Raw genomic sequence first — 115,343 nt, 5'->3', positions numbered from 1 at the left:
CAACACCGAACGCCAGGTGATGGTGCAAAGCGGGCAGAGCGCGCACATCACCTCCGGACAGGTGCGCACCCTGCCCGTCGCCTTGCAAGGCGGGCGCAACCCCGCGGCGATCTTCGAACAGATTGAAAGCCAAAGCGGCTTTATTGTCAGCCCCGAGGCTATTTCCGAACAAAACATAGAGCTGACCATCGTCTCTTTCGAGGAGGACCCCGCCGAGCTGGAAGGCTATGAAACCGAAGCCCTGATGACACGCCGGCAGGTGGAACCCGGCCAGTGGGTGGAACTTGGCGGCACCCGAACAACCATGGATCAACAGCGCCGGGGTATCAGTTACCGGGTAACCGGCAACGAACGGGATAACCGAAAGGTCGAGATGAAGGTTGAACTACTTCCCTGATTCCTGAGGGCATATGCCCCGGAAAATGGTATCCACCAGGGTTTCTGCTTCCTGTTCCAGGTTATAGGCGCCGGGATTTCTCAGCCAGTCGTAATAGATACCAAGCATTTGGGTATGTAGTGAGCGCGCGGCCTGACAGGGCGTTAGCGAGTGGTGAGGCGGATGGCTGGTAAAAATACGGGTCATCAGGTTGATGGACTGTTCGGCCATCTCGGCGTGTTTTTTCATGCCGCGCTCGGATTCGGTGTGATGGAACAGTATGGAGTACACGCGGGCATGCCGTTCGTCCTCCACCAGCACCTTGAGGGCATAAACGCACAGGTTCCTGAGCGCCTGAACATCGCTGGCCTGCCCGTTCATATCCTCGGCGATCATCTCGGACATGGGCAGCCGGACACTTTCCAGCATGGCATCAAAAAGGTCGGATTTGTTGCGAAAGTGCCAGTAGACCGCGCCCCGGGTTACCTTCGCGGTACGGGCGATTTCCTCAAGCGACGAGCGTGCCACGCCTTTTTTGATAAACACATGCTCAGCCGCGTCCAGAATGGCCTGGCGTGTCGCTTCGGCTTCCGCCTTGGTTTTTCTTGCCATGATCAGTCAGCTGTTATCAGTATTACCGTTGTTGGCCCTGCCCGGGCTCTCCTTCGCTCCGAGTCGTAACCGGTTGAGGTAAGCTCGCGCCTCCCGGAATTCTTCTTCATTTACACTCCGGTAGGCGTTTTCGTCTTCGACGTATTTTACCAACACCCGGTGCTCCCCGGCGCGGGGCATATTACCGGTCTTGCCGTGCAAACGCACTTCCAGCTCGGGATCACCTATTATTGCCGCACTGGTCCAGCCATTAGCATCCGGTTCAGCCAGAACCTCCACGTGCTCGCCCAGAAGACAGCGCTGATGGCCTTGCAAATGACGGTGAAACCAGCGCCTCACCGAGCTACACATCGCCGACGCCAGCGGTGAGGCGATGGCAAACGCCGCCCACAAAATCACGAAGCCCAGCGGCACCCGGAAAAAGCCCAGGTCAAGCCAGCGCAGCACCAGCAATTCGGCCGCCAGGGTGATAGCCGCCGCCAGCCAAACCAGCACAGAAACCGCGAAAGAGCCCGGCACCCCGGCGAAGCCCAGCGCCACCAGCGAGCTGGACAAGTAATCACCTCTAAGGCTGTCGTGTTCAAACAGTTCCAGTGGTGCCAGGTTTACGGCCACCATCAACCAGTAAAGGGCAACAAGCGGTATCAGAATCGTGAAAACCACTACCGGAAAACTCAGAGCAACTTGCTGGATAACGTCCATAATTCAGGATTGTCCTCTGTCAACAACGTTTTGCGGCTGTGCATCCGCGCCCTCGCCCTTTATCTTGCGACGCAACCAATCAGAAACAGCCGCAATCATGGCGTAGTAAGTAGGCACGAAGAAGCTGCCAATCACGGCTGCCGAGGCCATACCTACCGCAACCGTGGTGCCGATATGGTGGCTGCTGACATCACTGGCCCCGGTCGCCAGAGCCAATGGCAGGGTGCCGAAAATAAACGCCATGGAGGTCATAACAATCGGCCGGAAACGCAGTTCAGCGGCACTGACGGCGGCCTCCCGAATGGTTTTGCCCAATTCTTTACGTTGCAACTCGGCGAACTCGACGATCAGAATCGCATTCTTCGCCGCCAGGCCGACCACCACCAGCATGCCGATTTCCACATACACACTGGTATCCAGCCCCCGTAGCGCGATACCTCCAACGCCGCCAAGGAAGGCAAATGGCGTAGCAGTGAGCACGGCCAGTGGCAGCGACCAGCTCTCATACTGGGCGGCCAGAATCAGGAACACCATCAGCAACCCGAAAATAATGGCCAGGCTTGCCGTACTGCCCACCTGGCTTTCCTGGTAGGCAGTGCCGGTCCAACCCATTCCCCAGTTGTTACCCAGAGTCTCCTGAACAATTTCCTCCATGGCCGTGATGGCTTCTCCGGAGCTGTAGCCCGGTGCCGGACCGCCCTGGAACTGGGCCCCCAGATAAACACCAAAACGGGACACCACCGCGGGCTTTGCCTGTCGCTCTAGGGTGACAAATTCCGACAGAGGTATCCGCTCACCACTGCCTCCCCGCACATAGACATTGCTCATGTCATCCGGCGTCTTGCGGAACTCGTCTTCATTCTGCAGATAAACCTGGAAGTTCCGGTTCTGGTAACTGAAGTAGTTCACAAACCCGTTACCAAAAGTGTTCGACAGGGTTGCGTGCAGGTCTTCCAGCGCTACGCCATAACTGAGGGCTTTTTGTCGATCAATCTCAGCCCGGTATCCCGGCACGTTCACGTTAAAGGTGGTGAATACCCGCTGCAGGGCCGGGTGTTCGTTGGCCGCTTGCATGATTTTGCCGGACGCCTCAAACAATTCTTCTGAGCTGGCGCCCTCAAACGACTGTAAATAGCCCGTAAAACCACCGGTCGTGGACAGCCCCATAATGGGTGGCACGTTAAAGGCCATGGCCGAACCACCAGGCACCTCGGCTCCGAGTTGCATAATCCGCCCCACCAGTTCGTCGGCGGTAAGTTCTCGCTCATCCCAGGATTTCATACTGATAAACATGACACCCCGGGCGGTATTCACGGCACTGGACAAAATATCGTACCCGGCCACCGCAGAGCTGTACTCCACTCCGTCGATCTTCTGGATACGACTGCTCAGTTTGTCCATATAGGCCTCGGTGCGGGCCAAAGAGGCAGAATCGGGCAGCTGTATACTGGCCAGCACCACGCCCTGATCGGTTTCCGGGACCAGGGTCGAAGGTGTGGTCTGGTAAATCCACCAGGAACCGCCAATCACCACCGCCGTCAGCAACAATGCCAGGCCCCAGAAACGGACCAATCCTCTGACGATCCACATATAACCCGCGGTAATGCCGGCAAACAGACTGTCAAACAGGCGCAACGGGGTATTAACCGCCCGCATCAGTTTCGATTCACTCAGCTGGGGCTTGTGCTTGATAAAGATGGCCGACAGCGCCGGCGTAAAGGTCAATGCCATCAAGGCTGAGAAGGCAACGGAAATGGCAACTGTCAGCGCAAACTGCTGATAGATTTGCCCGGTAAAACCGCCCAGGAAGGCCACGGGCACAAACACGGCGGCCATGATCAGCGAGGTGGCAATGACCGGGCCACCCACTTCTTTCATCGCCCGAATCGTAGCCTGAGTGACTGATATATCTTCGTCCTCACTCAAGACCCGCTCTACGTTTTCCACCACAAGAATGGCATCGTCCACCACAATGCCTATCGCAAGCACCAGGGCGAACAGCGTCAGCAGGTTGATGGAAAAACCAAACATGTAGAAGCCGGCGAACGTTGCCAGAACGGATACCGGCACCACAGACATGGCAATCACGGTGAAACGCCAGTTCTGCAGGAAAACAAACAGAATGACACCAACAATCAGGAAAGCTTCGATGAAGGTCTTGGTAACGGTTTCAACGGAGGCATCAATGAACAGGGTCGTATCATAAGGCACGACATGCTCAAGCCCCGGGGGAAAGCGGTCCTTCAGCTCAGCCATGGTCTCCTTGACAGCCTTGGCCGTTTCCAGAGCATTGGCACCGGGCTGCTGGTTGATGATGATCGGCGTCATGGTCGAGCCGTTGAGCTTTGCACCCACCCCGTAAAAAGAAGCCCCCAACTCAATACGAGCGACATCATCCAGGCGCAGTGCAGAACCGTCAGGATTGGTGCGAAGGAAAATATCACGGAAGTCGTCAACATCACTCAGGCGACCACCTGCCGTGATGGTGTAGGTGAATGCCCGGGGCTCACTTTGCGGTGTACTCGCCAGACTACCAGCCGGCACTTCGGTGTTCTGGGCCCGAATAGCGGCGGCAACTTCTGTCGGTGTGAGGTTGTATTCGGCAAGCTTGTTCGGATCCATCCAGATACGCATGGCGAACTCACCACCGCCCAATACCTCGGCCTCCCCGACGCCCGGCACCTGCCGGAGTTCGTCGAGGATGTTAAGAGTCGCGTAGTTCTGCATGTAAACGTTGTCGTAATCGCCTTCTGGCGAGATCAACGCAACCAGCATCAAAATCGAACTGGAGCGCAACTCCACCGTCACACCCTGGGACTGCACCTGCTCCGGCAACTGCGAAAGCGCACCCTGCACCCGGTTATTGACATTAATGGTGTTGATATCGCCATCGGTGCCGATATCAAAAGCCACATTCAGGCTCATTATGCCGTTGTCTGCGCTGGTCGAAGTCATGTACAGCATGTCTTCGACACCGTTGATGGACTCCGCCAGTGGCGCTGCTACGGTTTGGGCCACCGTTTCGGCGTCAGCGCCGGGAAACTGAGCGGAAACAGACACCGTTGGAGGTACCACGCTGGGGTACTGTTCAATGGGCAACACCCGGAGACTGGCCACCCCGATCACGGTCAGGATAATGGCCAGGACGGTGGCAAATATGGGCCGGGCAATGAAGAAATTGGAGAAATTCATGAATCGTCGCCCTCGGCCTCTTCAACCACCGCCTCAACATCATCATCGAATGGCAACGGCTTGATCGTCATACCCGCTTCAATGCCGGCCAGGTCTCCCACAACAACCCGCTCACCGGGCTCCACGCCACCTTCCAGGATCTGCCAGGGACCAGCCACCTCGGCCAGATCGACCGGGCGTGCTCGAGCAACGTCGTCCTCATCCAGCACAAAGACCTGAGGGCCCATCAGCCCCTGACCGACAGCAATTTCCGGCACGGCCAGTACATCGTAACGCTTGAGGCCTTCAAGGCTGACGCGCACAAATTGGCCCGGCAGTACAGCGCCGTCCGGGTTCTCAAAGGCCGCGCTGGCTTGCACGGTGCTGGTGTTGTTGCTCACCCTGGAACCCAGAAAATCCAGGCGCCCCTCCAGGCTGACCGCATCACCGTCCGGGCTAGCCGGAAGCTCCAAGCGTGCCGTTATCGATTCGACCGATTGCCCCTTCAACTGCCGGCGCAATTCAGCGGCATCTTTCTGAGGCAACTGGAAGCGAACTTCCAATGGGTCCAGCGGTGTGATGGTGGCCAGCTCCGTACCGGAACTGACCAGATTGCCAACGTTCACCTCGCTGAGACTGATCAGGCCAGACACCGGCGCTGTTACTTCTGCATAATTCAGATCAATACGCGCACTGGCCAGGGCTGCCTCAGCCTGAGCAACCGAAGCCTTCGCTACCCGAGCATCGGCTGTGGCCTGGTCGTATTGCTGCCGGCTCACCGAGTTCTGCCCCAGAAGCCGTTCAAACCGTTCGGCATCGCGCTCGGCCCGGAACAATTCCGCTCGAGCACTCTGTAAATCCGCTTCACGCTGGTTAACAGCAGCCTGATAAACATCCGGCTCGATCGAGTAAAGCCGTTCGCCTTTCTCCACCATTTGCCCGGCCTCGAAATGCCGCTCTTCCAGGGTGCCCGCTACCCGCGCAACCAGGGTCACCTCGCTATCACTGCGCAATAAAGAAGGGTAAGAGCGCTCAAGACGAATATCCTGTCTCCTGAGCTCACTGACTTCCACGGGATGGGGCGGGCGCTCCTGACTGCCACCTTCTTCAGCTTGTGGAGAATCTTCATTCTGACTGCAGCCAGCCAGAAACAGGGCGGAAATCAAGGCAAAGAGGCATGCTCGACCGAAACGGATCTTGATTTTCATAGGCGCGGAAATTCCATCAACATTGTTAGTAACCGACGCATCTTACATCCATACAAGCATGGATGTAAATTAACGTGGCCGATTGTAATTCTCATTTGATGACGTCCTCACTCTGTTTGTGTAGCATGCTGAGTTAACTTCATGTCATCCATTCCCCAGGAACAGACTCATGCGCACGGCTTCCCGCTTTGTAATCGTTATTCTTTTTCTTGGCCTCGTCCTTGGTGGCATCTTCGGCTACAAGATCTACCAATTCGGTCAGATGGAAAAACAGCTGTCTCAGCCCCAGCCGCCGGCCAGGATCTCGGTGACTGAGGCAAGCACCGAAAGCTGGCAGCCGTCGATCAAGGCCGTGGGTAGCGTTGAGGCCATCAACGGCATTGAAGTCGCCAACGAGCTGCCCGGGGTGGTGGAAACCGTCAACTTTGAATCAGGCGACACCGTTGCCAAAGGCGACGTGCTGATCCGGCTTGATTCGGCCATCGACGAGGCAGCTCTGCGCACCCGCCGTGCGGAAGCCCAACTGGCCGCCCAGGAATTCAAGCGCATTTCCGATCTGTTACCGAAAAAGGCGGTATCCCAGGCCCAATACGACGAAGCCAAGGCCAATTACGACGCCGCGCGGGCCCGGGTCAATGAAGCCGAGGCACAGCTGAACAAGAAGGTGATCCGCGCACCGTTTGACGGCACTCTGGGTATTCGCATGGTCGACCAGGGCGAATACATTGCCACTGGCACGCCCATTGTCGAAATCAACATGCTCGACCCGATTTACGTGGACTACACACTGTCCGAAAAAGCGCTGCCGGAAGTGGACAAGGGCTACCCGGTGACGGTCACCGGGTAGCGGTGCCGGGTGAAACCTTCAGCGGTGAAGTCAGTGCCATCAACACCTCGGTGAACCCGGAGAGCCGCACCGTACGCATGCGCGCCACCCTGGCCAACGAACAGGGCAAGCTGCGCCCGGGCATGTTTGCCACCATTAAGACCGGCCAGCCCCGGGAAAATGAAGTCATCACCCTGCCCCGCACCGCCATCTCCTACAATACATATGGCAATTTCGTATTTGTGGTGACCGAAAACGACGATAGCGAACAGGTTGTTGAACGGCGCACCGTTACCACCGGTGAAGTGCGTGACGGACGGGCCGAGATCACCTCCGGCCTGGAGGCCGGCGAAACCGTAGTTGCCAAAGGGCTGTTGCGCCTGCGTGATGGCCAGCGGGTGGAAATCCAGGAAGAATCCGGCCAGGAGGCGTCTGAATAATGCGCTTCACCGATATCTTCGTCCACCGGCCGGTTCTTTCCACGGTGGTCAGCCTGCTGATCCTTCTGATCGGCGCGCGGGCCGCCATGGAAATGGAAATCCGCCAGTATCCGGAACTGGAAAGCACCACCGTCACCGTCACTACCGCCTACCCCGGCGCCAGTTCGGATCTGATCAAGGGCTTTATCACCACGCCCCTGCAGCAGGCCATCGCAGAGGCCAGCGGCATTGATTACCTGACCTCCACCAGCTCCCAAAGCGTGTCGACCATCGAAGCCAAGATGGAGCTGAATTACGACGCCAACGACGCGCTGGCTGAAATCCAGGCCAAGGTGGCCAGCCAGCGCAACGTGCTGCCGGCATAGGCCGAGGACCCGGTGATCACCTCCACCACCGTCGACAGCACGGCGCTGATGTACATTTCCTTCTACAGCACCGAGCTGGAAGTACCCCAGATTACCGATTACCTGACCCGGGTGGTGCAGCCCAAACTGCAGGCCCTGTCCGGCGTGGGCAAGGCCCAGATTCTCGGCCGCAACTTCGCCCTACGGGTGTGGCTGGACCCCGAGCGCCTGGCCGCGGTTGACCTGACGCCGGGCGAGGTGGCCGCCAAATTGCGCGCCAACAACTATCAGGCCGCCGTTGGCAAAACCAAGGATAAATACACTGAAATCAGTCTGACCAGCGACACCGACATTGCCGACCCGGAGGCCTTCCGCAACCTGGTGGTGAAAGAGTCCGACGGCACCCTGATTCGCCTCGACGACATTGCCCGGGTGGAACTGGGCTCGGAAACCTACGACCAACTGGCCCTGTACAAGGGCCAGCCAGCCGCTTTCGTGGCCATCGAGATGGCCCCCGGAGCCAACCCGCTGACCGTCGCGGATCTGGTGAAAGGGGAACTGCCCGACATTGAAAGCCAGTTGCCCTCCGGCCTGAACGTTCGGCTTGCCTACGACGCCTCCGATTTCATCGAGGACTCCATTGCCGAGGTGATCAAAACACTGCTCGAAGCCATGATCATCGTTCTGGTGGTGGTGTTCCTGTGCCTGGGCTCTGTACGCGCCTCGGTGGTGCCATCGGTGGCGGTGCCGCTGTCGCTGATCGGCGGTGCGTTCATCATGCTGATGTTCGGCTTCTCACTGAACCTGCTGACCCTGCTGTCGATGGTGCTGGCCATCGGACTGGTGGTGGACGATGCCATCATCATGGTGGAAAACGTGCACCGGCACATCGAGCAGGGGGAATCCCGCTTTGATGCCGCCATCAACGGCGCCCGGGAAATGGCGGTGCCAATCATCGCCATGACCACCACCCTGGTGGCGGTATATGCCCCTATCGGCTTTATGGGCGGGCTGGTTGGCTCGCTGTTTACCGAGTTTGCTTTCACTCTGGCCGGTACCGTGGTGATTTCAGGGGTTGTCGCCCTCACCCTCTCGCCCATGCTGTCTGGCAAGGTGCTTAAGCCCCATGGCAACCCTGGCCGGTTTGAGCAGCTGGTGGAAAAAACCTTCAATGGCCTGGCCAACACCTACAAGCGCGCCCTGATCTCGCTCATGCAGACCAAATCGGTGGTCATTTTCTTCGCCGTGGTGGTGCTGGGCTCCATCTATTTCATGGTGACCATGAGCCAGAACGAACTGGCCCCCACCGAAGACCAGGGCATCCTGTTTCACCAGGGCCTGGGGCCGGAAACCTCGACCATGGATTACCTGATTGATAACGGCAAGGAAGTACAGGAGCGTATCGCCTCTGTGCCCGGCTATCACGAAGACTTCATGATTCTGGGGATCACCAGCCCGAACGCGGTGTTCGGTGGCTTTAAGATGGCACCCTGGAGCGAGCGGGACATCAGCCAGTTTGAAGCCCAGCCACTGCTGGACAAAGAGCTGAAAAATGTCACCGGCCTGCAAACCGCCGTGTTCCCGCGCCCGTCCCTGCCCGGTTCCGGCGGCGGTCTGCCATTCCAGTTCGTGATCACCACCGGCGGCAGCTACGAGCAGCTGGACGAAGTGGCGGACGAACTGCTGGGCAGGGCCATGCAGAGCGGTAACTTCATGTTCCTGCAGAAGTCCATCAACTTCGACAAGCCATCCACCCGCATCAACGTGGACCGGGACCGGGTGGCGGACCTTGGCCTGTCCATGCAGGATGTGGGGCAGTCGCTGTCCAGCATGCTCAGCGGTGGCTACATCAACCGGTTCAACATGGAAGGCCGCTCCTACAAAGTGATGCCCCAGGTGGACGATCAGTTCCGGCCCAGCAAGGAAGCACTGGACGACTACTACATCCGCGCCGGTAACGGCGAGCTGATACCGCTGTCCAGCGTGGTCAGCTTCAGTGAAGAAGTGGAGCCATCCAACCGGACCCAGTTCAACCAGTTGAACTCATTGACGCTGCAAGGGGTGGTCAAGCCCGGTGTGGCCATGGGCACGGCCATGGACTACATGGAACGCACCGCCGAGGAAGTCTTCCCTCTCGGCTTCAGCAACGACTACACCGGCCAGACCCGGCAACTGGCCGATCAGGGCAGCGCGCTGGTGGTCACCTTCTTCCTGTCGCTGCTGGTGATCTATCTGGTACTGGCGGCCCAGTTCGAAAGCTGGCGGGACCCGTTCATCATCCTGGTGTCCGTGCCCATGTCGGTGGCCGGGGCCATGGCCTTTATCGTGCTGGGCTTTGCCACCATGAACATCTACACCCAGGTGGGGCTGATTACCCTGATCGGCGTGGTGTCGAAAAACGGCATCCTGATCGTGGAGTTCGCCAACCTGTTGCAGAAAGACAAGGGGCTGAGCAAGTTCGATGCGGTGGTGGAAGCTGCGGCCATCCGCCTTCGGCCGATCATCATGACGTCCCTGGCCCTGATCTTCGCCATGGTGCCGCTGCTGATTGCGGTTGGCCCGGGCGCGGAAAGCCGCTTTGCCATCGGCCTGACCATCAGCGCCGGCCTCGGCATTGGTACGCTGTTCACCATTTTCGTGCTGCCGGCGTTTTACCTGCTGCTGGCCCGTGATCACCACGGCTCGGCAGCGGATGAATACGCCGACGAAAAGCCATCCTGAAGCTGACGGCGCCACAGCACTGTCTCACTGGGCAGTTCGCCAAAGTGTTGCCGATACAAGGCGGCGAACCGGCCCAGGTGAGAGAAACCCTCGTTGGCCGCGTACCAGGACACGTGGGGAATGTCGCACTGGCAATCCACCAGACGGCGCCGCACCCGGACCAGACGGCAGCGCTGGTAGAAGCGGTAGGGGGTGAGGCCGGTTTCCCGTTTCATCAGATAATACAGGTTGCGCTCGCTGGCCCCGGAATGGCTGGCCAGTTCCTGCAGGTTGAACGCCCACTGGTGCTCGTCCCGGATTTTCGCCACCGCCCGAGCCAGGCGCCGGTCCATTGGCGGAAATAGCGCCACGTCGTGTTCACAGGCAGGCCCGGAGCCACCGTCTTCCAGCTCGGCGAACAATTGGCCGGCGCTCTGGCAGGCGTGCCGGTAATCGCCAAAAAACTCCGCCCGATACAAAAAGCGCAATAGCGATTCGGCCTTGGCCGGCGATGCCGCCACGCGGCCGGACAGGGGATAGACCAGCATCACGCGGCTGCCAGGTTCGATGGTCAGGGTAAAGGTCTGGCCCGGGCCAACGCTGGCAACCGGCTGAACCGGTGCAAACACACCTTTATCAAGCTGCAACTGGCAGCCGCCCTCCACCACCATCATCACCAGTGAAGCCGGCAGGGGCCCATCACCAAGGGATAACCGCTGGGCGGTGTTGAGCATGCAGATCACGCCCGAATCCGTTTCCAGGGCCGACAATGAGCCGAACACCGCCTGGCGGCGTTCGCCCCGGCATTGCAACTGCTGACTGCCCAGAAGCTGGCGCAGCGCACGACGCCATTCGCCGGACGAGGCACGGTTTAACCGGAGATAGGCATCAAGCCCGGGTGGGCTGGCAGGGTCGGACATAAACAGATGGCGTTGGTAATGGAGACTTCGCCCTTTTAAGGCAAAGCCTCTCTATTCCCTAGCCAAATTTTGCAAAATGATCAAAAAATCATCGATTTCCGATCATTTATTGATACCCGTCAAACCCGTCGAGTGTCACTAACCAGAGGTGGCCTGTCGCACCAGACTCTCCAGCGGTGTTGGCCTGGCCATCAGAAAGCCCTGACCGCGATGGCAGTTCAGCTCCTGTAGCTTGGCCTTCTGGGCCTCGGTCTCGATACCCTCGGCCACCACCTCCAGTTCCAGTGCGTCGGCAATGCCAAGAATGGCCGAGACGATGCGCGAATCGCGGCTGTCCGGGCCCAGGCGCTGGACGAACTGGCGATCAATCTTCAGCACGTGCACAGGCAATGCGTGCAGGTAGGCCAGTGACGAGTAACCGGTGCCAAAATCATCGATGGCCACCATCACGCCCCGTTTGCCGAAATCCCGCAATTTATCCAGGCAGCGCGGCGACAGATTCATCAGGTGAGTCTCCGTGATCTCCAGTTCCGGACACCAACCGGCAAGTTGCAGACGGGTAAAGAAAGGTTCAAGCAGGACCTCAAGCCGGTCATCGGCTATCTGACGGGCGGAGATATTGATTGCCAGACGCATATTACCGTGAGTGCCGAAGTCGTGGCGGGTCAGGTCTCGGGTAATACAACGCACGAGTTGTTCAGTCAGCTCGTGAATCAGGCCACGTTGCTCGGCCAATGGCACAAACTCACCGGGCGATACGGCCCCCAGCTCCGGGTGGCGCCAGCGCATCAGGGCTTCCATGCCCACCATGGCACCAGAACGCAGGTCGTATTGAGGCTGATACATGACCGAGAATTCCTCCGGTGCCACCTTCAGCGATGCCACCAGGGCCTCTGACAGCATCTGCTGGTGCTGCCCCTGCTCGCTTTCCTCGGCACTGTACACCCGGTAACAGGCCCGGCCCGCGGTTTTCGCCGCATACATGGCGCGGTCGGCCTTTAGCAACAAATCCGACGCGGACTCCGCGTGGCGCGGGTAGAGGGCCGCCCCGACCGAGGCCGACAGGAAGTACTCGCGGAAATCCACCGACACCGGCTTGCGGAAAGCGCTGGCCATGCGCTCACACACCGCGTTGATTTCCGAGGGTTCCTGCAACTCAACAATGGCGGCGAATTCGTCACCGGACAGGCGCGCCACCAAGTCACCTTTGCGCAACACGCCCTGGATGCACACCGCCGCCTGTTTCAGCACCCGGTCGCCATAGTCATGGCCGTGCAGGTCGTTCACCGACTTGAAGAAATCCAGATCAATGAACAGCACGGCAAAACAGCGGTCGGCGGGTTCGCGTTGACAGGCACGGGCCTTCAGAAATTCCTGGAACAGGGTACGGTTGGGTAGTTCGGTCAGCGGATCATAATAGGCCAGTGCCGCCAGCCGTTCGTCGTTGGCAGTCAGTTCACCCACATCCATGAACACACCGGTATAGAATGCGCCGCCCTCGTGCTCAACCGGGTAAATATTCAGCCACTGCGGGTAGGTTTCACCATTTTTGCGACGGTTCCAGATCAGCCCTTCCCAGCGCTTGTCACGCTCCAGGCTCTGCCACATGTCGATGTAGAACTCCCGGGAATGCATCCCTGAACTGAGAATGGACGGGTTATGGCCAACAATTTCTTCCTGTCGGTAACCGGTAACCCGTTCGAACTGATCGTTAACGTAGGCAATGGAGCCATCCTGCGCGGTCAGCATTATGGCTTTGGGGTGGGAGTCCACCAGCGCCTTGAAATCCGGTTCGTTCAGTGACTGCATGCCGGCATCCGCCTGTGCGTCCGTGTCAACGTTTCTTATTCTTGTTGTCAGCATAAGCTTAAAACATCCTCAACCTATCCAGATTTTGCAAAACAGACGTTTCTTTGACCAGAGCGGCAGGTTTCAGCTGCCAGTCTCTCAAGATTTGCAATAAGCGGATATCCTGCGAAGGTCTGCAGGCCGATAGTGAAGGCACATAAAGAGTATTTTGGAGCGACACATGCGCAGGAATGAGCCCGTTACCGGCAAAGAGCGCGAATACCCGGCCCACTATCACCTGATCAGCACCACCGATCTGAAAGGAAAGATTACCGCCGCCAACGAGGACTTCCTCGACGTGGCCGGTTTTGAACTTGACGAGCTGATTGGTAAACCTCACAACCTTATCCGTCATCCTGACATGCCACCACCGGCATTCGAGAACCTGTGGCAGACCGTTCAGGGCGGTGACTCGTGGCGCGGCATTGTCAAAAACCGCTGCAAGAACGGTGATCATTACTGGGTCGATGCCTACGTCACCCCGATCAAGAAAGATGGCAAGATCGTCGAGTATCAGTCGGTTCGCTGCCAACCTACATGCGCCCAGATCCAGCGGGCTGAAGCCGCCTATGCGGCCTGGCAGAAAGGCGGTATTCCACGTCGCTATCAGGCCATCAGTCCGCCGCTGACCAGCAAGCTGGCGTGCCTTTATGCCCTGCTTGCCGGCAGCCTGGTGGTTTTCGGGCTGGCCTCGTTGACGCTGATGCAAATGCTGGTGCTTCAAGTCCTGGTGCTGGCGGTCTTCGCCATACTGTTCTGGCTCACCCTGCCTATGATGCGCACCGCCCGCGATGCCTGCTGCAACGCCCATCCTGTGATGCCGTGGATCTACACCGGCCGGCGCGATGAAGGTGCCTGGATCGAATACGACCGGCAAAAACGGGACGCCACCCTCAGGGCGGTCTCGGCCCGCATGCACGCCAACATCGGCATGCTGCATGGCAAGAAACAGAAAACCATCGACTGGGTGAGCAGCTCGGTCAGCAGCGTGCGCAACCAGCAAAGTGACATTGAAAACATCACCCGGGCCTTTGAAGAGCTGGCCCAGAGCGTTCGCCGGGTCAACGACATGACCCAAAAGACCGAAAATGCCAGCACCGGGGCCCGGCAATCGGCCCAGCAGTGTCGGGACCGGATGAATGGAGTCAATCGTTCAATCTCACACCTGCGAGGCCGCCTGGACAGAGCCAATCAGGAGATGGGCAAGCTGTCGGAGCGCAGCGATGCCATAAGCGTGGTGGTTGAGGTCATTAGCGAGATTGCCGAGCAAACCAACCTGCTGGCTCTGAACGCCGCCATCGAAGCCGCACGGGCCGGCGAGGCCGGACGCGGTTTCGCCGTGGTTGCCGACGAAATCCGGGGCCTGGCGGGGCGCACTCACGAATCCACCCAGCGCATCGACACCATGATCGAACAGCTGCAGTCAGAAACCCGCATGGTGGTCAGCGTGCTGAACGAGGGGTCCGAGGCCTGTAACGACACTTCCGCGATGGCCGATGAGGCCAGCCAGTCGCTGGAAACCACGCTGAGTGACATGGACATCATTGACGATTGTGCCCGGGAAGTGGCCGGCGCCTCCGCCCAGCAATCGGCCCTGGCGGTGCAGGTGGAGCAGCAGGCCGAGCACCTGCTGCAACTGGGCAACCAGTCCGTCCAGAGCAGCGAAAGTGCCCGCGAGGAATCCGAGCAGCTCGGCACCCATGTGGACCAGGCACAACTGCTCACCAGCCACTTCCTGCACATGCTGCGCGAACGCCTGCGGGTGGCACAGCCGTCACCACCACCGAAACAATTTCCCGAGCCGGCTCAATAGGGTACTCTGGCGGTCCGCCTAACGGTCAACCAACCAACAGGATCGCCAACACCTTGACCCTGGGAACCCTCTTCTGGCTCTTTGTCGCCGGCTTTGCCATCTGGTACTGGTGGCGTGCCAAAGCCATCAAGGATTTCGTCCTGCAGGCCGCCCGCCGGTACTGCAAAACCATGGACGTTCTGCTACTGGACGATGCCATCTACCTGCGCGGCCTCTGGTTCAAACGCGATGACCAGGGCAGGCTGAGAGTGTGGCGCCGCTTTCTGTTCGAATTCACCACCACCGGTGAAGAACGTTACATCGGCCGGGTCATCATGCTGGGCCAGAAAATCTGCCACATGGAACTCGACCCCCACCGGTTCTGATCCGTTTATTTCCCTGCCCCGTCGGGCGCTGCAATATCCCTGTCACAGTCCTGTCCCATGATGCCGGCAATCAAGCAGTACAATACAGGTATCAAGGACATGATTTGCACCCACGCCCGCAAACTGGTCAGCCGGACCGCTGCCTTCATCACCGTTGTCTCTCTGAGCATGGCCGCCGCCGCCCACGATCTGGAAATTCACGGCTCTAACACCGTTGGCGCCACCCTTGCACCCATGCTGGTGACAGGTTACCTGCAGCAGCTCGGCGAAGGTGACGTCCGCACTCGTGGCACCGGCACCGTCAATGAAAAAATTCTCAGTACCCGCGCCGGTGACCGGGATATCAGTATCCTGGTGGCAGCCCATGGCTCCAGCACTGGTTACCGTGCCCTGGCCAGCAACGAGGCCGACATCTGGGCCTCCTCCCGGCCCGCCAAAGCCAGTGAAGTGGAGCAGCTCGGCAACCGGGCCGATCTGCGTTCACTGGACAGTGAACACGTTATAGCCATCGACGGACTGGCCATTCTGGTACATCCACAAAACCCGGTTAACAAGCTCAGCATTGACCAGCTCGGGCAGATATTCTCCGGCCAGATCAACAACTGGGCACAGTTGGGTGGCGCTGACCAGCCTATCCGGCTGTACGCGCGGGACAACCGGTCCGGCACCTGGGACACTTTCAAATCCCTGGTTCTGAACGGCGAGTATTCCCTGCATGAGTCCGCCCGCCGTTATGAATCAAACGACAAGCTCTCGGACGATGTCTCCCGTGACCCCGCCGGCATCGGTTTTGCCGGGCTGGCCTCGGTGCGCAACAGCAAATTGCTGGCGGTGTCCGACGGCAATGCACCCGCCATGAAGCCCGACCAGCTGACCGTTGCCAGCGAGGATTATCCGCTGTCCCGCCGGCTGTACATGTACACCACCGGTGAACAGGCACCGGCCATGGCCCGGGAGCTGATCGATTTTGCCCTGAGCAGCGAGGGCCAGGCCCTGGTGGCTGAATCCGGCTTTGTCTCCCAGAACCCCCTTGCCGTAAAGCCGGACTTTGAAGCGGTTGTGCCGGACTCGTTCCGCAAACTGACGGAACGCTACCAGCGCCTGACCGTCAACTTCCGCTTTGCCGAAGGACGCACCAAGCTGGACAACAAAGCCCTACGGGATCTACTGCGCCTGAAACATTACCTGGCCGAGCAGAATCGCCAGGCTCGCGACCTGCTGCTGATCGGTTTTGCCGATGCCCAGCAGCACGAGCTGAAATCCCAGATGGTATCGGAACTGCGGGCAATTTCCGTGCGCAAGGCACTGAATGAAATCGGCGTTGAAAACGCACCCTACACCGGCTACGGTCACTACATGCCCGTCAGCGGCAAGGGCAGCCCACGCAACGGGCGGGTCGAGGTCTGGATAAAAAACCGTTAGCCGGTGATTGGCTACGGCAATCCCTTATGCGCCGGGCGATTTAAAATATGTTTGGGTTTTCTATACTGCGGTGGTCGCCATCCAACCAAAAGACCGGAAACAATGGACATCAAACACGATCACCGTTACGCCATTAACCTGAATGTTCGTGGCATTCAGCCCTCCGCCACCCTGCGCATCAACGAGCTGAGCAACCAGCTGCGCGCCGAAGGCAAAGACATCATCAAACTGGGTCTGGGCCAGTCTCCCTTCCCGGTACCCGAGCGGGTGGTAGAGGCCCTCAAGGAACACGCCCACGAAAAGGATTACCTGCCAGTCAAGGGGCTGAAAGGCCTGCGCGAAGCTATCTCCGGTTACATCAACCGTAACGAACACATGCGCAGCACCTGGGAAGACGTACTGATCGGCCCCGGTTCCAAGGAACTGCTGTTCATTCTGCAGCTGGCTTACTACGGCGACCTGCTGATCCCGCGCCCGAGCTGGGTGTCCTACGCTCCGCAGGCACGCATCATCGGCCGCTCCGTGCACTGGCTGCCGACCCATGCGGAGAACAACTGGCAGCTGACCGCCGAAGAGCTGGACATCATCTGCCGGGACGACCCAACCCGCCCGCGCATTCTGGTGCTGAACTACCCGTCCAACCCCACCGGCTGTACCTACACGGACGATCAGCTGCTGGCCATCGCCAACGTGGCCCGCAAGTACAAGATCATCCTGCTGTCAGACGAAATTTACGGGGAAGTGCATTTCGAAGGACGGCACAAGTCCATTGCCCGCTACTACCCGGAAGGCACCATCATCAGCACCGGTATGAGTAAATGGCTGGGTGCCGGCGGCTGGCGCCTGGGTACCTTCATCTTCCCGCCGGAGCTGCGCCCGCTGCAGGACGCCATGGCGATCATCGCCAGCGAAACCTTCACCTCCACCAGCGCACCCATCCAGCATGCGGCCATTACGGCCTTTAACGGTGGTGACGACATCAACGAATACCTGCGCCAGTCTCGCCGGGTGCTGAAAGTGGTGGGCGAATACACCCATCGGCGCCTGACCGAAATGAACGCCGTGGTGCAAAAACCCGAGGGCGCCTTCTACCTGTTCCCGGACTTCTCAAGCTACCGGGAAAAACTGGCCGGGCACGACATCAAAACCTCCCAGGCCCTGAGCACCGCCCTGCTGGAAAAAACCGGCGTGGCCATCCTGCCATCCAGCGATTTCGGTTTCGTGCCGGACCATCTGGGCGCCCGCCTGGCGTTCGTGGATTTTGACGGTGCCCAGGCCCTGAAGCTGGCTGGCGGCGACTACGCAGAGCTGGAGTTGGGCGATGATTTCGTCAACCAGGCCTGCCCGCGCCTGGTCAAGGCGATGGACAAGATGGAGCAATGGTTCCACAGCCTGTAAAGGCACTGTTACCAACCCGCCATGATAGACTGGCGCTCTCACCTTTCCACAGGGGGCGCCATGTCTGACCCAAACACGCTGCAAACAATCACCGATTTCGCCGAACAGCTGGCCGTTGAGGCAGGCGATCTGGTTCGCCGGGAACGCGACCAAAACACCCTGCGCACCGACTACAAACAGCAGACCGAACTGGTCACGCACGCCGATGTCATGGCCGACGAATTCATCACCGGCGCCATCCGCGAACGTTTCCCGGACCACCGGATCCTGTCCGAGGAAAGCATGCCGGACCTGTCCCAGGCCGAAGAACTGGAAACACCGCTTTGGATCGTCGATCCCATCGACGGTACGGTCAACTACGCTTACGGTCACCCGCAGGTAGCGGTATCCATTGCCTACGCTGAAAACGGTCAGGTACAGGCCGGCGTGGTGCACGCGCCGTTCCCGGGCGAGACCTTCCGCGCTACCAGGGGCGAAGGTGCCACCCTCAATGGCCAGGCTATTGCGCACAGCGGTGCCACGGTACCCCGGCAGTCCCTGTTTGCTACCGGGTTTCCCTACACCAAGGACAACCTCGCGCCCTTAGTGGACCGCCTGAACGCCATGATCCACCAGTGCCGTGACCTGCGCAGGATTGGCTCGGCGGCCCTCGACATCTGCTGGGTGGCCTGCGGCCGGCTGGATATCTACTACGAAACCGTCAGCCCCTGGGACTTCGCCGCCGCACGCCTGATCGCCCTTGAAGCCGGTGCCAGGGCCGGCCATTTCGGCGATGTACCCAGGGGTTATCCCGAAGATCTCTGGGGCCAGGACATCCTGATTTCCGCACCGGCGGTGTGGGAGCCTGTGCGCTCTATACTGCGGTCTGCTTCCGGGTATGACTAAGCTTGTTACCCAGCCTGCTGGGTCCAGCAGTGGTGCCGGTGGCCGGGATGCCTTTCCCGAAACCGCTACGAGCACTTCCATGTGCGCTTATTTCAGGCCATCCATGGCCTTCAAAATTTCGGGAAAGGCATCCCGGCCACCGCCAATCCAGCGCATGCAGTTATCGCTTTAAAACCAAGAGGCGGCTAGAACAGAGAAGATACAACAGAAACTCAAAACCCATTGCGAGAAAAACTTAAGTTATAGCAGGCGATATTACTGCGGTCAGAACGGCCAGTGTGAGGGTGGGCCTTCACAGAATTTCGAAGGCCAGGGATGGCCTGAGAGAAGCGCACACGGATGTGCTTGTAGCGGTTCTGTGAAGGCCCACCCTCATACTGGCAGCACGAAACGATCAGGCTAGAACCAGAACTATCCGGCCCAAACCGACTCGGAAACCAGACCCCAGGCCTCATCAAAATCAGCAGTTGGCAGACGGCTAAACGAAGAACGCACAAACCGCTGAATCCGCCCTTCCAGGAAGACCATCAAAAAGTCAGCACCACGGGCAGACGTGGTTCGCGGACTCAGCCCCTGGCGGATTTCGCCTTCTTTCAGAGCCTGCCGGATCTGCGTCTCCAGACGTTCGAAGAACTGTGAGGCACGCTTGCGCAGGGCTTCGTCCTCGCCCAGCAAGGCATCACCAGTCAGCACACTGCACAGACCCGGATTACGCTCGGCGAACACCAGCACCAGATGCACCAGCTGCTGGATGCGCACCCGCACATCGTCCTGCTCCTGCAGGATCACCTGGCAGCGGGAAAACACCGCTTCCTCGGCAAACTCGATCAGCGCCTCGAACATTTTCCGCTTGCTGGGAAAGTGGCGGTACAGCGCCGCCTCGGTCACGCCCACGGTGCGGGCCAGGCCCGCAGTGGTGATGCGGGCGCCGGGGTCGGACTGAATCAGCTCAACAAGCGCCTGAAGGATACTATCCCGGCGACTGGGTTTGGGCTTGCTCATGTCAGAAGAAAGTGCCGTCGATGGGTGAAGAGGCGCTGGCGTACAGCTTCTTTGGCATACGGCCGGCCAGGTAGGCTTCGCGGCCCGCCTCAATGGCCAGGCGCATGGCATGGGCCATCTTGATCGGATCCCGGGCCTTGGCGATGGCGGTATTCATCAGCACGCCGTCGCAGCCCAGTTCCATGGCGATGGCAGCGTCGGAGGCCGTACCCACGCCGGCATCCACGAGCACCGGCACACTGGCATTCTCAACAATCAGGCGGATGTTGTAGCGGTTCTGGATACCCAGGCCCGAACCAATGGGCGCACCCAGCGGCATCACCGCCACGCAGCCCATTTCTTCCAGACGCAGGGCCAGCAGCGGGTCATCGGAGCAGTACACCATCACCTTGAAGCCGTCTTTGATCAGTTCCTCGGCAGCCACCAGGGTTTCGGGCATGTTCGGGTACAGGGTTTTCTGGTCGCCCAGCACTTCCAGTTTGACCAGATCATGGCCGTCCAGCAGTTCCCGCGCCAGTTTGCAGGTGCGTACCGCATCCTTGGCGGTGTAGCAGCCGGCGGTGTTGGGCAGGATGGTGTAGGTATCCGGGTTTACCACATCCAACAGGTTGGGCTCGTCGGGGTTTTGCCCGATGTTGGTACGGCGCACCGCCACGGTGACAATCTCGGCGCCCGAGGTTTCGATGGCGTGGCCGGTTTCCATGAGGTCGTGGTATTGCCCCGTGCCCACCAGCAGTCGGGACTGGTAGGTCCGGCCGGCAATGTCCAGGGGCTTGTCTTCGGGGAGCTGGATTTGTGCTGTCTCTGTCATGGTTTTCCTGAATTCGATGGTCGTTGTATCTCGGACGGTTGTCTCGAACAAACAAGGCAAAATCGGGATAAAGTCGGGGTTAGCCCCCGCCAATGGCGTGCACCACCTCGACCCGATCACCGTCGTTAAGGGTAATGTCCGGGTGCTGGCTGCGCGGGACAATGTCTTCGTTCAGCTCCACGGCCAGACGCTTGCCGGTTAACTCCAGGCGCTCGATCAGGCCGGCTACGGTGGTCGCCTCCGGCAGCTCCATGGCCTCGCCGTTCAGTTGAATCTGCATAACAATACTCACCTCCGGGGTTTCTTGACGGCGGCAACCAATAATAACAACCAGCCGACCATAAAGCAGACACCGCCAACCGGCGTAACCGGCCCCAGCCAGTGGGTGCCGGACAACACCAGCAAATACAGGCTGCCACTGAACAGGGCAATGCCGGCGGTCCAGAAGCCGCAGGCGATTGCCAGCAAACGGCGGGACAGCCCCAGCGCCGGCATGCAGGCGGCCAGCGCCAGGATCAGGGCGTGGTACATCTGGTAACTGACGGCGGTGTCGAAGACCGCCAGGCCCCGTTCACTGACCACGCCGCGCAGGGCATGGGCACCGAAAGCTCCGGCCACCACCGCCAGCAAACCCGCCACGGCGCCGATGGTGAGAGCCCACCTGAGGATGTTCTGTTGCAAAGGGTCAGCTGCAGTCACAATGAATTCGCTCGCCGGTATCCAGATTCATCATGGTTAAAGCCCCTCCCCAGACACAACCGGTGTCCAGGCCGATAAACTGGTCGCTGTCGGTTTTGCCTTCCAGCGCGGCCCAGTGGCCAAAAATAATGCGGATGTCGTCCTGCCGGGGCAACTGGAACCAGGGGACATAGCCCTCCGGCGCGTCATCCGGGGGCAGTTTGGTGGCCAGCTCCAGGCTGCCATCTTCCGCGATAAAGCGCATCCGGGTGAAGTAGTTAGTGATCACTCGCCAACGTTCGATGCCTTCGAGTTGCTCGCTCCAGCAGGCCGGCTGGTTGCCGTACATGTGGGTGAAGTATTCGCCGGCGGCGTCACTGCGGATCACCTCTTCCACTTCCCGGGCGAGGGTCATGGCCTGCTCGACGCCCCAGATATGGGGCAGGCCCGCATGCACCATCACCAGATTACGGCTGGCGTCATGCACACACAGGTTCTGCTGGCGCAGCCAGGCCAGTAACCGGTCCCGATCCGGGGCATCCAGGATTTCCTGCAGTGTGTCTTTTTTCTTGAACCCGTGACCGCCAAAGGCAACGGCCAGCAAATGCAGGTCGTGATTGCCCAGAACCACCACGGCCGACTCAGCCAGGCTTTCGATATAGCGCAGGGCTTCCAGCGATGACGGCCCACGGTTGATGAGGTCGCCCGCCACCCACAAGCGATCACGGGAGGGCGAGAAATCCACTTTCGCCAGCACGTCCCTCAATCGTTCGTAACAACCCTGAATATCGCCGATGGCGTAGTCAGTCATTACTTACCTCTTCGTTCTCTGCCGGTGGCTTGCCGCTATCCACCAGGCTGTCAGCAATCTGTACGTACTCGGCCAGCCCCAGGTTTTCCGGGCGCAGCCCGTCATTGATGCCCAGTGTCTGTAGCTGCTCGGCGCTGATCAGTCCGCCCAGCGCTTTTCTCAGGGTTTTGCGGCGGGCGCTGAAAGCCGTGCGCACCACCAGTTGCAGGGTTTTGATGTCTTTGGCCGGGTGGGGCAGTTCTTTATGAGGCACCAGCCGGACAATAGCGGAATCCACTTTCGGCGCCGGCCGGAAGGCACCGGGGCCCACCTCGAACAACGGCTGCACCTTGCAGTAATACTGGGCCATGATGCCCAGGCGGCCGTAGTTGTTGTCACCGGGCACGGCGGCCAGTCGCTGCACCACTTCCTTTTGCAGCATGAAGTGCATATCGGCCACCACACCGGCCTGTTCCAGCAGGTGGAAAATCAACGGTGTGGAGATGTTGTACGGCAGATTGCCGATGATACGCAGGGGCCGGTCAGTCATCAGTTGGCTGAAATCAAAGCTGAGCGCATCCGCCTCGTGAATGCGGAATTCGGGGTAATTGAAAAACTTGGTGCGCAACACCGGGATCAGGTCACGGTCAAGCTCGACCACCTGCAGGCGGGGGTTCACCGCCAGAATTTCCTCGGTCAGCGCACCCAGGCCCGGGCCGATTTCCACGATGGCATCATCGGGCTTGGGATTGATGGCCCGAACGATACGCTCAATCACGCCCGGGTCGTGCAGAAAGTTCTGACCAAAGCGTTTGCGGGCCTTGTGCCCGTGCTTGTTACTCATGCAGGTTACTCATCCAGTGTTTTTGGCCGCCTGACGGTAGCGGGCCATGTGCTCGGCCACGCGGATGGCGGTGCGCAGGCTGCCGGCGTCGGCCTTGCCGGTGCCGGCCAGGTCCAGAGCCGTGCCGTGGTCCACCGAGGTGCGCACGATGGGCAGACCCAGGGTGATATTGACCGCACGACCAAAGCCCTGGAATTTCAATACCGGCAAGCCCTGGTCGTGATACATCGCCAATACGGCGTCGGCGTTGTCCAGCCAGTGCGGCGTGAACAGAGTGTCGGCCGGCAACGGGCCCGTCAGTTGGATGCCCTCGGCCCGCAGTTTCTCGAGGGTTGGCTCAATGACCTCGATTTCCTCCCGGCCCAGGTGCCCACCTTCACCGGCGTGGGGGTTCAGGCCTGCCACCAGGATGCGTGGATGTTCGATACCGAAAAAGGTTTTCAGGTCGGCATTCAGGATACGCGTGACCTGGCTCAGGCGTTCAGGTGTGATTGCCGCTGCTACGTCTTTCAGGGGTAAGTGAGTGGTCACCAGTGCAACACGGAGGTCTTCGGTGGCCAGCATCATCACCACCCGTTCCACACCACACAGCGCCTGAAGGAATTCGGTGTGACCACTGAAGGCAATGCCGGCCTCGTTGATCACGCCCTTGTGCACGGGCGCGGTCACCATACCGTCAAAATCGCCAGTCAGGCAGCCCTTCGCGGCGACGGTCAGGGTATCCAGCACATACTGGCTGTTGCCGGTATCCAGCTTGCCCGCTGCGTGTGAGCCACAACCATCCACATGATACACAGACAAATGCCCTGCGCCGGTTTCCGGTGCCTGGCCGGGCAACCAGTCATGCAACTGGACACCCAGCCCCAGAGCCTGTGCCCGGGCGGCCAGCAGGTTTCTGCAGGCCACCACCACCAGACCCGCCTGCCGGGGTTCTCCAGCCAGTTGCAGGCACAGCTCAGGGCCGATGCCAGCCGGCTCGCCGGCGGTCAGGGCCAGTGTGACCGGTTCACTCATGAGGCGTTTTCGTCTTCATTGTTGGCATTCAGGTCGGAATATTCACCTTTGAATTCAACAAAGGCTTCATCCCGAATTTCCCGCAACCAGTTCTGCAGTTCCTGCTCGAACTTGCGCTGGTAAATGGCCTGGCGCGCCTGTGACTCACGATTGGCGTCGGTGACATCCTGCTTCCGGCGTTCCTGAACCTGCAGAATGTGCCAGCCGAACTGGGAACGGATCGGGCCGTAGAATTCGCCTACTTCCGCGTCCATCATCGCCTCTTCAAACGCAGGCACCATCTGGCCCGGGCTTACCCAGCCGAGATTGCCACCGTCCGAGCCGGAGACAGAATCATCGGAGAACTCACGGGCCAGGGCGGCGAAATCCGCACCGTCCTGCAACTGCTGGTAGATCTCCTGAATGCGCTGCTCAGCCTGGGCTTCTGTCACTGCATCAGACGAGCGAATCAGGATGTGGCGAACCCGATGCTGCCGGACGAATTCCTGCTGCTCAACACCGCGTTTTTCCATAACCTGCACCAAGTGAAAACCGCTGTTGTTCTCCAGGATGTCGGAGGTCTCTCCCTCCGCCAGGTTCGGTACTACCGGCGCGACCAGAGACGGTAACTGGCTTTCTGAACGCCACCCCATGTCGCCACCTTCCAGGGCATTGCTGGCATCAGATTCGGCGACCGCTACTTCCCGGAAGTCACGGCCATCGACAATCTCCTCTCGCAACTGCTCGGCTTTCGCCCGGGCTGCATCTTCAGAGGCCTCGTTACCGGGCTCCTCGGTTTCAATGAAGATATAGGCCAACCGGTATTCCGGTTCGTTCGCGCCACGCGACTGCTGCGCCTTCAGGTAGCTTTCCACTTCGCTGTCGGTGATGCGCACCCGGTTACCCACCCGACGCTGCTGCACCCTGCTGCTCAGCATTTCATTGCGAATCTGCTCGCGAGCCTGCTGGTAGGTTACCCCTTCCCGGGTCAGTTGCTGCTCGAACTGTTCCAGGGTCATGTTGTTGTTCCGGGCGATGTTGGCCAGGGTCTCGTTCAATTCGTTATCACTGACACGAAGTCCCAGCTCATCGGCCATCTGCAACTGGATGGATTCGGTGATCAGTTGCTCCAGCACCCGCTCCTCCAACTGCTGCCGGGGAGGTAGCCCCGTGCCCTGCGCGCTCAGGCGACCGATAATGGTGTTCACCCGCGCATCCAGTTCGCTTTGCAGAATGGCCTCGTCGTCGACGATGGCCACCACCTGGTCCAGCAGTTTTCGCTCGGCCTGGGCCGAAACCGACAGCGCCACCATGGCCAGTGTCAGCAGCAGTGTCAGTCCGTGGCGGACAGTTGCCTTCATAATCACCTCTTGGTTGGTCAATTCGCAGCAATCGCCCGTCAGGGGCGCGCAAATCCTGATGTGTATTACTGGCGCGGGGTGCCGAAACGGCGGCGTTCGCGTTCATCATAGCCGTAGATGGCGTCCGACAGGTCTTCGGTGGCTCCGCCACTGCCTCCCAGGCCCTTGAGTTCCACCCGGAACAGTATCCGGCTGTCCAGCTCTTCATCGCTGGTCAGATAATTCTGGTGCACCACCTGCACGCTCCAGCAACAGTTGTTGTATTCAATGCCCGCCAGACTACCAGCGGTACGGTCATCAACGGAATCGTACACCCACCGGCCAATGGCGCTGACCCGGTCGGTAATGGGGAAGACCGTGCCAATGTCGGTTTGTTCCAGCTCATCATCGGTACTCACCAGACCGTCACCACGATTGTAGGTATGGCCGAGGGTGGCCAGGTAACGGTAGTCCTCTGAGTGGAAAATCAGCTGGCTGCGGCCTTCAAGGGTTTCCTGGTTTTCATGATCCCACAGGCCGGAAGAGCGGATTTCCAGATTCTCCAGCGGGTTGAGCACCAGCTCACCGGCCAGCGGTGACTCCGTGTCGGAACAATCTGCCATGCCACAGTTGCCGTTCAAAGTGACATCCCAGTCATCAAAGTAATGCACCTGACCAATACTGACCCGAGCCCGCTCGGCGCCGGTCAGCAGGTCGTTGAAACGGCTGGTGAGGGCAACGGTCAGCTGATTGGTGTCCCCCACCCTATCGCCACCGGAAAAACGGTTACGCTGGAACAGCTGGTCAAAACGGAAGCTGCGCAGGCCGGCGTCAAAATCCGGAATGTGGCCCTGGTCGTCGGCATCGGCCCAGGCGTAGTACAGGCGAGGCTCCAGCGTCTGGTTGTAGGGTACGTCAAACAACTCGCCCCGGCGATCAAAGTAAAGCCCGTTATCCCACTCGAACACCGGCACGGTACGGTCGAAGCTGCCATCACGCTGGTTGTATTCATAATCATCGAGCTCGTAGCGGGTGTAATCCAGACTGACCGACGGCCGGCTGTAACCCCAGAGCGCACGCATGGGCAGTGCCACTTCCGGGATGGCACGCACGCGCTGGCCGGTGGCCTTCTCCAGGCCACTCAGCTCTTCGTTATCCCGGTCAAACCAGGTGTACTGGCTTTCAAGCAATGCCTCAAAAGGGCCTGCATCGAGCGAGCCGCCGTATATGATTTCCGGAAGCTGGTCATAGGGCTTGTTGATATCCAGCACATCTTCATCGAGGGTCTGGTAGCCGTTCAGGTAGGCCTCGAAATACTGGTTCGAAGCGGAATAGCGCACCCCGCCGCGCCGGCGCAGATGGGTCGCGGAATTGATTTCCAGTGTCCGGTTCAAATCGCTCAGGTAATCTTCATCCGACACCGCGGCGTAATCCACGTAGCCATTCCAGCCTCCGCCAAAACCGGCACGGGTGGTGAAGTCCAGCGCCCAGCGCTCGCCATCTTCGCCCGGGAATTCTTCTTCATACGCCGAGTCATTATTGATGTAGCCAAGTTGCAGGACCGATTGGCCCAACTCACTCAGGTACCGGCCCTCCACTTCCGAAAACACCCCCCGGCCGTGGATGTATTGGGGCGTCAGGGTGGCATCGTAATGGGGCGCCAGGTTCAGATAATAAGGCGTGGCCAGAAACGCCCCGCCACCGGCGTTGGACGAACCAAACTGGGGGTACAGGAAACCACTCTTGCGGCGGTCATCAATGGGGAAGGTCAGGTAGGGCCAGTAAAACACCGGTGTGTCCAGCACTTCCAGGCGCACGTGTTTGGCGGAGCCAAAACCCTCGGCTCGGTCGAGTTCGATGTCGGAGGCCACCACCGCCCAGTCATTCTGTTGCGGACCGCAGCTGGTCAACATGCCATTGGTGATCACCACCTGGTCTTCGCCGATGCGTGAAAGCGAGGAGGCCGTTCCCCGCAGCTCGGCTTCATGGAACAGGAAGGTCGCGGTATTCACATCAAACCGGCCACTGTCGACCGAATACAGGGCATCCTCACCAGTCAGCAGAAAATCCTGCCCCCGACTGACCATCGGCCCCCGCAGATTCACTTCGCCCGTTTGCTGGTTATAGCGGGCCTCACTACCCGTGGCCTGGAAACCGCCCTGACGCAGCTCCACATCCCCCTGCAGATACAGCTCCGAGTCAATCTGATAGCGGGCATCGCGGGAGCTGGCCTGCAGTGGCATCTCTCCGTTTTTATCGGCCACTCCGGCCGGCGTGGCGTCCACATTCGATGGCAAATACCCTCCGCTGCAGAACACCGGCACCCGCTCGCGCACCTCTTCCGGCAACTCGCTGCGCGGGCGCCAGTCCAGCTCGGCTGCGCTGGGGCCTGAACTCTGCACTCTCCCGGCCACAGTCTCGGCATGTGAATGACCGGCCGGTACCAGCCCGGCTGCCAGCCCGGTTACCAGCAGGCTGCGGGTAAAGCGGGCCCTGACTCCTGTCAGACAACGATTGCGGCTGGGCACGGTGGCAAGGTTCCTGTTCCGGGTGAATAATAGGGGTTTAAACGTGTGCCTAGTTTACACGCGCCCCACCGGCTTGTTAACGGAAACACCGCTGCAAATCCGTTTTACGCTCTTTATACTGGCCTGCTATTCTCGGTAACCTCCAACGAATTACCGGCTACCAGCCATACCAACTCAGGAAGCGCGCGCCTCATGGATACCCGCCTGCACTTGTTGACTCAATGGGTCCGGCACTTTCCCGGCCTGGCAGAATCCACGCCTGAACCGGTCTCGGGCGATGCCAGCTTTCGCCGTTATTTCCGGGTCTGGCAGCAAACCGGGGGCGAGCCAAAACCGCTGATCGTGATGGATGCCCCGCCGGAGCACGAGGACTGCCGGCCGTTTCTGGCCATTGCCGGGCACTGGCACCGGCACGGCATTGGCGTTCCGGCCATTGAAGCGGAAGATTTGCAACAGGGCTTCCTGCTGCTTGAGGACCTGGGTGACCAGCTGATGCTAGCGGCATTGAATGAATCGTCCGCCGATGCACTCTACAAGCCGGCACTGGAGGAACTGGCCCGCATAGCCGGGCTGCCGGAACCGGACAATTACCCCCTGCCGGCCTACGATGACGCTCTGCTGGACCGGGAAATGGCACTGTTCCCGGAGTGGCTGCTGGAAAAACACCTGGGTCTGGCGCTGGACAATCAGGAGCGCGCCCTGCTGGACACGGCGTTCGCTCTGCTGAAGGAAAGTGCACTGGCGCAGCCGGTGGTGACCGTGCACCGGGATTACCACTCCCGCAACCTGCTGATCCGTGACGGCCAACCCTACCCTGGCGTGATTGATTTCCAGGACGCGGTGCGCGGCCCGGTCACCTACGACGCCGTTTCCCTGCTCAAAGACTGCTATGTTCGCTGGCCGCAAGCACGCATTCAGCAATGGCTGGAATACTATCGCCAGCAAACCCTGGCCGCCGGCCTGCACCGGGCCGACAGCGCCACCTTCGAGCAATGGTTCGAGCTGATGGGCATGCAACGCCACCTGAAAGCCGCCGGCATTTTTGCCCGCCTGGCCATTCGCGATGGCAAGGAAAGCTTCCTGGCGGACATTCCCCGGACCGTCAGCTACCTGCGCGATGCCAGCGCCCGCCAGCCGGCTTTCCGCCATTTCCACGAATGGCTGTGTGATGTAGTAATTCCCCGCATCGAGGCCAGCATCGGCCCGTTGCCGGAACCGGAACGGAATCAGGAGTGTCGTGCCCAGTGAAAGCGATGATACTCGCCGCCGGCAAGGGCGAGCGCATGCGCCCTCTGACCCTGCACACCCCCAAGCCGCTGCTGGAAGCCGGCGGCAAACCACTGATCGTGCACCACATTGAGCGCCTGAAGGCCTCCGGCTTCACCGATCTGGTGATCAACCACGCCTGGCTGGGCGGGCAGATTGAACGCAAGCTCGGCTCCGGCGAGCCGTTCGGCGTGTCCATTCGCTATTCCGACGAGGGCGAACCGCTGGAAACCGCCGGCGGCATTGTGCGGGCCCTGCCATTGCTGGCCGACGGGCAATCGGAATGGTTTGTGGTGATCAACGGTGATATCTGGACTGACTTCCCCTTCACCAAATTGCGCCCACCGACTAATCCGGGCTGCCGGGCAGTCGTCGTGGTTACCGACAATCCGGACCACAACCCGGACGGCGATTTTCATCTGGACTCCGACGGCCGCCTGGCCAATCAGGGCGGCAATCTTCTGACCTTCACAGGCATCAGCCTGCTGCACCGGGCGCTGTTCAATGGGCTGGACGACAGCGCCGGCAAACTCGGCCCGGTGCTGCGACAGGCCATCGACCGGGGTCAGGTGCACGGGCTACACCATCGCGGCCAATGGATGGATATTGGGACGCCGGAGCGTCTGGCACAACTGGACGAAATGCTGCGCAGACAGGAAGGCCATTCATGAGCGATAGTCCCAGCCTTCCCCCAAAGCTGGACAACCTGCTTGCCGGCCAATTAAAGCGTCTGGCCAGTGTCGGCAACCAGGCCGGGGAACTGGTGAAACAGGACGGCTTACCAGGCCCTTACCGGCATCTGCTGTTCTTCTTTCTCGGTTTTATTGCCAAAGGCAGCGGGCGGGTTACCGAAACCGATATCGCCTACGCACAGGATTTGATGACAGCCCTGGGTCTTTCAACCCGCCAGCGCAAGCGGGCAATTCAACACTTCCAGAAGGGCAAGGGCACCGGGAACCTGCCCCTGTACCGAGGCCTTTGGCTGCGCGCTCAGACACCGCTGCGCACCAGGGCTGCCGTCAGCACAGCCATTTGCCTGTGCCATGGCGCCCAGGTACTGGGCCAGCCGGCCAAACCACGGCGCTATCGCTGCGAGGACAGCCTGATTCGCCTGGGCCTGCCGGTGGCAATCGCGGATGAGATTTTCGAGCATTACGCCAGCAAGGTCTGGGCCCAGGGCCAGGCCGCCCGGGCAAAACCCGCCACCTATGAGCAGGCCTGCCTTGTACTGGGCGTGACCCGCCGGGACAGCCTGGAAGAAATCAAGCGTCAGTACCGCAAGAAAGTCTCTGCCTGCCATCCGGACAAGCTGGCACAACAGAAGCTGACGCCATCCGAGCGGGCCATGGCCAAGGACCAGCTATTGAATTACCAGGTGGCGTGGGAACTGATCAAAAAACGCCATCGCCTGGCCAGCCGTTAATGCTAGAACTGTCCACGTAACCGGCTCACCACACCGGCGGCATCTTCCCGCCGGGGCGGGCTGGCCAGAGGCAATGCCTGGCGCCGGTAATTCGACACGCCCTCCCGCTTGAAACGGGCCCCGCGCTCACGGCCCTGCCGGCCCGTATCAGCCCCACTGCCGTGCAAGTCCAGCAACCACCAGTTACGCTCTGCGGCCAGCAATTCCGCCATGGCCTCCAAACGCGCTGGAGAGAATGCCGGTGCCAGCCAGACAGCGCCTTCCAGCTGATCCCTGCCGGCCGCCCACTCGGCCACATAATCAGCCGACCATCCCACGCTCACCACCAGAAAGGTCTGATAGCCCCGCTCTTCAAGTTCAGAGAACGCCGCATCCAGCAGGGACCTCACATTCCTGGCGTAGTTGTCGAAGATTTTCTCCAGTTCCTCATCCGACGCCACATCAATCATGACCGAACTGCCATCCCGATTCGCCGGGTTGCCAGTTTCGGCATTGCCAGTCTCCGAATCCTCTTCATTACCCGGTCGGGGCACGTCCCGGGCCAGGCGACTGCGGCGAAGATCCTCCGGCGGCGCCCTCAAGCCCAGGGTCATGGTCGCCATCCCCGCCTCCGGCAAAGTCCGGCGCAACGCCCCGGTCACCCCCTGGTCGGCCGTCTGCCCCTCGTCCGCCAGCACAATCACCGCGGCCCTGGCCGGCGTTTCCAGCTCCGGACTGAACAGAGCCAGCGCCCGGCTGTCATCCTCCAGATCCAGCCAGACCGCCTGCTCCGGGTACTGACGGGCCAGCCCCCATTCCCCCAAACCGGAATGCAGCACGGGGCGATCTTTAGTCTGCGCCGATGCCTGCTTTTCCTCATTCGCCTGCTCATCCGCGGGTGCTTGCTCCGCGCCCTGCTCCTGAGCCAGGGCACCACAGCTCCAGATCCACAACAGGCCGAACACCAGCCACGAACTCTTCCGTTTTCCGATCAAAGCCATTACCCCGCGCTGCGAAATTGGACGGCAAGCTGATAGACTATCACCTTAGAACCAACCGACTGACTGAATCCATCGAGAACCAACCTAGAGAGCCCCGATGAACCCATACCTGATTGCCCCATCCATTCTCTCCGCCGATTTTGCCCGCCTGGGCGAAGAAGTTGACAACGTACTGGCCGCCGGCGCCGACGTGGTCCACTTCGATGTGATGGACAATCATTATGTGCCCAACCTGACCATCGGCCCCATGGTGTGCGAAGCCCTGCGCAAGCACGGCGTAACCGCCCCCATTGATGTACACCTGATGGTTTCCCCGGTGGACGACCTCATTCGTATGTTTATCGACGCCGGCGCCAGTTACATTACCTTTCATCCCGAAGCCAGCAACCACATCGACCGCTCCCTGCAGCTGATCCGCGATGGTGGCTGCAAGGCCGGCCTGGTGTTCAACCCGGCCACGCCGCTGAGCTACATGGATTACGTGATGGACAAGCTGGACATGGTCTTGCTGATGTCGGTTAACCCCGGCTTTGGCGGCCAGAAGTTCATCCCGGGCACCCTCGACAAGCTGCGAGAAGCCCGTCGGAAAATCGACGAAAGCGGCCACAACATTCGCCTTGAGATCGATGGCGGCGTGAACACCGACAACATCCGCGAGATCGCCGAAGCCGGCGCCGACACCTTCGTGGCCGGCTCCGCCATCTTCAAAACCCCGGACTACAAAACCACCATCGACGCCATGCGCGCCGAACTGGACGCAGCCCGCAAGGCCCGGGGCGAATGAGCCTGAAAGGCCTGTTCAACCCCCGCTGGCCGGGGGTTGCCCTGTTTGATCTGGACGGCACCCTGGTAGACAGCGCGCCAGACCTGGCCGAGGCGGTGGATCTTACCCTGCGGGAGCTTGGCCGCGCGCCGGCCGGTCTGGAAAAAGTTCGCCCCTGGGTGGGCAACGGTGCGAAGGTCCTGATCCGCCGGGCCCTGGCCGGCAAGCGGGACTGGCAACCGCCTCGCCCGGAAGACGACGAGCTGATCGACAGCGCCCTGGAGATCTTCTTCAAACACTACCGGCACACCAACGGCAAGTACGCCCGCGTCTACCCCGGCATCAAGGAATGTCTGGACCACCTGAGAAGCTGTGGTTGCCGCATGGGCGTGGTCACCAACAAACCCCAGCAGTTCGTCGCCCCACTGCTGGAGCAAACCGGATTGGCTGATTATTTCGAGCTGACCCTTGGCGGCGACGCACTGCCCGAGAAAAAGCCCGAACCGGCACCTGTGCTGCATGCCATGAAAGAGCTTCACGGCACCGTGGGCACCACGGTCATGATCGGTGACTCCGACAACGATGTGAATGCAGCGCTGGCTGCCGGCATTCCCTGCGTGGCGGTGCGCTATGGCTACAACTCAGGCGCTGCCATCGACAGCCTGGGGGCGGATGCGGTGGTGGATTCGCTGGTGGAGCTTTTGTAAGCACACTTTACTGGCCCGGCGTCAACCACCCCGTCAATCGAGCGACCGCCCGATACAGCCAACTGCCAATATACAGAGCGGGCAACAGCAGCAAGAACCACCCAACAACCTGCACCGCCCAGGCCGGGTAGCCCAGCACTTCTGCCACTTCGGCGAAAAGGTCACTGATCAGGCCGGGATTGGTAACCATCAGATAGCCCACACCCACCACAGCGGGCCACCTGGCGTAACGGGCGGACTTGAGCATCATTCGCCCGCCGTTCACCAGTCGTGTGGCAAGCGCCGCCGAGCGAGTGCTTCGGGCCGCACCCTTTGAGGACACACCAATAGCACGTCCCAACCGCAAAACCTTCAGGGTACTGGCGCCGACCAGCACATCCAGCGATGCCCAACCGATGTCACCGGCGGAGATCTCTTCCCCGGTGCGCTGACGAATCTCCAGGTTACGGATACCACTGGCAAAAAACTGATTGAGGTTCTCCAGCACCCGCTCGGTCATGATCCACTTGACCTCTCCCTGATCATCAACGACGAACTGGCCCAGAAAATCATGCCCTTCGTGCTGAATGAAGCCGATGGCGTACCAACCCCGCTCCACTGGCCTTAACGGGGCATTCCCGGCAGCCTCGGGGCTTTCAGTGGCATCGGGGTTTTCGCCATCACCAAAATACGCCTTCAGCGACTGGTAGCGGTCAGCCAGGTTGTTCATCAGTTCGATAGAACCGATCGGGTTGGCCAGAAAGTAATGGATGGGCGGCAGGACATGTTCACCATAAAGCCGGAGAACGTCCTGAAACTCTTCCTCTGGACCGTACAGGGGGAAAAGCGCTCGCGTCATATCCGGATAACGCAGATAGGCCGCGCGGGCCTTGAGAAACAGCAACTCGTCGTCCGTCATGTCCAGCAGGGCTGCCTGGAGCTCCAGCGGTTCGTTTTCGATGCCGGGCAATTCGCCCAGGGAGTCTTCGGCCTGAATGCGAACCAGCCTTTCCTCGATAGGCATGGGGTGGGAGCGGACCGTCGCCACCAGCGCGATCACCAGAGCCAAAGCACCGATGAAGAGAAACTTTTTCACAGTCTTACCCGCCCGGCTTTAATGCCGGGAACAAAGAAGATCCTTGAGTGTAGAGGCTGGGCACAGCCATGAGAAGCGTTGCGGGCAGACGCGTCAGGGCCTCGAAGCTAGCGATTCAGTTCGTACGCACACATATTCACGGCCGTGGCCAAATTGAGCGATTCCAGAACACCGGCGCCTGGAATCGAGTACGCGGTGACATCCAGCCCGGCCAGTTCGTCATGGGGGACGCCGCGCGCTTCATTGCCAAAGATAAAGCACTGCTCTCTGGTAAACCCTTCACTGGAAAGCGGTGCGCCTTCGATATCCAGGCACGCGAAGTGATCAAATCGAGTTTTCAGCTCATCGAGGCTGACATCCAGCTCAATGGGCAAGTGGAAAATCGCCCCCATGCTGGCACGCACAACCTTGGGATTGTACGGGTCCACACTGTTGGGGCTTAATACGCAGCGAAATCCCCCGAACCAGGCCAGGGTTCGCAGAATGGTCCCCAGATTGCCCGGGTCCTGGACTTCGTATAAATAAATGGTTTTTCCCCGGGTTGTTTCACCCGCATTGGCACAAGGCGCAGATTGCTGCTCAGCGGTACGAAACGGCACCACCGCCACAATGCCCTGTGGGGTCTGCGTATCGGCGATTTTTTGCATTTGCCTGTCGGTAATACGCACCTGTTCCAGCGATGTCGCCACGTCGCCATAGCTTTCACTGACATAAACTTTCGCCTGCCGGAATGCGGGAACGGCTTTGGCCGCCTTTTCCAGCTCCAGGATCAGGTGCTCACCTTCCACCAAAAAGCAGCCCAGGTCTTTGCGGCCTTTCTTCTTGTGCAGCTTTTTTATGTCATCCAGTTTCATCGTGCGTTACTCAACCAACCAAAATCGCATCTACCACTGCTGTGCCACTCACCCGCCCAAATCAGGCCAGAATGGCCACAGTGCCTGCAAAGCAGGCGAATACTAGCATGGATCGGGATTTCCCGGTGTTACAGCCCTCTGCCTGAGCAGGTATAATCCGCGCATCATTCAGGTTCGACTTAGAGCAATGACATGGCCAGATCCAAAAGCAGCCAGCAATGGCTTGATGAGCACGTCAACGATGTATATGTGAAACGCGCGCAAGCCGATGGCTATCGCTCCCGCGCCAGCTACAAACTGCTTGAACTGATTGAGAAGGACAAGCTGGTCCGACCCGGCATGGTGACCATGGACCTTGGCAGTGCGCCGGGCGGCTGGTCGCAGGTATTGGCGAACATTGTCGGCGCCAAAGGCCGGGTGATCGCGTCCGATATCCTGCCCATGGATTCCATTGCGGGTGTGGACTTCATCCAGGGCGACTTCACCGAAGACGACGTCTTTGACGACATCATGGCCACCCTGGATAACGCCCCGGTGGATCTGGTGGTATCGGACATGGCTCCCAACATCAGCGGTATCAATGTGGCCGACCAGGCAGCTTCCATGTATCTGGTGGAGCTGGCTCTGGATATGGCCCGCCAGGTCCTGAAACCCGGTGGCTGTTTTGTCGCCAAGGTGTTTCAGGGGGTAGGCTACGACGAGTACCTGAAAGACGTGCGCACGTCGTTCAACAAGGTGCTGATTCGCAAACCTGATGCGTCACGCGCCCGCTCCCGCGAAGTCTACGTGGTGGCCAAAGGCTTCAAGGGCTAGCCGCGCGCCTTCTTGACGCTTGGCTTGCGTGGCCGTTTTGACTTTGGCCCCGTGTTCTTATCAACAAGTTTACCGCCAGGCTTGCCGCCCGGCCGGTTTTTATTTCCGCCCTTGCCGGGTTTCGCCGGTTTGCCCGACGGCTTCCCTGGCTGTTGCCGGCCCTTGGGGTTAGCGCCGGCTTTTTTGGCTTTGGGCGGGCCACCACGTTTCTGACCGGGCTTTTTACCGGACCGTTTCTGCGTGGTTTTCTGCCCGGCAGGCGCCTCAGACGTTGAGTCTTTAATGGCGTCCATAATACCGTTCAGCTCTTTTTGAGTGAGATCGCGCCATTCGCCCACGGCCAGGCCCTTGAGATTCACATTCATGATGCGAACACGTTCGAGTTTGACCACATCGTAACCGAAGTGTTCGCACATGCGGCGAATCTGGCGGTTCAAACCTTGCACCAGGGTAATTCTGAAGACCCTGGCGGACTCCTGTTGCACCTTACACTTCTTGGTCATGGTGCCCAGAATCGGCACCCCGTTGGCCATGCCCTGAATAAAGCCCTTGGTAATGGGCTTATCCACTTCCACCAGATATTCTTTTTCATGGTCATTGCCCGCGCGCAGGATCTTATTCACCAGGTCGCCGTTACTGGTCAAAAAGATCAGGCCCTGGGAATCTTTATCCAGGCGACCAATGGGAAAGATTCGGGTACCGTGGCCCACAAAGCGCTGGATGTTATTGGGCTCACTGGTGTCCGTCGTGCTGACGATACCCACGGGTTTATTCAGTGCAATGAACACAAAGTCGTCAGCCTCTGGCGGCTCAACGAGTTGCCCGTTGACCTTCACCGTATCCCCGGGCATGACAAGGTCGCCCACCACAGCAGGCCTGCCATTCAAAGACACATTACCCTGTTCAATATAACGGTCCGCTTCCCGGCGAGAGCACATGCCGCTGCTGCTGATGTATTTATTGAGACGGGTCGACGAGGCATTCGGCATAGGTAACGGCTTATCTTGAGGATTGAGTTAAAATCAGACTGCGGCCAGAACGGCACCAGGCTCGCAGCCGTCGCCCGCCTATCTTAGGGTATTCGCGCCTTCTGCTCTATGGTTAACACCGTGCAGCGGATTGTTAAAGCCTGCCCGGCCAGTACCAAGGATACCCCCTCGGCAGTTCAATACTGGCGTTTTCGCTATCACCGGTGTTTGTATTGCGTGGGGCAATACCCTCTGTTCACCCGGGGGTCGCGTAACCCCAGGTGCTTGGTTGAACGCCCGGACACCCTTGCCCGCCAAAGGTTAAAACTGCCCCGTTTCAGGCGACGGCGCATAAAACGAATGACCTCTTTCTCTTTTAGGCCAAATTGAGCCTCAATTGCCTCAAACGGCGTCCGGTCTTCCCAGGCCATTTCAATAAGGCGGGACTCTTCCGCTTCCGTCAGTTGCATTATTTTCCTCATTCGGCTCGTTTGCCCGGCTATTTACGCCACCGCTGCCAAATGGATTCATGAGGCCGAATGGCCCCTGCTCAATTTCCACCCCGGCAACCCGATATTGTACCGGGGCCGGCTGGCTGCAATAATCCTTCTCTTATTCTCTTGCGACCCGGCAACAGTAAATCAGGCAACACGGTGAGTCCCATGGCGAGCATCTTCAGCAACACAATGAACCAGTAATGCCGTCATGATTCTGATGATCGACAACTTCGATTCCTTCACCTTCAACGTGGTGCAGTACCTGACCGAGCTGGGTGGCGAGGTGCGGGTGGTCCGCAACGACGAGATCACGGTTGAAGCCATGGAGGCGTTGCGCCCGGAACGGCTGGTCATTTCGCCCGGGCCGTGCACGCCAAATGAGGCGGGCATTTCGATGGCAGCCATTCGCCATTTTTCCGGCAAGCTGCCGATCCTGGGCATTTGCCTGGGCCACCAGGCCATTGGGCAGGTGTTTGGCGGGCAGGTGGTGCGCGCCGAGGCGATGATGCACGGCAAGGTCTCGCCCATGTTGCACGCCAGCACCGGGGTGTTCCGGGGGCTGAACAATCCGTTGAACGCCACCCGTTACAACAGCCTGGTAATCGACAAGGCCAGCCTGCCGGATTGCCTGGAGATCACAGCCTGGACCCAACACGCGGACGGCTCGGTGGATGAGGTCATGGGCGTACGCCACAAAACGCTGCCCATTGAAGGGGTACAATTCCACCCGGAATCGATCATGACCGAGCAGGGCCACGACTTGCTGCGCAACTTTCTGACAACCTGAGGGGCCACAATAGATGGACATGAAACAAGCACTGAACCGCATCGCCTCCAATCTGGACCTCTCCCGGGAGGAAATGAAAGACGTGATGCGCATCGTGATGAATGGTGAAGCCACCGACGCCCAGATTGGCGCGTTTCTGATGGGCCTGCGCCTGAAAAGTGAAACCATTGACGAGATCACCGGCGCCACCGAGGTGATGCGAGAGCTGGTGACAGGCGTCACCGTCAACGCCGACCCGCTGGTGGACATTGTCGGCACCGGTGGCGACGGCGCCAATCTGTTCAACGTGTCTTCGGCTTCGGCCTTTGTGGTGGCGGCCGCCGGCGGTTTTGTCGCCAAGCACGGCAACCGGGGCGTGTCCTCCAAGAGCGGCAGCGCCGACCTGATCGAGAAAGCCGGCATCAACCTGGACATGAAACCGGAGGAAGTGGCCCGCTGCGTGGAAGAAATCGGCGTGGGCTTCATGTTCGCCCCGGCCCACCACGGCGCCATGAAGCACGCCATCGGCCCGCGCAAGGAGCTGGGCTGCCGCACCATTTTCAACATCCTCGGCCCCATGACCAACCCGGCCGGCGTGAAACGCCAGCTGATCGGTGTGTTCACCAAAGAACTGTGCCGCCCCATGGCGGAAGTCATGTATCGCCTGGGCGCCGAGCACATCATGGTGGTTTGCTCGAAAGACGGGCTGGATGAAATCAGTCTGGCCTCGGCTACTCATGTGGCAGAGCTGAAAGATGGCGAGATCACCGAATATGACATCACCCCGGAGGATCTGGGCGTGAAGAGCCAGTCGCTGGTGGGGCTGACGGTGGATTCCTCCGAAGAGTCACTGGCACTGATCAAGGCGGCCTTTGGTCGTACCCACGATGAAACCACTGAAAAGGCCCGTGACATGATTGCCCTGAATGCCGGCGCGGCAATCTACGTGGCCGGTCTGGCCGATACCGCCAAAGAAGGCGTGGACATGGCGCTGGATGCCATGGGCTCTGGACTGGCTGCCGGCAAGATGTCCGAGCTGGCTGATTTTTCGCAGTGTTTTTGATGCCGGTTTGCTGACTTTGTAGCCGGCCTATCAACAAAGCTGGATGGAGCCGGTGGTGAGGTGCTTTCCAAAACTGTCTGCAGCCATGGATGGCTGCAGTCAAGCCCTACAGGGACGTACTTGTGGGCGTGTTTTGGAAAGCACCTCACCATCGGCTCCTGCACCCAATTTTACGAGCCTGATATGACCGAACGACATCTGGATAAAACTCCCACCATCCTGCGCAAAATCGTGGAACGGAAGTGGGAAGAAATCGAAGAGCGTAAGCCGAAGGTTTCCGAGGCGGACTTTAAAGCCATGGCAGGCGACCAGCCACCGGCGCGGGGATTCGCCAATGCCTTGCGGGCGCGCATTGAACAGCAGACCCCAGCGGTCATTGCCGAGATCAAGAAGGCCTCCCCCAGCAAGGGCATCATTCGGGACCCGTTCATTCCGGAACAGATCGCCGAAAGCTACGAGCGTGGCGGCGCGGCATGTTTGTCGGTACTGACCGATCATGATTTCTTCCAGGGCCACGAGGACTACCTGAAAGCGGCCCGCGCCGCCTGCAGTCTGCCGGTGATTCGCAAGGACTTCATGGTGGCGCCGTACCAGGTGTACGAAAGCCGGGCCATGGGCGCGGACTGCATCCTGCTGATTGCCGCCTGCCTGAGCAGGCACCAGATGCAGGAACTGGAGGGCATCGCCCACGAAATCGGGCTGGATGTGCTGGTGGAAGTGCACAACGGCGAGGAAATGGACGACGCCCTCACCCTGGGCACGCCGCTGGTGGGTATCAACAACCGGGACCTGCATACCTTCGAGGTCTCGCTGGACACCACCTTTGCGCTGCACGAGCGAATCAGCAAAGAGCGCCTGACCATCACCGAAAGCGGCATCATGGCCCGCGACGACGTTCAGGCCATGACCAGCCGGGGCATTTACGGCTTTTTGGTGGGCGAATCCTTCATGCGGGCGCCGGAGCCCGGCGAGAAACTGCGGGAGTTGTTTTTCCCCGCCGGTTAAGCGCCGCTTCCCGCCAGCATCAGCCGGCCTATTCCGCCAGCGCCTCCTGCATCACCTGCTGGAGGTGCTCGGGCAGCTCGCCGGCCAGCGCCAGGGCCGCTTTGTGCCCGCGCGGAGTCATTTTCCCCCAGGTACGGCGCACGATGTGTACCCATTTTTCCCGGTCATAATCCGGGTTGTCGTCGAAGAACTGGCTGAAATAGCGCTCCAGGAACACCATACAGGCCACATCTTCAAGTAACTGGGTGTCCTCGTCTTCCCGCAGCTTGCGTTTGGTGAGAATGGTCTCCACCCGTTCGCACTCTTCGACGGGGTAACCACAGTCCGCCATGATTTCCGCTGCCCGGCGCCCATGCATGCGACCGCAAGCCTGGCGCCACTGGTAGTAGTTCTTTTTCCCTTCCCCGTAATCCGAGCGCGGCAGGGTCCAGCGCTCGATGTGCTGGGCCCTGCAGGCAATCTGCATTCGCTCGCTGGGTTCAGGCTCCAGCTCGAACAGCCAGCGGGTCATGTGCTGGCTGTAGGCGTATTCCTTGGGCAGGGTCTGGTGGCCAACCTGTTCCTGATTGGGGTCCTGAAGGTTGGCCTGGTCAATGGCCTCGATGGCGCAACTCAGCTTGTCGCTGTCAGTCATGGTTCCTTATCCCTGAATGCATTCAAACCGAAGCGGAGGGCCGGGCACTGATACGGTCATACCAGGCCTGCAAATGCTCCTGTTCCGGGGCAATACGAATCTTCACCACGCGGGCAAAGGCAATCGTCACGAAGGCAGAAATGTCGGCGGCCGTGAAACGGCCACAGCAAATGTAATCCCGGTCGGCCAGATGCTCATCAAGAAACATCATGAAATCCTGCACCTGGGTGCCGCATTCGTCCCCCCATTCCTTGATCGGCTTCATGCGGTCCCTGAAATAGCCGGTGCCATGCTGAAAGCACATGGTGGTGGGCTGCATCAGATAGAATTCGATCCAGCGCAGCCACTGTTCAATCTGTGCCTTTTCCAGCGGGGTGTCACCCAACAGGTGCGGGGTATCCGGGTAGGCCTCCTCGAAATACCTGCAAATGGCCAGCGTCTCGGAGATGCAGGTGCCGTCGTCCAGCTCCAGCACCGGCACTTTTTTCATCGGGTTGCGGGCGGTAAATTCAGGGGTCAGATTTTCGCCCTTTACAATGTCGACCTGTTCAAACCGGGCCTTGTCCAGCAGACCTTTTTCGGCCATGAACATGCGCACACGTCGGGGGTTGGGGGCAGTGCTGGTTTCGTAGATTTTCATCTTGTTATTGGCTCCATAAAATCACAGTCACAGGTTTTTGAGACTGACCGCAAAGGCCGATTACGTCAAGGTATCTCGCCGTTTCCGGCAAGAAGGGTTACCCTTGGCCCATTCAGGTTTCCGGAGGCGCCAATGAGCATCAAACTCTATCAATTCTGCATTTCCCATTATTCCGAGAAAGTGCGCTGGGCGCTGGATTACAAGGGCATCAACTACCAGCCGGTGAACCTGCTGCCCGGGCAACACCGAAAAACCATCCTGTCCCTGACCCGGGACGAGTCGTCAGTACCGGTGCTTGATCATGACGGCGAGATTGTCCAGGGCTCTTCACGGATTCTTGATTACCTGGATGAGACCTTCCCCGACAACCCGCTGGCACCGGCAGACTCTCAACAGAAGGCGCAGGCACTGGCCTGGGAGAAAAGGCTGGATGAGGAAGCCGGGCCGGCAATCCGCACCTGGATCTACCATTACTTCCTTCAGCGCCCGAAAGTCGTGGTGCCCATGCTGACGGCCGGCACGCCTTTCTACAACCGCATCCTGCTCAGCCTGGCCTTCAGCCGGGTGGACGAGATTATGCGCGAGGCGATGAAGATCAACCAGAAAACTGCGGATCAGGCCCAGGAAACCCTCGAGAGCCTGTTAACGGAGCTGGCAGAGGTGTACCGAAAACAGCCGTTCCTGGCCGGAGAGCACTTCACCCGCGCGGATATAACCGCCGGCGCCCTGCTGGCGCCTTTATTCATGCCGCCCCAGTACCCGGTGCCCTGGCCCAAACCCCACAAGGTGCCCCGGCCCGTTCAAGCCTGGCTGAAAGACTGGCAAGCCACCGTGGAACCAGTGGCCCGAATGTACCGCGAAAACCGTTAGTCGACCCCTGCACTGAGAGCCCTGAGAGCAAGGCGCAGTGGCGAAGGTTTGGTGGCGCCAAATCGAGCCGCTGCAACGTGGCTATCGATATTCTCACGCTCAGCGGGTGCCGTGGACGACCATGGTTTTGCCTTTTACGCGCACCAACCCCTGGTCTTCGAGGGTTTTCAGCACCCGCCCCACCATTTCCCGGGAACAACCGACAATGCGGCCGATTTCCTGGCGGGTGATCTTGATCTGCATGCCGTCGGGATGGGTCATGGCGTCCGGTTCCTTGCTCAGGTCCAGCAGGGTGCGGGCCACGCGGCCGGTGACGTCCAGGAATGCCAGGTCGCCCACCTTGCGGGTCGTCTGGCGCAGGCGCGAAGCCATCTGTTCGCCAATGAAGTAAAGCACGCGCGGATCTTCCTTGGCGATTTCCCGAAACTTGGTGTAGCTGATCTCCGCCACTTCGCACTCGGTTTTTGCCCGCACCCAGGCACTGCGCGAATCCATGTTATCAAACAGGCCCATTTCACCGAAAAAAGCGCCGGCGTTCAGGTAGGCCATGATCATTTCCCGGCCCTCATCGTCTTCGATGATAACCGTGACCGACCCCTTGATGATGTAGAACAGCGAATCGCTCTTGTCGCCAGCGTAGATGATCGTGCTTTTGGCGGGATAGTGCCGGCGATGACACTGGGAAAGGAAGTAATCTAGGTGTTGGTTTTTCTGCTCAACAGGCTTAACGATGGTAGCCATGGTACGGGGCGAGCCTCCTGGGAATCTGCCGGTAAGTGGTCGTTGTTATTGTTGCTATTTCCCTGCAGACAATACGGATTAACGATACTGCTACTTCTTATAACAAGAAGGTTAAGGTTCGGCAACTCGCAGCATTTCTAATGTAGCCTGCTACGACAGGGCTTCCAGCGCGTTCAGGCAGCTGTTCAGAGCGCCTGTCTGTGCTAGCATCCGCCAGACTTTTCCCCTAATTGGCGATTCAAAAATCGGGAGCACCAACACCATGAAAGCAACCATCGACTGGACCGGCAATGCCAGTTTCAAGGCCACCAGCGGCACCGGCCACAGCATCCAGATGGACGGCCCGCCCGACCATGGGGGCGAAAATCTGGGGCCCCGTCCGATGGAAATGCTGTTAATGGGGCTGGGTGGCTGCTCCTCGTTCGATGTCATGAACATCCTGAAGAAGGGCAGGCAGGATGTGACGGCGTGTCACACCGAACTGGAGGCCGAACGGGCGGACGCTGTGCCTTCGGTGTTCACCAGGATTCACCTTCACTTCGTGGTGACCGGCCACAACCTGAAAGAAAAGCAGGTTCAGCGGGCGGTCAGCCTGTCCGCCGAGAAGTACTGCTCGGCCTCCATCATGCTGGAAAACGCCGGCGTTGAGATTACCCACAGCTATGAAATCCGGGACGCCGATTAACCCCATCCGTCCCGGAAATTGCGGACAGTGAAAAGCGTTTGTAAAACCTATTCACTAGCCTGGGTGCTGTGCATAATACGCCCTTTCAATACCGGTCTGCGCAATAGGTGAACAATGACCACAGAAAGCAAACTGCAGCTGCACGGGTTCAACAACCTGACCAAGTCCCTGAGTTTCAACATCTACGATATCTGTTACGCGCAGACCGAAGAACAACGGGCGGCCTATATTGATTACATTGATGAGATGTACAACGCCGAGCGCCTGACCCAGATCCTCAGCGATGTGGTAAAAATTATCGGCGCCAACATCCTCAACATCGCCCGCCAGGACTACGAGCCCCATGGCGCGTCAGTCACCATGCTCATTGCCGAGCACGAGTTGACCGGCGATGAAGCCAACAACGAGGAATCGCCCGGCCCGCTGCCCGACACCATCGTGGCGCACCTCGACAAGAGCCACGTGACCGTACACACCTACCCGGAAAGCCACCCCCACGATGGCGTGAGTACGTTCCGGGCGGATATCGACGTGTCCACCTGTGGCCTTATCTCGCCGCTGAAGGTGCTGAACTACCTGATTCACAGCTTTGATTCGGATGTGGTCACCGTGGATTACCGTGTACGCGGCTTCACCCGTGACGTGGACGGCACCAAGCACTACATCGACCACGACATCAATTCGATTCAGAACTACCTGTCCGAGGATACCCAGGCGGCGTACCAGATGATTGATGTGAACGTGTACCAGGAGAACCTGTTCCACACCAAAATGATGCTCAAGGACTTCAATCTGGACAACTACGTGTTCGGTGTGAACGCCGAGGACCTGGATCCGGTGGAAGCCGAGTCCATCGAAAACAGGCTGCGCCGGGAAATGCTGGAAATCTTCTACTCCCGCAACGTGGAATAATCGATGATGCGGCAGCCTCCGGGCTGCCGTTTTTCTTTCTTCAGTTTTTTTGAACACACCCGCCAGAATTCTGCGTTTTCATCCTGCCTCTCGCACCGGTTTAATAAAGCTCATACCATTCGAGAGGAGAGCATCATGAGCTTGCGCGCCCTGAAACAGACAATTCCCGCCCTTGCCACATCCGACGGCGCCGGTGTCAGTATCAAGCGCTCCCTGGGGCAACGCCAGAGCGTGCGCATGGACCCGTTCCTGATGCTGGACGAATTCGGCTCAGACCAGCCCCAGGACTATCTTGCCGGCTTTCCGGCCCACCCGCACCGGGGCTTTGAAACGATTACCTATATGATTGAGGGGCACATGCTGCACGAGGATCACCTGGGTAACCGGGGCAACCTGCGTAATGGCGGCGTGCAGTGGATGACCGCCGGCCGGGGCATTGTGCACTCGGAAATGCCCCAGCAGGAATCCGGCACCATGCGGGGTTTCCAGCTCTGGCTGAATTTGCCTGCCGTCGAGAAGATGAAGCCCGCCGGCTACCGGGATATCCAGCCCGAAGACATTCCCGTGTTCAACCCACCCGGCGCGACCGTGAAACTGATTGCCGGTGAACTGGCTACCGACGGTGTAGGTATGAGCGGCGCAGTCACCGGTGGCTCCACCCAGCCGGTGTACGCCGATCTACACCTTGAACCAGAAGCGGAATTGTCACTACCGGTACCGGCCCGGCTCAACGCCCTGGTGTACCTGTATGAGGGTCAGGCCGAATTGCTGACCGGTGAAGAGCGGTTGCCGTTGCAGGTTTCTGCTGCCAGCGTGCTGGCCGAGGGTGACCGGGTGCATCTTCGGGCGGGTGCCGGCGGGGCCCGGCTTTTGCTGATTGCCGGCAAGCCCATCGGCGAGCCCATCGCCCAATACGGCCCGTTCGTTATGAACACCCGGGAGGAAATCGAGCAGACCCTGCAGGATTTCCGTGAGGGTCGGCTGACCGGCTGAGCCGAGTCACACCAAGCTGTCCAGCGACTTCGGTTTTTCAATCAGAAAGCCCTGGGCGTAATCCACGCCCAGTTGCTTTAGCGTGTCCAGCACGGTCCGGGATTCCACCTTCGCGGCAATCACTTCACGGTTCATGTAGTGGGCCATGTCCACCATGGATTTCACCATGGCCCGGTCGGTTTCGCTGCTGTCCACCCCGGCGGTAAAGGCACTGTCGATTTTAATCATATCGACCGGCAACTCCCGCATGAACTCGAACGAGCCTGGCCCACTACCGAAGTTGGCCAGACAAAACCGGCAACCCAGTTCCTGCATCTCGGCCATGAATTCGGCCACCGCCTGCACATCCTGAATGGCCGAGGCTTCGGTAACCTCGAACCAGAGGCGCTCGATGGGCGCGTCTTTCTGGCTGAGTTTTTCGTACACGAACTCCAGCAGGCCCTGGTCATTCAGCGAATGACCGGACAGGTTGATACAAACGCCGGCCACCTGCCCGGCATCCGGTGCTTTTTCCCGCAGCCAATCCAGCATGTGTCCCACCACCCAGCGGTCCACCACCTGCATACGGTCGTAACGCTCGGCCATATTGATAAAGTCCTGGCCAGTGATCATGCCGCCGCTGTCGTCGTACATGCTGATCAGGATTTCGTACTGGGTTGGCAACCTGGCCTGTGAGTGCAGAGGAATGATCTTCTGGCAACGCAGCAACATGCTCTCGTTGTTCGGGTCATTCAGGCCGGCCACCCGGGCCGCAATCTGCTCCTGGCGGCCCTGGTCGTCGCTGTCCGGAGCGTACGGGGAGACCTTCCCCGGCCCCTGCTTGCGGGCGTTGTACAGGGCGCGTTCCGAGGCCCGCAGCCAGCGGTCGGCACTCACCAGAGCCGGTAATTCGGGCACCAGGCCGATGTTGGCGGACAGTTGGTAATCCCGCCCGTTGAAAGTGAATTTCTCCGCTTCCAGCGCTTGCAGCAACTGCCGGGCCTGTAATTCATCGTGCTCGGAAGGTACCAGCATTCCGAATTCGGTGTCTGCCAGCCGGGCGACCGGCATGCCATCGGCGGTATGGCCCTTCAGAATGTCAGCCACCCGCTTGAGCGCCTGATCCGCCGCCTGGTAACCGGCGGTGTCACTGAGCAGCCGGAACCCCCGCAAATCCAGGTGCAGCAGGGTCCGGTTGTCCTCATGGTGCACCAGTTGCTGCTCCACCATGCGTTCGAATTCACGGCGGTTAAGCAGGCCAGTCAGCTCATCGTGGGTAGACACCCAGGACAGCTGGTCATACACACTGCGCACCATGCGGTCGATGCTTTCATCCACCAGTGGGCGGTCGTACTGAGTATCCGGCACAATAATGCCCTTGCGCATCTGCCGGGCCAGCTCGGGTAACTCCAGTTCCACCACGCGCATGCCCTGGTGATTGACAAAGACAAAGCGGCTGAAGCTGCGCGCTACCCACACCAGCCGGACATACTGGGGTTCGTCCGGGCGTGTCTGGTCACGCAGCCAATCCCCGGTGCGCAACTGCCGGGCACGGTTCATCCAGCGTTGCAGACTGCGCTGGTCCGGGTCATCCGAAAAGCGTTCAGTAACCGGATCCTGTCCTGTGTCGGGCCTGGCCGCCGGCACCTGAACCATTTCCGGGGCACTGTCGGGCTGGCGCACGAGAAAGCGCTTGAGTTCCTCGCGGATCTGGGACGACGGCAGGTGGTTACTGGAAATGGAGGCCAGGCCATCCTGGATCAAACGCAACAATTCCGGCAGGTTGACGCCACTGTCGGGGTCTTCACCGAAAGCCAGCAACGAATCGATCACCGCCAGGTAGTGCTGCCAGAGCTGGCTGTCTGGCCCCTGACGGATCCAGGTGAGCGACATCAGGTCCCGCCAGCCACTGTCCAGCAGGCTGATAATCGCTTTCGGCACCATTTTCCCCGCCAGACGACTGTCCAGGGCCTCGGCCACGGCGGCTTTCGAGTCCGCCACTTTCTGGGCACCCTCGGCAGCGGCGGTCACTCGTTCCACATTGCGGCGGTACACCAGGTTCTGACGGTCAATCAGAGTATCCAGTTCGGTCACCGTCTGCTCGAAAATACCGGTATCCTGCTCGAATTCGGTGGCAATCCGCTGCACCAGTTCGTCCACCCGGCGCTGCACCACCGGGTTCAGGCGTCCGCCTTTCACGCCCAGTTGCGCCAGACGGTTCATCACCGCCCGCACCGGGCTGTCCTTGTCTTCAAAGAAGGCCGGATTGTGCATCACCACTTTCAATACCGGCACTTCCAGCTGGCGCAGCCGGCTCTGGCCGAATTCACCCAACTTCGGACTTTCCACCACGCTTTTGAAAAAGCGGTCGACCACATCCAGGGTTTCCTGCTGCTCGTCGTCCAGGCGCAGGTTCTGTTGCTCACGGATCTTGCCCAATACCCGTTCCCGCAGGGATTCCGGCGAGGCACTGGCCGAAGGGGTAATCGTTTGCAGTTGCTGAAGCTGTGCCTGTAATTCGCTCGGGGAAACCGGCCGGGCGTTGGCGGGTAGCGGGCTGACATCGTTTTCACCCTGCGCCTGACGACTGGCCTGCAAGGTACCCAGCAGGTTGCGCACCGTGGAAAAGGCCGTTTGCGCGGCCCGGGCATAGCCCCGGAAATCGGTACCGGCCCGCTGATTGGCCCTGGCCGGCGACGCTTGAGGCGCCGGGCTGGAAGGCTCCGGCTCAACTGGAGGAGCTTCCGTGGCTTTGGCCGGCGGCGCTGGCTTTTCTGCGCTCCTTACCTGATCGCTAAGGTAACGGGACAGGTCCAGATCCGGCAGAACTCCCTGGCGAACCAGAATACTGTTGAGTTCCTGATACAGCGGTTCCAGTTCATTAATGACGGTGTCTTCGAAGACCTTCAGGCAGACCTTTTCCACTTCCCGGGAAACCCGCAACGGGGCCAGGGCCTGATGAAATGCCTCACACACGAGCGCCGGCCCCAGAGGATTATGGTGTCCGGTGCGGTTGGCAATAGCCAGTTCATCCAGGCGCAATTTCAACGGCAACAGTTCGCCCCGGAACCGGGTATCCGCCCGGGTGACCATGACCCGGACCGCCAGCCAGTCTTCAAATTCGTTTTTGTCCACGACCGACAGACTGCTGGGCGCCACGCCTTTTTGTTCGGGCTTGAGCGGGGCCTCCAGGTAACTGGCCATCGTTCTCCAGATCACTTTCTGGCGGCTTTTGATCAGGCCCGAACCATCCATATATTCATTTGCCAGCTGGTTGCTGCCAGCCTGCAGGGCAGACTCCCGCAGAGCTTCCACCGTGCGGGCGCAGCACTTGGCCATCAGCGGCTCAACGAACCGGATAATCGCCCGCGAAGACTGGCGCAAAACAAACTGCACCTGCTCACTGGGCGCTTTCAGACTGGAGGGCCTCTGGCTGACCTGGCCACCACACCACTGCAACATGGCGTCCAGCGCCTGGGGATTGGGGCGGGTCAGTTGAACGCCCATGGCGCCGTCAATGCGCCGGACCGGTTTGGCGTAGAGTTCGTGGCTGCGTTTGCCATCAGCGCTGCGAAAGCGCACCACCAGTTCCTCCGGCATGCCACCCACGAAGGCCCGGTCTAGCTTCACCGAGGTGTCGCTGGAGTAGCGAATGAACAACCCTTCGGCGCAAAAATCCGCAATACGGCACGGCAGGCTGAGCCCGTCATCGGTTTCGATCCGGGCAGCGAGCTTTATCGGCTGCCGCGTACTGCTACGACGCTCTTTCGGGTCCATCGTGTCCTGCCGTTGTTACAAAGGTTTGAAGAAAACCTTGGAGTTGCGCTGGGTGTTGTAGGTGGCCAGTTTCGGCCCCGGAAGCTCCTGCACCTCTGCCGGAAGAAAGCCCCGCTCCCGGAACCAGTGTTCAGTCTGGGTGGTGAGGATAAACAGTTTCTGAATACCTTTGCCCCGGGCCAGTTTCTCCACCATGGCAAGAATCTCGTCACCCCGACCGGCGCGCCGGTAATTGGGGTCAACGGCAAAACAGGACAATTCGCCGGCACCTTCTTCGGGGTAGTGGTACAGCGCGGCGCATCCCACCACGGTGCCATCCCTCTCTGCGACGACAAAATTGTCCACCTCGGTCTCAAGCATTTCCCGGGACCGGCGCACCAGTATGCCCTGCTCCTCAAGCGGCTGGATCAGCTCCAGAATACCGCCGATGTCCTCCACCCGGGCCTGGCGGATCTGCTCGTAATTATCGCCGCTGACCAGGGTACCGGAGCCGTCCCGGGTGAACAGTTCTTCCAGCAGGGCGCCATCTTCAGCATAGCTGATGATGTGAGCACGCCGCACACCTTTGACGCAGGCATTGCAGGCAGCTTTCAGCAGGGCCGCGTCATGCCCGGTCACACTGTTCGAAGCCAGCCGGTCAGCGGCCTGGCGTGCCGACAGCTCGCGAATGAGTGCGCCGTCTTCCTCCAGCAGGCCTTCGTCATCGATGAAAACAATGAGTTTTTCCGCTTCCAGCGCGGCGGCCACCTGGCTGCCCACGTCCTCATAAGAGAGGTTGAATGCGTCACCCGTTGGCGAGTAGCCCATGGGAGGCAGCAGAACGATATGCCCCAGTTCCAACAGCTGCTCAATGCCACGGGCATCCACCCGACGCACTTTGCCCGTGTAGCCGAAATCGATGCCATCCAGCACACCGACTGGCCTGGCGGTGACGTAATTGCCGCTGCTCACCAGAATGCGGGCGTTGTGCATGGGCGAGTTCACCAGCCCCATGGAGAGCTGGCTTTCAATGTAGGCCCGCAGGCCACCAATGGCTTCCATCACCAGCGGCAGCTGCTCGTCCGGGGTAATGCGCAGATTATTGGCGAACGAGGACTCCTGGCCGGCATCCTCCAGGCGCGACTGGATTTGCGGGCGGGCACCAAACGCCACCACCAGCTTCACCCCCAGGCTGCTGAGCAGGGCAATGTCGTGGATGATATTGATGAAGTTGCGGTGCTCAATGGCATCGCCGGGCATGGTCAGCACCACCGTGTGGCCACGGTGGGCATTGATGTAGGGCGATGAGTGGCGGAAGCCGTGCAGCCAATCGTTCGATTTCAAGCCTTACTCCCTTCAAGACAGAACTGTTGGATCAACCCTCGCAGGATATCCACGGTGGGCTGGAGTTGCGAGAGCTCCAGGTATTCATCCGGCTGGTGGGCCTGGTCAATGGAGCCCGGCCCCATCACCAGCGTTTCCATACCCAGTTTTTGCAGCCAGGGCGCCTCGGTGGCGAAGGCCACCGCGTGGGCGGTGTGGCCGGTCAGCTTTTCACAGGCTTTCACCAGGGCCGCATCGGCCGGAGTTTCAAACGGCGGTACACCGTCGAACAGGGGCTCGAAATTCAGGCCCAGCTGCCGACGTTCGGCCAGCGGCTGCAGCCGGCCCAGAATGGCCTGACGCAGGTTTTCCATATCCATGCCCGGCAGGGGCCGCAGGTCAAAATGCAGCTCGCAGCGGGCACAGATGCGGTTCGGGTTATCGCCACCGTGAATGCAGCCCAGGTTCAGGGTGGGTACCTGCACCCGGAAATTGGGGTTGCGGTACTGATCCTGCCATTGCCGGCGCAGGTCCAGCAATTCGGTCAATGCCTCGTGCATGCCTTCCAGTGCGCTGCGTCCCAGTTCCGGGTCGGAAGAGTGGCCGGATTGCCCCTCAAACACCAGCCGCTCCATCATAATGCCCTTGTGCATGCGCACCGGCTGCAGGCGGGTGGGTTCACCGATCACCGCATAGCGCGCCGTGGGCCTGCCGGCTTCCGCCAGCGCCCTGGCGCCGTTCATGGAGGTTTCCTCATCGGCGGTCGCGAGGATAATCAACGGCTGCTGCAAGGGCTGATCAACAAACGCCTTTGCCGCCTCGATGGCCAGCGGGAAGAAGCCTTTCATGTCGCAGGTACCCAGGCCGTACCAGCGACTGTCCTTCTCGGTCAATGTGAACGGATCACTCTGCCAGCGCTTGTCGTCAAACGGCACCGTGTCGGTGTGGCCGGCAAGCACCAGTCCTCCTGGTCCGCTGCCGAGGGTGGCGATCAGGTTGTACTTGCCTGGCAGCCCCGGCACTTCAAGAATTTCGATGGTAAAGCCGAGCGCCTCCAGCCATTCGGCCAGGGTGCGGATCACCGCCTCGTTGCTGTGGTCCCAGTCTTTGGAGGCGCTGGAAATGGATGGCAGGCCAATCAGCCTGGTCAGCATTTCGCGCACGCCGGGCACGATATTGCCTGGGTGTGTGCCTGTGTGCATGGCTGCCTCCGGTCGGGTTACTGTTCTGGCCGGCCCCTGCGCCAGACTTCAAAGCGTGTGATGGCGCGCTTGAGTATCGGGTAAGCCACTTCACCGCTTCCAACAATGCGGGCGACTTCCAGTTCACGCTCGCCGATACGTTGCAACCGGCCTTCCACCTGGTTGCCATTGTTCAGTGTGACCCTTACCTGCCGACCTTGCCAGTTATTGGCCGCATCCAGTGGTTCGGGATACCACTGGCGCACTTCCGGGTCTTCCCGGGGCGTTACCGGTTCCAGGGCCTCGGGGGGCAAAGCCGGTTCGGCGATTTCACGGGCCGTCAGAAACACTTCCGGCACCCGCTGCCCGTTCCAGCGTACCGGCCAGCTCTCAACACGGTCTGCGTCGGTTTTATTAACCGGAATGCCCAGCGTTGGCGAACCGGGCTGCAGATCAAAGGCCAGCTCGCCGCCTTCATTCAGCCACTGGCGATACAGCGCCAGCAATTGCCGGCTGGGCTGGTAACCGCGGGCCTGCAGGCTGCTCTCCAGTGCCCGGGCAGCGTTGGCCAACCATTGTTCACGCTCAACGCCGGTTTCACGGACGCAATAGGCGGACAGCTTGCGCATCAGGCCGGCGTCACGCAGGGTCATTTCCACGGGCTGATCACTGCTTTGCAACACCTGCCCGGGCGACAGCGGACTGATGCGACCACCCGGCCAGCGGGCTTCCAGGCTGCCAAGGTCGCCGGCGTTCAATTCCAGGCTCAGGGTATCCGGGGTCTGGTTCAGGGTAACGTCGCCGGCCAGGGCATCAATGCCCATGCGCAGCAGATCACCACTGCCCGGCTGTTGTCGGGCGTCCGGGCCACAGGCGAGAGCGAGCATTGGCGGCTTTTGCGGTTCAGATGTCACCTGCGTGCCCGGCTGGGCCTCGAGCCAGTTGCGGAACATGGCCGGCTCCAGCGCCAGGTTCACGCCCTCGGCGGTGACCTGCCAACGGGCGGGCAGGGCCTTTGGATCCAGCAGGGTGGTCAGCAGACTGAGCGGCGAGCCGGCGTCGAACACCAGCTTCCCGATGGTCACCGGCTGGGTCAACCGAAAGTCTTCCCAGGCGGACTCTTCCAGCACCAGGGTACCCGCCAGGCCGGAGCCGATCTGCCCGCGATGCACCACGCCATGGTCAGAGAGGGCCGAGCGGGCTTGCTTCAGGCGCTGGTCAGCCAGATACCAGACGCCGGCCTTGTAGCCGGCAAACGCGACAATCCCTGTAATCACCAGAAAAGACAGCAGGCGTTTCATCCGTTGGCTCCCGCTCGAGTTGTCAGTTGCGTGAAACCTCAGTTACGTGAAATCAGAGTACCGACACCTTCATCGGTGAAGATTTCCAGCAAGCAGGCGTGAGCAACCCGGCCATCAATGATGTGGGCCGTTTTCACGTCGTTTTCGACGGCGTTCAGGGCACAGCGGATTTTTGGCAGCATGCCACCGTGAATGGTGCCGTCGTCAATCAGGTCATTGACTTGCTTGGCGGTCAGGCCGGTCAGAACCTTGTCGTTCTTGTCTTTCAGGCCGGACACGTTGGTCAGCAGAATCAGCTTCTCCGCTTTCATGGCCTCGGCCACCTTACCCGCGACAAGGTCGGCGTTGATGTTGTAGGACGCGCCGTCCGGGCCCACGCCAATAGGGGCAATCACCGGAATGACGTTGCTGCGGGTGAGCATGTCGATGACATCCACATTCACGCTGGCCACCTCGCCCACGTGCCCGATGTCGATGATTTCCGGGCGCTCCAGTTCTTCCGACCGGTTCACCACTTCCAGCTTTCTGGCGCGGATCAGGTTGGCGTCTTTGCCGGTCAGGCCGACAGCGGTGCCGCCGTGGGAGTTAATCAACGAAACTATTTCTTTGTTGACCTGGCCACCGAGCACCATTTCCACCACGTCCATGGTTTCGGAATCGGTCACCCGCATGCCATTCACAAAGCGGGACTGGATATTCAGGCGCTCCAGCAGCTCGCCAATTTGCGGACCACCGCCATGCACCACGATCGGGTTGATACCCACCAGCTTCATCAGTACCACGTCACGGGCGAAACTGCTCTTCAGTTCCTCGTTTTCCATGGCGTTGCCGCCGTACTTGATAACAACGGTCTTGCCGGTGAAGCGTTGTATGTAGGGCAGGCCCCGGCTTAGTACCGAGGCGACTTGCATTGCGGTTTCACGATCCAGCGCCATGGTTTGGTCAGTTTCCTTGCAGGTCAGAATGGGTTGTGGTCAACAGGGTTCAGAAATCCGGGTTCACCGTCGGGGCCGCTTTTTGCAGCTGCTCGCGGAACACCGACTTGATGCGTTCCAGGGCATCGTCGGTTTCCGCCTCAAAGCGCAACACCAGCATGGGTGTGGTATTGGAGGCACGGCACAGGCCCCAGCCATCGGTGTAGTCGACCCGAATGCCATCAATGGTACTGATGCTGCCGTCGCCAAAATCACCCTGCTCACCCAGGCGTTCAATGATGCCGAATTTCTCACTTTCCGTAACTTCGACGTTCAGCTCCGGCGTGCTGATATCTTCCGGAAAATCGGCAAACACATCGTCGCTGTGCCGGTCTTCGATCCCCAGGATTTCCAGCAGGCGGGCGGCGGTGTACAGGCCGTCATCAAAGCCGTACCAGCGCTCACCGAAGAATACATGGCCACTCATTTCACCGGCCAGCAAGGCACCGGTTTCCTTCATTTTGGCCTTCATCAGCGAGTGGCCGGTTTTCCACATGATCGGCCGGCCGCCGGCTTCGGAAATCACGCCGGCCAGGCGGCGGCTGCATTTCACGTCATACAGTACGTCAGCGCCCGGGTTCCGGGACACCACATCCTTGGCCAGCAGCATCATCAACCGGTCCGGCCAGATGATCTTGCCGGTGTTGGTGACCACACCCAGGCGATCGCCATCGCCGTCAAAGGCCAGGCCGAGATCGGCGCCGGTTTCGTTCACTTTGGCGATCAGGTCTTTCAGGTTGGCCGGCTTGCCCGGGTCCGGATGGTGGTTGGGGAAATTGCCATCCACCTCGCAGTACAGCGGTACCACCTCGCAGCCCAGCTCTTCAATCAGCATCGGGCCGAGCTCACCGGCAATGCCGTTGCCGGCATCCACCACCACCTTCAGCGGTGCGGCCACGGCGATATCACCAACGATGCGGTCCAGGTAGGCCCGGCGCACGTCTTGCTGGCTCTGCTCACCCTGGCCGCTGCTGAAATCGGCAGTCAGGGTGCGCTGGTAAAGTTTCTGTATGGTGTCGCCGGACAGGGTTTCACCGCCCAGCATGATCTTCAGACCATTGTAATTGGCCGGGTTGTGGCTGCCGGTCACCATCACACCGGAGCCGGTCTGCAGATGGTGGGTGGCAAAATACAGCACCGGTGTGGGCACCGCGCCAATATTGATCACATTACAACCGGTGGACATCACGCCCCGGGCCAGGGCCTCTGCCAGTTGCGGGCTGGAATGACGGCCATCATAGCCAATGCACAGCGATGTTATGCCACGATCAAACGCTTCCGAACCGATGGCCTTACCAATAACTTCCACCACCTCCGCTGACAGGTTCTGGTCAACGATGCCGCGAATGTCATAGGCACGGAAGATCTCCTGTTCGATAGTGACCGCCGGTGGGCGATTTTCGGCCACATCCAGCAGGTCGTCTTCGAATAGGGGCGAATCATCGCTGCCCGAACCGCTGTCGCCGGCCTTGCCGAAACCGAGCACATCCTCGTCGCCATCGAGCATGTCGATATCCGGCACATCGTTGTCCTGGAACAAAGGCGCTTCTTCGTCTGCCGGCTCGTCCTTGCCTGGCCTGGCCTTGCGGGCCGGTTTGGGCCGGGCGTTCTCGCCGGCTTTCGCCACCCGTTTCTCCACTACCTGGGACAGCCGGTAGAGCACCTCACCGGTCGCGGCCACCATATCCCAGCGGAAGGTGGGCAGTTTCACCTTCTCACCACCGAACACCTTGTGGGACCACTGCACCAGGGCGGTCATATCCCGGCGCAACCCACGCTGAGCGCCGGCCAGCAGAAGCCAGCACAGGATAATAGCCACCAGCACCGGCAAACCGACAAACAGGGCAACGGGCACCAGGCCAACCTGTGCCTGGCCACCAGCCGCCGGCGTGTAGGTCACCGACCAGTCCGGATTAAGCAGGCTGCGGGTTTCTTCCTGCCCGGAGCCGTTACCGGCGGCAATCACGGTCCGGCTGTTACCGGAAACCGTTTGCACCAGTGCCAGGCGCCCCTGCAGACCGGTTTGCTGAGGGCTCAGCAGTTGACTGATTTCACTGGCCGGATACACCGCCAGCAAAGTGCCGGCCACTGTGCCGGTACGGGGATTTTCAATGGGCGCGGCAAACTGGAAATACCAGCGATTGTCGCGGGGGAAGGCGTCCGGCACCAGGGAGCGGCCCTGCTCGGCCCGACGCAGCAATTCCAGGCCGGCAAAACCGAGCAGGGTCCGGGTGCTGCCAGTGCGCGGAATTTCCCGGCGCGGGAACACAAACACGCTTTCGGCACCTGGCAGCGCCGGCTTCAGCTCACTGGCCAGCGTGCTCTGGGCATCACCATTTGCCAGTCCATCAGCCACGTATGCCTGGCTGGCCACGGCTTTTACCTGATCCTGTCGCTGGGCGAAAAAGCGGTTGAGGGCCTTCTGGGCGATATCCGCCTGCATGGAAAGAGTCTGCTCACGGGTCTCTTTGGCGGCCGGGGTGAGTACCAGAAAGTGCAGCAAGGCGGTAATCGCTATGGCCGCGACCACCAGCACCAATGACTGGCTGGCAGCCACGGAACCCAGACGCTTGAGCTTAGAGGTCTGGCCACCGTTACTCTTGTCGCCCTTGCGACCAAATTTCTTTTTCTGGTTTTTGACCGGCTTTTCCTCACCAGCCGACGGATCCTGTGTCTTTTTCTTACCAAATTTCATAGAGCATCCCGCTTTATTTTGAGCTCCGGAGCCTTTGTATCCGGCAATTATAGACGCCCGTGGCCAGAACCGCGCACGGCGTGCTTTTCAATCAGTGGCGGCCGGTGGAGCCAAAGCCGCCCTCGCCGCGTGTACTGGCGTCAAACTCCGACACCACCTCAAAGTCCGCCTGAACCACTGGCACCAGTACCATCTGGGCAATGCGCTCGCCCACATTGACGGTAAATTCGGCCGAACCGCGATTCCAGCAGGACACCATCAGCTCACCCTGGTAGTCCGAATCAATCAACCCGACCAGATTTCCAAGCACGATGCCGTGCTTGTGACCCAGCCCACTTCGGGGCAGGATCATGGCCGCCAGGGAGGGGTCGGCGATGTGTACCGACAAGCCGGTGGGAATCAGCTCCGTTTGCCCCGGCTGCAATGTTAACGGCTGCTGCAGACAGGCTCTCAGGTCCAGCCCGGCCGAGCCGTCAGTGGCATAGTGAGGGAACGGAATCTCTCCGCCAATGCGCGGGTCCAGGATTTTCAGTTGGAAGGTCTTTTTGCTCATTCATTCACGCCTTGTTCACAGTGTTGGGCAATCAACGCCACCAGGCGCCCGGCGATCGCCTGTTTGGAGGCCGGGCCGATGTCGGCACGGCCTTCTGGCCAGAACACACTCACGGCGTTCTGGTCGCTGTTAAAGCCCAACCCGGGCACAGACACATCGTTGGCAACGATCATATCCAGTTTCTTGCGTTGCATTTTGTCGGTGGCATAACGCTCGACATCCCGGGTTTCAGCGGCAAAGCCCACGGTAAACGGGGCATCCGGACGGGCGGCGATGGTGGCCAGAGTATCCGGGTTGCGCACCAGTTCAAGCGCCATGGCCTCGCTGTTTTTCTTGATTTTATCGCCGGCGGTCGCTTTCGGGCGGTAATCGGCAACAGCAGCGGTGGCAATGAAAATATCGCAGCCCTCATCCACCGCCTGGCTGGCTGCTGCCAGCATGTCGGTGGCGGTTTGCACCGGCCGCATCTCCACGCCTCTGGGCACCGGCAAGGTGACCGGCCCACTGACCAGCACCACCACCGCCCCGGCACGGGCGGCAGCTTCGGCAAGGGCATAACCCATTTTGCCGGAACTGTGATTGGAGATATAACGCACCGGATCAATCGGCTCCCGGGTTGGCCCGGCGGTGATCACCACCCGCTTGCCAGCCAGAACAGACCCGGTTTGTGGTTCAGGCTGTGCCAAAACGCGATCCGCGAGGGCCTCAGGCTCCAGCATACGGCCGGGGCCGGTATCACCACAGGCCTGATCCCCCTGATCCGGGCCCCACACGGAAATCTGCGGATCTTCGGATAGCAGCGCCAGGTTGCGCTGGGTGCGGTGGTTTTTCCACATGGCCTGATTCATGGCCGGCGCCACGGCAATCGGTGCCTCGGTTGCACAACACACGGTCGCCAGCAGATCATCCGCCAGACCATGGGCCAGGCGGGCCAGAAAATCCGCCGAGGCTGGCGCCACCAGCACCTGGTCGGCCCACTTGGCCAGCTCGATATGGCCCATGCCGGCTTCGGCTTCCGGGTCCAGCAGGGAGGTGCGCACCGGCTCGCCGCTGAGCGCCTGAAAGGTGAGCGGCGCCACGAATGCCTCGGCACCGGGCGTCATCACTACGCGCACCTCGCAGCCCGCTTTTTTCAGCAGCCGCACCAGTTCGGCACTCTTATAGGCGGCAATGCCACCGGTAATTCCCAGCAAAAGTCGTTTGCCAGCCATGGGGACTCCATGAATTCCCTGAAATGAAAGCCACCTACGATACCACGACCGGCATCACCGGGCAGCCGCCGAGCGATTCCCAAATGTTACCTTTTGCAGTAACCTTTGCAATTGCCAAGCGATGCAGGATGCATCAACACTCAGACCCGCAAGGAAGCCGCCATGCCACAAACCTCCTGGCCCACCGACGAACGCCCCCGTGAACGCCTGTTGAACCACGGCCCGGAGTCCCTTTCCGATGCCGAGTTGCTGGCCATTTTTCTGCGCACCGGCACCACTGGCACGCCGGTCATGACCATGGCACGGCAACTGGTGGAGGAGTTCAGTGGTCTGCGCGGGCTGATGACCGCCTCGCGCCGGCAGTTCTGCGAGGTGAAGGGACTGGGCACCGCCAAATACGCCCAGGTGCAGGCCGCCATGGAAATGGCCCGACGGGTAATGGACGAACCCTTGCGCCAGGGTGATCCGCTGCGCTCACCCGCCGATACCCGGCGCTTTCTCACCAGCCGTCTGGGCACTTACCCGCACGAAGTGTTTGCCGGGTTGTTCCTGGACAACCGCCACCGTGTCATCCAGTACCGGGAGCTATTCCGGGGCACCATTGACGGCGCCGCCGTCTACCCCCGGGAAGTGGTGCGCCAGGCCCTTGAAGATAATGCCGCAGCAGTGATCTTCGCCCACAATCACCCCAGTGGCGTGGCCGAACCCAGCCAGGCGGACATTTCCCTGACCCGCAGGCTGAAAGAAGCCTTGGGCCTGGTGGATATCAGGGTTCTTGACCATATGGTTATCGGCCACGGTGAGGTAATATCGCTGGCCGAAAGAGGACTTATGTGATCGACAGGGACAAAACGTCCGGATTCTGGCCAAATTCCCAACAATTTTTTGCGTTGGCCGGCCAGTTCTGGTATAAAAGCGTCCCTTTCTGGAGGCGTCTGGCAGGCAGCGTTCCGTTCAAAGGCGCGAACAGGGGGCGAAACAAGGTTCCCCGGCAACCAGAGACGCATTAAAACGAATTCGTATTGATTATTAAGACCACTGCTCAGGTCGGAGGCAAGTATGTCCAGAGTTTGTCAGGTTACCGGTAAGCGTCCGGTTACCGGTAACAACGTTTCCCACGCGATGAACCACACTCGTCGTCGTTTTCTGCCGAATCTGCAGAACCACCGCTTTTGGGTTGAATCCGAAAAGCGTTTCGTGAAGCTGCGCGTTTCCACCAAGGGTATGCGCATCATCGACAAAAAAGGCATTGACGCTGTGCTGGCCGATCTTCGTGCCCGCGGCGAGAAAGTATAAGGAGCCGCATCATGCGCGAAAAAATCAAGCTGGTATCTTCAGCAGGCACTGGTCACTTCTACACGACCAAAAAGAACAAGCGTAACACCCCGGAAAAAATCGCTATGAAAAAGTACGATCCGGTGGTTCGCAAGCACGTTGAGTACAAGGAAGCCAAGATCAAGTAATTGCTCTTGTCTCCGAAAAAACCCGGCCTGGTGCCGGGTTTTTTTATTGCCCGGAAAAAAGCCGGAGGCTGCTAGAACGTTTCCAGGTAGCCCTTTGGCAGAGCCACATCCATGGCGATGGGCAGATGATCCGACATGGGGTAGCTGACCACCTCCGAACGCCGGATATCCAGCGACGGGCTGACCAGAATGTGATCCAGGGCCTTCTCCGGGCGCCAGCTGGGAAAACTGTGGGCGGTGGCCGGCAGCGGTACCAGATCGGCGTTTTTGAGCGGCGTTTGCGTTAGCAGCTGTTCGGCGTGGGCATTCATATCTCCCATCAGCACCACATGCCGGTAATCGGCAATCAGCTCGTGGATATAGGCCAGTTGGCGATGCTGGGCACTCTTGCTGAGCGACAGGTGCATCAGCACCAGCACCAGGGGGTCTTCTTCCATGCCGTAACGGGCAATAATGGCGCCCCGGCCCGGGATCAACCCCGGCAACTTGTGCTCGGTGACATCAAGCGGCCGGAACCGGCTCAGAAAACCGTTACTGTGCTGGGCCACCGGCCCGAGATTGCGGTTCAGCTGCTGATACCAGTACGGAATGCCGGCAGCCTCGGCCAGATATTGGACCTGGTTGATATAACCACTGCGCAAACTGCCACCGTCGCACTCCTGCAGGGCCACAACATCGTACTGACTGAGCAGCGTGGCAATACGGTCAAGATTCTGGAAACGCCGCCGATGGGGCAGCACATGCTGCCAGCTACGAGTCAGGTAGTGGTGGTAGGAAGAGGTGTTGATGCCCACCTGGATGTTGAAGGTAAGCAAACGGATGTGCCGATGCGGCTCGAATTCCGGCACATGATCGCTGCCCGAACAGGTACTGCACGGCCGCTCCCGATTCTTCAGAAGTTCGTCAAGCTGGCTGCGAATCCGCTTGTACATGGTCGGGCTCCCCCGGCCCCGGCCCCAGGCCGAGGCACTGGAACAGGCTTATTCCTCGGCGTTTTCCTTCTCCGCCAGATACTCAACCACTTTCAGCACATTTTCGTGGCCACCGGCCATGGATGCGCTGGTCACGTACTTGCCATCCACCAGCATGGTCGGCGTTCCGGTAATGCGTGCGCCCCGGATTTTTGACTGGGCCTGCTGCACCCGGGCTCGAACGCCAAAGCTGTTGTAGGTGCTGACAAACTCCTCGGCATCAACACCGTACTGAGCGACAAAATCGGCCAGGGATTCGGCATCGTTCAGCGGACGTCGCTCACCGGCCAGGGCCTCGAACAGGCCATCGTGAACGTCCTGGCTCAGCTCATCCATGGCTTCCAGGGCATAGAATGCGTAAGCATGAGGCTCCCAGCTACGACCAAGCGCCGCCGGCAAACGCACATAGTTGACATAATCCGGCGCGTTTTCCTCATAGCTTTCCGCCAGCGGCTTGAAGTTGTAGCAATGCGGACACCCGTACCAGAACACCTCCGCAACCTCGACACCTTCATCCGATGCTGTACGCACCGGATTGTCCAGGGTGCGGTAATGGGTTCCGTCTTCCCAGGACTGGGCATGGACGGCGGTAGATGACAACAGCGAAACGGCCAGAAGGGCAACGGCACCAAAAGTTCTGATCATCAGGGGTCTCCGAAAAAATAAATAGATTCAAATTTCATTATGGCCCAGCGCAGCACCAAAGCTCCACAGCGCAGCGGTCATAAAACCTTACGGAACCGTAAACAGCAAAAACCCCGCATTAAGCGGGGTTCCTGTTGTGCCGGTGAATCTTCGCGCCTCACTCCAGGCCGGAGATGTAACTGGCCACTGCCTCAATTTCAGCGTCGGTCAACTCAGTTGCCACATCCACCATGATCTGGGCATTGGAGGTGCCTGCACGCTCACCGGAACGGTAAGCCTTCAACTGAGCAGCCAGGTATTCGGCATTCTGGCCACCGATGGCTGGATAGCCACCCGGCGCATTGCCGTTACCGTTGGGCGAATGACAGCCGGAGCAAGCCGGCACGCCGGAAGCCATGTTGCCGCCACGGAACAGGGCTTCACCCTGGGAGGCCAGGTCCGGGTCAGCCTGGTTCACGACCATTTCCTGATCGTCGAAGTACGCAGCCAGATCCTGCAGATCCTGGTCAGACATACTATCCAGCAGGCCGGTCATTTCCGGAATGGCGCGATCGCCTTCCTTAATGGCAACCAACTGGTCGTACAGGTAACGCTCACCCAGCCCCGTCAGTTTTGGATAGCTTCCCATGATCGGCTTGCCACCGCCCTGGCCGTGGCAACTTGTGCATACCGCTGCATTCTGTTCACCTGCTGCCGGATCTCCAGCCCCGTGAGCCGTCGCTGCAAGGCCAACTCCGAGAACAACTCCTGCGATCAGTCTTTTCATGCTCGCTCCGCTTCTCTCATCTTTGAAACTAGATAATGTTCTTGATTGTTCAGCCGGTAGGCACTGACCCATCAGGCTGGAAACTGTTTCTGACAGCGGCAGCGCACAGCGCTCCACCGGAAATTGGTGTAGCATTATACATTAATCGCCAGCAACTGAAATCCAAAGGAACGCGAACCGTCGTGGACTCTGACCTGACTCAAAAAAGCCTCTCTTTCAACAGCGCCCGTTTTCTGATCAGCGCATCGCGTCTGGAGGAATGCCCCCCCGACAACGGCGCCGAGGTAGCCTTCGCCGGACGCTCCAACGCCGGCAAGTCCAGCGCTTTGAACGCCATTACCGCCAACGGCAAACTGGCCCGTACCAGTAAAACCCCCGGCCGCACCCGGCTGATCAACTTTTTCAGCCTGAACAAACCTGGCATGCATCTTGTTGATTTGCCGGGCTACGGCTACGCAAAGGTCTCCCGGGACATGAAGGACGACTGGCAGCAGCATCTGGGCCACTACCTGAACGAGCGGCGCTGCCTGCGTGGCCTGGTGCTGGTTATGGACATTCGCCACCCACTCACCGAATTTGACCAGATGATGGTGGAGTGGTGCGAACACAATCAACTGCCGCTGATGATTCTCTCCACCAAGGCCGACAAGCTGAAGTTCGGCCAGGCCAAAACCAGCATGCTGGGCATCGCCAAAAAGCTTAAGGATTTCCAGTGCGTGGAGCATCTGATCATGTTCTCCGCCACCTCCAAACGCGGTGTCGACGAATGCCGGGAGGCGCTGGCTGACTGGCTGGAGGCACCAGACGATGCCGGCTGAGAGCGGTCTTGAGCGCACCCGCCGGGTGTTCGCCCGCCAGCGGGAAGCATTCCGCGCCCACCCGGCGCCGGCGGCGGACGAGCGGCGGCAGCGGCTGGCCACGCTCAGGCAGCTCTTGCTGACACATCAGCACGAGCTTGTTGATGCCATTGACCGGGATTTCTCCGGCCGCTCGGCGGATGAAACCCGGATTGCCGAACTCCTGCCGTCCCTCGAAGCTATCCATTACGCCCGCAGGCATCTGGGCCGCTGGATGAAAGCGCCCCGCCGGCGGGTCTCCGCGCTGTTCCGCCCGGCAAAGAACCTCGTGATTTATCAGCCCAAGGGCGTGGCGGGCATCATTGTGCCCTGGAACTATCCGCTGTATCTGGCCATCGGCCCGATGGTGGCCGCACTGGCCGCCGGTAACCGGGTGATGGTGAAAATGTCGGAATTCACCCCACATACCTCGGCGCTGCTCCAGCAGCTGGTCGGCCGTTACTTTGACGAGCAGCAGGTGTGCGTGATTACCGGCGAGGCGGATGTCGCCGCCGAGTTCTCCCGACAACCGTTCGATCACCTGCTGTTTACCGGCTCCACCACCGTTGGCCGACTGGTAATGCGAGCCGCCGCCGACAACCTGACCCCTGTGACCCTGGAACTGGGCGGCAAGTCGCCGGCCATCATCGGACCGGATGTCCCCATGGCCGACGCCGCCAGTCGCATTGCCTTCGGCAAGGCACTCAATGCCGGCCAGACCTGCGTCGCACCGGATTACGTGTTATGCCCGGCCCACCGGGTGGACGAGTTTGTGGCGGAATTCCGCAAGCAATTCGGAAAAATGTACCCGAGCCTGGGCAGTAACCCCGATTACACCGCCATCATCAATGAGCGCCAGTACCACCGTTTACAGGCATTATTAAAGCAAGCCTGTGACCAGGGCGCGCAGCCCCTAGAGATCAATCCGGCCAACGAGGACTTCCGTCAAGCCAACGGCAAGATGCCGGTCACCCTGCTGCTGAACACCCGGCCAGGCATGGCTGTCATGGAGGAAGAAATTTTCGGGCCGATCCTGCCGGTGGTGCCCTACACCACCGTGGATGACGCCATCAACTACGTGAACGACCGCCCGCGCCCACTGGCCCTGTACTTCTTCAGTTACGACAAGGAGCTGCAGCAATCACTGCTGGCGCGCACCCATTCCGGCGGCGCCTGCATCAACGACACGCTGATGCACGTGGCCCAGGAAGACCTGCCGTTCGGCGGCATTGGTGATTCCGGCATGGGCCATTACCACGGCAAAGAGGGGTTTCTGACTTTCTCCCACCAGCGGGCGGTATTCATCCGCCAGAAATTCAACAGTGGCCGGTTTGTTTATCCGCCCCATGGCGGGCTGATTCACCGGCTCGTCTACAAGCTGTTTATTCGTTGAGCCCGCCATGAATCGCCGGGGCTTTCTGAAACTTGGGCTTGGCGGCACCCTGGTGTTGGGCGCGGCCGGGCTCGGTGTGCACCTTGGCGGTTACAACAACGCCCCGGCCGGAAAACCGGAAGGCCAGGCAGCCAGAGTCCCCGACCATGATTTCCAGTTTCTCTCCCGCCAGGACATTGTGCTTTTCCAGGCCCTGTTGCCGGCTTTGCTCGCCGGCGCGCTACCGGCGAGCCCGGAGCCTTACCAACGTTCGATGGATAACACCCTGATTCGCATTGACCAGGGCATCAGCGCGTTCAGCCCGGCCAACCGGCAACAACTGCGCAAACTGTTCGACCTGCTGAACCTCGCGCCCGGTCGCATAGCCCTGGCGGGCATCTGGCGGGACTGGTCAACAGTGAGTCAGGAACAGGCCCATGCGTTCCTGCAGCGTTGGCGCGACAGTCGTTTCGGTTTGCTTAATAGCGGCTATATTGCCCTGAGCAAACTGACCAACGTGGCTTTTTATGGCGCCCGGGAACACTGGCCGGCCAGTGGCTACCCCGGGCCGCCGGCCTGGGCGGTCAGTGCCCTGCCACAATTTCACAACCGGCGGAATCGGCATGACTGACCCCATTGAACAAGGCATCGCCAGAGGCTGGCGAATCACCGACGCCAGCACGCTTTCCGGCGACCAGACGGTGGAAAGCGACGTGGTGGTGGTTGGCACCGGCGCGGGCGGCGGTACCACGGCCGAAATTCTGGCCGAAGCCGGTCTGCGGGTCGTACTGGTGGAGGAAGGCCGGCTGTATCATCAGCCAGATTTCCGGATGGACGAACACGAAGCCTATGCCAGCCTGTACCAGGAAGGCATGAGCCGGATGACCGCCGATGGCAGCATCGCCATACTGCAGGGCCGGTGCGTGGGTGGCTCCACCACCGTCAACTGGACCAGTAGCTTTCGCACGCCCGAGCCAACCCTCAACCACTGGCAGCAAGGTTTCGGCCTGGAAGACCTGAGCCCGCAAGCCCTCGCGCCCTGGTTCGACAGCCGTGAGCAGCGCCACAGTGTGGCGCCCTGGCGGATACCCCCCAACACCAACAACGATGTTCTGCGCCGGGGTTGCGAGGCGCTGGACTATGCCTGGGGCGTGATACCCCGCAACGTCAAAAGCTGCTGGAACCTCGGTTATTGTGGTGTCGGCTGCCCCACCAATGCCAAGCAGGGCACGCTACTCACCTGCATTCCCGGTGCGCTGAACCACCGGGCAACGTTATACCACAGCCTGCGTGCCGAACGGCTGGTGATGCAGCAGGATCACATTTCCCATCTCCAGGCCAGCGCACTGGCTAGCGACGGACTGACACCGAACGGGGCAACGGTCACCCTGAGAGCCCGGCATTTCGTGGTGGCCGCCAGCGCCCTTGGCACACCCGCGCTGCTACTGCGTTCGCAATTACCCGACCCTTTCGAACAGGTGGGCAAGCGCACCTTCCTGCACCCGGTCAATGCCTGTGTCGCACGCATGCCCGAAACGGTTGCACCCTACTATGGCGCGCCCCAATCCGTTTATTGCGACACGTTCAATTTCCGCGACGGTGTCACCGGGCCCGCCGGTTACAAACTGGAAGTACCGCCGCTGCACCCGGCCCTGGCCGCCGCCGTGGTGCCCAGCCACGGCCGGAAACAATACAAAAGCCTGAAACAGCTGCCCCACATGCAGGCCCTGATCGCCCTGCTGCGTGACGGTTTTCATCCGGATAGCCCTGGTGGCACAGTACATCTGCGAGACGACGGCAGCCCGGTACTCGACTACCCACTGACCGACTATCTCTGGCGAGGCCTGCGCGAGGCGTATCTCACCATGGCAGAGCTCCAGTTTGCCGCCGGTGCCCGGGCGGTTCAGCCCATTCACATGGACGCCCGCTGGTACACCCGTTGGCGTGACGCACGGGAGGCCATTCGCGCACTGCCCATGCAGGTTCACCGCACACGATTGTTCACCGCCCATCAAATGGGCGGTTGCGCCATGGGCAGCAAGCCCGAAAACTCGGTCACCAACAGTTTTGGCGAACACCATCACGTGGCCAACCTGAGCATCCACGATGCCTCACTGTTTCCAACCAGCATCGGCGCCAACCCGCAACTGACGGTGTACGCCCTGGCAGCCAGAAACAGCGAGAAATTGGCGATGAAGTTGGCAATGCTGGTATCCTGAGCCGCTTCGAGAACAGGAGCTGCCCCATGACCAAAGTGATTTATCCCGGTACCTTTGACCCGATCACCAACGGCCACACCGATCTGATCGAACGGGCCAGCCGCATGTTTGGCGAGATTGTGGTGGGGGTTGCGTACAACCCGAAAAAACAACCGCTGCTGGATCTGGACGAACGCTGCGAACTGGTGCGCCAGGCCACCGCCCACATTCCCAATGTGAGTGTCACCGGGTTCAGCAACCTGCTGTCCCATTTTGTTCGGGAACAGGGTGCCAGCATCATTCTGCGAGGCCTGCGGGCCGTGTCGGACTTCGAATACGAGTTCCAGCTGGCCGACATGAATCGTCGCCTGGCACCAGGCATGGAAAGTGTCTTCCTGACACCGGCCAACCACCTGTCCTACATCTCGTCGACACTAATCCGGGAGATTGCCTCCCTGGGCGGGGATATCAGCGAGTTTGTTGACCCGGCGGTTGCCCGCGCCCTGGAGAAAAAATTCCAGGACACCTGAACAACCACCGGCCCGGCGACTGCGGCCGCTACAACAGCGGTGGCAGCGGCATGGCGGTGCCGTTCACATCCAGCACCATTTCATTGAGGGTGCCACGCATCACCAGCCGTTCACCGTCCTGAACCAGCAGGCCCTGCTTGACCAGCGGGGCCACCTGCATTCGCAGGTCCGGATCGTTTTCAGCCAGCGCCACCGGCAGGCTCAGGTTAAAATTGCCGGTCAGCCGGGGCATGACCATCAGCAAGTCACGGCGTTCACCCTGGGACAGCGCCGGATGAGACACTTCCAGATCACCCCGCACCTCACCGTCCGGGGTGTTCAGGCTCAGTTCCCGGACCCCCACCGTCAGACCGGCACCGACCAGATCCTGCAAAGAGCCGGTGACACGCTGCATCAGGCGCATCTGCTGTTCGAAATTGTTGGCGGAGTCCTGCAGGGCCAGCCGCTGCATTTCGTTAAGCGTTTCGCTGAAGGCGTTCCAGCTGTCAACGTTCACACCATCCACAAACACGCCCAGATGGTGCGGCCCGTATGCCTCGCCCTCGACAGTCAACGAGGCCAGGTCAAAGTTCAGCTCGGAGTTCAGTTGCTGGTTGTCATTGACCGCTTCGGTCTGGCTGCCAATCTTCAGCTGTTCCATCACCGTTGACGGTGCACTCGCGCTTTGCAGCGCCAGGCGCTCCAGACTGAGGGTGCCGCGTCCGGTCCAGACACTGCCTTTCAGCAGGGCAATTTCCTGCTCAAGTTCAATGTCCTCCAGGAAGATGTCGGATTGCGGCGTGGTCAGGGCCACTTCCGGCCAGACCACCAGCATGTCAGCCTGCTCGCCCATGTTGCCCACATCGATGCGGGCCAGGCCGCCGCTGCTGCGGAAGCTCTCGCCGTTAACGGTGTCATCAAACTCGATGACCGGCACATTCAGTTCAATGGTGGCGCTACCCCACACCCGGGTTTCCAGCGTCAGCCTGGGGTCTTCTTCGGGAAACCAGTCGGCTCCTTCGGGCTGCCAGCCATTGCGTGGGCGGAAGTCCATCAGGCTGCCGGTCACGCCATGACTGACGGTGGCGTCGAACTTGATCTGCCGGCTGTCGCCGGTGGCCGGGTCCACCATGGTCAGGGTGCCGGATGTCTCTGCACCCAGAATACCCCGCTGGTAATCATCGGTACTGACGCGCACAAAAGGCTGGGCGGTGTTCATTTCATCGGTGGCCTGCTGCCACTGCTGCTCAGTGACATAACCAACACCCCAGGGCGCCGCGCCGGCACCCACCAGTAATACCGCGCCAGCGGCTATCCATTTATTGAATTTCAAGGTTCCATTCCTTATGTCGTTGTTGTTCCTTCGCCAATTCCGGATCAACCGGCACTGCTGGTCAGACGCTCAAGAAGGACCAGTTGCGAGGCCACCGGCTCTTCCTCTTCGCCCGGATGATTCTGCAGGTAACTGCCGTCAGGCTGCAACACCCAGGACTGGCAGTTGTCCGCCAGGTAAGTATCCAGATCCTCGCGCAAACGGCCGATCAGTGCCGGGTCTTCCACCGGGAACGCGGTTTCCACCCGGTTGAGCAAGTTGCGTTCCATGGCGTCGGCGCTGGAACAGTAAACCTCCGGCCGACCCTTGTTACCGAAATAGTAAACCCGGGTGTGCTCCAGGAAACGACCGATGATCGAACGTACCTGGATATTCTCCGACAGCCCCGGCACGCCCGGGCGCAAGCAACAGATACCGCGAATGATCAGATCAATTTTAACCCCCGCCTGGGACGCCCGATACAGTGCCTTGATCACCTGTGCTTCGGTCAGGGCGTTGAACTTGAAGATCAGACGGCCTTTTTCACCGTAGCTGGCCTCCCGCTCGATCAGGCTGATCAGCCGCTCGTGCAGGGTAAAGGGTGCGTGGAACAGTTTCTTGATTTTCAGCGCCTTGCCCATACCGGTCAGCTGCTGGAACAGCTTGTTGACGTCGTCGCCAATGGACTCGTCGCAGGTCATGAAGCTGTAGTCGGTGTACAGCCGGGCGTTGCCGGCGTGGTAGTTGCCGGTGCCCAGGTGCACGTAACGGCGCAGGCGGCCCTCTTCCCGGCGCACGATCAGAATCATCTTGGCGTGGGTTTTGTAACCCACCACGCCGTACACCACGATCACGCCGGCCTCTTGCAGGCGGCTGGCCAGTTCCAGGTTTTCCTCCTCGCTGAACCGGGCGCGCAACTCAATCACGGCGGTGACTTCCTTACCACGGCGAGCGGCATCCGCCAGGGCCTCGACGATTTCCGAGTTGGCGCCGGTGCGGTACAGAGTCTGGCGAATGGCCAGTACGTGTGGGTCCTTGGCGGCCTGACGCAGCAGATCCACCACCGGGCTGAAATTCTCATAGGGATGCAGCAGCAGTATCGGACGCTTGCGAATGGCGTCGAACATCGAATCCTTGCTGCGGATCTGGCGCGGAATCGAGGGCGAGAAGTGTGAATAGGTCAGGTCCGGGCGGTCCACCAGACTGCCCACTGCCATCAGGCGGGTCAGGTTCACCGGGCCGTGGACCTTGTACAGGTCACGTTCGGTCAGGCCAAATTCCCGCAGCAGGAAGTTCATCAGCTCTTCCGGACAGTTATCGGCCACTTCCAGGCGCACGGCATCGCCAAACCGGCGGCTCAGCAACTCACCGCGCAAGGCCGAAGCCAGGTCTTCGAGATCGTCTTCCAATTCCAGGTCGGCGTTGCGAGTCAGACGGAACTGGTAACAGCCCTTCACTTCCATGCCGGGGAACAGCTCGTCGGCGTGGGCGTGAATCATCGACGACAGGAACACGAGGTTGTCGCCACCCTCGCAGATCTCATCCGGCAGACGCACCAGGCGCGGCAGCGAGCGCGGGGCCGGCACAATGGCCATGCCGGTTTCCCGGCCAAAGGCGTCCTTGCCATCCAGCTCGACAATAAAGTTGAGGCTCTTGTTCACCAGGCGCGGGAACGGGTGGGACGGGTCCAGCCCGATGGGGCTGACCACAGGCAGGACTTCATCCTCAAAATAATTGCGCACCCATTCGGCCTGGGCTTCGGTCCAGTCCCGACGGCGGACAAAGTGGATGTTTTCCTTTTCCAGCTCGGGAATCAACACGTTGTTGAGGATGTCGTACTGCTCGGCAATGTACTCGTGGGCAATGCGGCTGATTTCCGCCAGCACCTGCTCCGGCTGCATGCCGTCAACGCCGATCTTCTCCCGGCCGTATTTGAGCTGCTCGCGCAGGCCCGCCACCCGGATCTCGAAAAACTCATCCATGTTACTGCTGAAAATGCAGCTGAAAATGAGCCGGTTGATCAACGGATGGGTGGTATCCAGTGCCTGCTTCAGGACCCGGTAATTGAACTGCAGCTGGCTCAGTTCCCGGTTGAAGTAATTTTCGGTGGCATCAATATTGACCGCCTCATCCACGGGCGGCAGGTCTACTGGTGCCGGCACTGCCTGCTTGGCACCGCCCGCGATGTTTGCGTTAGAGCTTGTCATTACCATCCTTTTCCATGGTTGTTCCGGCGGCCAGGTTGTCCGCCATTCATTACTGTTTGAGCAACCGGGCCGCACGCACGGCAAAGTAGGTCAGCACCCCGTCGGCACCGGCGCGGCGCATGGCCATCAGGCTCTCCATCATCACCTTGTCGCCATCCAGCCAGCCATTCTCGGCGGCGGCCATGTGCATGGCGTATTCACCACTGACCTGATAGACAAAGGTAGGCACCTGAAGTTCTTTTTTCACCCGATAGACAATGTCCAGGTAAGGCATGCCCGGTTTGATCATCACCATATCGGCGCCTTCGGCCAGGTCCATCGCCACCTCATGCATGGCCTCGTCGCTGTTGGCCGGATCCATCTGATAGGTGGCCTTGTCGGCCTTACCGAGATTGGCAGCAGAACCAACCGCATCCCGGAACGGGCCGTAGTAGCTGGAGGCGTATTTGGCGGCGTAGGACAAAATGCGAGTGTTCACATGGCCACCGGCTTCCAGCGCCTCGCGTATAGCCGCCACCCGGCCATCCATCATGTCGGAGGGCGCCACCACGTCGGCACCGGCTTCGGCATGGGACACTGCCTGTTTGACCAGAGCTTCAACGGTCACATCGTTCAGCACATACCCGTTGTCATCAATAATGCCGTCCTGGCCATGGGTGGTGAACGGGTCCAGCGCCACATCGGTGATCACACCCAGTTCCGGATACGCGGCTTTCAGGGCACGGGTCGCACGCTGGGCCAACCCGTCCGGGTCCCAGGCGCCAGAGCCGGCCAGGTCCTTTTTCCCGGCAGGAACCACCGGGAACAGCGCCAGTGCCGGAATCCCCAGTTCAACCCACTCGGCCGCATGTTCCACCAGCAGGTCCACACTTAAACGCTCAACGCCGGGCATGGAGGGCACGGCTTCACGCTGCTGCTCGCCTTCCAGCACGAACACAGGGTAAATCAGGTTATCCGCGGACAACTGATTTTCCCGCGTCAGACGACGGGAAAAATCACTGGCACGGTTACGGCGCAAGCGGGTGTGCGGAAAGCTGCGATTGGAAAGTGACAGGCTCGGCTGGGTCACAACATACCTCCTGAAGATGAATAACCCTGGGAAATGGCTCCATCATACACCCCGAAGGCAATCGGGGCCGAGTGTGAGGTCAATTCATGACAGCGCAATGACAAAAACCGGGTGCCCGGCCAGGCACCCGGAGGGAGAACGGGTAGGAAGGTTTACATGGAGCGGTTGTTGAAACCGACCTCCACCTTGCGCGAGGCACCGGACTGGAAATGGGTATCCAGTTCCTGGATCTGGCCACCGCTTTGCAGGAAGGCTTCAATATCGGCCTGCAGTTGGGCTCTCACCCGCGCACGGCCGGCCGGTGAATGGGTATCCTCTGCGTCGGCACTCCAGTTGCCAGCATTGTCCAGGGCGCTTTCGTCGAAATCACTCATAAGATTCTCCTATCAACGAAAACCGAACTGCGGGTGCGCCAGGCCTGGCCGGGACAGCACCGGGTCTCGACTGACAGCCCATAGGGCCCGTCTTGCGCTCTTTATAATCCCGATTTTTCAATCTCGCCATCGCGATCAAATTAAATTTGCGTAATGTTTAAAGTTGGTCTATATCGGGCTGATAATGACAAAAAACATCCGCAGGTTATCGCCATGTCAAACCGCTCCGAACGCTACCTGGCCAGCACTCACGATGTGCTCAATCAACCCGCACCGCTGGAGAACTACAACCTGTACGAACAGGACACTGCCCTGCGAGAAGCCGTCGAACGTGAAGGCACAAGCGGAGTCCACGACGCACTGCATGAATATGGCCAATGGGCCGGCCAGGCGGAAACCATTGACCTTGGACACCAGGCCAACGCCAACAAACCGGCCTTCCGCACCCATGACCGTTACGGTCACCGGATAGATGAGGTCAGTTTTCACCCGGCCTACCACGAACTCATGCGGGTCGCCCTGGAAAGCGGCCTGCACAGTTCGCCCTGGCGCCAACCCGGCCCCGGCGCCCAGGTAGCGCGAGCTGCCCGCTTTTACTTGCACTCCCAGGTGGAAGCTGCCCACTGTTGCCCGGTCACCATGACCTTTGCCGCCATTCCCTCCATCCAGCATCAGCCCGAACTGGCCAGGCTCTGGATGCCGAAAATATTGGCCAACAGCTACGATCCCCGGAATATTCCGGACAGCGACAAAACCTCCGTCACCATCGGCATGGCCATGACCGAAAAACAGGGCGGCAGCGACGTCCGGGCCAACACCACCCGCGCCTACCCGGTCGGCCAGCCAGGCCCGGGGCAGGCCTATGAACTGGTGGGCCACAAATGGTTCGTGTCTGCCCCCATGTGCGACGCTTTTCTGGTACTGGCCCAGACCAACGCCGGCCTGTCCTGCTTTCTCATGCCCCGCTGGCGGCCCGATGGCAGCAAAAATCCCTGGCAGATCCAACAGTTGAAAAACAAAATGGGCAACGTCGCCAACGCCTCCAGCGAAGCCGAACTGCGAGGCGCCCTGGCATGGATGGTGGGTGAAGAAGGCCGCGGAGTACGCACCATTATCGAGATGGTCGCCATGACCCGCTTCGACTGCATGACCGGCAGCGCCGCCGGCATGCGCCAGGCCTTCGCCCAGGCCAGCCACCATTGCCGCCACCGAAGCGCCTTCGGCGCCAGGCTCAGCGACCAGCCGCTGATGCAGAACGTACTGGCCGACCTCGCCATCGAAAGCGAAGCGGCCATGACCTACGCCCTGCGCATCGCCCGCGCCCTGGACAACCAAAACAACGAACACGAACGCCTGCTCGCCCGCCTCGCCACGCCCGTGGGCAAATACTGGATCTGCAAACGCACCCCAAACCACGCCTACGAAGCCATGGAATGCATCGGCGGCAGCGGCGTCATGGAAGACTGCATCATGCCCCGACTGTTCCGGGAATCCCCGGTCAACGCCATCTGGGAAGGCAGCGGCAACGTCCAGTGCCTGGACACCCTGCGCGCCATCGAAAAACAACCCGAAACCCTCGACGCCTTCTTCAAAGAAGCCGCCAAAGCCAAAGGTTCCGACCGCCGCTTCGACCAGTTCCTGGCACAGCTAAAACGAGACTTCACCGACCTCAGCGATATCCAGTACCGCGCCCGCAACCTCGTCGATCGCCTGGCCCTGGTCATGCAGGCCTCCCTGCTGCTGCGACACAGCGACCCGAACGTTGCCGACGCCTTCTGTGCCACCCGCCTGCAAAACCACGGCGGCCTGAACTATGGCAACCTTCCCACCGGCACCAACCCGGCGGCCATTATCAAACGGGCGACGCCTGTAGTAGGCTAACCCCCACCAAGTGAGGCGCTCCCAAATCCCGATCATGCGGATGCCCACTGCAAGCTTCACGAACCGGCGGGGGATGGCTTTCCAAAAATTTGTGGAGCCAAGGGTAAAGAGCGAATAGCTCTTTACGGGCTGGCCAAGGATGGCCTGCCCTGGACCCTCAGCGCGACGCAGGAGCAATAAGCGCTGAGGGGCGGAACATAAGCGACCCATGGACGGGTTTAAGCGCTTTTTGGAAAGCCATCCCCCGCCGGTTCCCGCACCATGTCTGGAAGTAACGATGTCAGAAGCACTCAGAAAGCTACTAGCCCAAAACACCCCAGAGCAGCCCACCATCACCCCAAGCGTGGGCCTGCTCACCCTGCACTTCCAGCTCTACGCGTGTGACGACCTGAAAGCCAAGCGCAAAGTCTTCACCGCCCTGAAAGCCGTCTGGGGCAAAGAACCCGACCTGGCCGTCGCGGAAACCGGCGACCACGAGGCACTGGACTGCGCCACCTGGACCGTCGCCGCCCTGGGCGCTTCGCCGCAGCAAATCACCCAGCGTCTGGACCAGATCGAAAAAGACATCCAGAGCCGCATCGATGCCGCCATTCTCGACGTACAACGGGAAATACTCTGAGCCCGACCGGGCATAGCGTCACACCCGATCAAGCTTTATACTACGCCGCCTTGGAGAATTGGCGCCTATGACCGGAAAGAAACCATCCGCTCAGGCCTCTATCGAGGCCATGTATCGAGTCTTCACCGTGCCCGAGGCACCGGACTCGACTCTGAGCCGCATCGACCAGAACATATCCCGCAACCTCGCCGGCTTCCTGCAGGAACACATCGTCGCGGTTGAACGGGATCTTTCCGACGTGGAAAAAAACTTTTCCGACTCTGCCATTCCGGAAAAGCCCGTCTTTGTCTCCGAGCAGACCCAGTTCCTGCTCGACAAACTGGTTGCGGACTCCGTTCATACGGCCTCCCCCGCATTCATCGGGCACATGACCTCGGCACTGCCCTACTTCATGCTGCCGCTGTCCAAGATCATGATTGCCCTGAACCAGAACCTGGTGAAAATCGAGACCTCCAAGGCCTTCACCCCGCTCGAACGCCAGGTCCTGGGCATGATCCACCGACTGGTTTACCAACAGGATGGTGCCTTCTACCGTAAATGGATGCACGACCCCAGCCACGCCCTGGGCGCGGTGTGTTCCGGCGGCACCGTGGCCAACCTGACCGCCCTCTGGGTGGCCCGCAACCGGGCCTTCCCCGCCGAAGGCAGCTTTCGCGGCCTGCATCAGGAAGGCCTGTTCCGGGCATTGAAATACTACGGCTACGAGGGTGCGGCCATCCTCGTTTCCGACCGGGGCCACTACTCCCTGCGCAAAGCCGCCGACGTGCTGGGCCTGGGCCGCGACGCCCTGGTCCCGGTACCCACGGATGACGAGAACCGCATCCAGATCGATGCACTGCGGGACAAGTGCCTGGAACTGCAGAGACAGAAGATCAAAGTCATGGCCATCTGCGGCGTTGCCGGCACCACCGAGACCGGCAACGTCGACAACCTGGACGCCATGGCCGACATCGCCAGGGAATTCCGCGCCCACTTTCACGTGGACGCCGCCTGGGGCGGGCCCACCCTGTTCTCCCGCACCCATCAGCATTTGCTGCGCGGCATTGAACAGGCCGATTCCGTCACCTTCGACGCCCACAAACAGCTGTACGTGCCCATGGGCGTGGGCCTGGTGGTGTTCAAAACCCCGGGGCTGGCCAGCGCCGTGGAACACCACGCCCAGTACATCATCCGCAAGGGCTCCAAGGACCTGGGCAGCACCACCCTGGAAGGCTCACGGCCGGGCATGTCCATGCTGATCCACTCCGGCCTGAGAATCATCGGCCGCGAGGGCTACGAAATCCTCATCGACGAAGGCATCAACAAGGCCCGCACCTTCGCCGAGATGATTACCGAAGACGCGGATTTCGAACTGGTCACCAAACCGGAACTGAACATCCTCACCTACCGCTACTGCCCGGCGGTGGTGCAACAGGCCCTGGCCGTGGCCAACAAACGCCAGGCCGAGCGAATTAACACCAGCCTGAACCGCATCACCAAGTATTTGCAGAAAACCCAGCGCGAACGGGGCAAGGCGTTTGTCTCCCGGACCCGCCTGGAGCCGGCCCGCTACACCCACTTCCCCTGCATCGTCTTCCGCGTGGTGCTGGCCAACCCGCTGACCACCCCGGACATCCTCATGGACATCCTGGACGAACAGAAAGAACTGGCACGGGAAAGCGGCATTGCCGAGGAAATGGCGATCGTGAAGGAATTGGCGGAGACGGTGCTTAAAGAAAAGGAAACTTCAGAAGGATAAAAGCGTTAACTCCGAGCGTTAGACGTTCGGGGGCAGGAATGCCTTTCCAAAAATTTGCGGAGCCATGGATGGCGGAGCATAAGCGCCACAAGGATGTGCCGGAGGAGCGCTTTTTGGAAAGGCATTCCTGCTCCAGAACCGGCACATACTCACAATCTTGTTAATCCAGGTCAGACCTCAATAAAGCGCTTCCTCGTCATCCAACACCTCGTGCAGGATCTCCAGAAACATCTTATCCGCCTCACTCCAGCTCTCCGGAATCCGGATCGTGGTATTGGCACTGATCTCGCGAGCCACCAGCTCGTCGGCGTTCGGCTCACCGCGATACTTGCGGGCGATTTCCATGGATTTAACGGCAATGGTCGGATCGCTCATCACCTTCTTGATGAACACCCGCAGCTCTTCAATCATCTTGGCCTGACGGCCCTCATTGGATGTACCCATGCCCTACTCCTGAAAAGTGTCTGTGTGCGGGGCCAGCGGCCCCGCTTTCTTGCCTACAGTATGGCTGAACTGGAAAAATCTCACCAGCCCCGCGACTTAGCTCACAAACAGCCCCCGCAGGGTAAAGAACAGAATCGCGGCCATCAGGCCGGAAGCCGGCACGGTGATAATCCAGGCGGCAGCAATTTTCACCAGATGCGAACGCTTGACCATCTCTTCCCGGTAAATCTTCTTCAGACGCTTGCGCTCGGATTTGGCCAGCGGCACCTGCTGCTTGTCTTTCTTGGCCTGCTGCAGCAGCTTCTCCATTTCCTCCACCGAGGCATTCCGGAAATCCTCCAGGAACGGGCGCAGGCGCTCACGCTCTTCCGGCTGGTGCTGCTCGATGATCTTGTGTAGCTGAGAGGCATAGTTGCGCTTGAGGTATTCACGCAGGAAACCCACACCAAACACACCACCAATGGCAATGTGGGTGGAGCTGACCGGCAAGCCCAGCTGAGAGGCCAGAATCACGGTCAGCGCGGCCGACAGGGCAATACAGAAGGCCCGGGTCTTATCCAGCTCGGTGATTTCGCTGCCCACGGTCTTGATCAGGCGAGGGCCAAACAGCATCAGGCCCACCGCCAGGCCAAGGGCGCCGACCATCATCACCCAGAGCGGAATGCTGGCCGCGGTCACCACATCGCCACCGGCCCGGATGGCATCGTTAATAGCCGCCAACGGACCAATGGCGTTGGCCACGTCGTTGGCACCGTGGGCGAAACTGAGCAGCGCGGCGGCGAAGATCAGCGGCCAGGTAAACAGTTCACTGACCCCATGCGGTGTGCTTTCCATGGCCGCAGCCTTGCGGGAAACCAGGCTGCGCATGGCAAAAAAGACCACTGCGGCAGCCGCCAGACCAATCAGGGCCGCCTGCATGAAATCCACCTTAACAACCTTTTTCACACCCTTGATCATCAGGTAGGTGCCGAACGCCCAGGCCATCACCGCAACCAGCAGCGGCACGAAGCGGCGGGCAGAATCGATAAGGTTCGACTGGTACAACACGGTCTTCTTGATAAAGAACAGGAACAACGCCGCCAACATGCCGCCAAGAGCCGGCGAGATTACCCAGCTGGCGACAATCTTGCCCATCACCGCCCAGTCGGCAATGCCCCAGCCACCGGCGGCAATACCGGCGCCAAGTACACCACCAACAATGGAGTGGGTGGTCGAGACCGGCGCCCCCATCCAGGTGGCCAGGTTCAGCCACAGGGCGCCAGCCAGCAGTGCTGCGGTCATCAGCCAGACGAACGCGCGGGGATCTTCCAGCGTGGTCGGGTCAATAATGCCGCCCTTGATGGTGGACACCACATCGCCGCCGGCGATGATCGCACCGCCCGCTTCGAATACCGCCGCCAGCAAGACTGCCGCACCCAGCGACAGGGCACCGGAGCCAACGGCGGGGCCGACGTTATTGGCAACGTCGTTGGCACCGATGTTGATTGCCATGTAACCGCCAATCACGGCGGCGGCCATCAGCAACATGTTGTTCGGCAGATCCTGGCTTAACGTGCCGACGGTCAGCCAGACGCCAAGCAGGAAAAGAACACTGAAACCAATTCGATATCGTTCGGTGGAAGGGGCGGTAAGCAGGGTATCCAGAAAACCGGAAGAGCGGGCCATAACCAGAGATCTCTTGTATGCGGATGAATTGAAGCAATTCAGCGCGGCAAACTATAATTTTTTTGCCACAGAATTGAAACAAAACTGCAACTAACCGGCGGCTTGAGCCGTTGGCCCGCCCCCGCTATGATCGGCCACCATTACATTTCCATCACTCATTCAAAAAAGGCGAGACCATGGCAGCAATCCGCATTCTGACGGGCAGCGTGTACGGTGGCGCGTTGATGACCGCCCGTAAAATCAAGGAAGAACTGGAAGCCGAAGGCCACCAGGTGGTGGTTCTGGAGAACCCGGAGCTCTCGGATATTACGGACAATGAAGACGCGCTGCTGGTCTGCACCTCCACCACCGGTGACGGTGAAATTCCGGGCAACCTGCTGCCTTTTTACATCGACCTGCGCGAGCAACTGCCCCAGCAGCCGGGGCGACCATTTGGCATTGTCGTGCTGGGTGACAGCTCCTACGGCGACACTTTCTGTGGCGCCGGTGACCTGATGGAAGAGGCGCTTCTGGAAACCGCGGCCCGGAAAGTGGGCGAAACACTGAAGATCGACGCGTTGGAAACCATGGAGCCGGAAGCCGAGGCCGCGCCCTGGGCAAAAACCTGGGCGGCGGGCCTCTGAAAACAAGAAGAATCCCTTAGCGCTGGCGCTCGCGGATCAGCGCTTCCTGGGTGGTGGACGCCACCAGGCGGCCATCCCGGGTAAAAAAGTTGCCCCGATTGAAGCCCCGGCCACCGCCGGCGCTGGGGCTGTCCTTGTCGTACAGCAGCCATTCGTCCATGCGAAAGTCGTCGTGGAACCAGATGGCGTGGTCAAGGCTGGCCACCTGCATGCCCGGACTCAGGAAGCTGCGTCCATGGGGCGCCAGTGAGGTACCCAGGAAGGTGAAATCCGAGGCGTAGGTGAGCAAGCACCGGTGCAGCACCGGGTCATCCGGCAACGGCCCCTGGGCCCGGAACCAGTTCTGGTGGTGCGGCGGGTGCTTTTCCGGCTTGAACGGGTTAACGAGATTCACCGGGCGAATTTCAATGGGTCGTTCACGGGTCATCATTTCCCGAAGCTGCCGGGGCGCCTGCTCCGACAGCAGCCGGCCCCACTCCTGCTCGGATTTCAGCTCTTCCGGCGGCGTGGTCTCCGGCATGTCCAACTGGTGCTCGAAACCCTGCTCCGCCACCTGGAAGGACATGGAGCCGGTCAGTATTTCCTTGCCTTCCTGACGGGCGATTACCCGGCGAACGGAGAAGGTGCCACCGTCGCGCACCCGCTGCACCTCGTAATCAATGGGCATGCTGTGATTGCCGGGGCGCAGGAAGTAGGCGTGCAGGGAATGGCACAGCCGATTTTCCACGGTGCGGCTGGCCGCCATCAATGCCTGCCCCAGCACCTGACCACCAAACACATGGGGGAACCCCAGATCCTCGCTGTCGCCCTGGAAGTGGTCATCGCCGAGCGGCGAAAGATCCAGCAGTTCCACCAGTTCTCGTGTTATTTGTTGCATGCCTGCCTCTTTTCCGAAACCCGTTTGCCTGCCCTGCCGGCAGTTCGCTTACGAACGTTTTTTACCTGAGCTGCGCAGTTTTGGCAATGAGCCGCCTACACATCCCAGCCTGCACATTTTGGAGTAAGCCCATATGCGGGCAGGCCTTTCCAAAACACGCCCGCGAGTACTTCCCTGTAGGGCTTGACTGCAGCCATCCCTGGCTGCAGACAGTTTTGGAAAGGCCTGCCCGCATATGGACGCCTCTGCTCCGACTATTCAGAGTGAATCGCCGGCACCTTGCGCGCCAATGCCTGCTTTTCCACCGCATAATCACCGGTAACGGCAAATCCAAGCGTTTCACCCACCGGCGAGCGGAATTCCGCGCGCACGTCCCTGCCCTCACTTTCCACCTGCCACTGGCCCTCGGCATCGGCCGGTGGCGGATAGACGGCCGTCGGGCAACACGGCGTTTTCACCATCACCGGCATCACGCCATAACGCACCTCGGTGCGCTCACCGACCAAAGTCTTCGCCAGGGCCCGGGCACAGGCCATCAGCGGCAACACATACATCAGCACATGACCATCCACCTCGGCGCAATCGCCCAGGGCGTAAATATCCGGCACAGAGGTTTCCAGCGCCCGATTCACAACAATCGCCCGGTTGGTCTGCACGCCGGCCTCCTCGGCCGGCTCCGTGCGCGGTCGCAAACCCACCGCCGAGATCACCACGTCAGCCGCTATCTGCTCACCACTGGCCAGCGTCAGGTTCACGCCGTCGCCAACGGCATCCACCCGCTCCACCACGGTACCGAGGTGAAAACCAACGCCCAGTGCGGACAGCTCCGAGCGCACCGCAGCGGCGGCGGCTTCGGGCAACAGCCCGGGCATTACCCGGTGATCCGGAGCGATGACATCCACCTCATAGCCGCCGTTGCGAAGGTCGTTGGCGAACTCACAACCAATCAGCCCGGCGCCCATGATCGCGACACGCCGCGCGCCATCCACGGCCTTGCGGAAGGCACGGTAGTCCATCAGGTCGTTGATGGAATACACCCGATCCTGGCCATCACCCGCCAGGTTCAGGTGGACCGGTTCGGCACCCCAGGCCAGCACCAGCTTGCTGTAGACCAGGCGTTGCTCACCGGCCGGCTCACCGGTCACCACCAGTTCGTGGCGGTCTGCTTCGATTGAGACCACCCGGACGTGGGTGCGGATCTCGGCATTCAACTGCACGGCCATATTCTCCGCGCTGGCCTGTGCCAGGCCGTCGGCATCCTTGTTCTTGGTGAAGCCGGTAGAAAGCATCGGCTTGGAATAGCTGGTGCCGTCGTCGGCGGTCAGCATCACCACCGGGGTGTCGGGATCGTGTTTGCGCAGTTCCCGCAACAACGAATAGCCCGCAAGCCCGGTGCCCACCACCACAATCGGGGCCTGGTCTGCCATGGGCATGCTCCGTCAATCAGTCGATTTCAACCATTTCAAAATCCGCCTTGCCCACGCCGCAGTCCGGGCATTCCCAATCGTCCGGCACGTCTTCCCACTTGGTGCCCGGCTCAATGCCGTCTTCCGGCCAGCCCTCGGCTTCGTCATAGATAAACCCACACACCGTGCATTGCCATTTTCTCATAAGGCCTCTCCCCACACTTCCGTCACATGCTTTGCGATGACGCAATTTTCATTATCGACCGGAATCCAAGTTATCCTGCCAATAGCCACAAGTACAGACAACCGCTTGCAGCCAGCCCCTCCCTTCGGGCCTACCAGTCCGGTATAATCGCCCGTTTTACGACAGGACCGACCGTTATGACCGACACCGTCGCTGAAATGAACCAGGTCATGGCAGACGCTGACTGCCTGGTCAACGAACAACAGGTGCATGCCGCCATCGACAGCATGGCACAGAGCATTACCGAACGCCTGAGGGACAGCAACCCGTTGCTGTTCTGCGTGATGAACGGCGGGCTGATCCTGACCGGCCAGCTACTGCCCCGGCTGAAGTTTCCAGTACAGGCCGAGTACCTGCACGCCACCCGCTACCGCCAGGAAACCACAGGCGGCATTCTGGAGTGGAAGCTGCGCCCGGATGCCGACATCAAAGACCGTACCGTACTGATTGTCGATGACATTCTGGACGAAGGTACGACCCTGTGTGCCATTGCGGATTACTGCCAGGTCCATGGCGCCAAGGAAGTGCTGACGGCCGTTCTGGTGGACAAACAACACGATCGCAAGGCCCAGCCGGACCTGAAAGCCGATTTCACCGGCCTGGAAGTGGAAGACCGCTTCCTGTTTGGTTACGGCATGGACTACAAAGGTTACTGGCGCAACGCGCCGGGCATTTATGCTGTCAAAGGGCTTTGACCAGGGCCGCGGCCTGAACCTGCCCGCCACCCGTTGGTACCGGTCCCTGCCCGCCGCCGGGCTGCACCGGCCCGAAGCCCTGGGGCCGGCGCGCTACTGGCTGCAGGTACCGGGCTCCTTCACCCGTGCCCTCAAACAGCAATGCCAGCTCGATTTTCAGGTGGATGTCTGCCGGGAAGGCTTTGGCCGGCCCTCCCGCGAAGAGGCAAACACACTGAACCTGGCCAACCGGCAGCTGGCCTGGATCCGCGAAGTCCGGCTGGTGGGCGACGGCCGGCCCTGGGTGCTGGCCCGCACCGTGATTCCACTGGATTGCCTGCAAGGCCGGGGCCGGGCCCTGCGTCACCTGGGTAACAAACCCCTGGGAGTCTTCCTGTTCAGCAGCCGGCAATGGCAGCGTGGCGAGCTGGAAACCGGTATCACCCTGCAACCGGATCATGGCCAACCGCGCCTGGCCCGGCGCTCTCTGTTCTATCGCCATCACCATAGGCTGATGGTGTGCGAATACCTGCTGCCCGAGCTTTACCGCTAACAGGGCAATTTCACCCCAGCCAGTGAGCTGGCTATAATCGGCGCAGCACCAGCCTCCAAACCATGGATGAGAACACTCATGCTGCAGAACGCCGTTCCCGCACACGTGCGCACCCGCCTGGTCGACTACGCCCGCCTGCTGCGCATCGACCGCCCCATTGGCAGCCTGTTACTGCTCTGGCCCACCTGGTGGTCACTGTGGCTGGCCGCCGACGGCATGCCATCCATCGCCAACCTCATTATTTTCACCCTGGGGGTTTTCTTCATGCGTGCGGCCGGCTGTGCCATCAACGATTTCGCCGACCGGGACTGGGACCGGCACGTTGAGCGCACCAAAGAACGGCCCCTGACCACCGGCCGCATCCAGGCCTGGGAGGCGGTGGCCCTGTTTGCCGGCCTGTGTCTGGTGTCTTTCCTGATGGTGGTGCTGTTTACCAACACCCTGACGCTTTACCTGTCCTTCGGCGGTGCCCTGCTCGCCTTCATCTACCCATTCATGAAGCGCTACACCCATCTGCCCCAGCTGTTTCTGGGCGCGGCCTTTTCCTGGGCCATTCCCATGGCCTGGGCGGCCGAAGCCGGCGAGCTGAGCCAGCTGACCTGGCTGCTGTTCACCGCCAACGTGCTCTGGACCGTGGCCTACGACACGCTCTATGCCATGGTCGACCGGGACGACGATCTGAAAGTCGGCATCAAATCCACCGCGATCCTGTTTGGCGACGCCGACCGGGTGATCATCGGCCTGCTCCAGTCCCTGGTGGTTATCGTGCTGATTATGGTTGGCATCCAGGCGGAACTGGGCAGTTTCTATTACCTGGGCCTGGCAGCCATGGCCTCGCTATTCGTGTTCCAGCAGTTTCTGGCTCGGGACCGGGCCAGGGCCGGTTGCTTCAAGGCCTTTTTGAATAACAACTGGGCCGGCTTCGCCGTGTTCATCGGTCTGGCGTTGGACCTGGGGCTGTAAAGCGTCAACGCTGTCATATACTTGTAACACGTACGCGCTGTAATGACCCGGCAACAAAACCCGGAATGCCTGCCGGAATTTGCAGGCCAGATACAGGTTGAAGCTCATGACTGGAAAAACCGTCCTGATCGTCGATGATGAGGCCGCCATCCGCGAAATGATTGCGGTCGCCCTCGAAATGGCCGATTACGACTACCTGGAAGCCGCCGATGCGCGCGAAGCCCACGCCCTGGTGGTGGACAAACAGCCGGATCTGATCCTGCTGGACTGGATGCTCCCGGGCACCAGCGGCGTGGAACTGGCCCGTCGCCTGAAGAAAGACGAGGCCACGGCGGATATTCCGATCATCATGCTTACCGCCAAAGTCGAGGAAGACAACAAGATCCAGGGCCTGGAGGTGGGTGCCGACGATTACATCACCAAACCCTTCAGCCCCCGCGAACTGGTAGCTCGGCTGAAAGCCGTGTTGCGACGCACCACCCCGCCCGGTGTCGATACGCCCATTGAAGTGCAGGGCCTGACCCTGGACCCGATCGGCCACCGGGTATTCACTAACGCTGGTGAAATCGCCATCGGCCCCACCGAATACCGGCTGCTGCAGTTTTTCATGACTCATCAGGAACGGGTTTATACCCGCTCGCAACTGCTGGATCAGGTATGGGGCGGCAATGTGTATGTGGAAGAACGCACCGTGGACGTGCATATCCGCCGGCTCCGCAAAGCATTAGGTACCGACTATGATCACCTGATCCAGACAGTCCGGGGCGCCGGTTACCGGTTCTCGACCAAAGCCGCCTGAACCGCCGGCACATCCAAGCAACCGGGACTACCCGTTAAGGTCATATCGGATGCAACAAAACTGGTCACGTTATCTGCGAGTCATTCTGATCGGCCTGGCCGGCACCACACTGGCGGGGCTCATTTTCGGCTACCCCCTGTATGGCCTGCTGCTCGGGCTGACCGGCTATCTCTGCTGGACCCTGGTTCAGAGCCGGCGTCTGTATTACTGGCTGGCCAACCCCGCCGCCTCCGACGAACCGCCCCGCAGCATCGGCCTGTGGGGCGATATCCTCGACAAACTGCACAAACTTCACCGCAACCATCTGTTGGCCGAAGACCGCCTGCGAGCGCGCATCAACCGGGTGCAGGAATCCACCAACGCCATGCGCGACGGCGTGATCATGACCGATGCCAATGGCGTGATGGAGTGGTGGAACGGCTCGGCGGAACAGCTGCTGGGCTTCAGGCGCAGTACCGACCAGGGTCAGTACATTCATAACCTGATCCGCACCCCGGCCTTCAAGGCCTATTTCGATGCCCGGGACTACCGCGAACCACTTGAACTGAATTCACCGGCGCGTCCGCACCTACGGCTACAGATCCAGATCAGCCTGTTCGGTGATGACGACCGCCTGGTGGTGGCCAAGGACGTCACCCGCCTGTACCAGCTTGAGCAGATGCGCAGGGATTTCGTGGGCAACGTCTCACACGAAATGCGCACACCACTGACCGTTATCAGTGGTTACCTGGAAACCCTGGTGGATCATGGTGACGAGCTGCCACCGAAATGGCGCCGGGCGATCAACACCATGGCCGAGCAATCCTCGCGCATGGAAGCCCTGATTACCGACCTGATTTTGCTCTCGCGCATTGAAACCGGCGAACACACCGCCGACGACACCCTTACCGACCCCGGCGCGCTGTTACGCCAGATCTGCCAGGACGCCCGCACCCTCAGCCGCGACCAGGACCACGAAATCAGCGTGGACATCGCCGATGCTCGCCTACTGAAAGGCGACGAAGGCCAGCTGCGCAGTGCGTTTTCCAACCTGATATTCAACGCAGTGAAGTATACACCGGCGGGCGGGCGTATCACCGTGTCCTGGAGCGCCAACCGGGACGGCGCGCATCTATCGGTAAAAGACACCGGCATTGGCATTGATCCGGTGCACATTCCCCGGCTGACCGAGCGCTTCTACCGGGCCGACCCCAGCCGGCACAAGGATACCGGCGGCACAGGCCTGGGCCTGGCCATCGTCAAACACGTGCTGATCAACCACGACGGCAATCTGGAGATTCGCAGCCACATTGGCGAGGGCAGCGAATTCATCTGCCATTTCCCGAAAGAGCGCCTGGTGGAGAAAAGCCCCGAGCCGATACGGGCCGGGGACTGAGGCCCACCCCGGCTCAGCGGTTGCCGGCCCGGAAGGTGGCAATAAAGCGGGACAGGTCTTCCATTTTCTGCGGGTCGTCATCCACGAAGCGCACGGTCACACTGACAAAATCGCTGTCCTGGCGGCGATCCACCGCCTGCAGCTGGTGCACATAACCGTTCAGGCGGGCGGTCTTGTCGTTACCGATCTCCATATCCACCACCGCCTGATCCAGAATGCCCGGGAACACCTGGTCGCGCTTGGCGATCACCCGAACTTCGGTCAGATTGATGTCCTTGACCACGGACTTCAGCGTGCTATCGGAAAAACGCACCTGCGCCACACTCATGGGCGCCCGGCCCGAGGGTTTGCTGCTCGCAGGCGCCTGGTTGGAGCGGGCGGCGGCCATCAGCGGGTTGTCGCCGGCAGCGGGCTGGGCCGGCGACTCGGGTTTGGCGGGTGGTGCTTCACGCTTTTGGGTGAGCAGGGCGGCCGATTCCTTGAACGCATCGGCCGGGCCATCCATGGATTTGCCGCTGCGGCTCATGCTGTCCTGCAGCTTGCGGCCCATCACTTTAATGATTTTCTTGCTCAGCCCTTCCGGGCTGAACGGCTTGCCCAGGTATTCCGACACGCCCTCTTTCACTGCTTCCACCACGTGATCCTTGTCGCCACGGCTGGTGATCATGATGAACGGCACTTTTTCGTAATGGGGCTGCTGGCGCATCCATTGCAGCAGCTCCAGGCCGGACATTTCGGGCATTTCCCAGTCGCACAGCACCAGATCGAAGGTGGTGCGCGACATCAGTGATTGCGCCCGGCGCCCGTTCTGGGCGTCGGTGGTTTCGATCACCGGAAAGCGCTGGCGTACCGTTCGCTTAACCAGATCCCGCACAAAGCTGGCGTCGTCCACCACCAGCGCTTTCAGGGTTGCCATAAAACGTTCACTCCAGGGTCACTAGTCCGTGCAGGAACAAATGGGCAGGCCTTTCCAAAACACGCTGTAAAGACATCCATGTCCCGCTCGAGCTCCGCCATCCATGGCTCCGCACGGTTTTGGAAAGGCCTGCCCATTTGTTCCGTCTAAGTCAGATAGTACGAACTATAGAACATTCATGCCCGCGCGTTGGAACCTTTGCTACCAAAAGACGACAAACCGTTGCCCGGCGGTACTCCCCGGCCGGCAAAACGCGCTACCATGAACATTCCGGTTTTTATCCACCACGCGAGGTGATCTGTGGCCCTTTCGACATCACGTTTTCCGCTCCGCCGCATTCTTTTGGCCGCTGGCCTGGCAGTGCTGGCCCAGAGTGCCAGTGCCCAGAACGAACCAGCCATGGACTTTCTCAGCGACGAGGAATTTGCCCAGTGCAAACAGCAGCTGCAGGCACGTGCGGTGAAGGCCGGTGTCCGCGAAGCCGTGGCCACCGAGGTGATGGCCGGCGCTGAGTACCTTGAACGGGTGATCGAGCTGGATCGCCGGCAACCGGAGTTCACCACCACTTTCGCCGATTATCTGAACCGGCGGGTCAATGACCAGCGCATCCAGAAGGGACGTGAGTTGCTGCGCGAGCATCGCGACCTTCTGGCCGAAGTCACCGAAGAAACCGGGGTGCCGGCTCCCTACCTGGTGGCGTTCTGGGGGCTGGAAACCAACTTCGGCAGTTATTTTGGCAAAATGCAGGTGCCCAGCTCACTGGCCACGCTGGCTTGCGATCCCCGTCGCAGCGAGTTTTTCAGCCAGCAGCTGGTGGCGGCCCTGCGGATTATCGATGAGGGGGCAATTGCTCCCGAACAAATGGAAGGCTCCTGGGCCGGCGCCATGGGCCATGTGCAGTTCATGCCCACGGTGTTCCTGAAACACGCCGTGGACGCCGATGGCGACGGGCGTCGGGATCTCTGGAACAGCCTGCCCGATGCCATGATGTCGGCCGGTAATTTCCTCCAGTCCATGGACTGGGACGGCGATTACCGCTGGGGCCGTGAAGTCCTGCTCCCGGACGACTTTGATTACAGCCTGGCCGATGGCCGCAGGCTTTCCCTGGATGAGTGGCGAGCCAAGGGCATTACCGACGTTTGGGGACATGGCGTACCCGACGAGCCGATCGATGCCGCCCTGGTGGTACCCAGTGGCCATGAAGGTCCGGCGTTCCTGGTCTATGACAACTTCCGGGTGATCATGGGCTGGAACCGTTCGGAATTCTACGCCATCGCCGTGGGCCACCTGGCCGACCGCATTGCCGGTGCCGGCGGCCTGCACACGCCGCCACCGGAAGACCAACCGGCGCTGTCCCGCGATCAGGTCATGCAACTGCAACAGGCCCTCAACGAGCGGGGATACGACAGCGGTGAACCCGATGGCATTCTGGGCGGAAAAACCCGCAAGGCGGTTCGCCAGTATCAGAGCGAACGCGACATGATTGCCGACGGTTTTCCGAACCTGACACTGCTGAGAGACATGAACGTGGTGGGCATCGACAAACCGTCAGACAGCTGAGACCCGCGGGCCGACAACCATGGACTCCATCACCCAAGCCGCCCTGGGCGCAACCATCGCCGGCGCCGTTGCCGGCAAACAGCTGGGCCGGTCCGCCCTGCTGACCGGGGCGGTGCTTGGCACCCTGCCGGATCTCGATGTGGTGATTGACTACGGCACTGCCGTGGCCAACTTCACCCAGCATCGGGGCTTCAGCCACTCGTTGTTTGTGCTGGTGCCCCTGGCGGTGATCCTCGCCGGGCTGCTCTGGCACTGGCGGCCCCAGGTTTCACTCGCGCGCTGGCTGGCGCTGACCGGGCTGATACTGGTAACCCACCCCATTCTGGACACCTTCACCACCTACGGCACCCAACTGTTCTGGCCAATCGCGCCACCGCTGGCGATCAGCAGCATATTCATCATTGACCCGCTGTACACCCTGCCGTTGCTGGCCGGCTGCGTGTTTTTCCTGGCGCGGCCACCGGCGATGAAGGTCATGGCCGGCGCCTTGATTGTCTCCACCGCCTACCTGGGCTGGAGTCTGGCGGCACAACAAATCATGACCGCCCGGGTGAAACCGGCTCTGGCCGAAGCGGGGCTGGAAGATTACCGACTGCTGGTTCAGCCCATGCCGTTCAACACCATACTCTGGCGGGCCACGGCGCTCACCGATGACACCCGAGTGGAGATTGTCACCGGCTTTCTGGATGGTGACGGTCCGCTGACCCTGGAGCGCTTTCCGCGCAATCCGGAACTGCGCCAGCAACTATTGGCACTGCCAGAGGTGCAGCGGCTGGAATGGTTTACCGGCGGCTTTATGCAGTACAACCAGAACGGAAACGACATAACGGCCACCGATATCCGTCTGGGTATTCCCGGGGCCCATCCGTTCACCTTTGTGGTGGCCGAAAATACCGATGACCAACTACTGCCCCGTGGCAGCACCCGCCTGCCCCGCCCGGCCCTGCAGCCAAACGCCACCGATTTGCTGTGGGCCCGGATCATCGGCCGGGCACCGGTTCTGTGTCTGTCCACCCTGTCATTGCCCGGACCGGGCGAGGGCTGCTGATGCGACTGGACCAGTACCTGGCCAACAGCACCGGCCTGTCCAGAAAAGACGCCAAACGGGCTATCGGTACCGGCCGTGTGCGGGTTAACGGTGAGCCCTGCAAACAAGCCAAACAGCAGGTTTCTGAAAACGATGACGTCTGGCTGGATGGAAAGCCCGTCATCCTGCCGGGCGAGCATTACCTGATGATGCACAAACCCGCCGGGGTGATCAGCGCCACTACCGACAGCGATCAACCGACCGCGCTGGATTTATTGCCCACCGACCTGGCCGCCCGTGTACACATCGCCGGCCGGCTGGATAAAGACACCACAGGCCTGTTGCTACTGACCAGCGATGGCCAGTGGTCACACCGGATTACCTCGCCCCGTCACCGGTGCCCAAAGACCTACCGCGTGACCCTGGCCGAAAGCCTGACCGATACTGCCCGGGCGCAGCTGGAACAGGGCGTATTACTGAAAGGCGAAAACAGCCCCACGCACCCGGCCGAGGTGGCCGCCATCAGCGATAAACAGATTGACCTGACCATCCACGAAGGCCGCTACCATCAGGTCAAACGCATGCTGGCGGCCGTGGGCAACCGGGTGGTGGCGTTGCACCGCCATCGCATCGGCCCGCTGGCTCTGGATGATGCCTTGCAACCTGGCGAGTATCGGGAGCTGACAGAGCGCGAGGCCAAAACACTGGTCAAGGACTGAGCGGGGCGGGTAGGCCTTTCCAAAACCGTGCGGAGCCAAGGATGGCGGAGCTCGAGCGTTACAGGGATGTATTCACAGCGTGTTTTGGAAAGGCCTACCCGCTCCGCTCATGGCACCTGATTCTACGACGACGCCTCAAACCTCTGCGCACCAAGATTCTTGCGCACCTTCCCCGCCTCAAACACCTCGCCATTCATGGCAATATAAACACCAGCCGGTAACAGCTTAAGCGCCGCCCAGGCAAAACCGACGTTAAAAACGGCATCAGACCGGCGCATACGGGCCGGTTGCATGGCCCCGGTCAAAACGATGGTGCGCTCGCCGGCAACCGGCTTAAGGGCTTCGGCCGTCTTCGCCATGGAATCGGTGCCGTGGGTAATCAGTACCCGCTCATGGTTACAGCCACCGACGGCCTGCACAATCAGCTCGCGGTCGCTGTCAGTAATCTCCAGGCTGTCCTTGCGCATCAGCCCGGCAACCTCGTAGCCTTCATGAACGTTGGACTCCGCCAGCAACTCGGGCAGCAGCGTATCGCCAATTTCAAATTGACTGTTGGCATCAAAGTACACCTTGTCGATGGTGCCGCCGGTGGTAAAGATCTGGATCATGCCAGCTCCCCTGTTCGGTGAATCGAGCACACCAGTTTACCCTTTTCCGGTACAGATCACCCTTCCCGGCAGGCACCGGACGCATGCAAAAATATGCAAAGGCGACTGACCTGCATCAACCAACCCGGCCGGGGAGCGTTTTACACTTCATCAATCATTTTCCGCCGCCGGAGGCCATCATGTCATCGCCCGACCCCACTGCTTCGCCTGAAGAAAACAGCAATGCCTTTCGACACTGGCAGCAAGGTTATGGTGTGGTGCAGCACTCCGGGCACACGGCCACCCGAGTAAAATCACTGGCCGAACGGCTGGTGTCCGGCGGTTATCAGCCGGACACCGACACCGTTTACCGCAAGCTCGCCGCCCTGGACCGGCTGACCAGCGCCGGCCTGTGGCTGGTGGTGCACATGAGTTACTGCAAGCGGGTGGATATCGCCGGTGCACCACTGGCCCCACCGGATTTCAAAACCACCCCCGAGGGCCATACCGGTGGCGCCCTGAACATGGTACCGGCCTACGCGGCCTATCTGGCCCTGAACAACCTGACCGGGCAGACCCGCAGCTGGCTGATGGGCCAGGGGCACTGCGTGGCGGCGGTCGAGGCCGTGAACGTGCTGACCGGCAACCTGCACCCGGAGCAACAAAGCCGGTACCTGACCGCCGATGGGCTGTCACGACTGGCGTCGGATTTCTACAGCTACCAGCAAAAGCCCGATGGCTCCATGGCCGCCCCCCTGGGCAGCCACGTTAACTCGCACACAGCCGGCGGCATTCTGGAAGGTGGCTACCTCGGCTTTGCCGAGCTTCAATACGCTCACATGCCCTTGCCCGGCGAATCCCTGGTGGCATTCCTGTCAGACGGCGCCGCCGAAGAGCAACGAGGCAGCGACTGGATTCCCCGCTGGTGGCGAGCCGAGGATTGCGGGCTGGCGCTGCCGGTGATGATCGCCAATGGCCGGCGCATCGAGCAACGCACCGAGCTGGGCACGCCGGCGGGGCTGGAGCGGTTCGAAGAGCACCTGCATGCCCGAGGCTTTGCCCCGTTCCGTTTTGACGGCAAAGACCCGGCCGCGTTTGTCTGTGCACTGTTCGAGATGGAACAGGCTCTGACCGAGCAAACCGGGCCGAACCAGCACTATCCGGCTCGCATTCCCTACGGCATTGCCGAAACCGTCAAGGGTTATGGTTTTTACGGCGCTGGCGAAAACAGTGCCCACAATCTGCCGTTACCGGGCAATCCACGGCTGGATGCCAGGGCGCGGGACCTGTTCAACGAACACATCCAGCCACTGTGGGTGGAATCCGGGGAGCTGGGCCTGTCGGTCAGCCTGCTGAACGAACACCAGCAGCAGCAAAGGCCACTGGAGAAAGACCACCCGCTGGCGTTGCGCAATCCCGCCGAGCCCAATCTGCCGACATTACCCTGGGGCCAGAATCAGGCCTCGCCCATGAGCGCGGTGGATGAATTTTTCCGGGCCCTGGTGGCCGACAACCCGCAATTGCGGCCCCGGGTCGGCAACCCCGACGAGCTGGCCAGCAACCGGCTGACCGGTGTCCTGAAAGATCTCAAGCATCGGGTCAACCAGCCGGAAAACCAGCAGGAAGACGTGCACGGCAAAATCATCACCGCCCTGAACGAAGAGGCCGTGGTATCGGCCTGCCTGGCCAACAAGGCCGGCCTGAATCTGGTGGCCAGCTACGAAGCCTTCTGTGTGAAAATGCTCGGCGCCATCCGCCAGGAACTGATCTTTGCCCGCAACCAGAAAGAAGTGGGCCGTCCCGCCCGGTGGCTGGGCTTCCCGGTGATTGCCACTTCCCATACCTGGGAAAACGGCAAAAACGAACACTCCCATCAGGACACCACCTTCTGCGAGGCCATGTTCGGGGAAATGGGCGATGTCTCACGGGTACTGTTTCCAGCCGATTACAACAGCACGCTCGCAGTACTGCCGTCGGTCTTCACCGAAAGGGGCCGGATCAGCTGCATGGTGGTTCCCAAACGCGAACGGCCACTGGTGTTCAACGCCGGGGAGGCCCAAACCCTTGCCAAACACGGTGCCCTGGTGGTGGATGAGGACACCTCGGCCGGCGAGGAGCCGGTGCTGTTGATTGCCAGTGGCGCCTATCAGCTATCTGAGGCCATTCGGGCCTGTGAGCGGTTGCGCGAGACCGGTACACCCTTCCGCCTGGTGTATGTGCAGGAACCCGGGCGTTTTCGCCAGCCCCGGGATGGCATGGAGGCCGCCGCCTGCCTGACCGAATTCGAGCGAGAGCGGCTGTTCCCCCATCGAATGCAGCGGCGCGTGGCGTTGACCCACATGCGCCCGGAAGTGTTCCGGGGCCATATGCATACCCTGTTCCCGCACCCGATTCACTCCCGGGTGCTGGGCTATATCAACCGGGGTGGCACCCTGAACGAAAGCGGCATGCTGTTCGCCAACCGCTGCACCTGGGGCCATGCCCTGGCGGCCTGCGCCGCCGTGCTGGACAAACCACCCGGCGAATGGCTGTCCAGTGCCGAGCTGGCCGCCGTGGAAGGTCGTGGCGACCCATCGGTGATTACTCGCGGGCTGCCCTGAAGCCAGCCCGGGTCCCGGCCACATAAAAAACGGGAGCCGAAGCTCCCGTCTGATGATGTTTCGCAAAAGTCGTCAACCACTGACAAACGCCGGCGCAAAACCAACGTTCCACAGGATAGCCGAACCCGCTCGAGTGGACACCAGAATCACCAGCGCAACAGTGAGCAGCGACACCCCGTACAGCTCCGCCTGCTCTTTCTCGATGCCCATGACAATGGGCAGGCCATCAAACATCAACCAGGCGCCATAGCAGGCGGCAGCCAGGAACACGATGGCGTTGAACCAGGGCTCCGGATAAAGCAGGGCAAAGCCCGCCAGGAAAAGCGGCGTACAGGAATAGGCCGCCAGGGCAATGCCATTGGAGGGCACATGTTCCTCCTTGGCACCGTAGGTGCGGGCCATCCAGTTAATGGCGTAACCCAAAGCAAAAACACCCACCAGCATGGCCAGATAAGTCAGAACACTGAGCTGTACCGCACTGATTTCGGTGAGCTTAATCAGCCGGTCAGCGCCAACCTCCCAACCAAAATGGGCCGTGGAGATGTAAGCGCAGATCGGCGCAATGGCCGCAAGAATCACGACATAAGTTATGTAGAGCCGGGTAGGAGTTTCATGCTCTTTCCGGATACTGGCCCATTCCTGATCTGGATGGGAAAAGAGACCAAACGCGTGCGACAGGAGCATGGGATCACCCCCTCATTTTGCTGTTGTTGGTATTCACAAGTACGGTACCCGATAAATCCGGATCAACTACCGCTCGTAATATTGACTATAGTCAATGACACGCAAGTTGAAAGTATTTTGTTCAGATTCTCACCAATTCATACCAGTACATCAGGAAAAGGAAGCCGCACCATGCTTAACCCCGGATACCTGGCTGCCACCGCAGTTACCCTGACACTAGCCCTGCAAGCACCAGCCACACTGGCGGAGCTGCAGACCAAAACCATGGATTACGAGGTCAACGGTGAAACCTACACCGGCTACATGGCCTGGGACGACGAGGCCGAACACCAGCAACCCGGCGTGCTGGTGGTGCACGAATGGTGGGGACACAATGAATTTGCCCGGGAACAGGCCGAGAAGCTGGCCGCCTCGGGCTACACGGCGTTTGCCCTGGACATGTATGGTTCCGGCAAACAGGCCGACCACCCGGACACGGCCGGAGAATTTGCCAGGGAAGCCACCAGGGATCTGGACCAGACCGCCGAGAGGTTCCGCAAGGCCATGGAGCTGCTACAGAACCACGACAGCGTGGACCCCGATCGCATTGCCGCCCAGGGTTACTGCTTCGGTGGCTCGGTAGTGCTGAACATGGCGCGCATGGGGATGGATCTGGACGGTGTGGTGAGTTATCACGGCTCGCTGTCCAGCCCGATACAGGCAGAAGCTGGCGAGATCAGCGCACGAGTTCAGGTCTATACCGGCGGTGCCGACCCGATGGTACCCGCCGAACAGGTTGCGGGCCTGGTGGAGGAAATGCACAACGCGCAGGTGGACCTGACACTGGTGTCCTTCCCCGGCGTGCAGCATTCATTTACCAACCCCGGTGCGGATCGAATCGCCGAAAAATTTGATATGCCCGTAGGCTACAACGAAGACGCCGCCCGCCGCGCATGGCAAGGCACCCTGTCGTTTTACGAGGAGATATTCGCTGAGTAATCTGCAGACACAAAAAAAGGCAGCCGAAGCTGCCTTTTTGGCGGTTATTGCCTAATCCATCAGGGATTAGAGAGCAACAACGTTCTCCGCCTGAGGACCTTTCTGGCCCTGGGTAACGGTAAACTCAACCTGCTGGCCTTCTGCCAGGGTTTTGAAACCGCTGCCCTGAATAGCGCTGTAGTGAACAAAAACGTCCGGGCCGCCTTCACGAGTGATAAAGCCAAAGCCTTTTGCTTCGTTGAAGAACTTAACAGTACCGGTAGTAGTAGACATACTTAAACTTCCTGAAATCAATCATTTTTTCTACCGCCAGAAGCCATTGTGGAACTGGTCGGCGTGTTACGGAAAAACAGAACTCGCGGGATCAAAAACAGGACGGCACTACTAACAGCGGAGGTACGTCTTATTCATGAACTGCTTTACTTATCTTTCCTACAAGATCCACTCTACTCAAGAACCCCGGGCTTGCCAAGAACAATTTCAAGAAATTTTATAGGTAAAGATACACAGAGTTGGGCGCCCTTTTCAGGTGCAGGGAAAGCACCGAAAAAGGGCTTTAAAGACGCAGCAGCGTAAAGGTGTAAAAACCGGCAAAGGTCATCAGGATGGAGCCCAGCACATGAGCCAGGATGCCCACCAGCGCCACTCCCCATTTACCCTCCTGCAGAGCGGCAAACATTTCCAGAGAGAAAGTGGAGAAGGTGGTCAGCGCCCCACACAGGCCGGTAATGGCAAACAGCCGCCACTCGGGGGCCAGCGCACTGGTCTGGGTGAAAAACGCCATCAGCAACCCCACCAGCCAGCCGCCACCCAGGTTGGCAACCAGCGTGCCCCAGGGCACCGCGTGGTAGCTGGCGTTCAACCAGAGCCCAAGCCCCCAACGCAGATTGGCGCCAATGATGGCGCCAACACTAACGGCAACGACAGACAGCCACATGGGAGTCAGTCCGTATTGTGAAGCGTGACTGCCTCGGGATTGCGAGCAAAGGCATCAAAGGAGAAGTCGTCAACGGTCAGCATTTCCAGCACCACCTGTTCGTACTGGCGCATGAAGTCGGCTTCCTCCTTGCTGTAGATACCCGCCTCCAACGCTGCCTCGAAACGCTCTTCCGGATGCAACGCGGTGGCCGGCAATTCGCCCTTGGCGTAGGCCTTATTCACCTTGCGGTACAGGGCTTCTGCCTTGTCATAGTCTTTCAGTAGACCATTGTAGCGAGCCACCGGATTTTCCACCGTGCCTTCGCTGTCGGTGGTCCAGATACTGGCAATCAGCTTGTGGCGCAGCGGTGTATCGGTGGAGATGGAACGCGCCAACTGGCGGGCCAGTTCATCGTCCGGCGCACCCCAGCGACGACCCAGCGGCAGGGTAATGGCTCGCAGGCTCATGGCCACGGCACGGTTGGGCAGGTTGCGCAGAAACTCGTCCAGCGCCTGCTCGGTGCGATGCAGCAACAACGCCAGGCTGTATTGCATCAGCTCTTTCTCGCCGCCCACCGGCTGGGTTTCGTACCAGTTTTTCAGAACCATGGAAGCCAGGTACAGGTTGGACAGCATGTCGCCCAGGCGCGCGGAAATCAGCTCGCGCATTTTCAGCTCGCTGCCCAGGGTGGTCATGGCGGCATCGGAGCACAGGCCGAAGGCGGCACTGAAGCGGGCCACCGCTTGCGCGTATTTGCGCGAAGCACTGTCAAACGGCACATCCGCCTTACCCAGACCCAACGCCTGGGTTAAGGCACGGGCAGCGTTGCCGAAGATCAGCCCGGCATGGCCGAAGAAGGCCTTGTCGAAGGCACGAATGTCATCGTTGTCCTTGGCCGCCAGCTCTTTCAACACATACGGATGGCAACGGATCGCGCCCTGGCCAAAGATCATCAGGCTACGGGTCATAATGTTGGCGCCTTCCACGGTAATGGACACCGCCGATCCGCTGTAACCAATGCCCAGGTAGTTGCGCGGGCCGAGGGTGACGGTCTTACCGCCGTGCACATCCATGGCATCGGTCATGATGCCGCGCTGGAATTCGGTCAGGTGGTATTTGAGGATGGCCGAAGGCACCGCCGGTTTTTCACCGTTATCAATCATGTTGGCCGTGTGGTTCACCGCCGACTGGGCAATATAGGTTTTACCGGCGATGCGCGCCAATGGCTCCTGCACCCCTTCCATGTCCGCCACCGGCGTGTTGAACTGCCGGCGAATACGAGTGAAGCCGCCAGCGGTGCCGGTGGCAAAGGCGGCGGCCCCGGCCGCGCCGGAAGGCAGGGTAATGCAACGGCCCACCGACAGGCACTCAACCAGCATGCGCCAGCCCTGGCCGGCCATTTCCTGGCCACCGATGATGTAATCCAGAGGAATGAACACGTCCTTGCCCTTGATCGGGCCGTTCAGGAACGGCGAGCCAATCGGGCAATGCCGGCGGCCGATCTCCATGCCTTCGGTGTTGCGGGGAATCAACGCGCAGGTAATGCCGTAGTCTTTGGTGTCACCCAACAGACCGTCCGGGTCAAACATGCGGAAGGCCAAGCCCACCACGGTGGCCACCGGCGCCAGGGTAATCCAGCGTTTCTCGAAGTTCAGGCGCAGGCCCAACACTTCCTCGCCATCCACTTCCTGCTTACAGACAATGCCGGTGTCCGGCAGTGAGGTGGCATCGGAGCCCGCGCGCGGGCCGGTCAGGCCGAAGCAGGGAATTTCCCGGCCATCGGCCAGGCGCGGCAGGTAATGGTTCTTCTGCTCGTCTGTGCCGTACTTGACCAGCAGCTCGCCCGGGCCAAGAGAGTTGGGCACGCCCACGGTCACCATCAGCATCTCGTTGGTGGCCAGCTTCTGCAACACGGCGGTCTGCGCCTTGGCGGAAAACTCCAAGCCACCGTATTCTTTCGGGATGATCATGCCGAAGAATTTTTCTTTCTTCAGGAAATCCCACAACTCCTGGGGCAAGTCCGCCTGTTCGACGGCAATATCCCAGGCGTTGCACATGGAAATGGCCTGGGTGCACTGGTCATCAACAAACGCCTGCTCTTCATCACTCAGCCCGGTATGACGGTTGATCAGCAGGTTGTGCCAGTCCGGCCGGCCGGTGAACAGCTCGCCGTCCCAGCCCACGGTGCCAGCTTCCAGGGCCACCTTTTCGGTATCGGAGACTTTCGGCGCCACTTTCTTGAACATGGCAAACACCCGTGGGGTCAGCCATTTACTGCGAAACTGGGGCAGCCCGGCGGCGGCAGTGGCTATGGCCCCGGCGAACAGCAACAGCGCCAGCCAGCCGGAGGCCATGAACAGGGCCAACACACCAACAACGGCCATTACGCCGATGGCGGACTTGGCTCCGGATTCCCGGCGCATTACGAACAGCAGTCCGGCCAGGGCTACAAGAAACAGGATCAACGTCATTGCCAACTCTCTCTGTCTTCTTCCGTGGATGAAAGTCTCCGGTTACCCCGGAGACTTCTGACTATAGCTGCTTACGGGCCCAGGACTCCAACAGATGTCCGTGAGCACAACAGAAAGCCACCGATCAGGAGGTGACAATCACCCGGATCCCCTCCAGCGCCAGGCTGGCGTGGTTGACCGCGTCCCGCGCGGCTTCCAGCTGGCTGTTGAGGAAATCCAGCTCTTCCTGGCGAATGGCGGGGTTCACCCTACTCAACGCCTGAAGACGATGAATTTCCGGCACAAAGCTGTCTTCCACCCGCGCCAGCGCCTGCTCGCGCAACGGCTTCAGATGTGGCTCGGCCAGGCCTTCGACGTGATCCACCATCGTTTCCACCTCGGCGCGAATGCGCGGCACGATGGCCTGAGCGGTGCGGCGGCGGATGTTGGAGCACAGTTCGTTGAGCTTATCGTGAGGCAAGGCTGCGGACAGATCACGGCCATTCACATCCACCACCAGGCGCAGTGGCGACACCGGCAGATAGCGCGTCAGCTGCAGGTTTTCCGGCGCCGGACAGTGCACGGCAAACACCGCTTCCAGCAGCAGGCTGCCCGGCGGCAGGGCTTTCACCGACAGATTCGACAGGGCTGCCTTGCCCAGTCCGGAGCTGGCGACCGAGTCCATTACGCCGGACACCATTGGGTGCTCCCAGCTCATGAATGCCATGTCTTCACGTTGCAGGGCCTGCTCTCGTTCCCAGGTAACAGTCAGGCCGTCTTCCGGCAAGCCTTCCACATGACCGGCCCGATACTGCTCGCCCGGTTTGAGGATGTCGGCATGCTCGCTGTGGTCTTCCATGTCCACGCCAAGAATATCGAAGGCCTGAAGCATGTAATCCCGCACCTGGGTGGAGTTTTCTTCCTGCTCAATCCGGCCGATCAACTCATCGGCCACCTCGCGGCGGCAGGAGTTCAGTTCGATCAGCGCATCCCGGCCGTTGTGCAACAGGGTTTTCAGCCTTTCGGTTTCCGCCGCGCTGTCGCTGATCACCGAATCCATCACCGACGCATCGCCCTCCAGGGCCTTTTGCCATTGGGATTGCACGTGCTCCTGCACGGCCACGCCCACCGAACAGCTCTCAGCGAAGGCATTCAGGCCCTCGTGGAACCAGCGGTATTGCACTTCCTGGCTGGTGCCTTCGAGGTACGGAATATGAATACGGATGGTTTCGGTCTGGCCAATGCGGTCCAGACGGCCGATGCGCTGCTCCAGCAAATCCGGGTTGGCCGGCAGGTCAAACAGCACCAGGTGATGGGCGAACTGGAAATTGCGGCCTTCGCTGCCGATTTCCGAGCAGATCAGCGCCTGGGCGCCCTGCTCTGTATCGGCGAAATACGCCGCTGCCCGGTCCCGCTCGATCAAGCTCAGATGCTCGTGGAAGGCGGCGCTGCGAATACCGGCGCGCAGTTGCAGGTAATGCTCCAGCGCCATGGCCGTGCTGGCATTGGCACAGATCACCACCGCCTTGGCCGGGCGCAAGCTGGCCAGTTTCTTCTGCAGCCAGGCCACCCGGGGGTCGTCCGCCAGCCATTGCTCTTCATCCGGCACGGTGGTTTCCGGATGCAGCCCTTCCAGACCATAACGGGCGTTTTCGTACAGCGTGGGCCACGGCAACGGTTCTGGCAGCGGCTGGCGTTCGGGGAAGCCCTGAATGGCCGCCCGGGTATTGCGGAACAGCACACGGCCGGTGCCGTGGCGATCCAGCAGGGCATCAATGACGGCCTCGTGATGATCATCCCGGGCCAGCAGCTCGTCCAGATCGTCGCCGATCCAGGTTTTCAGCACGGCCTTGTCGTCTTCGGCTACCGTGTCCGGGTTGGCTTGCAAGCGGCGCACCACCTGATTGACTGCCTCGTAGTCCTGCTCTTCCTCGCGGAAGACCTCCAGATCATGGAAACGGGCCGGGTCCAGCAGGCGCAGGCGGGCAAAATGGCTGGCCAGGCCCATCTGCTCCGGCGTTGCCGTCAACAACAACAGGCCCTGGCTAGCGGCGGACAGCTGCTCAACCATTTGATATTCCGGGCTGGCCTGCTCCGGCGACCACTCCAGGTGATGGGCCTCATCCACCACCATGATGTCCCAGCCTGCCGCCTCGGCATCTTTGCGGGCCTTTTCGCTGTTCACCAGGAAATCCTGACTGCACAGCACCAGCTGTTCAGTTTCAAACGGATTAACCGCATCTTCATCATCGCCAAAGATGTGATTCACCAGCGCATCCACATCGTCCTCTTCGTCCTTGAGGGCGTCGTAACGGCTCTGGTCGATAATGGAAAAGTGCAGGTTGAAGCGGCGCAACATTTCCACCAGCCACTGGTGCACCAGTGAATCCGGCACGGCAATCAACACCCGATGGGCCCGACCGGTTTGCAGCTGGTAATGCAGGATCAGGCCGGCTTCGATGGTTTTGCCCAGGCCCACTTCGTCGGCCAGCAGAACGCGGGGGGCGTGCCGCCGGGCCACCTCGTGGGCGATGTAGATCTGGTGCGGCAAGTGCTGAGTGCGCGCGCCCATCAAACCGTGGGCCGACGAGGCGCGAAGGCGATCCAGATGCTGCAGGGTTGCCACCCGCAAACGGAAAGCGCCGTTGCGCTCAAACTGGCCAGCAAACAGGCGTTGGTGGGGCGCGGAGAAATTCACCGTACCGGCCAGCTTTACCTCGGAAATCGGCTGGATATTTTCGCCGTCATCGGCGTGGTACATCAGAACACCGTCAATATCCTCGACAGCCCGCACGATGTATTTTTCGCCGCCGAAGGTTTCGATCTCCTCGCCCAGCTGATAAACAATCCGGGACAGGGGCGCGTTGTCGATGGCGTAGGTGCGCTCTTCGTCGGCGGCCGGGAAGCCGAGGGTCACCCGGCGCCCGGAAATCTCGGTAACAATTCCCAGGCCGAGCCCATTATCGTTGTGGCTGACCCAACGCTGGCCAATGACAAATTCCGATGTTTCCAAGAAACCTCCGCTAGCTAACAGATGATTGAGAATTCGAAGCGTTTTCCCGCACCCAGAAGGCGGTTGCCCCGCACACCGCCGCTGGCACCACAAACAGGTTCAGCACCGGCACCATGGCCGCCAGGGCAACCGGCAAACCAAAGCCCATGGCCGACAGCCGAACACCGGCCAACTGCCGACGCAAAGCGGGAAAGCTGACCTTGTGGTTATCCGCAGGATAGTCGACATACTGCAGGGACATCATCCAGCAGTTGAACAGGAACCAGAGCACAGCAGCGACCAGGTTCACTACCGGGATCAGGCCAAGGATAAACAACACCAGGGCCCGGGGCAGGTAATAGGCGATTTTCTGAACTTCACGCCAAAGCGCGCGGGGAATATCTTTGATGATGGCGGCCCAACTGCCGTCCGTACTGACTTCCTGGCCGGTCAGATGCTTCTCGGTCAGTTCGGACAGGTAGCCGTAAAAAGGAGAGCCAATCAGGTTGGCAATGATGACAAAGCCGTAGGCCAGCATCAGCAGGATCACTGCGCCGTATAGCAGCCAAAACAGCCAGTCCAGCGCCTGCAGCCAGGCCCAGTCCGGCAGCCAGCCCATAACCATGGCGATCAGAATGCCGAACAATTCGGCCAGAAAGTAGAACAGCAGGCCAAACAGCAGCACGTTCAACACCAGAGGGATGATGACAAACAGCCGGAGACCGGGTTGGCGGATCAGCCGGAAACCTTCGGCCAGGTAGCCCAGCCCGTGGAAAAAGTTACCCTTGAGCATCAACAATGACCCTCTGCTGCCATGAAAACGGGCGGCGAAGCATATCATGTCCAGCCGGCTTCGGCAGCCGCCCCGGCCAGGTCGACCAACAACGGCGCGCAGTCGCTATGTACGACATTCGCCACCACCTTTGTAAGATATCTCTTACGGGGGTGCAGGAAATCTCGGATACTTTGCGTACGCAGCGACGGCGACACGCATTACAAAAAATCCACCTGCATGATTTGCAAGAAAAAACTATCAGGCCAATAGTTTCTCCATAAAAACGAGGGATTTCTGTCACGTTTTTGTCTAATCAGCGTTGCTATAGTTTAGTCATCAGGGACGTCAGGAAAAGGACTGAAAGGAAACACCCGTGCACGGACAGCAGGGGGAAGCAAGGACACATGGAAGCCCCGCTTGAGGGAAACATTGGAGCGTTGGCCCGGACGGCCGACACCAGGGAGAGGATTAAGGATCCGGCAACATGGCGGTTGCCCCTAGCGCAAGGACGCGCCAACCTGTTCCGAAGCCTGAACTGCCAGGATGGCGATTCAGCACACTGCAAGGGCAGCCCACGGGTTGCCCTTCATTGTTTCTGCCCCTCTCTTTATACTGCCTGCTCATCCAGAGCAACAGCGACTCCCGAACATGGCCAGTAGACCCGACACCGACGATTACCTGAACCTGTTCCTCAATGACATACCATTGATGGACGTACGGGCCCCCGTCGAATTCAGCAAGGGCAGCTTCCCTTCGGCGGTCAATGCGCCGTTGATGAACGACGAGGAACGCCATCGGGTCGGTATCTGCTACAAGGAAAAAGGCCAGGACAAGGCCATCGAACTGGGCCACCAGCTGGTCAGCGGTGATCTCAAGGCCCAGCGCATCGAGGCCTGGACACGCTTCGCCGCCCAACACCCCGAAGGCTATCTGTTCTGTTTCCGGGGCGGACTGCGCTCCCGGCTGACCCAGGAATGGATTCGCGATGCCGGCATCGACTACCCACTGGTCAAGGGTGGCTATAAAGCGCTGCGCCGTTTCCTGATCGACAGCCTGGAAGACATCATCACCACTGCCAGCTTCCGCATCCTCAGCGGTCGCACCGGTACCGGCAAAACCCGGGTACTGCACCGCCTGCCCAATCCGGTGGACCTGGAAGGCCTGGCCAATCATCGCGGCTCCAGCTTCGGCCGAAAGGTCACGCCCCAGCCCTCGCAAATCGATTTTGAAAACCGGCTGGCGGTGTCGATGCTCAAGGCACACCACAAACTCAGCGGTCCCATGTATCTGGAAGATGAAAGCCGGCTGATCGGCCGCTGCTCACTGCCCGAAAGCCTGCGGGAAAAGATGGGCGAGGCACCGCTAATGATTCTTGAACGGCCCATGACCGAGCGCATCGACATCATCCGGGCTGATTATGTGGAGGACATGCTGGCCGACTACGTAGCCCGCGACGGCTCGGAGGCCGGCTGGCTCAATTTCCGCGACTACCTGCTCAGCGCCCTCGACCGCATCCGCAAACGCCTGGGTGGCGAGCGCCACCAGCGCCTGCGCCGGTTGATGGAACAGGCGCTTGAGCACCAGGCCGTAACCGGCTCAACCGAGGCCCACAACGCCTGGATTGAGGCACTTTTGGGGAATTACTACGACCCCATGTACGATTACCAGCTAAGCCAGAAACAGGGGCGCATTGTGGTCCGTGGCAACCCGGACGACATCATTGATTACGCCGGCACCGAACACCCGAGCTGATCTGCATAAAAAACTGATCCGTAACACCGGATCTTTGCGCATCTGCTATACATCTTCATACTACGTCGTTTTATTCAACAAGGAGTTCCACAATGGACGATCTCTTCGGTGCCAACGGTCAGGCATCCCAGCTTATGGATCAGGCTATCAGTCTGGTAATGACCTATGCTCCCAAAGTGGTGCTGGCCATCATTACCCTGATTGTCGGCCTGTGGCTGATCAATCGCTTTGTCAAAGTCCTGGACAGCAAGCTGGGCAAGAAAGACCCGACTCTGAACAGCTTCCTGTGTGGCCTGCTCAGCGCTATCCTGAAAATCCTCCTGCTGATCTCTGTGGCCTCCATGGTTGGCATTGCCACCACCTCGTTTGTGGCCATCATTGGTGCCGCCGGTCTGGCCGTTGGCCTAGCCCTGCAGGGCAGCCTGGGCAACTTTGCCGGTGGCGTACTGATTCTTATCTTCAAGCCATTCAAGGTCGGCGACACCATTGAAGCGCAGGGTTTCCTCGGTGCCGTGCGGGAAATCAGCATCCTGTATACCATCGTGGATACCTTCGATAACCGCCGGGTGGTCATTCCCAACGGCAGCCTGTCGAACGCCAGCCTGACCAACGTCAGCTATTACGACACCCGCCGCTGCGACATGACCTTCGGCATCAGCTACAACGACGACATCGACAAGGCCCGCGCTATTATCAAGCGCTGCCTGGATGAAGACGAACGCGTACTGCCGGAGCCGGAACCACGGATTTCCATTGGCTCTCTGGGCGATAACTCCGTCAACTTTATCGTCCGCCCCTGGACCAAAACCGACGACCTGTGGCCGGTTTACTGGGACATGCACGAGAAAATCAAGAAAGCGTTCGATGCCGAGGGCATTTCCATTCCCTTTCCGCAACGCGACGTGCACATCATCAGGGAAGAATGACCCTGACCACCTGCGGGATTGACCCCGGTCGCTTGTCTGCTTCGCCGCTTTGCGTAAACTGAGGTAGCCTCTGAGGGCAAGCAGACAGGAACCGGTGTTTATGACCCAGCACTTCGACATTATTATCACGGGCGGCGGCATGGTTGGCGCCGCCCTGGCAACCGGCCTGGGTCGGCAGGGCCATCATGTTGCCCTGATTGACCTGGCCGAGCCCGCACCATTCGACCCACACTCCCGCCCAGACATCCGCGTTTCAGCCCTCAGTGCTGGCAGCGAAGACTACCTGCGGTCGCTGGGGGCCTGGACCGCCATTCCGGCGATGCGGGCCACGCCCTACCGTCGCCTGGGCGTGTGGGATGCCGCCAACCACCCGATCACCGACCGGTTGCCCGAAGACCTGAATCACGTTGAGTTCAACGCCGATGACCTGGGTACCAGTCACCTCGGCCACATCGTGGAAAATTCCGTGACCCGCCTGGCCCTGTGGCAAACCGCACAGCAGCAGGACAATGTCACCCTGCTGACCGGGCAAGGCATTAGCTCGTTGTCGCAAAACGACCAAATGGCAACGATCGGTCTGGAAGATGGCACGCAATTACACGCCCGGCTGGTCATCGGCGCTGATGGCGCCCGCTCGCAACTGCGGGAGCTGGCCGGTATCGGTACCCATCGTGACCAATACCAGCAGCAGGCCATGGTGATGTCCGTGCGCTACCGGGGCGAGCCGCAAGACATCACCTGGCAGGGCTTTTACCCCAGTGGTCCCCGGGCCTTCCTGCCCCTGCACGGCGCGGGTGAACAACACCCCGGTGAAACCTGGGCCTCGCTGGTGTGGTACGACAGCCCGGCGCGCCACGAAGAACTCATGGCCATGGATGACAGGGAGTTGATGATGGAACTGCGCCATGAGTTCCCGGCTTCATTGCCAAAACTGACCCACATCGATGCCCGCGCCTGCTTTCCTATTGCCCGCCAGCACGCCAACCAGTATTACAGTGGCCGCGTGGTGCTGGCCGGCGATGCCGCCCACACCATCAACCCGCTGGCCGGCCAGGGTGTGAACCTGGGGTTCCAGGATGCCTGGTGTCTGCAAACATTGCTGGAAGAAGCCCGGCTGAACGGCACCGACCCGGACCGCCAATCGCTGCTTGCGCAGTACGAACAACAGCGCCGCCCGGCCAACCGGCGAATGATGCTGACCATGGATGTCTTCTACCACCTGTTCAGTAATGAAATTCCGCCGGTACACCTGCTGCGCAACCTGGGCCTGGGCGCCGCCCGCGCCCTGCCCTTCGCTCGCAACCGGGTGGCACGCTATGCCATGGGGCTGGAAGAACCCCCGGCGTTCAACCCGGCCCAACTGGCCAGCCGGTTGCCCGGCTTCGATTCCCTGTTTGGCCAGAAGTCCTGAATTTTTCATCCATTTGCAGGAGAACACATGTCCGACACCATTTTCACCAAGATCATTAACCGGGAAATTCCCGCCGATATCGTCTACGAAGACGACACCGCCCTGGCGTTCCGGGACATCAATCCGCAGGCGCCGGTGCATTTGCTGGTGATCCCAAAAAAGGCAATTGCCACCATCAATGACATCGAAGAAGGTGACCGGGAGCTGGTGGGGCATCTGTACTGGGTGGCCGGTAAGCTGGCGAAAGAGATGGGTTTTGCAGAAGATGGCTACCGGACGGTGATGAACTGTGGCGAAAATGCCGGGCAGACCGTGTTCCACATTCACCTGCACCTGCTGGCCGGCAAGCCCTTTGGCTGGCCGCCGTATACCGAGCACGCGAAGCAGGCCTAAACAATCTGGTGCCAGGGAGTCGCAACCGCCCCGGTGAGACTTCCCGGGACACGCTCAAGGCATCCATGCGCGCTTAGCTTTCGCCATCCCTGGCGAAAGATAGTCCCGGAAAGTCTCACCGGCCCGTTTGCTTAATCTTGTGCGGGCCGCACACTAGTTGAAGTGGCCGCTGTGCGGTATCACCTGGACGGACAATCTTTGGCCATGGATGGCCAAAGCTTAGCGCCCATGGAGGGCTTGAGCGTGTCCGGGAAGGTGATACCGCACAGCGGACACCTCCCCGAAGTCTAATTTCCGCCGACAAACTCCCTGCCTAAAGCCTAGCCACCAACAATCTTCTCAGCTTCCTCCACCGGCGTATGGCGAACATCTTCGCCCTCCACCATGAAGATCACATTCTCGGCGATGTTGCAGGCGTGGTCACCCACACGCTCCAGCGCCCTCAAAACACCCATCACCGACATGCAGCGAGAGATGTTCCGGTTATCTTCCATCATGAACGTCAGCAGGGTACGAGCGGCCGCCTGATATTCCTCATCAACCCGTTTGTCTTCCTTCATAATTTGCAGGGCCTGCACCGAATCCAGTCTGGCAAAAGCATCCAGCGAGTCATGCAACATGTGCAGCACGTGCTCGCTGATGTGCCGCACTTCCACATAGCCTCTCGGAGCCTGACCTTCTTCGCTCAGCTTGAGCGCCAGCTTGGCGATTTTCTTGGCTTCATCGCCCACCCGTTCCAGGTCGGCCACCATTTTGATCACGGAAATCACCAGGCGCAGGTCACGGGCCGTGGGTTGACGACGGGCGATGATCAGCGTGGCTTCTTCATCCAGTGCCTTTTCCAGTTTATCGACTTCCTTATCCTTCAAGCGGGTCTTCTCAGCCAGCTCCGCGTCGCTATCGATCAGCGATTTGACGGCCTGTTCCACCTGGGCTTCCACCATGCCGCCCATTTTCAGAAACTCGGTTTTCAGCTCGTTCAGTTCGCTGTTGAACTTGTGGGAAATGTGATCCCCGTATACGTCGTCCTTCTGATCTGTCATTGCAATAGCCTCCAAAACACCGCCGGCGCTTAGCCGAAGCGGCCGGTGATGTAAGATTCTGTCAGTTCGTGTTCCGGCGAGGTGAACACTTTATTGGTATCGTTGACTTCCACCAGGTGGCCCAGATGGAAATAGGCGGTGCGGTGAGACACCCGGGCCGCCTGCTGCATGGAGTGGGTCACGATTACGATGGTGTAGCTCTCGGACAACTCGGCGATCAGCTCTTCCACCTTGGCGGTGGCGATCGGGTCCAGCGCGGAACAGGGTTCGTCCATCAGCACCACTTCCGGGCTCACGGCAATGGCGCGGGCAATGCACAGGCGCTGCTGCTGGCCGCCGGACATGCCGGTGGCGGTGGCATCCAACCGGTCTTTCACTTCTTCCCACAGACCGGCCTTGCGCAGGCTGTTTTCCACGATATCGTCCAGGTCCGACTTGCGGTTGGCCAGGCCGTGAATACGCGGGCCGTAGGCTACGTTTTCGTAGATCGACTTGGGGAACGGGTTGGGCTTCTGGAATACCATACCCACCCGGGCGCGCAACTCGACCACGTCACGCTTGGGGTCATAAAGATCCTGACCCTCCAGCTGCAGTGAGCCTTTCACGCTGCAGATATCAATACTGTCGTTCATGCGGTTCAGGCAACGCAGAAAGGTGGATTTGCCGCAGCCGGACGGGCCGATAAAGGCGATCACCTCGTTACGGGCAATGTCCAGGCTGATGTTCTTGATCGCCCGGTTTTCGCCGTACAGCACTTCGACGTTACGCAGCTGGAACTTGGCGTCGTCGGCAAACGGTTGACCGACGGTCACGCCTTCTTCAATGGTCGCTTCCGCCGGCTTGGTCTCCGGCAGCGGCGTGTTTTCTGTTTCACTCATATCTGCTTCGCTGGTTACGGTTGCATTCATCGTATTCATGGAGATTCTCCTCACCACCGGCGTTCAAGGCGCTTGCGCAACCAGATAGCCAATGCGTTCATTCCGATCAAGAAGGTCAGCAGCACCATAATGGCGGCCGAGGCACGTTCAATAAAGGCCAGCTCCGGGCTGCCTGCCCACAGAAATACCTGTACCGGCAACACCGTGGCGGAATCAAAAAAGCCATTGGGCACGTCGACAATAAACGCCACCATGCCGATCAGCAGCAGCGGCGCGGTTTCGCCCAGCGCCTGGGCCATCCCGATGATGGAGCCTGTCAGCATGCCCGGCATGGCCAGTGGCAGCACGTGGTGCAATACCACCTGCATCTTCGAGGCACCAATGCCCTCTGCCGCTTCCCGGATGGACGGCGGCACACTTTTGATGGCCGCTCGGCTGGAGATGATGATGGTGGGCAGGGTCATCAGGGTAAGCACCAGACCACCAACCACCGGCACCGACCGGGGCATCCCAAACAGGTTAATGAACACCGCCAGACCCAACAGACCAAAGATGATGGAAGGCACCGCGGCCAGGTTGTTGATGTTCACTTCAATGAAATCCGTGAGCTTGTTCTGGGGCGCGAACTCTTCCAGGTAGATGGCCGCGGCCACCCCGATCGGGAAGGACAGCGCCAGCGTCACCACCATGGTCAGCAGTGACCCGATCATCGCACCCAGAATACCCGCTTTGGAGGGATCCCGGGAGTCGCCGTTCTTGAAGAAGGTGTCGTTGAACGAGGTTTCCACCACACCTTTCTCAACCAGCTGGTTCACCCAGTCACGCTGTTGTTCGGTCAGCTTGATCGAGTAGGCCGAATCACCGGCGTGCTTTACAAACACATCCACATCGGTATGCGCCAGAAAGGTCATGGAGCGGCTGGTGTTCAGCCAGTCCGGGTTTTCCTTCAGCGCATCGCGCAGGGTGACCGACGCGTAAGGGTTGATCAGGTCCCGCACCGCCGACCGGTCGCTTTCGGAAGCTGACGGAAGCTCTTTCATCAGAGCCTGAATCAGCGGCTCGACGAAATCAGCCATCTTGATCTGGCGCTCATCAGTGGCGTCATCCAGATACATCATTTCGCCATCCAGCTCGACCTCAAGGTTGAGCGTGGTTTTCATAAAGCCGGCCGAGCCCTTGCCAATGATGTCGGCAAACAGGATCACCAGCGCCGACAGGGCAATGGCAATGGCAATGACCCCATAGGCCCGAAACCGGCGCTCCTTACGGTAGCGCCGCTTGAGTGACTGGCGGACAAGTTCCGCCTGAGAAGTTTGATCAGTCATACTGTTCCCGATATTTGCGGACAATTTTAAGGGCGACCACGTTCAGCAACAGGGTGGACAGGAACAACATGGCCCCCAGGGCGAACGCCGCCAGTGTCTTGGCACTATCGAATTCCTGGTCCCCGGTCAGCAGGGTGACGATCTGCACGGTCACGGTGGTCACGGTTTCCAGTGGGTTGGCGGTCAGGTTAGCGGCCAGGCCGGCAGCCATCACCACGATCATGGTCTCGCCAATGGCGCGGGACACCGCCAGCAGAATGCCGCCCATAATGCCCGGCAACGCAGCCGGGAAGATGACCTTTTTCATGGTCTCGGACTGGGTGGCGCCCAGAGCCAGAGAGCCGTCGCGCAGGGTTTGCGGCACGGCGTTGATCACATCATCAGAGAGCGATGACACAAACGGGATAATCATGATCCCCATCACGCCGCCGGCGGCCAGAGCACTCTGGGACGAAGCTTCGATACCCAGCGAGGCAGCCAGGTCGCTGATGAAAGGCGCCACGGTAAGTGCGGCAAAAAAGCCATAAACCACGGTGGGAATACCGGCCAGCATTTCCAGCAGCGGTTTGACGGTGCTGCGCACCCGTTTACTGGCGTATTCCGACAGATAGATGGCAGATAAAAGCCCCACCGGCACCGCCACCACCATGGCGATAAAGGAGATCAACAGCGTACCGGTGAACAGCGGAATCATACCGAAGGCGCCCTCGGCCGCCACCTGGTCGGCGCGCAGTGCGGTTTGCGGACTCCATTGGGAACCAAAAATGAAGTCGATGAACGAAATCTTCTGGAAGAAGCGGAAGGTCTCGAACGCCACCGAAAAGATAATGCCCACGGTGGTCAGAATGGCCAGCGCTGCGCAGGCGAAGAAAATCCACTTGAGGATGGTTTCCACCTGTGCCCGGGCGTTCAGACGAGGGCGAATCCGCAGCCAACCAAGAAAGCCCGCCAACACCGCCACCGAAATGACCAGCGCATTCATGTACAAACGACTCTGGCCCCTCAAGGCCTGCAGCCTTTCAGCCGCATTGGCGATTGGGCCGTCAACCATCGCCGGAGGCAAGGCACCACTGGCCACGTTGCTGATCTTGCTCAGCAACAAACTGGCGGCGCCTTCACTGTCAGGAATCATGTCGGCGGGCAGTGAACCGATTACCAGCATCTGAATCACTTTACCCTGGAAGGCGACCCAAAGGCCCAGAACCAACAACGCCGGGATGCCACACCAGAGCGCGGCCCGCGCCCCATAATAAAACGGCAGAGACTTGAGATGACGTATCCCGCCCATGGGCATCGCCAACGACCGGGAGCGGGCATAGCCCAGGCCATAGGCGACCACCGCCAGTGCGAGGGTCAGTATGAATAGATTGGCAGGTTGCATGAATTATCCTGTCTGGCACTTCAATTGCGCGGCAAGGCCGCTTTTAAACCACGAAAGGGTGCGAGCCCCAAAAGCCCGCACCCTCGTCAGCAAATCTTTTTCAAGTTGCTGATTTCTTTAGAGCAGTTCGCTCTTCTGCAGGTTCGGCATGCTGGCTGCCTTGTCCTGCAGGTCCATCAGAGCGTCGCGCGGCGGCACGATCAGGCCAACGCTCTTCAGGTAGCCGTTGCGGCCCATGGCGGCCTGGCTGGCGAACTCTTCCACATACTCGCTGATGCCCGGAACCACACCAACGTGGGCTTTCTTCACGTAGAAGAACAGGGAGCGGGCAACCGGATACTGGTCTGCGGCGATGTTTTCAACAGTCGGCACCATGCCGTTCAGACGGGCAGCCTGCAGGCGATCGGCGTTTTCTTCCAGGAAGCTGTAGCCGAAGATGCCGTACATGCCAGAGTCGCTCATCAGCTTCTGCACGATCAGGTTGTCGTTCTCACCGGCTTCGATGAACGGGCCGTCTTCACGCATGCTGTGACAAACGCCTTCCATGTCATCTTCGCTCATGTCGGCAACCGCCGGCAGGTCTTCACAGCCCCCCTGCATGGCAAGCTCAACAAACGCATCACGAGTACCGGAAGTCGGCGGCGGACCCATTACCTGAATAGCCACGTTCGGCAGGCTGGAATCGATGTCGCTCCACTTGTCGTACGGGTTGGCGATCAGCTCGTTTTCGTTGTCCGGGTTCGGCACTTCCTTGGCCAGAGCCAGGAACAGCTGCTCCAGAGAGATGTCCAGGTTTTCAGCATTGTTGGAGCTGGCGATCACGATGCCGTCAGAACCGATACGGAATTCGGTGATGTCAGTAACGCCGTTGCCCTGGCACATATCGTACTCGGACGGCTTCATGCGGCGGGAAGCGTTGGTGATGTCCGGGTGCTGGGTACCGATGCCCTGGCAGAACAGCTTCAGACCACCGCCGGAACCGGTGGATTCCAGCTTCGGAGTGGCGAAGTCGGTTTTGGTACCAAAACGCTCGGCTACCACGGTTGCGAACGGGTACACCGTGGAGGAGCCCACGATGCTGATGGTGTCGCGGGCCATGGCCGGGGTCGATACCGCAGCAATGCTGCCGGCGAGGGCGACAGATGTCAGCGCAGCTTTCAGTTTCATCACGTCGAGTCTCCGTTATTTGGTTTAGACGTTGGGTCGGATGTGCTTTACCGATGACTGCATCCTAAAAGGGGGCTGTGACAGCTTTGTTACAGACCCCTGAATAACCAAAATTCGACGTGATATTTTTATCGGCAGTGTCTCAGTGGCCGCCCATCAGGCTGTCAGCGGCATCCGGTTTGTCATGTACCCCGAAGCGGTCAACGATAGTGGCGCTGGCTTCGTTCAGCCCCAGCACTTCCACATCCGCGCCTTCCCGGCGGAACTTGATGACCGCTTTATCCAGGGCGCCCACGGCGGTGATATCCCAAAAATGGGCACGACTCAGGTCGATGACCACGTTATCAACGGCCTCCTTGAAATCAAACGCCTCGATAAACTTCTCCGAGGAGCTGAAGAACACCTGACCCACCACTTTGTAGGTGCGGGTATCGGTTTCTTTGTCGTAGTCGGAGGTAACGGCCATGTAGTGGCCCACCTTGTTGGCGAAGAACAGCGCCGCCAGCAGTACCCCGGCCAGCACACCAAACGCCAGGTTGTGAGTGGCCACCACAACAACCACGGTCACCACCATCACGATGTTGGTGGACAGCGGGTGTTCCTTGAGATTCTTGATGGAGCCCCAGCTGAAGGTACCGATGGACACCATGATCATCACCGCCACCAGCGCGGCCATGGGAATCTGTACCAGCCACTTGTCCAGAACCAGCACCATAATCAGCAGAAACACGCCGGCGGTCAGGGTGGACAACCGGGTACGACCGCCAGATTTCACGTTGATGATGGATTGACCAATCATGGCGCAACCGGCCATGCCTCCAAGCAGACCAGAGCCGATATTGGCAACACCCTGGCCCTTGCACTCACGATTACGGTCACTGGTGGTATCGGTCAGGTCATCCACGATGGTGGCGGTCATCATGGATTCAAGCAGACCGACCACGGCCAGACCCAGCGAATACGGCAGGATAATCATCAGGGTTTCCAGGTTCAGCGGCACATCCGGCCACAGGAAAATTGGCAGGGTATCCGGCAGCTCGCCCATGTCACCCACAGTACGGATATCCAGGCCAACGGCCATGGCCACACCGGTCAGTACCACAATACACACCAGCGGCGAGGGCAGCACCTTGCCCACCACCGGCACGTAGGGGAACAGGTAAATAATGCCCAGGCCGGCGGCGGTCATGGCGTACACATGCCAGGTAACGTCGGTCAGCTCCGGCAGCTGCGCCATGAAAATCAGGATCGCCAACGCGTTCACAAAACCGGTCACCACCGAGCGGGACACAAAACGCATCAGTCCGCCCAGCTTCAGGTAGCCGGCGATAATCTGGAACACGCCGGTCAGCAGCGTGGCCGCCAGCAGGTATTGCAGGCCGTGTTCTTTCACCAGCGTTACCATCAGCAGTGCCATGGCCCCGGTGGCGGCGGAAATCATGCCCGGCCGGCCACCGACAAAGGCAATCACCACGGCGATACAGAAGGACGCGTACAGCCCCACTTTCGGGTCCACCCCGGCGATGATGGAAAAGGCGATGGCTTCCGGGATCAGCGCCAGCGCCACCACGATACCGGCGAGCAGGTCACCACGAATGTTGGAAAACCAGTTGGTTTGCAGACTTTTCAGCATGTTCAGTCAATCCGGTTGAAGGTCATAAAACAGCGAACGCACAGATCGAGACCGATCAGCGCCACAGTTTCTAACGGGTTTATTGCAGGAAAAGGTACTGTGACCGGGGCACACGACAAACGAAGCCGTCAGCCAGGCGAAAACGCCGGCGAAATGGGCCGCTCGCGGGTACCAGAGGGGTTAGCTTGAATGCTAGGGCGGAAGAATCGTCACAGTTGGTTTCGGTTTCGTCGATGAAGATTAAAAAGAGGTAGGGCCCCAAGAAGGGCGCGGATTCTACCAGAGCCGATCAGGAAAATCGACCGGCACCGGCCAGCGCGGACTCGAACAGGTCCTGATAATGCCCCTGTAGCTCCGAGGCTCGCCAGGCATCGGGCTGAACGGGGGCGGGTTGTCGGGCCATGAGCTGCTCAAGACCATCGGCGGCGGCCCGCGCTTCTCTTCCCGGGTCGGCTTCATGGCTGGCATAGAGGTTATCGGCCGGCACGTATTCCCGATAGGCGAGCCGGTCCGGCGCCAGTGCCACACAGCCCGAAGCCATGGCTTCGAGCATCGACAGCCCCTGGAAATCGTGCAGGGCGGTGGAGAGGACCACATCGGCCCGAGCCAGCAGCCGGTCGTAATCCGCCCGCCCTTCAAGAAAGCCCCAATGAACGAGTCGATGGCCAAATCGCTCACGAATGGTGTCGAACACCGGTGGATACTTGCGAAAGCTCTCCCCTACCACGCTCAGACGGAAAGGCAACCGGCGCCGTTCCAGCTCCTCAAGCAGGCCCAATAACCGGCCCGGCCCCTTGTCGTATTCCCAACGATGGTTCCAGAGCAGATGTGGGCATTGCCAATCCAGTGTTTGCTGCCGACCAACAAACAAGCGGTCTTCAATGGGCACCGGAATTATCCGGGATTTCTCATGCAACCCCGAAATCAACCCCTCCGGCACGCCATCCGGCATTTTGCCCAGGAATTGCCCAACGCCCTCAACGAAGCTGTCCCGATTCCA

The 115,343-nt window shown here is 60.0% G+C and carries 103 protein-coding genes and 2 pseudogenes (2 of these 105 cut by a window edge); 47 read left to right on the top strand and 58 right to left on the bottom strand.

What is annotated here, in order from left to right:
- A protein-coding gene (locus BMZ63_RS02760; protein ID WP_091701349.1) for a secretin N-terminal domain-containing protein crosses the window boundary here: on the top strand, positions 1-397 show its 3' portion. 404 nt of this gene lie to the left of the window's left edge; only the last 397 of its 801 coding nucleotides appear in the window; the start codon falls outside the window, past its left edge; it ends in the stop codon at positions 395-397.
- Here the strand turns inward: BMZ63_RS02760 and BMZ63_RS02755 are convergent.
- Genes BMZ63_RS02755 through BMZ63_RS02740 form a run of 4 tightly spaced genes read right to left on the bottom strand, consistent with a single transcriptional unit; the run spans position 386 to position 6,069 of the window.
- The gene (locus tag BMZ63_RS02755) at positions 386-988 is read right to left on the bottom strand and encodes a TetR family transcriptional regulator (RefSeq protein WP_091701347.1); all 603 of its coding nucleotides are present in this window, start codon (positions 986-988) and stop codon (positions 386-388) included. The two genes, BMZ63_RS02760 and BMZ63_RS02755, sit on opposite strands and share 12 nt — an antisense overlap.
- A 6-nt stretch (positions 989-994) precedes the next feature.
- On the bottom strand, positions 995-1,690 hold the full coding sequence (locus BMZ63_RS02750) for a hypothetical protein (RefSeq protein WP_091701344.1): 696 nt from the start codon (positions 1,688-1,690) through the stop codon (positions 995-997).
- Between the two features lie 3 nt (positions 1,691-1,693).
- A complete protein-coding gene (locus BMZ63_RS02745) occupies positions 1,694-4,882 on the bottom strand; it encodes an efflux RND transporter permease subunit (protein WP_091701341.1) in 3,189 nt (1,062 codons plus the stop codon).
- The gene (locus BMZ63_RS02740; protein WP_091701338.1) at positions 4,879-6,069 is read right to left on the bottom strand and encodes an efflux RND transporter periplasmic adaptor subunit; all 1,191 of its coding nucleotides are present in this window, start codon (positions 6,067-6,069) and stop codon (positions 4,879-4,881) included. Before BMZ63_RS02740 ends, BMZ63_RS02745 begins: the two co-directional genes overlap by 4 nt.
- A gap of 169 nt (positions 6,070-6,238) precedes the next feature.
- On the opposite strand from BMZ63_RS02740, the pseudogene BMZ63_RS02735 reads away from it, so the two are divergent.
- Positions 6,239-7,335, top strand: a pseudogene (locus BMZ63_RS02735) (efflux RND transporter periplasmic adaptor subunit).
- Positions 7,335-10,400: pseudogene (locus BMZ63_RS02730) on the top strand (efflux RND transporter permease subunit). Before BMZ63_RS02735 ends, BMZ63_RS02730 begins: the two co-directional pseudogenes overlap by 1 nt.
- Here BMZ63_RS02730 and BMZ63_RS02725 read toward each other — a convergent pair.
- Positions 10,352-11,299 (bottom strand): helix-turn-helix domain-containing protein, encoded by a 948-nt coding sequence (locus BMZ63_RS02725; RefSeq protein WP_091701335.1) that lies wholly within the window; start codon positions 11,297-11,299, stop codon positions 10,352-10,354. The pseudogene BMZ63_RS02730 and the gene BMZ63_RS02725 overlap by 49 nt on opposite strands.
- A gap of 138 nt (positions 11,300-11,437) precedes the next feature.
- Positions 11,438-13,108 carry a putative bifunctional diguanylate cyclase/phosphodiesterase gene (locus BMZ63_RS02720; protein ID WP_091701332.1) on the bottom strand — a complete coding sequence of 557 codons (1,671 nt, stop codon included), beginning with the start codon at positions 13,106-13,108 and terminating at the stop codon, positions 11,438-11,440.
- Positions 13,109-13,328: 220 nt separating this feature from the next.
- On the opposite strand from BMZ63_RS02720, the gene BMZ63_RS02715 reads away from it, so the two are divergent.
- The 5 genes from BMZ63_RS02715 (at position 13,329) to BMZ63_RS02695 (ending at position 19,030) form a co-directional block, all read left to right on the top strand.
- Positions 13,329-14,960, top strand: a complete 1,632-nt coding sequence (locus BMZ63_RS02715) for a methyl-accepting chemotaxis protein (protein WP_091701330.1) — start codon at positions 13,329-13,331, stop codon at positions 14,958-14,960.
- Between the two features lie 53 nt (positions 14,961-15,013).
- The gene (locus BMZ63_RS02710; protein WP_091701328.1) at positions 15,014-15,325 is read left to right on the top strand and encodes a DUF3301 domain-containing protein; all 312 of its coding nucleotides are present in this window, start codon (positions 15,014-15,016) and stop codon (positions 15,323-15,325) included.
- Positions 15,326-15,424: 99 nt separating this feature from the next.
- On the top strand, positions 15,425-16,747 hold the full coding sequence (locus BMZ63_RS02705) for a substrate-binding domain-containing protein (protein ID WP_227663486.1): 1,323 nt from the start codon (positions 15,425-15,427) through the stop codon (positions 16,745-16,747).
- Between the two features lie 102 nt (positions 16,748-16,849).
- A complete protein-coding gene (locus BMZ63_RS02700) occupies positions 16,850-18,145 on the top strand; it encodes a pyridoxal phosphate-dependent aminotransferase (RefSeq protein WP_091701325.1) in 1,296 nt (431 codons plus the stop codon).
- Between the two features lie 60 nt (positions 18,146-18,205).
- Entirely contained in the window at positions 18,206-19,030 is an 825-nt protein-coding gene (locus tag BMZ63_RS02695) for an inositol monophosphatase family protein (protein WP_091701323.1), read from the top strand.
- Positions 19,031-19,441: 411 nt separating this feature from the next.
- Here BMZ63_RS02695 and slmA read toward each other — a convergent pair whose 3' ends face one another.
- From slmA to BMZ63_RS02650, 9 genes are all read right to left on the bottom strand, one after another.
- Complete coding sequence (slmA, locus tag BMZ63_RS02690; protein ID WP_091701320.1) at positions 19,442-20,032, bottom strand: nucleoid occlusion factor SlmA; 591 nt, start codon at positions 20,030-20,032, stop codon at positions 19,442-19,444.
- Between the two features lies 1 nt (position 20,033).
- Entirely contained in the window at positions 20,034-20,843 is an 810-nt protein-coding gene (locus BMZ63_RS02685) for a thiazole synthase (RefSeq protein ID WP_091701318.1), read from the bottom strand.
- Between the two features lie 79 nt (positions 20,844-20,922).
- A complete protein-coding gene (gene thiS, locus BMZ63_RS02680) occupies positions 20,923-21,123 on the bottom strand; it encodes a sulfur carrier protein ThiS (RefSeq protein ID WP_091701315.1) in 201 nt (66 codons plus the stop codon).
- A gap of 8 nt (positions 21,124-21,131) precedes the next feature.
- Positions 21,132-21,542 (bottom strand): DUF423 domain-containing protein, encoded by a 411-nt coding sequence (locus BMZ63_RS02675; protein ID WP_091701313.1) that lies wholly within the window; start codon positions 21,540-21,542, stop codon positions 21,132-21,134.
- Positions 21,529-22,332, bottom strand: coding sequence for a symmetrical bis(5'-nucleosyl)-tetraphosphatase (locus BMZ63_RS02670; RefSeq protein ID WP_091701310.1), 804 nt, complete (start codon positions 22,330-22,332; stop codon positions 21,529-21,531). The genes BMZ63_RS02675 and BMZ63_RS02670 overlap by 14 nt, the downstream gene beginning before the upstream one ends.
- Positions 22,325-23,155 carry a 16S rRNA (adenine(1518)-N(6)/adenine(1519)-N(6))-dimethyltransferase RsmA gene (gene rsmA / locus BMZ63_RS02665; protein ID WP_091701306.1) on the bottom strand — a complete coding sequence of 277 codons (831 nt, stop codon included), beginning with the start codon at positions 23,153-23,155 and terminating at the stop codon, positions 22,325-22,327. Before rsmA ends, BMZ63_RS02670 begins: the two co-directional genes overlap by 8 nt.
- Before the next feature lie 9 nt (positions 23,156-23,164).
- Positions 23,165-24,169 carry a 4-hydroxythreonine-4-phosphate dehydrogenase PdxA gene (gene pdxA, locus BMZ63_RS02660; RefSeq protein ID WP_091701303.1) on the bottom strand — a complete coding sequence of 335 codons (1,005 nt, stop codon included), beginning with the start codon at positions 24,167-24,169 and terminating at the stop codon, positions 23,165-23,167.
- A complete protein-coding gene (locus BMZ63_RS02655; RefSeq protein ID WP_091701827.1) occupies positions 24,166-25,509 on the bottom strand; it encodes a peptidylprolyl isomerase in 1,344 nt (447 codons plus the stop codon). The genes pdxA and BMZ63_RS02655 overlap by 4 nt, the downstream gene beginning before the upstream one ends.
- 65 nt (positions 25,510-25,574) lie before the next feature.
- A complete protein-coding gene (locus BMZ63_RS02650; RefSeq protein ID WP_177187022.1) occupies positions 25,575-27,935 on the bottom strand; it encodes an LPS-assembly protein LptD in 2,361 nt (786 codons plus the stop codon).
- Positions 27,936-28,208: 273 nt separating this feature from the next.
- Between BMZ63_RS02650 and BMZ63_RS02645 the strand changes: the two genes are divergently transcribed.
- From BMZ63_RS02645 to BMZ63_RS02635, 3 genes are read left to right on the top strand one after another with little or no spacing between them, the layout of a single operon-like run.
- The gene (locus BMZ63_RS02645; protein WP_091701301.1) at positions 28,209-29,264 is read left to right on the top strand and encodes an aminoglycoside phosphotransferase family protein; all 1,056 of its coding nucleotides are present in this window, start codon (positions 28,209-28,211) and stop codon (positions 29,262-29,264) included.
- Positions 29,261-29,953: an N-acetylmuramate alpha-1-phosphate uridylyltransferase MurU gene (murU, locus tag BMZ63_RS02640; RefSeq protein ID WP_091701298.1), complete on the top strand. Its 693-nt coding sequence runs from the start codon at positions 29,261-29,263 to the stop codon at positions 29,951-29,953. Before BMZ63_RS02645 ends, murU begins: the two co-directional genes overlap by 4 nt.
- Complete coding sequence (locus tag BMZ63_RS02635) at positions 29,950-30,705, top strand: DnaJ domain-containing protein (protein ID WP_091701296.1); 756 nt, start codon at positions 29,950-29,952, stop codon at positions 30,703-30,705. Before murU ends, BMZ63_RS02635 begins: the two co-directional genes overlap by 4 nt.
- 2 nt (positions 30,706-30,707) lie before the next feature.
- Here BMZ63_RS02635 and BMZ63_RS02630 read toward each other — a convergent pair whose 3' ends face one another.
- A complete protein-coding gene (locus BMZ63_RS02630; protein ID WP_091701293.1) occupies positions 30,708-31,685 on the bottom strand; it encodes a DUF3530 family protein in 978 nt (325 codons plus the stop codon).
- A 97-nt stretch (positions 31,686-31,782) separates the two neighbouring features.
- On the opposite strand from BMZ63_RS02630, the gene rpe reads away from it, so the two are divergent.
- On the top strand, positions 31,783-32,469 hold the full coding sequence (gene rpe, locus BMZ63_RS02625; RefSeq protein WP_091701290.1) for a ribulose-phosphate 3-epimerase: 687 nt from the start codon (positions 31,783-31,785) through the stop codon (positions 32,467-32,469).
- Positions 32,466-33,155 (top strand): phosphoglycolate phosphatase, encoded by a 690-nt coding sequence (locus BMZ63_RS02620; protein WP_091701287.1) that lies wholly within the window; start codon positions 32,466-32,468, stop codon positions 33,153-33,155. Before rpe ends, BMZ63_RS02620 begins: the two co-directional genes overlap by 4 nt.
- Before the next feature lie 7 nt (positions 33,156-33,162).
- On the opposite strand, the gene BMZ63_RS02615 is transcribed toward BMZ63_RS02620, so the two are convergent.
- Together BMZ63_RS02615 and BMZ63_RS02610 are read right to left on the bottom strand one after the other, a co-directional pair.
- Positions 33,163-34,230, bottom strand: a complete 1,068-nt coding sequence (locus BMZ63_RS02615) for a hypothetical protein (protein WP_091701284.1) — start codon at positions 34,228-34,230, stop codon at positions 33,163-33,165.
- A 107-nt stretch (positions 34,231-34,337) separates the two neighbouring features.
- A complete protein-coding gene (locus BMZ63_RS02610) occupies positions 34,338-35,084 on the bottom strand; it encodes an RNA methyltransferase (protein ID WP_091701282.1) in 747 nt (248 codons plus the stop codon).
- A gap of 192 nt (positions 35,085-35,276) precedes the next feature.
- Here BMZ63_RS02610 and rlmE point away from each other — a divergent pair, with 192 nt between their 5' ends.
- Positions 35,277-35,897, top strand: a complete 621-nt coding sequence (rlmE, locus tag BMZ63_RS02605) for a 23S rRNA (uridine(2552)-2'-O)-methyltransferase RlmE (protein ID WP_091701279.1) — start codon at positions 35,277-35,279, stop codon at positions 35,895-35,897.
- Here rlmE and rluF read toward each other — a convergent pair.
- Both rluF and BMZ63_RS02595 read right to left on the bottom strand, forming a co-directional pair.
- Positions 35,894-36,886 carry a 23S rRNA pseudouridine(2604) synthase RluF gene (gene rluF, locus BMZ63_RS02600; RefSeq protein ID WP_091701277.1) on the bottom strand — a complete coding sequence of 331 codons (993 nt, stop codon included), beginning with the start codon at positions 36,884-36,886 and terminating at the stop codon, positions 35,894-35,896. The two genes, rlmE and rluF, sit on opposite strands and share 4 nt — an antisense overlap.
- 197 nt (positions 36,887-37,083) lie before the next feature.
- Entirely contained in the window at positions 37,084-37,335 is a 252-nt protein-coding gene (locus BMZ63_RS02595; protein ID WP_091701274.1) for a TIGR03643 family protein, read from the bottom strand.
- Between the two features lie 235 nt (positions 37,336-37,570).
- On the opposite strand from BMZ63_RS02595, the gene BMZ63_RS02590 reads away from it, so the two are divergent.
- From BMZ63_RS02590 to trpC, 3 genes are all read left to right on the top strand, one after another.
- Entirely contained in the window at positions 37,571-38,149 is a 579-nt protein-coding gene (locus BMZ63_RS02590; protein WP_091701271.1) for an aminodeoxychorismate/anthranilate synthase component II, read from the top strand.
- Between the two features lie 13 nt (positions 38,150-38,162).
- Complete coding sequence (gene trpD, locus BMZ63_RS02585) at positions 38,163-39,191, top strand: anthranilate phosphoribosyltransferase (RefSeq protein ID WP_091701268.1); 1,029 nt, start codon at positions 38,163-38,165, stop codon at positions 39,189-39,191.
- Between the two features lie 183 nt (positions 39,192-39,374).
- Positions 39,375-40,196 carry an indole-3-glycerol phosphate synthase TrpC gene (gene trpC, locus BMZ63_RS02580; protein WP_091701821.1) on the top strand — a complete coding sequence of 274 codons (822 nt, stop codon included), beginning with the start codon at positions 39,375-39,377 and terminating at the stop codon, positions 40,194-40,196.
- 28 nt (positions 40,197-40,224) lie between these two features.
- On the opposite strand, the gene BMZ63_RS02575 is transcribed toward trpC, so the two are convergent.
- Entirely contained in the window at positions 40,225-40,830 is a 606-nt protein-coding gene (locus BMZ63_RS02575) for a DUF4202 domain-containing protein (RefSeq protein WP_091701265.1), read from the bottom strand.
- A gap of 22 nt (positions 40,831-40,852) precedes the next feature.
- Positions 40,853-41,470, bottom strand: coding sequence for a glutathione S-transferase family protein (locus tag BMZ63_RS02570; protein WP_091701262.1), 618 nt, complete (start codon positions 41,468-41,470; stop codon positions 40,853-40,855).
- A gap of 132 nt (positions 41,471-41,602) precedes the next feature.
- On the opposite strand from BMZ63_RS02570, the gene BMZ63_RS02565 reads away from it, so the two are divergent.
- On the top strand, positions 41,603-42,340 hold the full coding sequence (locus tag BMZ63_RS02565) for a glutathione S-transferase family protein (protein ID WP_091701260.1): 738 nt from the start codon (positions 41,603-41,605) through the stop codon (positions 42,338-42,340).
- Between the two features lie 99 nt (positions 42,341-42,439).
- Here the strand turns inward: BMZ63_RS02565 and crp are convergent, their stop codons facing one another.
- Complete coding sequence (gene crp, locus BMZ63_RS02560) at positions 42,440-43,081, bottom strand: cAMP-activated global transcriptional regulator CRP (protein WP_091701257.1); 642 nt, start codon at positions 43,079-43,081, stop codon at positions 42,440-42,442.
- 262 nt (positions 43,082-43,343) lie between these two features.
- On the opposite strand from crp, the gene BMZ63_RS02555 reads away from it, so the two are divergent.
- The 3 genes from BMZ63_RS02555 to BMZ63_RS02545 all read left to right on the top strand — a co-directional run bounded on the left by BMZ63_RS02555 (position 43,344) and on the right by BMZ63_RS02545 (position 45,671).
- Positions 43,344-43,766 carry an OsmC family protein gene (locus BMZ63_RS02555; RefSeq protein ID WP_091701255.1) on the top strand — a complete coding sequence of 141 codons (423 nt, stop codon included), beginning with the start codon at positions 43,344-43,346 and terminating at the stop codon, positions 43,764-43,766.
- A gap of 114 nt (positions 43,767-43,880) precedes the next feature.
- Complete coding sequence (gene speD, locus BMZ63_RS02550) at positions 43,881-44,678, top strand: adenosylmethionine decarboxylase (RefSeq protein WP_091701253.1); 798 nt, start codon at positions 43,881-43,883, stop codon at positions 44,676-44,678.
- Between the two features lie 135 nt (positions 44,679-44,813).
- On the top strand, positions 44,814-45,671 hold the full coding sequence (locus tag BMZ63_RS02545) for a pirin family protein (RefSeq protein ID WP_091701817.1): 858 nt from the start codon (positions 44,814-44,816) through the stop codon (positions 45,669-45,671).
- Between the two features lie 6 nt (positions 45,672-45,677).
- Here the strand turns inward: BMZ63_RS02545 and BMZ63_RS02540 are convergent, their stop codons facing one another.
- From BMZ63_RS02540 to coaBC, 8 genes are all read right to left on the bottom strand, one after another.
- Positions 45,678-49,427, bottom strand: a complete 3,750-nt coding sequence (locus tag BMZ63_RS02540; RefSeq protein WP_091701250.1) for a DUF1631 family protein — start codon at positions 49,425-49,427, stop codon at positions 45,678-45,680.
- Positions 49,428-49,442: 15 nt separating this feature from the next.
- Entirely contained in the window at positions 49,443-50,750 is a 1,308-nt protein-coding gene (argA, locus tag BMZ63_RS02535) for an amino-acid N-acetyltransferase (protein ID WP_091701247.1), read from the bottom strand.
- Positions 50,747-51,931, bottom strand: a complete 1,185-nt coding sequence (argE, locus tag BMZ63_RS02530; RefSeq protein WP_091701244.1) for an acetylornithine deacetylase — start codon at positions 51,929-51,931, stop codon at positions 50,747-50,749. Before argE ends, argA begins: the two co-directional genes overlap by 4 nt.
- Before the next feature lie 17 nt (positions 51,932-51,948).
- A complete protein-coding gene (locus BMZ63_RS02525; RefSeq protein ID WP_091701243.1) occupies positions 51,949-53,211 on the bottom strand; it encodes an acetylornithine deacetylase in 1,263 nt (420 codons plus the stop codon).
- A gap of 38 nt (positions 53,212-53,249) precedes the next feature.
- Positions 53,250-54,146, bottom strand: a complete 897-nt coding sequence (gene argB / locus BMZ63_RS02520) for an acetylglutamate kinase (protein ID WP_091701240.1) — start codon at positions 54,144-54,146, stop codon at positions 53,250-53,252.
- Between the two features lie 49 nt (positions 54,147-54,195).
- The gene (locus tag BMZ63_RS15215) at positions 54,196-56,880 is read right to left on the bottom strand and encodes a phosphomannomutase/phosphoglucomutase (protein ID WP_091701238.1); all 2,685 of its coding nucleotides are present in this window, start codon (positions 56,878-56,880) and stop codon (positions 54,196-54,198) included.
- 91 nt (positions 56,881-56,971) lie between these two features.
- Entirely contained in the window at positions 56,972-57,433 is a 462-nt protein-coding gene (gene dut / locus BMZ63_RS02510) for a dUTP diphosphatase (RefSeq protein ID WP_091701236.1), read from the bottom strand.
- Positions 57,430-58,644 carry a bifunctional phosphopantothenoylcysteine decarboxylase/phosphopantothenate--cysteine ligase CoaBC gene (gene coaBC / locus BMZ63_RS02505; protein ID WP_091701233.1) on the bottom strand — a complete coding sequence of 405 codons (1,215 nt, stop codon included), beginning with the start codon at positions 58,642-58,644 and terminating at the stop codon, positions 57,430-57,432. The genes dut and coaBC overlap by 4 nt, the downstream gene beginning before the upstream one ends.
- 162 nt (positions 58,645-58,806) lie before the next feature.
- Between coaBC and radC the strand changes: the two genes are divergently transcribed.
- The 3 genes from radC to rpmG all read left to right on the top strand — a co-directional run bounded on the left by radC (position 58,807) and on the right by rpmG (position 60,107).
- Entirely contained in the window at positions 58,807-59,481 is a 675-nt protein-coding gene (gene radC / locus BMZ63_RS02500; RefSeq protein WP_091701230.1) for a RadC family protein, read from the top strand.
- Between the two features lie 222 nt (positions 59,482-59,703).
- Complete coding sequence (rpmB, locus tag BMZ63_RS02495) at positions 59,704-59,940, top strand: 50S ribosomal protein L28 (protein WP_011786975.1); 237 nt, start codon at positions 59,704-59,706, stop codon at positions 59,938-59,940.
- An 11-nt stretch (positions 59,941-59,951) separates the two neighbouring features.
- Positions 59,952-60,107 (top strand): 50S ribosomal protein L33, encoded by a 156-nt coding sequence (gene rpmG, locus BMZ63_RS02490; RefSeq protein WP_091701227.1) that lies wholly within the window; start codon positions 59,952-59,954, stop codon positions 60,105-60,107.
- Between the two features lie 71 nt (positions 60,108-60,178).
- Here the strand turns inward: rpmG and BMZ63_RS02485 are convergent, their stop codons facing one another.
- From BMZ63_RS02485 to BMZ63_RS02475, 3 genes are all read right to left on the bottom strand, one after another.
- The gene (locus tag BMZ63_RS02485) at positions 60,179-61,039 is read right to left on the bottom strand and encodes an endonuclease/exonuclease/phosphatase family protein (RefSeq protein ID WP_091701225.1); all 861 of its coding nucleotides are present in this window, start codon (positions 61,037-61,039) and stop codon (positions 60,179-60,181) included.
- 48 nt (positions 61,040-61,087) lie between these two features.
- Entirely contained in the window at positions 61,088-61,723 is a 636-nt protein-coding gene (locus BMZ63_RS02480) for a thiol:disulfide interchange protein DsbA/DsbL (protein WP_091701222.1), read from the bottom strand.
- 157 nt (positions 61,724-61,880) lie between these two features.
- Positions 61,881-62,489 carry a c-type cytochrome gene (locus tag BMZ63_RS02475; RefSeq protein ID WP_091701220.1) on the bottom strand — a complete coding sequence of 203 codons (609 nt, stop codon included), beginning with the start codon at positions 62,487-62,489 and terminating at the stop codon, positions 61,881-61,883.
- 182 nt (positions 62,490-62,671) lie between these two features.
- Between BMZ63_RS02475 and yihA the strand changes: the two genes are divergently transcribed.
- Genes yihA through coaD form a run of 5 tightly spaced genes read left to right on the top strand, consistent with a single transcriptional unit; the run spans position 62,672 to position 67,425 of the window.
- The gene (gene yihA, locus BMZ63_RS02470; RefSeq protein WP_091701217.1) at positions 62,672-63,307 is read left to right on the top strand and encodes a ribosome biogenesis GTP-binding protein YihA/YsxC; all 636 of its coding nucleotides are present in this window, start codon (positions 62,672-62,674) and stop codon (positions 63,305-63,307) included.
- On the top strand, positions 63,297-64,718 hold the full coding sequence (locus BMZ63_RS02465; RefSeq protein WP_091701213.1) for a coniferyl aldehyde dehydrogenase: 1,422 nt from the start codon (positions 63,297-63,299) through the stop codon (positions 64,716-64,718). Before yihA ends, BMZ63_RS02465 begins: the two co-directional genes overlap by 11 nt.
- Positions 64,719-64,725: 7 nt before the next feature.
- A complete protein-coding gene (locus tag BMZ63_RS02460; protein ID WP_091701210.1) occupies positions 64,726-65,328 on the top strand; it encodes a hypothetical protein in 603 nt (200 codons plus the stop codon).
- Positions 65,315-66,916, top strand: coding sequence for a GMC family oxidoreductase (locus BMZ63_RS02455; protein ID WP_091701814.1), 1,602 nt, complete (start codon positions 65,315-65,317; stop codon positions 66,914-66,916). Before BMZ63_RS02460 ends, BMZ63_RS02455 begins: the two co-directional genes overlap by 14 nt.
- A gap of 26 nt (positions 66,917-66,942) precedes the next feature.
- On the top strand, positions 66,943-67,425 hold the full coding sequence (gene coaD / locus BMZ63_RS02450) for a pantetheine-phosphate adenylyltransferase (RefSeq protein ID WP_091701208.1): 483 nt from the start codon (positions 66,943-66,945) through the stop codon (positions 67,423-67,425).
- 28 nt (positions 67,426-67,453) lie between these two features.
- On the opposite strand, the gene BMZ63_RS02445 is transcribed toward coaD, so the two are convergent.
- The 4 genes from BMZ63_RS02445 to BMZ63_RS02430 form a co-directional block, all read right to left on the bottom strand.
- A complete protein-coding gene (locus tag BMZ63_RS02445) occupies positions 67,454-68,737 on the bottom strand; it encodes a YdgA family protein (protein ID WP_091701205.1) in 1,284 nt (427 codons plus the stop codon).
- Positions 68,738-68,781: 44 nt separating this feature from the next.
- Positions 68,782-70,923, bottom strand: coding sequence for a polyphosphate kinase 1 (ppk1, locus tag BMZ63_RS02440; protein WP_091701203.1), 2,142 nt, complete (start codon positions 70,921-70,923; stop codon positions 68,782-68,784).
- Positions 70,924-70,972: 49 nt separating this feature from the next.
- Positions 70,973-71,992 (bottom strand): porphobilinogen synthase, encoded by a 1,020-nt coding sequence (hemB, locus tag BMZ63_RS02435; RefSeq protein ID WP_227663484.1) that lies wholly within the window; start codon positions 71,990-71,992, stop codon positions 70,973-70,975.
- A 152-nt stretch (positions 71,993-72,144) separates the two neighbouring features.
- Positions 72,145-72,366 carry a hypothetical protein gene (locus tag BMZ63_RS02430; RefSeq protein ID WP_091701200.1) on the bottom strand — a complete coding sequence of 74 codons (222 nt, stop codon included), beginning with the start codon at positions 72,364-72,366 and terminating at the stop codon, positions 72,145-72,147.
- 213 nt (positions 72,367-72,579) lie between these two features.
- Between BMZ63_RS02430 and BMZ63_RS02425 the strand changes: the two genes are divergently transcribed.
- From BMZ63_RS02425 to panP, 3 genes are all read left to right on the top strand, one after another.
- Positions 72,580-74,247 carry an isovaleryl-CoA dehydrogenase gene (locus BMZ63_RS02425; RefSeq protein ID WP_091701197.1) on the top strand — a complete coding sequence of 556 codons (1,668 nt, stop codon included), beginning with the start codon at positions 72,580-72,582 and terminating at the stop codon, positions 74,245-74,247.
- Positions 74,248-74,524: 277 nt separating this feature from the next.
- Positions 74,525-74,866, top strand: coding sequence for a DUF503 domain-containing protein (locus tag BMZ63_RS02420; RefSeq protein ID WP_091701195.1), 342 nt, complete (start codon positions 74,525-74,527; stop codon positions 74,864-74,866).
- Between the two features lie 67 nt (positions 74,867-74,933).
- A complete protein-coding gene (gene panP, locus BMZ63_RS02415) occupies positions 74,934-76,604 on the top strand; it encodes a pyridoxal-dependent aspartate 1-decarboxylase PanP (protein ID WP_091701192.1) in 1,671 nt (556 codons plus the stop codon).
- Between the two features lie 177 nt (positions 76,605-76,781).
- Here the strand turns inward: panP and BMZ63_RS02410 are convergent, their stop codons facing one another.
- Both BMZ63_RS02410 and BMZ63_RS02405 read right to left on the bottom strand, forming a co-directional pair.
- Positions 76,782-77,048, bottom strand: coding sequence for a hypothetical protein (locus BMZ63_RS02410; RefSeq protein WP_091701190.1), 267 nt, complete (start codon positions 77,046-77,048; stop codon positions 76,782-76,784).
- Positions 77,049-77,144: 96 nt separating this feature from the next.
- Positions 77,145-78,713 (bottom strand): inorganic phosphate transporter, encoded by a 1,569-nt coding sequence (locus BMZ63_RS02405; protein ID WP_091701187.1) that lies wholly within the window; start codon positions 78,711-78,713, stop codon positions 77,145-77,147.
- 176 nt (positions 78,714-78,889) lie between these two features.
- Here BMZ63_RS02405 and BMZ63_RS02400 point away from each other — a divergent pair, with 176 nt between their 5' ends.
- Positions 78,890-79,336: a flavodoxin gene (locus BMZ63_RS02400; protein WP_091701184.1), complete on the top strand. Its 447-nt coding sequence runs from the start codon at positions 78,890-78,892 to the stop codon at positions 79,334-79,336.
- Positions 79,337-79,352: 16 nt separating this feature from the next.
- Here BMZ63_RS02400 and tesB read toward each other — a convergent pair whose 3' ends face one another.
- From tesB to BMZ63_RS02385, 3 genes are all read right to left on the bottom strand, one after another.
- A complete protein-coding gene (gene tesB, locus BMZ63_RS02395) occupies positions 79,353-80,213 on the bottom strand; it encodes an acyl-CoA thioesterase II (RefSeq protein ID WP_091701182.1) in 861 nt (286 codons plus the stop codon).
- A gap of 254 nt (positions 80,214-80,467) precedes the next feature.
- Positions 80,468-81,640, bottom strand: a complete 1,173-nt coding sequence (locus BMZ63_RS02390) for an NAD(P)/FAD-dependent oxidoreductase (protein WP_091701179.1) — start codon at positions 81,638-81,640, stop codon at positions 80,468-80,470.
- Between the two features lie 16 nt (positions 81,641-81,656).
- Complete coding sequence (locus tag BMZ63_RS02385) at positions 81,657-81,824, bottom strand: rubredoxin (RefSeq protein WP_091701176.1); 168 nt, start codon at positions 81,822-81,824, stop codon at positions 81,657-81,659.
- Between the two features lie 176 nt (positions 81,825-82,000).
- On the opposite strand from BMZ63_RS02385, the gene BMZ63_RS02380 reads away from it, so the two are divergent.
- The 5 genes from BMZ63_RS02380 (at position 82,001) to phoR (ending at position 86,227) form a co-directional block, all read left to right on the top strand.
- On the top strand, positions 82,001-82,558 hold the full coding sequence (locus tag BMZ63_RS02380) for a hypoxanthine-guanine phosphoribosyltransferase (protein WP_091701174.1): 558 nt from the start codon (positions 82,001-82,003) through the stop codon (positions 82,556-82,558).
- Positions 82,539-83,090 (top strand): chorismate--pyruvate lyase family protein, encoded by a 552-nt coding sequence (locus BMZ63_RS02375; RefSeq protein WP_091701172.1) that lies wholly within the window; start codon positions 82,539-82,541, stop codon positions 83,088-83,090. The genes BMZ63_RS02380 and BMZ63_RS02375 overlap by 20 nt, the downstream gene beginning before the upstream one ends.
- Before the next feature lie 78 nt (positions 83,091-83,168).
- Positions 83,169-84,053 carry a 4-hydroxybenzoate octaprenyltransferase gene (ubiA, locus tag BMZ63_RS02370; protein WP_091701168.1) on the top strand — a complete coding sequence of 295 codons (885 nt, stop codon included), beginning with the start codon at positions 83,169-83,171 and terminating at the stop codon, positions 84,051-84,053.
- Between the two features lie 106 nt (positions 84,054-84,159).
- The gene (phoB, locus tag BMZ63_RS02365; RefSeq protein ID WP_091701165.1) at positions 84,160-84,852 is read left to right on the top strand and encodes a phosphate regulon transcriptional regulator PhoB; all 693 of its coding nucleotides are present in this window, start codon (positions 84,160-84,162) and stop codon (positions 84,850-84,852) included.
- A 49-nt stretch (positions 84,853-84,901) separates the two neighbouring features.
- Positions 84,902-86,227, top strand: a complete 1,326-nt coding sequence (gene phoR, locus BMZ63_RS02360) for a phosphate regulon sensor histidine kinase PhoR (RefSeq protein ID WP_091701162.1) — start codon at positions 84,902-84,904, stop codon at positions 86,225-86,227.
- A 13-nt stretch (positions 86,228-86,240) separates the two neighbouring features.
- Here the strand turns inward: phoR and BMZ63_RS02355 are convergent, their stop codons facing one another.
- The gene (locus BMZ63_RS02355; protein ID WP_091701160.1) at positions 86,241-87,143 is read right to left on the bottom strand and encodes a response regulator; all 903 of its coding nucleotides are present in this window, start codon (positions 87,141-87,143) and stop codon (positions 86,241-86,243) included.
- Positions 87,144-87,443: 300 nt separating this feature from the next.
- On the opposite strand from BMZ63_RS02355, the gene BMZ63_RS02350 reads away from it, so the two are divergent.
- From BMZ63_RS02350 to BMZ63_RS02340, 3 genes are read left to right on the top strand one after another with little or no spacing between them, the layout of a single operon-like run.
- The gene (locus BMZ63_RS02350; protein WP_227663483.1) at positions 87,444-88,703 is read left to right on the top strand and encodes a lytic murein transglycosylase; all 1,260 of its coding nucleotides are present in this window, start codon (positions 87,444-87,446) and stop codon (positions 88,701-88,703) included.
- A gap of 19 nt (positions 88,704-88,722) precedes the next feature.
- Positions 88,723-89,751 carry a metal-dependent hydrolase gene (locus BMZ63_RS02345; RefSeq protein ID WP_091701157.1) on the top strand — a complete coding sequence of 343 codons (1,029 nt, stop codon included), beginning with the start codon at positions 88,723-88,725 and terminating at the stop codon, positions 89,749-89,751.
- The gene (locus tag BMZ63_RS02340) at positions 89,751-90,449 is read left to right on the top strand and encodes a pseudouridine synthase (protein ID WP_091701155.1); all 699 of its coding nucleotides are present in this window, start codon (positions 89,751-89,753) and stop codon (positions 90,447-90,449) included. The genes BMZ63_RS02345 and BMZ63_RS02340 overlap by 1 nt, the downstream gene beginning before the upstream one ends.
- A gap of 122 nt (positions 90,450-90,571) precedes the next feature.
- Here BMZ63_RS02340 and BMZ63_RS02335 read toward each other — a convergent pair whose 3' ends face one another.
- Complete coding sequence (locus tag BMZ63_RS02335; protein WP_091701151.1) at positions 90,572-91,057, bottom strand: asparaginase domain-containing protein; 486 nt, start codon at positions 91,055-91,057, stop codon at positions 90,572-90,574.
- 179 nt (positions 91,058-91,236) lie between these two features.
- On the opposite strand from BMZ63_RS02335, the gene BMZ63_RS02330 reads away from it, so the two are divergent.
- On the top strand, positions 91,237-93,636 hold the full coding sequence (locus BMZ63_RS02330; RefSeq protein WP_091701807.1) for a phosphoketolase family protein: 2,400 nt from the start codon (positions 91,237-91,239) through the stop codon (positions 93,634-93,636).
- Between the two features lie 72 nt (positions 93,637-93,708).
- On the opposite strand, the gene BMZ63_RS02325 is transcribed toward BMZ63_RS02330, so the two are convergent.
- Positions 93,709-94,320 (bottom strand): Yip1 family protein, encoded by a 612-nt coding sequence (locus BMZ63_RS02325; protein WP_091701148.1) that lies wholly within the window; start codon positions 94,318-94,320, stop codon positions 93,709-93,711.
- Positions 94,321-94,491: 171 nt separating this feature from the next.
- Between BMZ63_RS02325 and BMZ63_RS02320 the strand changes: the two genes are divergently transcribed.
- Positions 94,492-95,298, top strand: a complete 807-nt coding sequence (locus BMZ63_RS02320; RefSeq protein WP_091701145.1) for a dienelactone hydrolase family protein — start codon at positions 94,492-94,494, stop codon at positions 95,296-95,298.
- A 66-nt stretch (positions 95,299-95,364) separates the two neighbouring features.
- Here BMZ63_RS02320 and BMZ63_RS02315 read toward each other — a convergent pair whose 3' ends face one another.
- The 5 genes from BMZ63_RS02315 to cysZ all read right to left on the bottom strand — a co-directional run bounded on the left by BMZ63_RS02315 (position 95,365) and on the right by cysZ (position 102,452).
- Positions 95,365-95,571, bottom strand: coding sequence for a cold-shock protein (locus BMZ63_RS02315; protein WP_008172950.1), 207 nt, complete (start codon positions 95,569-95,571; stop codon positions 95,365-95,367).
- 283 nt (positions 95,572-95,854) lie between these two features.
- Positions 95,855-96,235, bottom strand: a complete 381-nt coding sequence (gene crcB / locus BMZ63_RS02310; protein WP_091701141.1) for a fluoride efflux transporter CrcB — start codon at positions 96,233-96,235, stop codon at positions 95,855-95,857.
- A 5-nt stretch (positions 96,236-96,240) separates the two neighbouring features.
- Positions 96,241-98,688, bottom strand: coding sequence for an acyl-CoA dehydrogenase (locus tag BMZ63_RS02305; protein WP_091701139.1), 2,448 nt, complete (start codon positions 98,686-98,688; stop codon positions 96,241-96,243).
- Positions 98,689-98,812: 124 nt separating this feature from the next.
- Positions 98,813-101,680: an RNA polymerase-associated protein RapA gene (gene rapA / locus BMZ63_RS02300; protein WP_091701136.1), complete on the bottom strand. Its 2,868-nt coding sequence runs from the start codon at positions 101,678-101,680 to the stop codon at positions 98,813-98,815.
- Positions 101,681-101,690: 10 nt separating this feature from the next.
- Positions 101,691-102,452: a sulfate transporter CysZ gene (cysZ, locus tag BMZ63_RS02295; RefSeq protein ID WP_091701134.1), complete on the bottom strand. Its 762-nt coding sequence runs from the start codon at positions 102,450-102,452 to the stop codon at positions 101,691-101,693.
- A gap of 630 nt (positions 102,453-103,082) precedes the next feature.
- Here cysZ and mnmH point away from each other — a divergent pair.
- The 4 genes from mnmH (at position 103,083) to BMZ63_RS02275 (ending at position 106,916) form a co-directional block, all read left to right on the top strand.
- On the top strand, positions 103,083-104,186 hold the full coding sequence (mnmH, locus tag BMZ63_RS02290) for a tRNA 2-selenouridine(34) synthase MnmH (RefSeq protein ID WP_091701131.1): 1,104 nt from the start codon (positions 103,083-103,085) through the stop codon (positions 104,184-104,186).
- 92 nt (positions 104,187-104,278) lie between these two features.
- Entirely contained in the window at positions 104,279-105,112 is an 834-nt protein-coding gene (locus BMZ63_RS02285) for a mechanosensitive ion channel family protein (protein WP_091701128.1), read from the top strand.
- Between the two features lie 100 nt (positions 105,113-105,212).
- Positions 105,213-106,523 carry an FAD-dependent monooxygenase gene (locus BMZ63_RS02280; protein WP_091701126.1) on the top strand — a complete coding sequence of 437 codons (1,311 nt, stop codon included), beginning with the start codon at positions 105,213-105,215 and terminating at the stop codon, positions 106,521-106,523.
- 27 nt (positions 106,524-106,550) lie between these two features.
- Positions 106,551-106,916 carry a histidine triad nucleotide-binding protein gene (locus BMZ63_RS02275; protein ID WP_091701123.1) on the top strand — a complete coding sequence of 122 codons (366 nt, stop codon included), beginning with the start codon at positions 106,551-106,553 and terminating at the stop codon, positions 106,914-106,916.
- Positions 106,917-107,236: 320 nt separating this feature from the next.
- Here BMZ63_RS02275 and phoU read toward each other — a convergent pair whose 3' ends face one another.
- The 7 genes from phoU to BMZ63_RS02240 all read right to left on the bottom strand — a co-directional run.
- Positions 107,237-107,959, bottom strand: a complete 723-nt coding sequence (gene phoU, locus BMZ63_RS02270) for a phosphate signaling complex protein PhoU (RefSeq protein WP_091701121.1) — start codon at positions 107,957-107,959, stop codon at positions 107,237-107,239.
- A 29-nt stretch (positions 107,960-107,988) separates the two neighbouring features.
- Complete coding sequence (gene pstB / locus BMZ63_RS02265; protein WP_091701118.1) at positions 107,989-108,876, bottom strand: phosphate ABC transporter ATP-binding protein PstB; 888 nt, start codon at positions 108,874-108,876, stop codon at positions 107,989-107,991.
- An 11-nt stretch (positions 108,877-108,887) separates the two neighbouring features.
- On the bottom strand, positions 108,888-110,162 hold the full coding sequence (pstA, locus tag BMZ63_RS02260) for a phosphate ABC transporter permease PstA (RefSeq protein WP_091701116.1): 1,275 nt from the start codon (positions 110,160-110,162) through the stop codon (positions 108,888-108,890).
- Positions 110,155-111,543, bottom strand: a complete 1,389-nt coding sequence (gene pstC / locus BMZ63_RS02255; RefSeq protein WP_091701113.1) for a phosphate ABC transporter permease subunit PstC — start codon at positions 111,541-111,543, stop codon at positions 110,155-110,157. Before pstC ends, pstA begins: the two co-directional genes overlap by 8 nt.
- Before the next feature lie 117 nt (positions 111,544-111,660).
- Positions 111,661-112,713, bottom strand: coding sequence for a substrate-binding domain-containing protein (locus tag BMZ63_RS02250; RefSeq protein WP_091701111.1), 1,053 nt, complete (start codon positions 112,711-112,713; stop codon positions 111,661-111,663).
- A 139-nt stretch (positions 112,714-112,852) separates the two neighbouring features.
- Positions 112,853-114,343 carry a SulP family inorganic anion transporter gene (locus BMZ63_RS02245; RefSeq protein ID WP_091701108.1) on the bottom strand — a complete coding sequence of 497 codons (1,491 nt, stop codon included), beginning with the start codon at positions 114,341-114,343 and terminating at the stop codon, positions 112,853-112,855.
- Between the two features lie 289 nt (positions 114,344-114,632).
- Positions 114,633-115,343: the 3' portion of a tRNA-queuosine alpha-mannosyltransferase domain-containing protein gene (locus tag BMZ63_RS02240; RefSeq protein WP_373296665.1), read on the bottom strand. The gene runs 372 nt beyond the window's last position; the window shows 711 of its 1,083 coding nt (coding positions 373-1,083); the start codon falls outside the window, past its right edge; the stop codon is at positions 114,633-114,635.

This window comes from Marinobacter persicus (assembly GCF_900114155.1).
Lineage (GTDB): Bacteria > Pseudomonadota > Gammaproteobacteria > Pseudomonadales > Oleiphilaceae > Marinobacter > Marinobacter persicus.
This window is presented reverse-complemented; position numbering and strand designations above follow the sequence as displayed.

Excerpts from the sequence above, each read along its gene's own strand:
- BMZ63_RS02755 (WP_091701347.1), bottom strand. The coding sequence starts at position 988 with ATGGCAAGAAAAACCAAGGCGGAAGCCGAAGCGACACGCCAGGCCATT.
- BMZ63_RS02750 (WP_091701344.1), bottom strand. The coding sequence starts at position 1,690 with ATGGACGTTATCCAGCAAGTTGCTCTGAGTTTTCCGGTAGTGGTTTTC.
- BMZ63_RS02745 (WP_091701341.1), bottom strand. The coding sequence starts at position 4,882 with ATGAATTTCTCCAATTTCTTCATTGCCCGGCCCATATTTGCCACCGTC.
- BMZ63_RS02740 (WP_091701338.1), bottom strand. The coding sequence starts at position 6,069 with ATGAAAATCAAGATCCGTTTCGGTCGAGCATGCCTCTTTGCCTTGATT.
- BMZ63_RS02725 (WP_091701335.1), bottom strand. The coding sequence starts at position 11,299 with ATGTCCGACCCTGCCAGCCCACCCGGGCTTGATGCCTATCTCCGGTTA.
- BMZ63_RS02720 (WP_091701332.1), bottom strand. The coding sequence starts at position 13,108 with ATGCAGTCACTGAACGAACCGGATTTCAAGGCGCTGGTGGACTCCCAC.
- BMZ63_RS02715 (WP_091701330.1), top strand. The coding sequence starts at position 13,329 with ATGCGCAGGAATGAGCCCGTTACCGGCAAAGAGCGCGAATACCCGGCC.
- BMZ63_RS02705 (WP_227663486.1), top strand. The coding sequence starts at position 15,425 with ATGATTTGCACCCACGCCCGCAAACTGGTCAGCCGGACCGCTGCCTTC.
- BMZ63_RS02700 (WP_091701325.1), top strand. The coding sequence starts at position 16,850 with ATGGACATCAAACACGATCACCGTTACGCCATTAACCTGAATGTTCGT.
- BMZ63_RS02695 (WP_091701323.1), top strand. The coding sequence starts at position 18,206 with ATGTCTGACCCAAACACGCTGCAAACAATCACCGATTTCGCCGAACAG.
- slmA (WP_091701320.1), bottom strand. The coding sequence starts at position 20,032 with ATGAGCAAGCCCAAACCCAGTCGCCGGGATAGTATCCTTCAGGCGCTT.
- BMZ63_RS02685 (WP_091701318.1), bottom strand. The coding sequence starts at position 20,843 with ATGACAGAGACAGCACAAATCCAGCTCCCCGAAGACAAGCCCCTGGAC.
- thiS (WP_091701315.1), bottom strand. The coding sequence starts at position 21,123 with ATGCAGATTCAACTGAACGGCGAGGCCATGGAGCTGCCGGAGGCGACC.
- BMZ63_RS02670 (WP_091701310.1), bottom strand. The coding sequence starts at position 22,332 with ATGACTGACTACGCCATCGGCGATATTCAGGGTTGTTACGAACGATTG.
- rsmA (WP_091701306.1), bottom strand. The coding sequence starts at position 23,155 with ATGAGTAACAAGCACGGGCACAAGGCCCGCAAACGCTTTGGTCAGAAC.
- pdxA (WP_091701303.1), bottom strand. The coding sequence starts at position 24,169 with ATGAGTGAACCGGTCACACTGGCCCTGACCGCCGGCGAGCCGGCTGGC.
- BMZ63_RS02655 (WP_091701827.1), bottom strand. The coding sequence starts at position 25,509 with ATGAAGGCAACTGTCCGCCACGGACTGACACTGCTGCTGACACTGGCC.
- BMZ63_RS02645 (WP_091701301.1), top strand. The coding sequence starts at position 28,209 with ATGGATACCCGCCTGCACTTGTTGACTCAATGGGTCCGGCACTTTCCC.
- BMZ63_RS02635 (WP_091701296.1), top strand. The coding sequence starts at position 29,950 with ATGAGCGATAGTCCCAGCCTTCCCCCAAAGCTGGACAACCTGCTTGCC.
- BMZ63_RS02630 (WP_091701293.1), bottom strand. The coding sequence starts at position 31,685 with ATGGCTTTGATCGGAAAACGGAAGAGTTCGTGGCTGGTGTTCGGCCTG.
- rpe (WP_091701290.1), top strand. The coding sequence starts at position 31,783 with ATGAACCCATACCTGATTGCCCCATCCATTCTCTCCGCCGATTTTGCC.
- BMZ63_RS02620 (WP_091701287.1), top strand. The coding sequence starts at position 32,466 with ATGAGCCTGAAAGGCCTGTTCAACCCCCGCTGGCCGGGGGTTGCCCTG.
- BMZ63_RS02610 (WP_091701282.1), bottom strand. The coding sequence starts at position 35,084 with ATGAAACTGGATGACATAAAAAAGCTGCACAAGAAGAAAGGCCGCAAA.
- rlmE (WP_091701279.1), top strand. The coding sequence starts at position 35,277 with ATGGCCAGATCCAAAAGCAGCCAGCAATGGCTTGATGAGCACGTCAAC.
- rluF (WP_091701277.1), bottom strand. The coding sequence starts at position 36,886 with ATGCCGAATGCCTCGTCGACCCGTCTCAATAAATACATCAGCAGCAGC.
- BMZ63_RS02595 (WP_091701274.1), bottom strand. The coding sequence starts at position 37,335 with ATGCAACTGACGGAAGCGGAAGAGTCCCGCCTTATTGAAATGGCCTGG.
- BMZ63_RS02590 (WP_091701271.1), top strand. The coding sequence starts at position 37,571 with ATGATTCTGATGATCGACAACTTCGATTCCTTCACCTTCAACGTGGTG.
- trpD (WP_091701268.1), top strand. The coding sequence starts at position 38,163 with ATGGACATGAAACAAGCACTGAACCGCATCGCCTCCAATCTGGACCTC.
- trpC (WP_091701821.1), top strand. The coding sequence starts at position 39,375 with ATGACCGAACGACATCTGGATAAAACTCCCACCATCCTGCGCAAAATC.
- BMZ63_RS02575 (WP_091701265.1), bottom strand. The coding sequence starts at position 40,830 with ATGACTGACAGCGACAAGCTGAGTTGCGCCATCGAGGCCATTGACCAG.
- BMZ63_RS02570 (WP_091701262.1), bottom strand. The coding sequence starts at position 41,470 with ATGAAAATCTACGAAACCAGCACTGCCCCCAACCCCCGACGTGTGCGC.
- BMZ63_RS02565 (WP_091701260.1), top strand. The coding sequence starts at position 41,603 with ATGAGCATCAAACTCTATCAATTCTGCATTTCCCATTATTCCGAGAAA.
- crp (WP_091701257.1), bottom strand. The coding sequence starts at position 43,081 with ATGGCTACCATCGTTAAGCCTGTTGAGCAGAAAAACCAACACCTAGAT.
- BMZ63_RS02555 (WP_091701255.1), top strand. The coding sequence starts at position 43,344 with ATGAAAGCAACCATCGACTGGACCGGCAATGCCAGTTTCAAGGCCACC.
- speD (WP_091701253.1), top strand. The coding sequence starts at position 43,881 with ATGACCACAGAAAGCAAACTGCAGCTGCACGGGTTCAACAACCTGACC.
- BMZ63_RS02545 (WP_091701817.1), top strand. The coding sequence starts at position 44,814 with ATGAGCTTGCGCGCCCTGAAACAGACAATTCCCGCCCTTGCCACATCC.
- BMZ63_RS02540 (WP_091701250.1), bottom strand. The coding sequence starts at position 49,427 with ATGGACCCGAAAGAGCGTCGTAGCAGTACGCGGCAGCCGATAAAGCTC.
- argE (WP_091701244.1), bottom strand. The coding sequence starts at position 51,931 with ATGCACACAGGCACACACCCAGGCAATATCGTGCCCGGCGTGCGCGAA.
- BMZ63_RS02525 (WP_091701243.1), bottom strand. The coding sequence starts at position 53,211 with ATGAAACGCCTGCTGTCTTTTCTGGTGATTACAGGGATTGTCGCGTTT.
- argB (WP_091701240.1), bottom strand. The coding sequence starts at position 54,146 with ATGGCGCTGGATCGTGAAACCGCAATGCAAGTCGCCTCGGTACTAAGC.
- BMZ63_RS15215 (WP_091701238.1), bottom strand. The coding sequence starts at position 56,880 with ATGAAATTTGGTAAGAAAAAGACACAGGATCCGTCGGCTGGTGAGGAA.
- dut (WP_091701236.1), bottom strand. The coding sequence starts at position 57,433 with ATGAGCAAAAAGACCTTCCAACTGAAAATCCTGGACCCGCGCATTGGC.
- coaBC (WP_091701233.1), bottom strand. The coding sequence starts at position 58,644 with ATGGCTGGCAAACGACTTTTGCTGGGAATTACCGGTGGCATTGCCGCC.
- radC (WP_091701230.1), top strand. The coding sequence starts at position 58,807 with ATGCCACAAACCTCCTGGCCCACCGACGAACGCCCCCGTGAACGCCTG.
- rpmB (WP_011786975.1), top strand. The coding sequence starts at position 59,704 with ATGTCCAGAGTTTGTCAGGTTACCGGTAAGCGTCCGGTTACCGGTAAC.
- rpmG (WP_091701227.1), top strand. The coding sequence starts at position 59,952 with ATGCGCGAAAAAATCAAGCTGGTATCTTCAGCAGGCACTGGTCACTTC.
- BMZ63_RS02485 (WP_091701225.1), bottom strand. The coding sequence starts at position 61,039 with ATGTACAAGCGGATTCGCAGCCAGCTTGACGAACTTCTGAAGAATCGG.
- BMZ63_RS02480 (WP_091701222.1), bottom strand. The coding sequence starts at position 61,723 with ATGATCAGAACTTTTGGTGCCGTTGCCCTTCTGGCCGTTTCGCTGTTG.
- BMZ63_RS02475 (WP_091701220.1), bottom strand. The coding sequence starts at position 62,489 with ATGAAAAGACTGATCGCAGGAGTTGTTCTCGGAGTTGGCCTTGCAGCG.
- BMZ63_RS02465 (WP_091701213.1), top strand. The coding sequence starts at position 63,297 with ATGCCGGCTGAGAGCGGTCTTGAGCGCACCCGCCGGGTGTTCGCCCGC.
- BMZ63_RS02460 (WP_091701210.1), top strand. The coding sequence starts at position 64,726 with ATGAATCGCCGGGGCTTTCTGAAACTTGGGCTTGGCGGCACCCTGGTG.
- coaD (WP_091701208.1), top strand. The coding sequence starts at position 66,943 with ATGACCAAAGTGATTTATCCCGGTACCTTTGACCCGATCACCAACGGC.
- ppk1 (WP_091701203.1), bottom strand. The coding sequence starts at position 70,923 with ATGACAAGCTCTAACGCAAACATCGCGGGCGGTGCCAAGCAGGCAGTG.
- BMZ63_RS02430 (WP_091701200.1), bottom strand. The coding sequence starts at position 72,366 with ATGAGTGATTTCGACGAAAGCGCCCTGGACAATGCTGGCAACTGGAGT.
- BMZ63_RS02425 (WP_091701197.1), top strand. The coding sequence starts at position 72,580 with ATGTCAAACCGCTCCGAACGCTACCTGGCCAGCACTCACGATGTGCTC.
- BMZ63_RS02420 (WP_091701195.1), top strand. The coding sequence starts at position 74,525 with ATGTCAGAAGCACTCAGAAAGCTACTAGCCCAAAACACCCCAGAGCAG.
- panP (WP_091701192.1), top strand. The coding sequence starts at position 74,934 with ATGACCGGAAAGAAACCATCCGCTCAGGCCTCTATCGAGGCCATGTAT.
- BMZ63_RS02410 (WP_091701190.1), bottom strand. The coding sequence starts at position 77,048 with ATGGGTACATCCAATGAGGGCCGTCAGGCCAAGATGATTGAAGAGCTG.
- BMZ63_RS02405 (WP_091701187.1), bottom strand. The coding sequence starts at position 78,713 with ATGGCCCGCTCTTCCGGTTTTCTGGATACCCTGCTTACCGCCCCTTCC.
- BMZ63_RS02400 (WP_091701184.1), top strand. The coding sequence starts at position 78,890 with ATGGCAGCAATCCGCATTCTGACGGGCAGCGTGTACGGTGGCGCGTTG.
- tesB (WP_091701182.1), bottom strand. The coding sequence starts at position 80,213 with ATGCAACAAATAACACGAGAACTGGTGGAACTGCTGGATCTTTCGCCG.
- BMZ63_RS02390 (WP_091701179.1), bottom strand. The coding sequence starts at position 81,640 with ATGGCAGACCAGGCCCCGATTGTGGTGGTGGGCACCGGGCTTGCGGGC.
- BMZ63_RS02385 (WP_091701176.1), bottom strand. The coding sequence starts at position 81,824 with ATGAGAAAATGGCAATGCACGGTGTGTGGGTTTATCTATGACGAAGCC.
- BMZ63_RS02380 (WP_091701174.1), top strand. The coding sequence starts at position 82,001 with ATGACCGACACCGTCGCTGAAATGAACCAGGTCATGGCAGACGCTGAC.
- BMZ63_RS02375 (WP_091701172.1), top strand. The coding sequence starts at position 82,539 with ATGCTGTCAAAGGGCTTTGACCAGGGCCGCGGCCTGAACCTGCCCGCC.
- ubiA (WP_091701168.1), top strand. The coding sequence starts at position 83,169 with ATGCTGCAGAACGCCGTTCCCGCACACGTGCGCACCCGCCTGGTCGAC.
- phoB (WP_091701165.1), top strand. The coding sequence starts at position 84,160 with ATGACTGGAAAAACCGTCCTGATCGTCGATGATGAGGCCGCCATCCGC.
- phoR (WP_091701162.1), top strand. The coding sequence starts at position 84,902 with ATGCAACAAAACTGGTCACGTTATCTGCGAGTCATTCTGATCGGCCTG.
- BMZ63_RS02355 (WP_091701160.1), bottom strand. The coding sequence starts at position 87,143 with ATGGCAACCCTGAAAGCGCTGGTGGTGGACGACGCCAGCTTTGTGCGG.
- BMZ63_RS02345 (WP_091701157.1), top strand. The coding sequence starts at position 88,723 with ATGGACTCCATCACCCAAGCCGCCCTGGGCGCAACCATCGCCGGCGCC.
- BMZ63_RS02340 (WP_091701155.1), top strand. The coding sequence starts at position 89,751 with ATGCGACTGGACCAGTACCTGGCCAACAGCACCGGCCTGTCCAGAAAA.
- BMZ63_RS02335 (WP_091701151.1), bottom strand. The coding sequence starts at position 91,057 with ATGATCCAGATCTTTACCACCGGCGGCACCATCGACAAGGTGTACTTT.
- BMZ63_RS02330 (WP_091701807.1), top strand. The coding sequence starts at position 91,237 with ATGTCATCGCCCGACCCCACTGCTTCGCCTGAAGAAAACAGCAATGCC.
- BMZ63_RS02325 (WP_091701148.1), bottom strand. The coding sequence starts at position 94,320 with ATGCTCCTGTCGCACGCGTTTGGTCTCTTTTCCCATCCAGATCAGGAA.
- BMZ63_RS02320 (WP_091701145.1), top strand. The coding sequence starts at position 94,492 with ATGCTTAACCCCGGATACCTGGCTGCCACCGCAGTTACCCTGACACTA.
- BMZ63_RS02315 (WP_008172950.1), bottom strand. The coding sequence starts at position 95,571 with ATGTCTACTACTACCGGTACTGTTAAGTTCTTCAACGAAGCAAAAGGC.
- crcB (WP_091701141.1), bottom strand. The coding sequence starts at position 96,235 with ATGTGGCTGTCTGTCGTTGCCGTTAGTGTTGGCGCCATCATTGGCGCC.
- BMZ63_RS02305 (WP_091701139.1), bottom strand. The coding sequence starts at position 98,688 with ATGACGTTGATCCTGTTTCTTGTAGCCCTGGCCGGACTGCTGTTCGTA.
- cysZ (WP_091701134.1), bottom strand. The coding sequence starts at position 102,452 with ATGCTCAAGGGTAACTTTTTCCACGGGCTGGGCTACCTGGCCGAAGGT.
- mnmH (WP_091701131.1), top strand. The coding sequence starts at position 103,083 with ATGGCCAGTAGACCCGACACCGACGATTACCTGAACCTGTTCCTCAAT.
- BMZ63_RS02285 (WP_091701128.1), top strand. The coding sequence starts at position 104,279 with ATGGACGATCTCTTCGGTGCCAACGGTCAGGCATCCCAGCTTATGGAT.
- BMZ63_RS02280 (WP_091701126.1), top strand. The coding sequence starts at position 105,213 with ATGACCCAGCACTTCGACATTATTATCACGGGCGGCGGCATGGTTGGC.
- BMZ63_RS02275 (WP_091701123.1), top strand. The coding sequence starts at position 106,551 with ATGTCCGACACCATTTTCACCAAGATCATTAACCGGGAAATTCCCGCC.
- phoU (WP_091701121.1), bottom strand. The coding sequence starts at position 107,959 with ATGACAGATCAGAAGGACGACGTATACGGGGATCACATTTCCCACAAG.
- pstB (WP_091701118.1), bottom strand. The coding sequence starts at position 108,876 with ATGAATACGATGAATGCAACCGTAACCAGCGAAGCAGATATGAGTGAA.
- pstA (WP_091701116.1), bottom strand. The coding sequence starts at position 110,162 with ATGACTGATCAAACTTCTCAGGCGGAACTTGTCCGCCAGTCACTCAAG.
- pstC (WP_091701113.1), bottom strand. The coding sequence starts at position 111,543 with ATGCAACCTGCCAATCTATTCATACTGACCCTCGCACTGGCGGTGGTC.
- BMZ63_RS02245 (WP_091701108.1), bottom strand. The coding sequence starts at position 114,343 with ATGCTGAAAAGTCTGCAAACCAACTGGTTTTCCAACATTCGTGGTGAC.